Source organism: Streptomyces sp. AHU1, from assembly GCF_045343905.1.
In the GTDB taxonomy this organism is placed as follows: domain Bacteria; phylum Actinomycetota; class Actinomycetes; order Streptomycetales; family Streptomycetaceae; genus Streptomyces; species Streptomyces triticiradicis.
Genome location: NZ_CP174283.1, coordinates 8,567,849 through 8,681,002 on the forward strand (window position 1 = coordinate 8,567,849; position 113,154 = coordinate 8,681,002).

Genomic DNA, 113,154 nt, shown 5'->3' on the forward strand with positions numbered 1-113,154 from the left:
GCAACTGCGGCGCGCCGTCGTCTCGCACGCCGTCGTCGATCAAGCGATCGGTGTCGTCCTCGCCTACGGCGGCGTGCGGCCCGAGGTGGCCTGGGACGTCCTGCGGGAGATCTCCCAGCACACGAACACCAAACTGCGCATGGTGGCGGAGCACCTCGTGCGGTGGCCGAGCTGCCGGTGGCTGCCCGCGGAGATCCACCGTTGCCTGGACGCCGCCCTGGAGAGCCGCCGTCCCGCCCCGCAGCGGTCCGTGCTGCACACCTCGGCCGTCCGCCTCTCGCGGCCGGCGCCGAGCCGGTCGGAATGACCGGGGCGCGGGCGCGGGACTCCTCCGGGCCGGTCCGCGCTCTCAGCCGCGCAGGGTGTCGGAGGGATGGCGGCCGTAGGCCGCGCGGTACAGAGCGGCGAAACGGCCGGGATGGGCGAAGCCCCAGCGCGCGGCGATGTGCCCGACGGTGGTGTCGCCGGGGTGCGCGGCCCGCAGCTCGTGGTGTGCGTGGGCGAGCCGGGCCCGGCGCAGATGGGCGAGCGGGGTGGTGTCGAGCCGGCGGCGGAAGGCGTACTGGAGGGCCCGGACGGTGACATGGGCGGCGGCCGCGATGTCGGCGACCGTCAGCGGCTCGGCGGCGTGGTCGTCGATGTAGGCGACGGCCCGTCGCAGGGTGGCGGAGTGGGCGTCACCGCGGTCCTGCGCGGTCGGTTCGGTCCGCGCGGTGTTGGGGAAGGCCGTCAGCACGCTCGCGGCCAGCATCTGACTGCCCGTCGAGGCGATCAGCGGTTCTCGGGCCACGGCCGGATCGGCGAGCACGTGGTCGCGCAGATAGGTGATGGTCTGCGTCAGATGACGTGCCGCGGCGGGGGAGTGGGGCCGGTGCCCCGTCAGCCGCACGGGTTCGTGCCGCGGCCCCTCCCCGGCGGCGACCTGCTCCAGCAGCCCGGGATCCAGCATGGTGATGTTGTAGCGGGCGGAACAGATGCGGCCGGCGTACGGCAGGTCGTGGGGCGCGAAGAGCACCACGTCACCGGGTCCGAAGTCGTCCCGGACGCCGTGGAAGGCGTGGTCCTGGATCGTGCCCTCGTGCACCACGCACAGGCAGATCCTTCCGAGCGGTGTCACCGCGTAGCTCATGTCGAAGTCGAGGTCGAGTTCGTCGACGCTGACGGCGGGGAGGGCGTCACGGCGGATCCGGGCCCGGCCGGAACCCGGGGTGGAGCTGCTGATGCTCATCCGGGCGTAGGCGCGGCTGAGGAAGTCCTCGGTCACGCCCAGGTCGTCGCTGTCGAACTTGAGTGAGTCCATCTGATCACCGCCCTGGATCGCCGGTCGGCAGGCCCGGCCAGCGAGGACAGGTCCTCGCGCGCCGGGCTTCGTCCTCGACGCTGTCCCCGTGCCCCCGATGTGCGACAAGTACGCCACCTCCCGCCCGCGCGGTTCCCCGGCGCGGGCCCGCGGCCGCCGTTGCTCCGGCACACGGTCGTCGTCGGTGTTCCCCACGCCCGCGAACTGCTCCTGCTCTCCCCTCCGGCCGGTCCCCGGGTCTTCCCCACCCTCGCTCGCCACCGCCCTGGCCTCCTTGCCGGCCCTCGACCGGCCCGCCACCGCCTTGGCGGAGGACGACGCGGTACGGGAGCGGTACGGCCTGCTCAGGCGTGGGCGTGGACGTACTCCAGAGCGTCCAGGACCACTGTCCGCCGGTACCAGGAGCGCCAGCGCGCCAGTTCGTCCGCGAAGGTCCGCAGGGCGGCACGCTGGACGTCGGTCGGCCAGGGCCCGGGCCGAGCGCGGTGGACAGTGATGGTGCCCACGCATTCGCCGTCCTCGGAGAGGGCGGGGACCGCGTACAGGGCGCGGCTGCCCGAGGCCAGCGCGGCGCGGCCGACCTCGGAGGCGGCGAGTTCGGGGTCGGTCAGGACGTCCGCGACGAACACCGGCCGACCGAGCAGGCGGGCCCGTGCGCACACGGCCGGGGGACCGCTGACCTGTGCGACGTGATCCCGGTAGGCGGCGTCGAGGCCCGAGTGGGACTCCAGGACGAGGGAGTTCCGCAGAGCGGGATCGACCAGGTGCACCTCGGCGCTGTCCGCGTCGGTGACCGTGACGACCTCGTAGACGAGGGCACGCAGCAGCCGGCGCCGGTCGTACGCCCCTTGCTCCGGGGTGTCGAGCAGGTCCGAGGGAGGCGGGGGCGTGTGCCGGCGGCCGGGGAACCACTCGGCCGAGCGCGCGGCCGGGGGAGGGGCGGTCACGACGGCGGAGGCGAGGATCCGCAGCGGCACGTTGTGGTGCTGGGAGGCCTGGCGCAGCAGGTCGAAGGCGGCCTGGAAGTCGGCCAGCGCGTAGCGCTCGAGCACGATCCCCTGGGCCATCCCGATGACGGCGCTGGTGCGGGCCTTGGCGCGCAGTCCGAGGACTTCGTCCGACTGGTCCTCGGGCGTGCCCGCCGCTTCCCCGGGAGCGGGGAGCGCGGTGTCGGGCAGCGTGGCCAGTGCGGCGTCGAGGGTGGGACAGACGCGCAGCCCGGGGGCGGGCGCGATGGTGAAGATCTCCCGCGCGTGCGGAGCGGCGACGATCACCAGCACCGGGTCGTCGGACAGGTGACGTGTGTGGGTGTCCAGGACCTGGATGCCCGCCGCGCTCAACAGCCGCAGTCCCGTCAGATCGAGGATCAGACGCCGGTGCGAGTGCGTCGTCCGGAGGCGGGCGGCCAGTTCCTGGCCGAGCGCGGTGGCGCCCTCGGTGTCGAGGATGCCGGACAGGCACAGCACGTCCACGCCGTCCGCCACCCACTGCATCATGAGCGTCGTGTTCAGCTCTCGGCGGCCGGTACGCGGGGCGACTGCTTCTTCCTGAGGCATGCGGCCAGTCCTCTCCGAGGCTTTCGGCCGCTCCTGACCGTTCTTTCACCTTCCCCCGCGCGGGGAGGAAGAGCAAGGAGCGACGCCGCCACGGCCGGAAACGTTCCCCGCCGGGCCCGCCCTCGGATTTGACCGCCGTCCTGCGGGAGCGGGCGGAGCCCCGGTCGCGGGGAGGCGTGACCAGGACTCCGCCCCCGTCGGGCGGTCAGTCGGTGGAGAGCGCCTCCAGGAGGTCGCCGGCCTTGGGGTCGGGGAGCGCGCGGGCGGCGTCGGCGAGGGCGACCATGCCCACCAGGTCGTGACCGTCGATGACGGGCAGACGGCGCACCTTGTGCGTGGTCATGGTGCGGATGATCTCTTCGGCGTCGTCGTCGGCGCCGATGGTGACGGCTTCACCCTGCGCGAGTTCTCCGGCCTTGCACGTGGCGGGGTCCTTGCCGGCGCCGAGGACCTTCACCACGATGTCCCGGTCGGTGATGACGCCCTTGAGTTTGTTGTCGGTGCCGCAGATCGGCATGGCGCCGACGCCGAGGTCCTTCAGCTTCTTGGCCGCGTCCAGGACGCTGTCCTCGGCACCGATGCACTCGGCGCCGCTCGTCATGATCTCTCGTGCCGTCGTCATGATCGCTGTCCCTCCTCGGGCCGGGCCCGTTCACGGCTGCACCGGCGTTGTGTGTGAGGGCTGCTGGGTCCCCGGTTTTCCCCGTGTCTAACGGAGACGCTCCTCGGTTGTCCGAGAACGAGCGGTGAAGATCTTCCGGGGCCGCCCTCGCGGCGGTCCGGGAGCGACCGCGGGGCCGTCGCCTTTCCGTCGTCTTCCGGCGAATAAAGGGACCGGAAACGGAGCACTCGGGAGGCAGGCCGGCCGGTTCCCTCGGGAGGCCGGCACGGCTCGGGTTCCCTCGGTTCGGACCCATGTGCCGGGGGAACCGCCGAACGGGAGCGCCGCGACCGGACGGACGGGTACGGGTGTGATCCGGGTTTGCGGTCGTGACCACGGGGGGACCCGGGATCCGTGCTTCGGACCGGAGGTACAGCGCCGAGCGGGGGTCCTCTCGTACGGCCCCACCTTCGGTGGGCCCGCGCATTTCCGCCCGGCGGAACCGACAGACCTTGTTCGGGCCGTCTCCGGAACCACGGCGGGGATGGCCCGAGCCCACGTCCAGGAGCCGCCCCGTGCGCACCGCCCTCAACTCCGACCGCCGTTCCGACCGTGAAGCGCGCGGCTCTCCCGCCACCGCCCCCCGCTCCGCGCGGGTGGCCGAGTATCCCTTCCCCGAGGCATTCGAACTCTTCGTGCTGCTGAGGGAACTGCCCGAGGGGCCGGAACGGGACGCCGTGCGGGACGAGCTGGTCCGCGTCTGGCTGCCCATGGCGCACCGGATCGCCAGCCGCTTCCGCGACCGCGGCGAAACCATGGAGGACCTGCGCCAGGTCGCGGCCCTCGGCCTGGTCAAGGCCGTGGACCGCTTCGACCCCGGGCGTGGAGCCTTCGAGAGCTACGCGGTACCGACGATCACCGGCGAGGTGAAACGGCATTTCCGGGACCGGATGTGGGCCGTGCGGGTGCCCCGCCGGGTGCAGGAGCTGCGCAACCGGGTACGTCTCGCGCGCCGCGAGCTCACCCAGCGTCCCGGCAGTCCCGAGCCCGGCCCGGCCGACCTCGCCGCCCACACCGGCCTCACCGAGGAAGAGGTCGCCACGGGCCTGGAGGCACTGGAGAGTTACAGCACCGTCTCCCTGGACTTCGGTGAGGACGGCGCCACCCTGGCCGACACCCTGGGCGTCGACGATCCCTCCTACGAGGTCGTCGTCGACCGCGAGGCGGTCAAGGAGGGGCTGCGCCGCCTGCCCGAGCGCGAGCGGACGATCCTTTACCTGCGCTTCTTCGAGGACATGACGCAGGCTCGTATAGCCGACCGGATGGGGCTCTCCCAGATGCACGTCTCCCGGCTCATCACGAGCAGCTGCGCCCACGTACGGGACGAGGTGCTGGGGCAGTGCTCCAGCGATTCCTCCGAGTGAGACGTGCCCTGTTCCACGTCCTCGCGTGGGGTCCACGCAGGGGCGGGGCCACTCGGCGCGTGGTCAGTGCGTGGTGAGCATGCCCGCGCGGAGCTTGGCGAGGATGCGGTTGAGGAGGCGGGACACGTGCATCTGGGAGACACCCAGGTGTTCGCCGATCTGTGCCTGGGTGAGCTCGTCGACGAACCGCATGTGGATGATGCGGCGTTCGCGCTCGTCGAGCGAGGCGATCAGGGGGGCCAGGGCGTGGAAGTCCTCGACGAGTTCGAGCGAGCTGTCGTCGCTGCCGATGAAGTCGGCCAGCGCCGCCTCGCCCTCGTCACCGGAGCTGATGGCGGCGTCGAGGGAGGCCGAGTTGTAGCCGTTGGAGGCCAGCCGTGCCTCGTTGACCTCCTCCTCGCTCAGGGACATCAGCTCGGAGAGTTCCTTGACGGTGGGCATGCGGCCGAGCCGGCCGCGGAGCTCCTCGGTGGCCTTGGCGAGCTGGACGCGGGCCTCCTGGAGGCGGCGCGGGACGTGGACCGCCCAGGAGGTGTCGCGGAAGAAGCGCTTGATCTCGCCGGTGATGTAGGGCACGGCGAAGGAGGTGAACTCGACCTCGCGGGACAGCTCGAACCGGTCGATGGCCTTGATGAGCCCGATCGTGCCGACCTGGACGATGTCCTCCATCTCGTCCGCGCTGCGGCTGCGGAAACGCGCGGCGGCGTAGCGCACGAGGGTGATGTTCATCTCGACGAGGGTGTTGCGCGCGTACTGGTACTCGGGCGTGCCCTCCTCCAGGACGGCGAGCCGGTCGAAGAACAGCCGGGACAACTGCCGGGCGTCCCTGGGGGCGATCTGGGAGGGGTCGGCGATCTCCGGGAGCGGGGCGGTCCGTGCCTCGGTGGTCATCTCGGTCGCCGTCATCACAAGCCCCTCCCTGGGTGGTCCTTTTCCGCGCCGCCGGCTTCCGGGAGCCGGCCAACCCGCGTCTACCCCGGGTCGCGGAGTGCATGCCAGTTTATTTCGACACTTCTGCGCGGGTGCCGGTCCGTGCCGTGGAGCGCGGATCCGGAGGGCCGGGCCGGAGCGGCCGGTGACATCGCCGGCGGCCGGGGGACGGGCGGGTGCGGCAGGCCCCGTGGCCCCTGGCGGGTGGGGTCACGGGGCCTGCCGGTCGGCGCCGCGAGACCTGCCGGACGGTGCGACGGGGCCTGCCCGGCCGTCAGAGAACGGGGTCGAAGCGGTCCCAGGCACGATGGCGGCCCAGCAGTTCGGTGATGCCCCGCAGCCCGCTCTCGGCGCTGTCGGCGGTGACGACGCCGGGTGTGCCGGGGGCGATGCCGGCGGCTTCCAGGGCCCGGGCTCCCCCGTTCCAGGCCCCGATGGCCTTTCCGTGCCGGTAGGCCTCGGCGAGCAGGAGCACGACGCGCGGGTCGATGCCCGTGGCCGCCCCGACGCCGTCGTCCGCCTTGGCGTCGCGCGCCGCGAAGGCGTCGTCACCCGGCGCGGGCGCGGACGTCACGAGGAGGGCGTCGAACTCGGTGGACCGGGCGGTGGCGAAGGTGCGCTGCACGGTCACGGGATCGCCGTCCTGGTCGAGTACGCCTCCGGCCGGGGCGATCACCAGGGGCACCATGTCGGCGTCCAGGGCGGCCCGTGCCACGGACCGGACGCCGGACAGGTCCTGCCCGTCCGCGGTGATGACACCGACGGTCCGTCCGTCCAGCGGCCAGGTGCTGCCGAGCTGGGAGAGTGCGGGGCTCGGGGCGGGGTCGGCGAGCGTCACGGTCGGTGCGGGGGCCGGCAGGCCGAGCCCGGTGGCGACCTGCGCGCACAGCTCGCCGTCGATGTTGGCCAGCACCTTCAGCGCCCGCTCCTTGATCGCCTTCTCCCAGCACTTGTTCAGCTCGAAGGTGTAGGCGGCGACGATGTGTTCACGCTCGGTGGGCGTCATGCTCAGCCAGAACAGCCGGGGCTGGCTGTAGTGGTCGTCGAAGGAGACCGCCGCGTCGCGGACCTTGGGGGCCGCGGGCACGTGCTCGGGGACCTCGACGTAGGCGCCGTTGTCCTCACCGGCGAGGAAGGGGCAGCCGCCGTCCAGCGAGTTGGGCCGGTAGGGGGCCACGCCGCGGTGGACGGCGGTCTGGTGCATGCCGTCGCGCAGCATGTCGTTGACGGCGGCGTGCGGCCGGTTGATGGGCAGCTGGTTGAAGTTGGGGCCGCCGAGCCGGCTGATCTGGGTGTCGAGGTAGGAGAACAGACGGCCCTGGAGCAGGGGGTCGTCGGTGACGTCGATGCCGGGCACCAGGTGGCCGAGGTGGAAGGCGACCTGCTCGGTCTCGGCGAAGTAGTTCGAGGGGTTCGCGTTCAAGGTGAGCAGGCCGACCGGCTGGACCGGGGCCAGCTCCTCCGGCACGATCTTGGTCGGGTCCAGCAGGTCGATGCCCTCGAAGAGCTGGTCCTCGGTGTCGGGGAAGGTCTGGACCCCGAGTTCCCACAGCGGGAAAGCACCCGCCTCGATGGCGTCGGCCAGGTCACGGCGGTGGAAGTCGGGGTCGACGCCCGCGGTGATCTGGGCCTCCTCCCACGCCATGGAGTGCACGCCCAGCCTCGGCTTCCAGTGCCACTTCACCAGTGTCGTCGCACCCTCGGCGTTCACCAGCCGGAACGTGTGGACGCCGAAGCCCTCCATCATCCGGTACGAGCGCGGGATCCCGCGGTCGGACATGTTCCACAGCGTGTGGTGCGTGGCCTCGGTGTGCAGGGTGACGAAGTCCCAGAAGGTGTCGTGGGCGCTCTGGGCCTGCGGGATCTCCCGGTCGGGATGCGGTTTGCCCGCGTGGATGATGTCCGGGAACTTGATCGCGTCCTGGATGAAGAAGACCGGGATGTTGTTGCCGACCAGGTCGAAGACACCCTCACTGGTGTAGAACTTCGTCGCGAAGCCGCGCGTGTCGCGGACCGTGTCGGCCGATCCGCGCGAGCCCAGCACGGTGGAGAAGCGCACGAAGACCGGCGTCTCCACGTCCTTGCCCAGGAAGGCGGCCTTGCTGATCCGGGCGGCGGTTCCGTACCCCTGGAAGACGCCGTGGGCGGCGGCGCCCCGGGCGTGCACCACCCGCTCCGGGATGCGCTCGTGGTCGAAGTGGGTGATCTTCTCGCGCAGATGGTGGTCCTGCAGCAGCACCGGCCCGCGCCGACCCGCCTTCAGCGAGTGGTCGGTGTCGTACAGCCGCGCCCCCTGCGCGGTCGTCAGGAACTCGCCGCCCTGGGCGACCTCGTCCGGCGGGGTCGACGTGGCCTGCCCGGTGGGGCTGTAGGCGTCGGGGCCGCGCTGGTCCGGCTTGGGCGGCAGCGGGCCGGCGGGCCGGGTCGGCTCGTCCACCGACGGCGGCACGGGCGCCGGGGCGCCGGGGATGTCGTTGCCGGAACTGACGGCTTCCTGGACCTTCTCGACGATCTTGTCGGCGGTTGCCGCCACAGGGTTCTTCTTCTTGGCGCTCACGACGTTTCCGATCAATGGGGGAAGGGCGGGCGGACATGGCTTCGGTCCCCACGGGGACGGGCCACTCGACGTGCGAGGAGGGTGGGTACCCGTTTCGGCGACCGCGACGCAGAGGCGTCCACCGCGCATGCGGAGGGCGGGCGCGGGTACTCACCCGCGGCACGCCGGTCCGGGGCGGCCCTCGCGGCCGCCGGTACCGCGTTTCCGGCTTCCTTCCCGCACCTGACCGCCCCGGCGGACCCCGGCCCCAGAAAGGTGATCCATGTCCGACAACCCGGTCGACAAGCATCCCCGCCCCGACCTTCCGCAGCAGGACCAGGAACATCCCGGCTGGACGGGCCCCATGGACCCTCCGCCCGACCACGGTGAGGACTCCTACGAAGGGTGCGGCCTGCTCCGGGACCGCAAGGCGCTGGTGACCGGCGGCGACTCCGGCATCGGGCGCGCGGTGGCGCTCTCCTACGCGCGTGAGGGAGCGGACGTCCTGTTCACCCACCTTCCCGAGGAGACGGACGACGCGACCGAGACCGCACGGCTGGTCGAGGAGGCGGGACGCAAGGCCGTCGCCGTCGCGTGCGACATACGGGAGGAGGACCAGTGCCGCCGGCTGGTGGAACGCGCGGTCGAGGAGTTCGGCCGCATCGACATCCTCGTCAACAACGCCGCGTACCAGATGTCCCAGCCCGACGGCATCGGTGAGATCTCCACCGAGCAGTTCGACCGCGTCATGCGCACCAACCTGTACGGCATGTTCTGGCTGTGCAAGATGGCCCTGCCGCACATACCGGCGGGGGGCTCGATCATCAACACCACGTCCGTGCAGGCCTACAAGCCCAGTCCGCACCTGCTGGACTACGCGACGTCCAAGGGCGCGATCGTGACCTTCACCCAGGGGCTGGCGCAGATGGTGGCGGGCGATGGCATCCGCGTCAACGCCGTGGCGCCCGGGCCGGTGTGGACCCCGCTGATCCCGGCCACGATGCCGGACACCACCGAGTTCGGGAAGCAGGCTCCCCTCGGCCGGCCCGCCCAGCCCGCGGAGATGGCGCCCGCCTATGTGTTCCTGGCCTCCTCCCGGGCGAGCTTCATCACCGCGGAGATCCTCAACGCCACCGGGGGGACGCCTCTGCCTTGACGGCCGCGCGCTCCACGGGTTCCGGCAGCCCCGGGCGGGACGAGCGCCCCCGCCCGGCACACCCCTGACCCGCGCCTCCGGTCCTCCGGCGGATCTTTACCATGGGGAAAGGAAGCTGATCTGGAGGCTGTGAAGAGTGTTCTCGGTGGAGGTCGAACCGATCACGCAGGCGGTGGTGCTCTCGTTGCGGGGGGAGCTGGATTTCGACAGCACCGTCCAGCTGGACGAAGCGGCCGACCGCCTCCTCTCGGGGGAGGGCGGGCAGCCGGCGCTTGTCATCGTGAACTGCACGGACCTGTACTTCTGTGACTCCTCCGGGATCGGCTGTTTCGTCCGGATGTACCAGCGGCTGACCGCCCGGAGCGGCGAACTGCGCATAGCGGCGGCCCCCGCCCCCGTGACACGCGCGTTCAGCCTGACCGGACTCGACCAGGTCATCGGCGTGTATGCGACGATGGACGCCGCTCTCGCCTCCGGCAGTGGTGGGTACGGAGCCGGCACCGGGGCGGGCCTTCCCTCGGTGTCCTTGTCGGCCGAGGGATGACAGGAGCGATGACACGCGTGCCGGAGCAGTCACCCGCGCCCGATTCCCCGATGACCCGCCCCGCCGCCCGGGGTGACGCCGAGCCGGACCTGTGGAGCGTGTTCGGGCAGTCCAAGGCGGTGTTCGCCGCCCTCGCCGGCCCCGCCCACCTGCTGGAGGGCGCGAACCCCGCCTTCTCCGCCGCGATCGGCGGTGAGGGGCGCCTCCGTATCGGCGCGCCGCTGGGACAGCTGATACCGGAACTGGCGGACCAGGGATTCCTCGAGCTGCTGGACCATGTCTACCGCAGCGGCAGGCGCCATGTCGGGCGCGACGGCCGTGTCCTGCTGGGCAGCGGTCCCCAGGCGCGCGAGGCGTTCTTCGACTTCACCTACGAGCCCCGTCTGGACGCTGGCGGCAACGTCACCGGCGTGTGGGTGTCCGGCGTGGAGACCACACAGCTCAAGCAGGCGCAGCGGCTGACGGCCGAGCACCGTGCCCTGCTGGAGCAGATCGCCCGTCAGGCCCCGCTGCACCAGGTGCTGGACGGCATGGCCCGCGTCATCGAGGAACTCTCTCCCGACGAGGTGCTGGTCTCGGTGCTCCTCGCCGACGCCGACGGCCGGCATCTGCGCCACGGCGCGGCACCGAGCCTTCCCGACTTCTACAACCGGGCCATCGACGGCATCGCCACCGGGGAGGGTGTCGGCTCCTGCGGCACGGCCGCCCACCGCCGTCAGGCGGTCATCGTGACCGACATCGCCACCGACCCCTTCTGGGACGAGTTCCGGGACCTGGCGGAGCGGGCCCGGGTGGCGGCCTGCTGGTCCACCCCCATCCTCGCGCGGGACGGCTCTCTGCTGGGCACCTTCGCGATGTACCACCGCAGCCCGCGCACCCCGCAGGAGGCCGACCACGCGCTCGCCCGGGTCTTCGCCGACACGGCCGCCCTGGCCATCGAGCGGCACCAGGCCGAGCAGGGCCGTCTCGCCGCGGAGGCGAAGGCTCGTGCCGCCCGCGACGACCTGGCCTTCCTCCTGGAGACCAGCACCGCCCTGACCCGGAGCCTGGACCACCACCAGGTCCTGCGGCGGCTGGCGGACTCCTGCGTGCCGGCGCTGGCGCCGCTCTGCGCGATCGACATCGTCGAGGCGGGCCGCGTACGCCGCGTCACGACAGCCGGACCCACCCCGCGCGACCGGGAGTTGCTCGCCTCCCACACCCCGTTCCACGACGCCGCCGACGACGCGGTGGCGCGGGTCCTGGAGAGCGGCCTGAGCGAGGTCGCCCGGCGCGCCCCCACCGGCCCCGGCCCCTGGCCCGACCTCGGCGTCACCGGTTACCTGTGTGTCCCGATGGCCGACCGCGGCCGTGTCTTCGGCACCCTCACGCTGCTCACCACCGGCGAGGACGCCTTCGACGGCCGTACCGTCGCCCTGGCCGAGGAGCTCGCCCGGCGCGCCGCCACGGCAGCCGTCAACGCCCGCCAGTACACCCAGCGCGTCGCGCTCGCCCGCGATCTGCAGGCCGGCCTGCTGCTGCCCGAGGTCCCCGCCGTCCCCGGCGCGGACATCGCCATCCACTACCACCCCGCCGGCGAAGGCCTCGACATCGGCGGCGACTTCTACGACCTCTTCCCCCTCGCCGACGGCCGCTGGGCGTTCATGGTCGGCGACGTGTGCGGCCGCGGCGCCATCGCCGCCACCACCACCGCCCTCGTCCGCCACACCGCCCGCGCCGTCGCCCCGCTGGTGCCCGGCCCCGAGGCCGTCGTCGACGCCGTCAACAAGGCCCTCCTCAACCGTCCCGACAGCCACGGCACCGGCTTCGTCACCCTCGTCTACGGTCACCTCGCCCCCGTCGAGAACGGGCTCGACGTCACTTTCGTGCGCGCCGGCCACACCCTCCCGCTCCACATCACGGACGACGGCGCCCACCCCGTGGACGCCGCGGGTTCCCTGCTCGGTATCACGCCCAGCCTCCACCTGGAGCCCCACCGCCTGACGCTGCGGCCGCACGAGAGCCTGCTGCTGTACACCGACGGCATCACCGAGGCCCGTGACGGCGACGGCGACCTCCTGGGCGAGGAGCGTCTCGCCGAGGCCGTGGGGCTGGAGCGGCCCACGGCGCACGACGTGATCAAGGCGGTGATCGGCGCCGTGCACGCCTTCAGCGGCGGCCAGCACGGCGACGACGACCAGGCCGCCCTCGTGCTGACGGCGACCCCGCGCTGACCCGTCCTCCGGCCCGTCGGGGAGTCCGGCACACGCGAAGAGCGGGGCCGGCCGGAGTCGCTCCGGCCGGCCCCGCTCCCGGGTCCCGCTGAGGTCAGATGCCGCGGTGGCCCTGGTAGTAGGTGCCGATCTGCTCGTGGTAGCCCGCGTCTCCGACGTGCTTGTCCTTGTCGAACTCGGGGGAGTCCTTGATCTGGTCCTTCGTCAGGGCGACGTAGACCTTCTTCTCCTCCTGGTCGACCCGCTGCACGGTTCCTGCGGGCAGCAGAACGTGCTTGCCGAAGATCCACACGCCGGTGTCGACGACGAGGTAGGCGGAGTCGACGTCGTCCGAGTGCTTGTCGACCTTGCCGATGCTGCCGTCGGTCGCCTCGACCTTGTACCCGGTCAGATCGGTGCCCGCGATGTGGCCGGTGGTCGGCTGGTAGCCCCAGATGCTGTCACTCATAAGGAACTGCTCCCTTGTCGCGATCGATTTCCTCTCCACGGTCGGACCGTGGAGTTCTCCGGAACGTCATCGAATAACGGTGACTTTTCCTCGGAAAGCCGGGTGCCCGGCTTTCCTCGATTCCATGCCTTCATTTCGCGAAGACGATCGGGCGGCCGGGGACACCGTGCTGGAGGCGGCGGTTCCCGATGTCACGGCCGTCCCCGGCCCCGACCTCCGAGTACCCCGGAACGGGAGAATCACCGCTTTCTCCGCGCATCGCCGCGTGAGCCGGAAAACGGGTGGGCCCCGGCGCCGCGGCGCCGGGGCCCACCCGTCGGAACTGCTGTTCGGGGACGCTCACCAGCGGTACCAGCGGCCACGTCGGCCGCCGTTCGCCGCCGGACGGATCACGAAGCCGAGAGCCCACACGATCAGCACGACGACCGCGACCCACCACAGGGCCTTGAGTGCGAAACCGGCGCCGAAGAGGATCAGGGCGAGCAGAAGAACAAGAAGAACGGGAACCATGATTATCAACCTCCGGAACGCCGTGTGCCCTGCGGGTCGGACCGCACACCCGGAGATTCGAGCTTCCCGAAGAATCCGGGCCCGTGACAATTCACTGCGGAACTCCTCGATTGGAGGACGGGATCCGGGGAATGCGCGTGCCGCTCCGGTGTCTCGGCGAGGCGGGTGGAGCGGCCCGCCCGGGCGACGTTTGTCCGGGCGTCCCCGGGTAACTCGGCACACCAGCGAAACGAGAGAAGATGAGACGCCGTGACCAGGCGAACCGCAGAGAAACCCGTCCTCCGAGTGGCAGAGACCGGCTGGGCGAAAGCACGTCACCTCCCCCGCAGAAGCGCACGTACCTGTGTTGCCGCCGTCGCGGACGAGACCACCTCGCCCGTCGCGTACACGAGTGCCGAGGGGAACATCGTCAGGGGCGACGACTGAATCCACCCCTCGGCTTCCGGCCCCCGGCACACCGTGCCGGGGGCCGGAAGCCGAGGCCGTGAACTCCGGAGCGCCCGCGCCCGCCCTACCGGTGGCGCGCGGGATTCCGTCGCGTGATGGAGCCGTTCAGCGCCGTGGCGAAGACGCACCAGCCCGCGTACGGCACGAGCGCGCGGGCCGCCGTGGGGTCGACCCGGCGGACGCGGTGGATGAGTTCGGCGTTGCTCAGGTTCAGCAGGAGCGTGCCGTAGAGTCCCGCCTTCGGCTCGCGCAGGCCGAAGAACAGCCAGTTCCATCCCGCGTTGAGGGCGAGGTTGACGGCCAGGCCGGCGGCCAGGCGGGTGCGAGGGGGACCGTCGGGGGAAGCGTTCAGGGCGTGTCCGGCGGCGTAGGCGATCGTGGCGTAGAGCGGGGTCCACACGACGCCGAAGACCCAGGGCGGCGGTTGCCACGGCGGTTTGCGCAGGGACCGGTACCAGGCGCTGTCGACGTCGACCGCCCGTGCCCCCAGCAGGGCGGTGGCCGCCACCGCGGCCGCGCCGACGCCGTAGCGGAGCAGGGCCTTCGGCGTTCGTTCGCTGCCCGAGTGTTCGCTGATCAGCCTCATGTCCCTGGAATTCCCCCGTACGGCCCTTTCACCGGTGGACGCGGAAGGCGGCCGCCGGTCGTCATCGCCGGCCCTTGCGGTCGCGGTGGGCCAGCCGGCTCTGGAGGCGGGAGAGGGAGATGAGGCGGGGCCGGCGCAGGGCGGCCCGTGCGGCGTTGGCCCCGGGGGCCCCGTGGACCCCGCCGCCCGGGTGCGCCGAGGCGGAAGCGAGGTAGAGGCCGGGGACGGGTGTCTCCGGGCGGCCGGAGCCGGGACCGGGCCGGAAGACCAGCTGCTGGTGCAGGGCGGTGGTGCCGCCGTTGATGGCGCCGCCGTGGAGGTTGGCGTCCAGGCTCTCCAGCGTGGGCGGGGCGAGGACGCGCCGGGCGCGGACGAGGCCGCGGAACCCGGGGGCGTAGCGCTCGACCTGGGCTTCCACGCGGTCGGCGAAGGCTTCCTGCTCCCGAGCGTCCCACGAACCCGTCAGCTTGTCGTCTCCCGCGTCCCCCCGCACCTTCTGCGGTACGTGCGTGTAGGCCCAGGCGGCCTCGGTGCCGGGGGCCGAGCGGCTGGGATCGGCGGTGGTCATCTGGCCGAAGAGGGAGAAGGGTTCGTCGGGGACACGGCCCATGGCGATCTGTGAGGCGAAACGGGTGAGACCGTCGACGCCGTCGGCGAGGTGGACCGTTCCCGCCCGCGCGGCCCCGGAACAGGTCCACGGAACCCGGCCGTCCAGCGCCCAGTCGACCTTGAACGTGGCGAAGTCCCACTGGAAGCGCCTCAGATCGGCGAGCAGCCGTGGGGGGAGGTGGTCCTCAGCCACGAGGGAGCCGTACAGGGCGGGGGCGGAGACATCGGCCAGGACCGCCCTGCGGGCCGGGACCGCGTCGCCGGCGGCCGTGCGGACGCCGACCGCGCGGCCGCCGCGGACGACGACCTCGGTGACCCGCTGCCCGCAGCGGAGGGTGCCGCCCTTCCGTGCCAGGCGGCGGGTGAGAGCGGAGGCGAGCGCTCCGGAGCCGCCGGCCGGGACGGGGAAGCCGTAGGTCTGGCCGAGCATGGACATGAGCCATCCGAAGCCACCGCTGCCCGCGGCCTCCGGCGCGAGGTCGGCGTGCAGGGCGTTGCCCGCGAGCAGGAGCCGGCCGCCCTCGCCGCGGAACTCCTCCTCGCCCAGCCGCCGCACCGGCAGCACCATCGTCCTGGCCAGCCGCAGCCCGCCCGAGCCCCGCAGCCGCAGTGCCAGCCCCGCTCCGGCGCGGATCGGGGGGAAGGGAGTGAACAAGGCACCGAGCAGGCCCTCCCGCACCGTCTCCCAGACGCGCCACAACTCCTTCCACGCCGCCCCGTCGCCCGGGGCGAACGCCTCCAGGCTCGCGGCGGTCTCCTCCAGTTCACGGCTGAGGACCGCGCAACGGCCGTCGAGCAGGGGGTGGGCGAGGACCTTCGGGGCGTGGCTCCACGCCAGCCCCTCCTCCTCCAGACGCAGACCGGCCAGGACCGGGGAAGCCGCGGCCAGGGGGTAGAAGGCGCTGAAGACGTCGCTGACGAAACCGGGGTCGACCCCCCGGTCGTGCCGGACCGCCCCGCCGGGCACGTCCTGGGCCTCCAGCACCTCCACGCTCCAGCCGGCATCGGCCAGGAGGTTGGCCGCGACCAGCCCGTTGGGGCCCGCCCCGATCACTACGGCGTCCGGCATGACATGCTCCCGGTTCGATGGGTGGCGCCGCGCCCGATGGCGCGGCCGTCCGCGGCTCCCGGCGCGGGCTCAGGCGCTGCGCGGCTGTCCGACCCGGGTACGGGACGGCTCGTCGGCCTCCTCGCAGAGCCGGGCGAGACGGCGGAGCATCGTGCGGTGCCGTATCTGCTGTGCCGCGTCCACGAGGCCGTTGTGCAGGGCGCCTCCCGGGCCGCGCAAGGGGTGTTCGTCGAGGATGAGCAACGTGTGCTCGCCCCAGGGCCGCAGTTCGATCGCGATCCTCGCGGTCCCCAGCGCTCCGCTGTCCGCCTCCAGTTCGAGCACGGTGTTCGGTTCGCTGCGGCGCACGATGGTGCGGTTGCGCAGAGTGACCGGTCCGATCGCGATCTCGTAGCGGAGGGTCGCCCCCAGATCCGGCCACGTCCCCTCGTCGGCTTCGGCGTGGGAGGTGCCGACGACCCACTCCTCGAAGCGTCCGGCGTCGGACAGGACGTCCCAGACGGCCTCGGGGGGCTTCTGGATCAGGCGATGCCGTACAGCCATGTGTGCCTCCGCCGTTCGAAGTGCCCCGTCCCTTGCGCGTTCCCAAACCGGGACGGAGCACACACCCGTCCCACAAGTGGTGGCCGCCGCCGGCACCCGGAGCGCCGTCGGCGGGGGAGCGGGGCATCCTGGATTCCGGACCCCGCACCGTTCCGCCGCGTGGAGGTGGCATGTCCCTCGAAGGCCCTCTGTCCGGCCGCACGGCGGTGGTGACCGGCGCCGCCCGGGGACTGGGCTCCGAGACGGCCCGGGCGCTGGTGCGGCGCGGTGCGCGGGTGGCCCTGCTGGGGCTGGAGGAGGGGGAACTGGCGAGGACGGCCGTCGCGTTGCCCGGCGACGCCGTCCGGTGGTGGAGGGTCGACGTGACCGACACCGACGCGATGGAGGAGACGGCCGCACGTGTGCGGTCCCGTCTCGGACCGCCCTCGGTGGTGATCGCCAACGCGGGTGTCGCCGGGGTCGGCCCGTTCCTGGACTCCGATCCGGGCGTGTGGCGGCGGATCGTCGAGGTCAACGTGGTGGGCAGCGCCGTGACGGCCCGCGCCTACCTGCCCGACCTGCTGCGGACTCGGGGCTACTACCTCCAGGTGTCCTCCCTCGCGGCGCTCGGACCCGCGCCGTTCATGAGCGCCTACTGCGCCTCGAAGGCGGGTGCCGAGTCCTTCGCCCAGGTGCTGCGGGCCGAAGTCGCCCACCGGGGGGTGGGTGTGGGAGTCGCCTACCCGAGCTGGGTGGACACGGAGATGATCCGGGAGGGTGACGGGTTCGCCGCCCTGCGGGCGCTGCGGTCGGCCCTGCCGTGGCCGGCCTCGCGCACCCATCCGGCGGCGCAGGTCGCGGAGCGCATGGTACGCGGGGTCGAACGCCGTTCCGCCGCCGTCTACCCCCAGCAATGGGTGAGAGGAGTGCGGTTCGTACGTCCCTGGCTTCCGCCGCTGGTCGTGCTGCGCGCGCGCCGCTTGGCGCGGCGCCTCGACGAGGGTGGAGGCGTGGAGGGCAGCGGGCTCCTCGGGGCGGGCGGGGAGGCCGCGGAGGAGGGGCTCTCGTGACAGGACTCGCCTCCGTTCCCCCTCGCTCCGGGCACCGTTCCGCGCGTGAGTCACGTCGGTGCCGCGTGCGACATCGCTGGTGAGGGCCCCGAGCCCGATCGGGGAGGCAGCGCCCGACGCCGCCGATCACGCCGCGACGAGGCTGGCGGGATCTCGCGTTTGCAGGTGTGGCGGTGGGGAAGTCGGGGGTTGGTGCTTTGGACCGAAGGCGCACGCCCCGCGAGAGACCTCGATCTTTCCGGCTGCGGTTTCCCTCGGCAGCCCAGGCGGCTCTCCGCGCGGTGATCCCTGGCAGAAACCGTTCAGGCCGTGCCCGGTGCTGCTCCCGGGCCGTCCTGGACCCGGCCTCAGGAGCGATTCCCCCGATGCTCACCGAGACGACCACCGCGGGCCCCATGGACGACGACAGCGCCTCCGCCGCCCGGCCCGCCCCCGCCCCATCGCGCCGCGCCCATGACGACGCCCCCGACGAGGCCGCCGCGCTGTTCACGCGTATGGCGTCCCTGGAGGAGGGCCCGGAACGCGACGCCGTGCGCGATCAGTTGGTGGCCCTGTGGCTGCCCATGGCGCACCGGATCGCGAGCCGCTTCCGCGACCGCGGTGAGGACATCGAGGACCTGCGCCAGGTCGCGGCCCTCGGCCTGGTCAAGGCCGTGGACCGCTTCGATCCCGGCCGGGGAGCCTTCGAGAGCTACGCGGTACCGACCATCACCGGCGAGGTGAAACGGCACTTCCGGGACCGGATGTGGGCCGTGCGGGTGCCCCGCCGGGTGCAGGAGCTGCGCAACCGGGTACGTCTCGCCCGTCGCGAGCTGACCCAGCGCCCCGGCAGTCCCGAACCCGGCCCGGCCGACCTCGCCGCTCATACCGGCCTCACTGAGGAAGAGGTCGCCGCGGGCCTGGAGGCACTGGAGAGTTACAGCGCGCTCTCCCTGGACGCCGCCCTGGCCGACGACGACCACACACTCGCCGACACCCTCGGCGCCGACGAGCACTCCTACGACGTCATCGTCGACCGCGAAGCCGCCAAGGAGGCGCTGGGCCGCCTCCCGGAACGGGAGCGGGCCGTCCTGTACATGCGCTTCTTCCAGGACATGACCCAAAGGCGCATCGCCGACCACTTCGGCTACTCCCAGATGCACGTCTCCCGGATCATCACCCGCTGCTGTGCCCACGTCCGCCGTCAGGTGCTGCAGGACCGCGAGTGCCCGGCGGATCCCTCCAAGAACTGACGGACCCCGCTCGAAGGGAGTGGCCGATGGCCGGCGCCTCGGACCTCCACACGTTGTCAAGACAGTCCGCACAAGGCCGAACGGCCCTGAGACCAAGGAGTTCGCACCGATGCTGATGCCCCTCCCCGCCACGTTGCGCCGACTGGTGAAGGAGTACGAGACGCTCCTCGCCGAGCAGGAGGATCCTTCCGGCCGGCGCCTGCGGGACCTCGCCTACACCCTGTGCGTGTCCACCGGCACCCGCGAGATCGCCGACGCCCTCGTCGTCGCACGCTCGTATCTGGCCGACCCGGCCACCACGACCACCTTCACCTCCGCGACGGCCACCAGGTCCGGATCCGGCCGGGTGGCCGTCGCGCCCGGCGGCTCCCGCGACGCCGCCCCGCGCCCCGGGCGGCCCATGACGCCACCCCTCGCGAGCACGGGCCGGGGCAGCGGAAGGTGACAGCCCGGGCGACGAGCCGGTGACGGCGGTTCGTGCGGGGTGGAGACGGTCGGCGGGTACGCCTCCGGTTCGGTGAAACGGCCGGAGGCGTACCCGCCGCTCCGTCTGTCGTCGGAGCCGACGGGCCGCCTCACCGGAACCCCGGTGAGGCGGCGCGACTCAGCTCGGTCCGGTCCGCTGCCGGGCTTCGTCCGCGAGGGCCCGGTCGGAGTCCCGCGTCTGCTCGGTGACCTGCCCGGCCTGCTCACGCGCTTCGTCCCGCGTGGCGCCGACGGCCTGCGCGGCGGTGTCCTTCACCTCCGCGGCCGCGTCCTGCGCCACTTCCCCGGCGCTCTCCTTCATGTGCTGCGCGGACTCCACGGCGGCCTGCTTCACCGGCTCCACCGCGTCGCTGTGCATCAGGTCGGCGGCCTTCTCCTCCTCCACCCGGGTGGAGGGGATCAGCGAGGACGCCAGCAGACCGACCCCGAAGGCGACCAGACCCGCCGCCAGCGGATTGCCCTGGGTCTGACGCCGGGCCATCTCGGGCGCCTCCTGCACGGCCTGCCCCGCCTGGCCCATCGCATCGCGTGCCGATCCGGCGACCTTGCCGGTGCCTTCCTGGAGCGAACCGGCGGCCGACTGCGCGGCACCCGCCACCCCGTGCGAGGTGTGGGACGCGGTGCCCATGACCCGCTCGCGGATGCCCGACACCGTGCCGCGCATCCGCTCCTTGCGGCGTTCCACCATCCGCCGGGGACTCGTGTGGTCGGCGAGCTGGTCCACGTCGGCGGACAGCCGGCCCCGGGTGGCCTCGATCTCGGCCTTCACTTGGTCGGGTGACGTGCCCATTCCTTGTTCTCCTTCATGGTCTCGACGGTTCGCTCCGGCTTGGGGGAGACGGTGCGCATCTGCGTGCGGCCCCGCTGGTAGAGCACGGCCGCCACGACGGCCCACACCGCGGTGACGATCAGAGCGGCCCAGCCGCCGTCCATCACGTTGGACAGGCCGAGCACTGCGGCCAGGGACAGGAACAGCAGGACCATGTATCCCGCGAAGCCCGCGCCGCCGTACATGCCGGCGGCCTTGCCCGCCTTGGCCGCTTCCTCCCGGACCTCGGCCTTGGCGAGTTCCACCTCCTGCCGGAAGAGGGTCTGCAGGTCCGAGGTGACCTGGGCCAGGAGCTGCCCCACGGACGCGTCCTGCTCCTGCGCGCCCAGGGAGCCGGACGCGGGCGGGATCGAGGACATCTCACACCTCCGGGCGGGAAGTGCCCGGCACGCCGTCCGGCGATGTGCCGACGACCGGCGGGGCGGCCGGGGGCAGCGGTGTCTCCGGGAAGCGATCCGTGGTGGAACCGGCCGGCAGGGCGGTGGGGGCGGGGGTGCGCATCTCGCCCAGGTCCCGCTCGCCGGTGGTCCGCCCCTGGTCCTGCCCGTCGGGCCGGGAGGCGTTCGTCGCCGCCTTCGCCAGTCGTCCGACGGCCAGCCCCGCCAGCACCGCGCCGCCGAGGAAGGCCCCGGGGCGGCGGCGGGCGAAGTTCTGGAGGTCGGAGACGAGGCCCTCGACCCCCTGCTTGTCCAGGTAGTCGGCCGTCCGGTGCCCCCGGTCGGCCGCCTGGGCCGCCAGGTGGCGGGCCGGCGAGTCGCCCTGGGCGTGCTCGGCGAGCCCGGAGAGGTCCTGCGCCCACTGCCGCAGCACGCCGGCCGCGCGCCTGGCCTGCCCGTCGGCCTCCTCCATCGCACGGCCGCGCAGATCACCGAGGGCGTTGCCGGCCTGCTGGCGTGCCTCACCCACCACGGTCTTGGCCTGCTCCGCCGCCGTTCCCGCGACCTGCGACGCGGCCTGCTTGGCCTGTCCGGCCGTGGCGGAGGTCTCCTTCATGACCCGTTCCCCCGTGCTCTCCGTTCCGATGTGCGTGGACTCAGTCATCGGCGACTCCTCCTCGCCGGACGCTCGCTGTGGTCCCGTCGATTTCGGTACCGGCCGCACGCCGAAGGCGGTACGCCCGAAAAATCTTCCGTGACCGTTCGTCCCCCACCGAGTGGCCAATAGGTCGCATCCGACACACATTCACCACGATTCATCTGATGCGGCCGTGGACCTCCTCCGGCGGATCCGTCCCCGCCGAGCGACCGTTCGCCCTCTCAGGTCCGTGGTGGAGGCCGCGTGACGGTGGGGGCAGGGGTACGCCCGCCCGTGGCGCGACGGCCGCGGCCGTCTGGGCCTGCGGGCCGAGCCATTCGCACACCAGGATGGTGGCGTCGTCCTGCAGTTGCTGGTCGTGGTGCTGGAGCAGGGCGCGGATGAGGCGGCGGAGGGTCTCGGGAACGGGCAGGCCGTCGCTGTGGTGGCGGACGAGGAAGTCGATGAAGTGGGTGAGACCGAACTCCTGGCCTCCGACGCGGGCTTCGGTGATGCCGTCGGTGTAGAGGACGAGGCGGTCGCCGGGTTCGAGCTGTTCACGGCAGAGGGTGGTGGGCAGATGCAGATCGGTGCCCATGGGGTGGGCCGGCGGGCACTTCAGGAGGGTGGACCAGCGGCCGCCGCGGATCACGATGGGCGGATGGTGGCCGCGGTTGACCCAGGTCAGGACGCCGGTGGTGGTGTCCAGATCGGCGAGGACGCCGGTCACGTAACGGCTGATGCCGAACTGTTCCAGCAGAACCCGCTCGATCCGGTCGCCGAGTTGATCCAGAGGAGTGCCCTGTCGGCGGTGGTTGCGGCAGGCTGCCACGGCGAGGTTGGCGGTGAGCCCGGCGGAGGTGTCGTGTCCCATGGCGTCGAAGACCGAGAAGTGGACGGTGTCGCCGGCGACGGCGTAGTCGTAGGCGTCGCCGCCGACCTCGTAAGCCGGTTCCAGGACCGCGCTGATGATGACCCGGTCGTCGGCGTAGGTGCGTGGCGGCATCAGCGTCCACTGCATCTCGGCCGCGACGTTCATCGTCTTGACACGGGTCAGGCGGGCGTAGGAGTCGCTGGTGCCCCGGCCGCCGACGACCAGCATGGCCACCAGCGACGCCAGCGTCAGCATGTCCTGGTGGACGCCGTCGTCGTCCCGGGCGCTGGTCATGCGCAGGACGCCGAGGCGCTCCGTGCCGTTCAGGAGCGGCACCCACCACGTGTGCGGACCGTCCCGGTTGCCGACGGCGGCCACGACGTGCCCGTACTGGTAGGCGCGGCCGGCGACGGTGCCCTCGACCGGGATCTCCGCCGGGACCTCGACGGTGTTCCGCGCGCTGTCCGGTCCCCTGCCGGTGAGCAGGCGCAGGACGTCGCGCTGCAGGTCGCCGAGGTAGATCCGTACGTCGTCGAATCCGGCTGTCGCGGAGTGTTCGGACACCCGTGACGGCAGTTCCTCGAAGGCCAACACATGGCTGGTGACCAGCAGTCCCGTCAACGTTCGCAGCATCCCACCATCGCGCTGGGTCATCGGAGGCCTCCCTTCCGTCGCTCCCGCACCTGTCGGGCGGGGCCGTGGCGAGTCGTCCGTCCCGTCCGAGTACCCGCTCCGCCCGCGGCTCTCCCGTCGCACTGCGGCGAGGCTCCGGTGGCGGACGGTCTCCGCCCGGAGCGGCCGGCACCGCGGGGTGGCCTTCCCCGCACCCGCCCGGCCCGAATCGATGACATCGAGTCCGCCATCCCGGGAACTGCCATCCCATGGATCTGAACCACGACGAGGCGCCCGTCCTCGAGGCGCTCGCCCGCTACCACGACGCCGACGAACTGGGATTCACGCCTCCGGGGCACAAACAGGCGCGGGGCGCGGATCCACGGGCCCGAGCGGTGCTGGGGGACGCCGCCTTCTTCGGCGACGTCCTCGCCAACGGCGGTCTGGACGACCGGCTGGCGCGCGGCGGCGTACTGGAGCGGGCCGAACGCCTCATGGCCGACGCGGTCCACGCCGACCACACCTTCTTCTCCACCTGCGGCAGCTCCCTGTCGGTGAAGGCCGCCATGCTGGTGGTGACCGGTCCCGGCAGCCGGTTCCTGGTGGGCCGCGACGCGCACAAGTCGGTGATCGCCGGACTCATTCTCTCCGGCGTGGAGCCGGTGTGGGTGGAACCCCGGTGGGACGCCTCGCTGCACATCGCCCATCCGCCGTCGGCGGCCGCCTACGACAAGGCGTTCACGGAACACCCCGACGCCGACGGCGCCCTGGTCACCAGCCCGACGCCGTACGGGGCGGCGGCCGATCTCACCGGCATCGCCGACGTCTGCCACCGCCACGGCAAACCGCTCGTCGTGGACGAGGCGTGGGGCGCGCACCTGCCCTTCCAGGACGATCTGCCCTCGTGGGCGATGGACGCGGGCGCGGACATCTGCGTGACCAGCATCCACAAGATGGGCAGCGGTCTTGAGCAGGGCTCCGTGTTCCACCTGCGGGGCGAGCTCGTCGACCCGGCGGAACTCGCGTCCAGGGCGGACCTCCTCGGCACGACCAGCCCCAACGTCCTGCTCTACGCCGGCATCGACGCCTGGCGTCGGCAGATGGTCCAGGACGGCCGCGGACTCCTCGACCGGGCAATGGAGTTGGCTCATCGCACCCGGACGGCCATCGAGACGATCGACGGCTTCCACGTCAACGACGCGGCCGACTTCTGCGGCCCCCGCCTCGCCGCTGGCTTCGATCCCCTGCCGGTCGTGATGGACATAGGTGAACTGGGCACCACCGGCTACCGCGCGGCGGACTGGTTGTGTGAGCACCACCACCTCGACACGCACCTCTTCGATCACCGGCGTATCAGCGCCCAGTTGACGCACGCCGACGACGAGGAGACCGCGGGCCGTCTCCTGGCCGCCCTGCGCGATCTGGCCGACCACGCGGGAACCCTGCGCGACGCACCGCGGGTCGTCGTTCCGGAGCCGGCCGAACTGCGCCTGGAACAGGCACGGTTGCCCCGCGACGCCTACTTCGCCCGGCACGAGGAGGTGCCGGTCGCCGAGGCCTCGGGCCGGGTCGCCGCGGAAATGATCACTCCGTACCCGCCCGGCATTCCCGCGGTCCTGCCCGGCGAACGGCTGACCGAGCCCGTACTGCGGTACCTGACCTCGGGCGTCGCGGCCGGGATGTTCCTGCCGGACGCCGCCGACCGGCGGCTGGAGACCGTGCGGGTGGTCGCCGAGGACTGACCCGGCCCGCACGGCCTCCGTCCGTGCCGTGCGCATGTCCGGGCCGCGCCCCGTGCGCCGCCCGAAGCCACTGCCCCGTCAGGGCCGACGCCGGGGCCGGCCGACTCGGCCGGCCCCGGCGTCGCGGTCGGTTGCCCTCCGGGGCGGGCCGGGCGTCCGTCCGCGGGCAGGTGCCTTCGACGTCCTGCCCGTCGGGGCGTCCTCGCCCGCCGTCCGTGCCCCGCTCACGAGGGCGCCCTCAAGCCCCCGGCCGGCCACCGCGGTTCTCGAAATCCCGCCGGACCCCGGCCCCCTCGTCCTCCACCAGGCCCGCCCTGTCCGGCAGTTCGAGCAGAGCGGCGCAGCGCTCGCACAGCATCGTCCCGTCCTCGGACGAGATCGCAGGCCTGCTCCCGCACGCCTTGCACACGCCCATGCGCCGCACCTGGCCGCGGGGCTGTCGTTCGTCCATCATCCGACTCCCTTCCGGTGGACGACGCGGAACCGCCGGTCGTCCACCGGACGGGTTCCCCGGAAGCGTCGTGGGATGTGCCGCATCACCGCGGTACCGCCGCACGGGCCCGGCCGACGGCACGGCGAAGCGGTTCCCCGGAACACCGGTCGGAGGCAAGGCAGGACGGTCGCCGACGGTCGGGGCCGCGCGCAAGGCAGCCATCCTCAGCCCGTCAGTTCGGTGTACAGGTGACGGTGCGATGCGGCGACGTGGTCGCGTTCGGTGGCGCGGTCGGCCGCCGTGGCCTGCCAGACCAGCCGGGTCCGGTGCGCCCTGAGGACGGCCTCCCGCAACGACTCCTCGTCCAGGCCGTCCTCCTGCGTATGGCGGTACGACAGGCAGGGGCGCTGCTGGGCGTAGAAGCCGCAGCTGGGAGTGATCACAGTGGTGCCGAGGTCGTAGCAGGCTTCGAGCCAGCCGGAGTGCGTGCCGAAGGAGTACGGCAGCACGGACACGTCGAGCCCGCTCAAGTAGTCCCACAACTGCTCGTCGTCGAAGTGGTCGTGGACGCGCAGGGTCAGCAGACCGCGACGGAAGAGTGCTTCCAGCTCCCTCAGGACGCCGGGGCGTAGGCGTGGGACGACGGGTCGCCCACCTCGCGGTGGACGTTCACCAGCAGCTCGGTTTCCGCGGGCAGTTCGGCCAGTGTCTCGGCCAGGACGCGTACCACGGGCAGGAGCGCCATGTTGGGGCGCGGGCTCTTGGCGTGCACGCCCACCCGGAATCCGTCCCGGGGGGCCTTGGGCCGGCCCAGCCGCGGCGGTTCGACCACGTGGGGGTGCGGCAGCACCGTCGCCGTCCGGTTCCAGCGGGCCGCGATCTCGGCCGCGGCTCCGGACGTGAGGGTGATCAGACGGTCTGCCGCCGGGATCAGCACGTCCAGTGCGGCCAGGTGCGACGCCGGATCGGTCTGACGGGGGTTGCGCAGGTGTCGTGCACGGTGTAGATCAGAGGCTTGCCGTACCGGCGGAGTGCGGCGACGAGGCCGCTCAGTGCCGCGGGGCCCTGCGCGTCGAATCCGAAGTGCAGGTGGAAGAGGTTGAACTGGTCGTGATGTTCCCCGACCCAGTCGGGGTCGAGCATCACGGGCGGCCACCAGCGTTGGGAGGTGCTGGGGGCTCCGTCGGGCCGGGGATCCCTCAGCCTGACGATCCCGTTCGCCCGGCCCACGGGACTGCAGTGCCGGACGTAGACGTGCCCGGCCGGCACCGAGGCGACCCGCGGCCGACGGGCTCCCACGCCCTGCGGAAGGAGCGGGAGGGAGGGAAGAGCAACATGGTCTGCCGTGTGCATGGTTGCTCCTTGGGGGCACGCGAGTGTTCGGGAACGGTGGGTGCCCTTTCGCGGCTCGTCCATGCGGACACGCGCACATGAATAAGGCGCCCCTCGAGGAGGGGCGCCGTCATGCGCGTCGGCGCACTCGCCCCCGACCGGGGGACCGTCCTGCGGCCGGGGATTCAGGTCCTGCCGGAACCGCCGCTGCCGAACGAACCACCGCCACCGGATTCCCAGCGCGGACGCTCCTGCCGGTCGCTGCGCCTGCTGCCGGGGCCGCCGAGCTGGTGCGGGGTGAGGCGCTCGCTCTCGTCCGCGGCCCGGGGCACCTCGTTCGGTTCCCTGATCTCCGAGGACTCGTGCACCGGACCTGATTCCGGAAGGGTGGGGTGCTCGTGGGCCTTGGGCGGGCCCGGCTCGCGACGGCGCGTGCGGATCCCCAGCGGTACCGCCCACACGAGGGCTCCCGCGAGGATCAGCCCGCCCAGCAGGGCGCCGATCGTGCCGAGGGCGGCGTTCGAGAGGGCGATGTTCCAGTATGTACCGTCCATGGCGGCCGAGTACCCGCGCTCGCGCGGCGCAGACTCGGATCTTCCTGCCGTCCCGCGTGCTCCTCGACACCCTGCCGCCGATACCCGGGGCGGAGACGGCCGCCTACTGCCACACCGCCCACCTTGACCCCGAGACCGGGTAGGTCGTCCCGCTCTGGGTACTTGGCGCCCATGGTCACCGAAATGCACACCGTATTGGCGTCCTCGTCCACCGGGATCCTGTGGCCGGTGGTGGGTGTCTTCGTCGTCGCCGTCCTGCTCGCGGCATTCCTCATGGGCCACCGGAACTCCGCCAAGCGCCGGAAATCAGCCCCCGATCCCGAATCGCCGCAGATACAGCAGGCGCGCCGGGAGATGGAGGACCCCCCGCGCCGGGGAGAGGGCTGGAGCACTCCTGACGAGGACCCCGAGCAGGGTCATCCCCATCGATGACCAGGTCGTCGCGGTGGCCCGGTGGCCGTGCCCCGCACGGCCCGCGCCCCTGACGGCCGTTCGGCTCCGATCTTCCCGGGTACCCGCCTCCACGCCCCCTTGTTCCGACCGGGAAGGAATCCATGATCACGCACCGTGCTTCGACGCCCACCCGCTGGCGGCGCTGGCGTTCCCGGCCCGTGCTGCGCGTTCCCCTCGGGGCCGACGACGTGGAGAACGCCAGCCGCAGGTTCCTGCTGTACGGGGTCCTGCCCCTGTGGTTCGTTCCCGCCGTGGCGGACTGGGTGATGCACCGCCGCTCGGACATCGAGCACACCAGCGGGGTGCGGGAGTCCGCGGTGCACGCCCTGATGATGACCGAGGCCGGCATCCCGGTCGTCGCGGGACTCACCGCCAAGATCAATCCGCTGGTCCTGTCGCTGATGGGAGGCGCGGCCGTGGCGCACGGGGCCACCGCGCTGTGGGACGTGTCGCTGGCCACCGACAAGCGCGAGGTGCGGCCCGTCGAGCAGCACATCCACAGCTTCCTGGAGGTGCTGCCGATCACCGCCGCCGCCTTCACCACGTGCCTGCATTGGGACCAGGTCAGGAAGGTCTTCGGGAGCGGTGGACGGGCGGACGACTGGAAGCTCGTGCCCAAGGAACGCCCGCTGTCGGCCGGTTACCTCACCGCGATCGCCGCCGGCGTCGGTCTGTGCGTCGCCCTGCCCTACGCGGAGGAGATGGTGCGGTGTCTGCGCGCCCGCCGGGACGACGGCGAAGCCGCGGAGCGAGCGGCCGGGCCGGCAGGAGAAGCGGGAGTGTGACGCGGCTCTCCCGGAAAGGGTGACAGGAGGTTGTCGCCGACGGCTGAGAGCGTTGCCGGCATGACGATCACAGACGAGGACTGCCTCGCCGAGACCCTGGAGTTCAACAGGTGCTTCGAGGCCGCCGCCGCGGGCCGGCCGGCGCGCGAAGGGAAACCGGACGCGGCCCTGCTGGCCGCCCTGCGGCGCAACCGGCTCGGCGGCGACACGCCACCGGTACGACTGCCGCACGGCCAGGACCACGTCGTCGGAGGCGGAGTGAGGGTACGGGTCTTCGTGCCGGACCGCGTCGACGGCGTGTACCTGCACCTCCACGGGGGCGGCTGGGCCTTCGGGTCCGCGGACGGGCAGGACGAGAGGCTGTGGTCGCTCGCCGAGCGGACACGGCTGGCCGTGGTGAGCGTGGACTACCGGCTCGCGCCGGAGCACCCGTTCCCCGCCGGGCCCGACGACTGCGAGACGGCCGCCCGGTGGCTGGTGAGGCACGCCGCGGCCGAGTTCGGCACCGAACGGCTGCTGATCGGCGGCGAGTCGGCCGGTGCCCATCTCGGCCTGGTGACCCTGCTGCGCCTTCGCGACCGGCACGGCGTCGTCGGCGCGTTCCGGGCCGCCCAGCTGCTCTTCGGGCCCTACGACCTGTCGATGACGCCGAGCCAGCGGTCCTTCGGTACCAGGCGGCTGCTGAGCAACACCGAGACGCTGCGGCAGACCTACGAGCTGTTCACCCCGGGCATGGAGGCGGAACAGCGCCGAGACCCCGAGGTCTCACCCCTGTTCGCCGACCTGACCGGCCTGCCGCAGGCCCGGATCGTCGTGGGCGGTGAGGACCCCCTGCTGGACGACTCGCTGTTCCTGGCCCGGAGATGGCGGACGGCGGGCGCGCCCGTACGACTCGGCGTGGTCGCCGGAGCCATGCACGGCTTCACGCTGTTCCCGCTGACCGTCACCGAGCGGGAACAGCGGCGAGGGTGGGACTTCCTGTCGACCGCAGGACGGTAGTGTCGCCGGAATGAATCGCACCGCCCGGCTCTACGCGCTGGTGGAGGAGTTGCGCGCCGCTGCGCCGCGGCAGCGGACGGTCGCCTCGCTCGCCGCGCGGTTCGAGGTGAGCGCGCGTACGGTGCAGCGCGACCTCCAGGCGCTGATGGAGACCGGCGTCCCGGTGCGCACCACGCCCGGCCGGGGCGGAGGCTGGACGATCGACTCCCGGGCGACCCTGCCTCCCCTGCGCTTCACCGTCGAGGAGGCCTCGGCGCTGGCGGCCGCGCTCGCCGCGGCGGACGCCTCCACCCCGTACGCCGGTGCGGCCCGCACGGCGGCCCAGAAGATCGCGGCCACGATGACCGGCCCCGCGTCGGAGGCGGCACGGAAGCTCGCCGCGCGGATCGTCTCCCTGCCCCCGAGGGCCGTCTCCGGCGTCCGTGCCGCGGTGGACCACGCCCTCGCCACCGACACGGTCCTCCGGCTGTCCTACGTCGACGCGGCAGGATGTGAGAGCGACCGGCTGGTGGAACCGGCGGGACTGCTCACCGCCGACGGCCGCTGGTACCTCATCGCCTGGTGCCGCACGCGCCGGGCGGGCCGGGGGTTCCGGCTGGACCGCATCACGGCGGCGGCTCCCACCACCGAGCGGGCCCGGGCCCACGACCTGGCCGAACTGCTGCGCGGCTCGTCCGCCGCCGACGCCGCGCGGCCCGCGACGCTGACTCCACTGGCACCCCCTCCGTGAAAGACCGGTACCACCGGCCCCGTGCCCAGGCGGTGTGGCCGGCTCCTGCGTTTCGGGGCGAAGCGGTGGACGGGGTCGTATGCCTCATGGACCGACCGCTCACCGTCGACCGGGCGGTGAGCGGCCGGCAGCCCGGAGACATCCGTCGGGCACGGGGCCACGGTGCCGGCCGAGCGAGCCCTGATCCGATGGTTCCGTGTCGCCGTGTGCCACGGCGTGGCTGCTCCGCACGGAGCCGTCGACCCGTCAGCATGACCGACAGCCCTGGTGTCGCACGTGGAGGCTTCCTTGTCACGCTGGTGGAGCACGGGTCTGACGGTGGCCGTCTGCGCCGTCTGTCTGTGTGCCTGCAGCACGCTCGGCGAGCGGGAAGCGGCCGCGTCCCGCGCGGCCGTGCGGTTCGAGGAGAGCGTTCGACACGCCGACGGCGCACGCGCCTGCGCGGCGCTGGCCCCCGAGACACGCCAGGAGCTGCAGCAGTCCGCGAAGGCACCCTGTGCCGAGGCCCTCCTGGACGAGCAGCTGTCCCCTGTGGGGGCGGTGCGGGATGTCCAGGTCTACGGGCGGCAGGCGCGAGTGGTCCTCACCGCCGACATCCTGTTCCTCTCGGCCTTCTCGTCCGGCTGGAAGATCACCGCGGCGGGCTGTGAGCCACGCCCGCGCCAGCCCTACCAGTGCCGGATCAAAGGGGGTTGACCGGAAAGGTGCGCACCCTGTTCACGCTGCTGCTGCTCACGGTCGGCGCCGGACTGGCCTACTTCACCGCCGTCGGGCTGATGCACCGATGAGCCGCCTGGCGCGGTTCGTGAAGCACAACGGCCTCACCCTGGCCTTCGGCACGGGTTTTCTCCTCACCCTCGCCGGCCAGGCCGTGTCCGGGCACGCCGACTTCAACGACCAGCTGGTCACCGACGGGCTGCAGCCGATCGGCCTTCTCCCGTACCTGACGACCTCCGACTTCGCCGTGGACGTCACCGAGAACTGGCAGTCGGAGTACCTGCAGTTCTTCCTCTACATCTTCGGCACCGTCTGGCTGCTCCAGCGCGGCTCGCCCGAGTCCAAGGAACTGGACAAGGCCGGTGTGGAGAGCGACCGGGACCAGAAGGTGGGCGAGCACGCCGGTCCCTCCTCACCCCGCTGGGCGGCCGAGACGGGATGGCGCCAGAGGGTGTACTCGCGGTCCCTGGGCATCGTCATGGGCGTGATCTTCCTGTGGTCGTGGCTGGCCCAGTCCATCGCCGGCGTGGCCGCCTACAACGAGCAGCATCTGCGCCGGCTCCAGGCCCCCGTCTCCTGGGCGCAGTACCTGGGCTCGGCCGACTTCTGGAACCGGACCCTGCAGAACTGGCAGTCCGAACTCCTGGCCGTCGCCTCGATGGTCATCCTCTCGGTCTACCTGCGCCAACGCGGGTCCCCCGAGTCCAAGCCCGTGGGCGCGGCGCACACCTCCACCGGGGTCGAGGGCGGATGATCCGACGGCCGGGGGCACCCGCGGGCGCGGGGACGGCCGGGGCCGAGTGGGCGGAGGCGGACCGAGGACGGATGTCCTGCCCCGACACGCACCTCGAAGCCCTGTCGGCGAGCTGATGGCCCGTCCCGCCGGACAGGGTGGCAGGGCGGCTACCTCGGCAGGCGCAGCACCCGCCCGAGCCTCGCGACGCCGGTGACGTCGACCGGCGTACCCGCCGAACCCCGATGCGCACCGGCCGTGAGGGTGGAGGGGCAGCCCAGGGTGTCGCCCATGTCGACGTCGATCCGGGGCGTGCCGTGGCGGGCGAGCAGGTGGGCGGCCAGGCAGGCGGAGCTGTTCACGTTGACGATGTCCTCGGGCACGCCGATCGAGGGGGCGAACATGCGGGCCGCGACCCGAGCCGTGGCCGGTCCGGGGGAGTGGGCGAAACAGCCCAGCAGGCCCAGACGGTCGCAGGCGGCGGCGAGCGGACCGGGAGCAGGGGACAGGGAGGCGAGAGCGGACCGGGTGCCGACGGGGACGAGCAGCCGTGGACGTCCCAGCGTGGCGACGCAGGCTCCCGGGCCCGCCGTCGCGGGGAGCCCCAGAAGGGGGAGGAGCAGCGCGAGCTCTTCCCGCGTGGGCTCACGCAGGCGCACCGGGCCCGCTCCGAAGGTGACGTCGAAGGAGGCCGGGGCCCCGGGAGCCGCACGTCCCTCGACGACGCGCCCGGACACCCGCAGGCCGGCCCGGTACTCCCCGTGCTCCGCACGCGTGGCGAGGAAGGCCAGGGCCGCCACGGTGCCGTGGCCGCACGCGGGCAGTTCCCCCTCCGTGGTGAAGAAGCGTGCCGGGACCGCGGGCCGTTCGTCCCCGCTCCCGCCGGGGCCGCGATCGTCCGGGAGGAAGACCGCGTGGGAGGTGCCGGCCAGGGCGGGTACGCGGCGACGCTCGTCGTCGGTCAGCGGGCGGCCGGCCGCTGACGCCTCGTCCACGACCGCCGTCGGACTGCCGCCACGGCCCTCGCGCAGGCACGCGTGCACGATCGTGACGGGCAGGTCGTCCCGGCCCACCGGCGACCGGGAGGAGCGGCGGGGCATCGGACGGGGTGAGGGAAGGCCGGCGGAGCGGGGTGCCTCGTGCTCACGGGCGGACGGTGTGTCGGCGCGATCGGAGCGCGGTGGTTCCGGCGGGACTGTCCGCGGCATCGGCTCTCCCCGTCCGGCTTGCTCCGGCGTCCGGCTTGTTCGGAAATGAGAAGTGCGAGACCGGATGCTAGTGTTTCGAATAGCGAAACGCAAGGAGGGTCATGTCGACACCTCGCCCGGGAACACCGGTCCGCGGCTCGACGACCGGCCGTCCGCTCATGGCCGCCATGGACCTGTTCGGCCGTCGCTGGGCCCTGCGCATCCTCTGGGAGCTGCGTGTCGGCCCGCTCGGCGCCCGCGCGCTGCTCGCGCGGTGCGAAGGCCTGTCGTCCAGCGTCCTCTACCAGCGCCTGCGCGAACTCACATCGAGCGGGATCGTCGCCCGGTCGTCCGACGGCTACGGGCTCACCCGGACGGGAACGGCCCTCGGCCACGCGCTCCGCCCGCTCGACGAATGGGCGACCGTCTGGGCACGGGAGCAGGAACGGGCCGCCGGTCCCGCTCCGCGTCCCACCGGCCGGGACACCCCACGACCCTCCCCGTAGTCACGGGAAGCCACTCCCTTTCCGGCGGCCCCGTGCGCATCAGGGCCGCCGATGGGTACTCGGCCACGGTCCCATCGGAAAACCGATCCCGTGGGAGGGACGATGACCGACCTCGGATATTTCCTGTCGTGCGAGGAGCACACTCCGGCGGAACTGATCGAACAGGCGCGCATGGCCGAGCAGGCCGGATTCCAGTCCCTGTGGATATCGGATCACTACCATCCGTGGAACGACGAGCAGGGCCAGAGCCCGTTCGTGTGGTCCGTCATCGGCGCCCTGTCCCAAGCGGTCTCGCTGCCCGTCGAGACGGCGGTGACGTGCCCGCTCGTGCGTACGCACCCGGCCGTGATCGCCCAGGCGGCCGCGACCGCCGCGGTGCAGCTCGGCGGACGCTTCCGGCTGGGGGTGGGCACGGGAGAGGCCCTCAACGAGCACATCCTCGGCACGGTGTGGCCCGAGGCGCCGGTCCGGCTGGAGATGCTGGAGGAGGCGCTCCAGATCATCCGGCAGCTGTTCACCGGCGAGCAGACCAGCCACCACGGCAGGCACTACACCGTGGAGAACGCCCGCCTGTACACGCTGCCCGACGAACCGGTGCCGATCGACGTCTCGGCGTTCGGGCCGCAGGCCGCCGAGGTCGCCGCGCGCATCGGCGACGGGCTGATCACGATGATGCCGGACGAGTCCCTGGTGGAGCGGTTCCGGCGCGGCGGTGGCGGTACCGCTCCGGTGCTCGGCGGGCTCAAGGTCTGCTGGGGGGCCGACGAGCGGGAGGCGGTCCGCACCGCGCACCGGCTGTGGGCCAACCAGCAGCTGCCGGGCGAACTCGCGCAGGTGCTGCCCGCGCCACGCCACTTCGAGCAGGCGTCACAACTGGTCACGGAGGAACAGACGGCCCGGTCGGTGCCGTGCGGCGACGACCCGGACGCCCACGTCGAGGCGCTGGCCGCGTTCGTCGACGCCGGGTTCGACGGTGTGTACGTCAGCCAGATCGGCAAGGAGCAGCAGGGCTTCTTCGACTTCTACCGCACCAAGGTCCTGCCGCGGCTGCGGAGCTGATCGCACGAGGTGGTGAACATCGTGTCCGGATCCGGACAGACGGGCGGCAGTGCGCTGATCGTCATCGACATGGTCAACACGTACGAGTACGAGGACGCCGAGCTGCTGACGCCCGCCGCCGAGCGGGTCGTACCGGTGCTGGCGCGGCTGATCGGCCGGGCCCGGGACGCCGAGGTGCCGGTGATCTACGCGAACGACAACTTCGGGCTCTGGCGCTCCCACCACGGGGAACTCGTGGAAACCGCCCTCTCCCGGCCGCACGCCGATCTGGTGGAACCGATCCGGCCGGCCGACGACTCCCTCTTCGTGGTGAAGACCAGGCACTCGATCTTCTACGACACGCCCCTGTCGTACCTGCTGCGGCAGCTCGGCGCCGAAACGCTCGTGCTGACCGGCCAGGTCACCGAGCAGTGCGTCCTGTACTCCGCCCTGGACGCGCACATCCGTCACTTCGAGATCACGGTGCCCAGGGACGCGGTCGCGTCCATCCACCCGCATCTGGAGGCCGCCGCGCTGGAGATGATGGAGTGCAACATGGGTGCCAGGATCGTCGGGGCGGAGGACGTCACCTTCCGAGGTGTCCCCGGGGCGGGCGGGTGACGTGGTTCGCGCGCAGGGCGGAGCGGCCGTCGCGCCAGGCCGTCAGCAGACGCGTGGCCAGCCGGTCCTCCAGGTGGCCGGTGGCGCGGACGCCGAACACCACGTCCGTCTCCAGCCACGGCTCGTCCGCCAGCAGTCCGGCGACGACCTCGTGCCGCACGACCTGTTCGTGCACCGCGTCCGCCTCGACGTGCTCGGTGTAGAACCGGACGGCCGCCGGACCGGCGTCCAGCCGGTCCAGTGCCCGGGCCAGGCGGCGGGAGGCGGGGGAGGAGGTCACCTCGACGGTCGCGAAGTGGCCCACGAGCGCCCCGCGCAGGGAGCGGTGCAGTCCGAAGAGGGACATGAGGTTGACGGTGGCCAGCGCTTCGGCCGGGGCGGCGTCCAGGTAGTGGCCGTAGGAGACGTCCAGGTCCAGGTCGTCCATCAGGTCGGCGAAGAGCCGCGCGTGGATCTCGTCCGCGCGGCCCGCGCCGAACTCGTCGAACTCCACCGCGACCATGGCCGCCTTGGCCCGCCCGCGCAGCCGGGGGATCACCCAGGCGTGCGGATCGGCCTCCTTGAGGTGGTAGAGCGAGCGCAACGCCGCGTACTCCCGGACGTGTTCGAGGGTGCCGTGGTCGTGGAGGAAGTGGGACAGGCTGCCGTCGGCCTCCCCGACGGGTTCGAGCTGGAGCTCGTCGAGCGCCCGTTCCGCGGTGTCGGACGGCCCGGCCGGCGCGTCCGCGCGCAGGGAGTGGAGGAAGCGGTCCTCCAGCGAGGCTCGTAGGGCGAGGAGGCGGGGATCCCATTCGCGGTCGTCCGCCACGCCGTCGAAGCCGCGGTAATGGAGTTCGTAGAGGACGTACAGGGCGAGTTGGGGATCGTCGCCGTAGGCGTCGGCGGGAACGGGCGGGAAGGTCGTGTCCGCTCCGCGGAGCGCGACGAGGAGCGCGGCCGAGAGCGGGCCGCGCGGTTCCGGCAGGCGTACGCCGGTCATGACGCCGCGTCCGGTTTCGTACGGCGGCGGTGGCTGGTGTCGCACCAGGGCGGGGTGCGGGTACGGCGGCAGGTGCAGACGGCCACCACGAACCGCCGCGAGACGGTCGACTCGCCGTCCTCGCCGACGATTTCGACCGGTCCTTCCACGAGGATCGGGCCCTCGCGCTGGACGCGGACGCGACGGGGGCGTTCAGGCGTGTTCGGCACGGATCACCACCAGTTCCTCGTTCGTGCGGCCTTCCAGCAGTCCGCGCTCGCGCAGCCAGCCGAGCCGGGAGCGCAGTACGGGGCCGAAGGGCAGCCGGGTCCGTTCGACGACCTCCGCGCGCAGACCGCCCACGTGCAGCCGGGCCAGCGTCTCCTCGACGCCGCTCAGGTGCGAATGCACCATCAGCAGCCGCCCCGCCGGGCGCAGCACCGACGGGGCGGCCGCGCAGATCCGGTCGATCAGGAGGCGGCCGTCCGTACCGGCGTCCCACGCGCGAACGCGGCCCCGGGGCGGACCGTCGCCGGGGGCGGGCACGTACGGAGGGTTGGTGACCACGAGGTCGAACCGACGGCCCGGTACGGCCGCCGTCAGATCGCCGTGGCGCACCTTCACCCGTTGCCCGTTCAGCAGCCCGTTGCACCACGTGGCGGCCAGCGCGAGCCAGGAGATGTCCACCGCCGTCACCCGTGCGCCCAGGCGGCCCGCCTCCACCGCGAGCGCACCGCTGCCGGTGCCGAGGTCCAGGACCTCGGTGCCGTCGGTGATCGGCTCCCGGCGCAACGCCCGCCCGAGCAGTCCCGTGTCCGTCTGCGGGCGGTAGACCCCCGGCGGGATCCAGCAGCGGAACCGGGCGGCGGCGACGGGGACGAACCCGGTGGTCATGGCGGGCTCCTTTCCGGACGTGCTCCAGGGGTGGCGGCGGGCCGGCCGAGGGTCGGCGGCGGCACACGGGTACCCCTGTGCGGCAGACGTAACGGAGGCACCAGGGCGACGGGGAGAGCCCGCGCGGGAAATGGAGGATGATATTCATCAATGCGGCCGAAATACGCCTAAATCGTTCATATCGCGGAACTTGGGAGTGGTGCAGAGGTGAGGAGGCAGAGAGATGCGTCGTGAGACGGTGCAGAAGAAGCCCGACAGGAAGCCCGATTCCAGTCGTCGCGCATCCGAGGAGATGGACCGGCGTCTGCGCCCCGAGGTCCGAAAGGACATTGCGCGCACATGGTGGCCGGACGGGTAGTTCCCCGGAGGCGGTACCGCTCCGTGAGCAGGCCGGGCACATGGACCGGACCGTCGCGTGTGGCTGCGGGAGGAGGCTCGCCGCTGTGTCGAGCGACCCGAGGAGGTTGACGCCCGTCCGCGCGGGGGAGCCGAGCCACGCCGACGAGCCGGCCGGTGCCGGGGGACCGGGCCGCGCCGACGAGCCGGGCGGTGCCGAGAAGGCGGGCGGCGCCGACGGGCCGAGCGGTATCGAGCTCCTGGAGGAGGCGCTCACGGTCGCCGTGCGTCGCACCGGCGCGTCGGGCGGCGGCATCTACCTGGTGGACGAGGCCGGGCGACTGCTGGGACTGAAGGTGGCGTACGGGCTGCCCGGCGATGCCGCCGTGTCCTGGCGGCAGATGCCCGTGGCGGCGTCCGTCCCGGTCGGCGACGCGTTCCGCGAGAACCGTGTGGTCTGGGTCGGCTCGCAGGAGGAGATGGCCCTCTCCTATCCGCAGACCGCGGCGGCGCTGCCCTACCGGTTCGCCTCCGCAGCGGCACCGATCACCGGCCGGAGCCGCTGGGGGGCGCTGTTCCTGGTCTGGCCCGCCAGCCATTCCGGCCGGGCCTCGCCCAGGGAGAGGGGGAACTTCGCCGCCCTCGGCCGACGCGTCGCCCGGGTGCTGGAAGAGGCCGGCAGGAAACTCGTCCTGCCGGACGAGCCGCACATGATTCCCGTGGACGGTGCTTCCGAGACCTTCTCCCTCTCCGCCCACGCGCCCGCCGATCTCATGGAACGGCTGCCGGAAGGCTTCGTGGCCCTCGACCTGGAGGGCAGGATCACCTTCCTCACCAGGCGGGCCGCCTCCCTCCTCGGCCGCCATGTCAGTCAGCTCCTGGGGACACGGCCCTGGCAGTCCCTGCCCTGGATGGACCAGGTCCTCGTCGAGGACCACTACCGCACCGCGGTCATCAGCCGTGAGCCCGTCCGCTTTACCGTTCTGCGGCCACCGGACACCTGGCTCGACCTCGAGCTCCATCCCGATTCCAGCGGCATCAGCGTCCGGGTGAAGCCCCGCCGCTCACAGCCCGGTGACCCGTCCGGCACGGCCGTCCCCGCCGCGACCTCGCCGCCCGGGGCGTCCGTCGGCCGGCTGTACCAGCTGGTGCACCTGGCGGCGGCCCTGACGGACGTGATCGGCGTGCAGGACGTGGTCGACCTGATCGCCGTCCAGATCCTCCCCGCCTTCGGGGCCGACGGCATGGTCCTGTCCGCGGCCGACGCCGGGCGCCTGAAGATCGTGGGCCACCACGGCTACGACCCGCGGACGATCGAACGCCTCGACGGCCTTCCCGTCGGCACCAGCCTGACGCCCGCGGGCCAGGCGCTGATCAGCGGGAACCCCTTGTTCTTCGCCGACCCCGGCGAACTCGTCCGCGAGTACCCGGCCGCACCACGGATCAGCGGCAAGCAGGCCTGGGCCTTCCTCCCGCTCATCAGCGACGCGCGCCCCGTCGGCTGCTGCATCCTCACCTACGCCCGCCCCCACACCTTCACGGCGGAGGACCGTGCCGTCCTCACGTCACTGGGCGGCCTCCTCGCCCAGGCCCTCGACCGGGCGCGCCTCTACGACGCGAAGCAGGCCCTGGCCCACACGCTCCAGCAGGCACTCCTCCCACGGAGCCTGCCCGCCCTCGAGGGGCTGGAGGTGGCGGCGCGGTACCTCCCGGCCGGCCACGGCATGGACGTGGGCGGTGACTTCTACGACCTCATCCGACTCGATCACACCACCGCGGCGGCCGTCATCGGCGACGTCCAGGGCCACAACATGGCGGCCGCGGCGCTCATGGGACAGGTCCGTACGGCCGTCCACGCCACCGCGGGCGCCCGGCCCGACGAAGTGCTCGCCCGCACCAACCGGGTCCTCGCGGACCTGGAGCCCGACCTCCTCGTCTCCTGCCTGTACGCGCACATCGACCTCGACCACCGGCGGATGAGCCTGGCCAGCGCGGGCCACCCGCCGCCCCTCCTGCACCGGCCCGGCCGACGGCCCGGCGTGCTGGAGATCGATCCGGGTCCGTTGCTCGGCATCGGCGTCGACCTCCCGTACCCGATCACCACGGTCCCGATGCCCCCGGGGACGACCCTCGCCCTGTACACCGACGGACTGGTCGAGGTACCCGGCACCGATCTCGACCGGATGACGACCGGTCTCGCCCGGCTTCTCGCGGGCGGCTCCCGCCCGGACCGGCTCGTCGACAAGCTCATCCACCATTCCTGGCCCCACGGCCTGCCGACCGACGACATCGCGGTTCTGCTGCTGAAGACCGGCGAAGCCTGAAGACCGGCGAAGCCTGAAGCCCGTACCCGAAGGCACCGGCCGCACGTGTTTGCGGTCGTGGGCCATGGGCACCCGGATGTCCGTGCTTCGGACCGGAGGCGCACGCCCAGCGGGAGACACCGGCTGCCACGGCCGCCCGACGGTCCCGGCGGCACTCTCGCAGCGGCGAACCTGACTCCACGTTCAGGCAGGGTCCACAGGACGAGTCCGGGACCGGGCGTGAACCCACCGATCAGGAGCGAACCGCATGCTCACGGACACGACCACCGGTGGTGCCGGCCCTCCGGGCGGCGCCGCGGACCGACGCCCGCGGCGCGGGTACGACGACCGCATCGGCACTCCCGCGCTCTTCGGGCGTCTGGCACATCTCGAAGCAGGCCCCGAACGGGACGCCGTGCGAGACGAACTGGTGACGGCGTGGCTGCCCATGGCCCACCGGATCGCCGGCCGTTTCCGCAACCGCGGCGAGACGGTGGAGGACCTGAACCAGGTGGCCGCGGTAGGCCTGATCAAGGCCGTCGACCGGTTCGACCCGACCCGGGGCGCCTTCGAGAGCTACGCCGTGCCGACCATCACCGGCGAGGTGAAGCGGCACTTCAGGGACCGCATGTGGGCTCTGCGCGTGCCCCGCCGGGTGCAGGAACTGCGCAACCAGGTCCGTGCGGCCCGCCGTGAACTGAGCCAGCGGCCGGGCAGTCCGGAACCGTCCACGTCCGAGATCGCCGCCCACACGGGCCTGACCGACGAGGAGGTGACCGCCGGCCTGGGAGCCCTGGAGAGCTTCAGCACCCTCTCCCTGGACGCCACACCCGGTGACGGCGACACGGGCAGCCTCGGGGACACCCTGGGCGCGGCGGACTCCTCGTACGACGTCGTCGTCGACCGCGAGGCGGCCAAGCTGGAGCTGCGCCGGCTGCCCGAACGGGAACGCGCCGTGCTGTACATGCGCTTCTTCGAGGACATGACGCAGAGCCGCATAGCGGACAAGCTCGGCATCTCCCAGATGCACGTCTCCCGGATCATCAGCCGCAGCTGCGCCCGCGTCCGGCACGAGGCGCTCAAGTAGCGCTTCCCGGGAACCCGCGATCCGGGAACCCGGACCCCACCGACCGTCCACGAGCCCACGGGTCCGTGGCCCGTCACGACCGAGGAGCCCTGTCATGCGCGCACTCTCCCTCGTCTGCTCGCTGAACGCCTCACCCACGTCCTCAAGCAGCCAGCTGCTCGCCGAGCAGATCATGACGGAACTGGGTGACCTCGGAGTCCAGGGCGAGGTGGTGCGGGTGGCGGACTTCGACGTCCGGCCGGGCGTGGAGACGGACATGGGCGACGGCGACCAGTGGCCCCGGCTGCGCGAGCGGGTGCTGGAGGCCGACATCCTCGTCCTCGCCACACCGATCTGGCTCGGGCACCCGTCGAGCGTCTGCCAGCGGGTACTGGAGCGCCTGGACGCCGAGCTCTCGGAGACCGACGACGAGGGGCGCATGCTCACCTACGACAAGGTCGCCGCCGTCGCCGTCGTCGGCAACGAGGACGGCGCCCACAAGGTGAGCGCCGACCTCTTCCAGGGCCTCAACGACATCGGCTTCTCCCTGGCGCCCGGAGCGGTCACCTACTGGGTCGGCGAGGCCCAGCAGGGGACCGACTACCAGGACCTCGAGAAGACCCCCGACGCGGTGAGGAAGACGACGCGCACGCTCGCCGTCAACGCGGTCCACCTCGCGCGTCGGCTCAAGGACCACCCGTACCCGGCCGGCTGAGCCCACCACGACCACGGCCCGCCGCAGCGGCGGTTCGGCGGCCGGACGGCCGCCTGCCGGAAGGAGACGAGACGCCATGAGCCACCGGCGCGACGAGGAGCGAGAAGACCGAGGGGGCCGCGGGGCCGGGACGGCCGCGGAGGAGGTGCTGCGAGAGCTGAAGGATGCGGAGCCGCGACAGGGCGACGGACCCCCGGACGAGCACGATGCCGAAGCGGCCGACGCGCTGTCGGTCAGTGAGCACGCGCAGGAAACCGTCCGGAACAGCAGCGGGACTCCGGACGACCACTGAGCCCGCCCCGGGACGGCATGCCGTCCCGGGGCCCTCACTGTGTCCGACGACACCCCGGCATCGAGGGCTGGACCACATCCCGCCGCCCCTGACCAGGGCTACCGTTCCTGGCAGGAAGTCCATCCTCTCGGCAGCTCCCGGAGGGCCGGCAGTGCTCGCAGATCTCTCCCCGCTCATCGCGGCGGCCACGCAATGGCTGACGCGCGCCTATCCGGCCTGCGGCGGGCCGCTCGCCTCCGCGCTCTGCGAGGCCCAGGCGCGCCAGGCCGTCACCGTGGCGGCATGGCTGCGCTATCCGACGCCGATGGACGCCGCCCTGGTCGCGATGGCGGGACCGGGGGGTTCCGCGAAGCTCGACTGGACCGTCGGCGCGGACACCGCGGACACCGCCGACGGCGCGGAGGACGACGCTTGGCGCACCTGGGTGGACGAGGCCGTGGTGAGCTGGGCCGCGTCGCTCCTGACCGACACCCGGCTGGCCGGGCTGGCGGTCTCCGCGCTCACCGCCGGCGACCACGTCACGATCGCCCCCGTGGAATTCGGGCGCCTGCGGTCACCGGACGACCACGACCGGCGGGCGGCGGCGCTGCTGCGCCATCCCGACCTGCTCGCCCCGGTGGCGGCCCTGCACCGCGAGGAACTCATCGGCCTCCTGGGACGAGGGCGCGCGCTCGTGGCATGACGGGGCAGGTCCCCGCTCCGGACGTCCGTCCGCCCGCGCGGCCGTGAGACGTCGTGCGGGCGGACAGGACACCGGCGGTTCGCGGCGCCGGCTCTGCGAAGGTCCTCTCAGTCCATCTTCCCCCGGCCGCTCAGGGCGTCGCGCAGCCGGTCGACCATGCCGACGCCCGGTGCCAGGAGCTTGTTGGCGGGCGGGGTGTCGGGGGCCGACGGGTGCGGACGGGTCGGCGCCACCTTCTTGGCCTGGCGCACCTTGTCCCCGAGATCGTCCAGGGCCTCCGGAGGGCACGCGGCGCGCAGCATGGGGAAGAGGTTCTGCTCCTCGTCGGCCACGTGGGCCCGGATCTCGAGCATGAGGGTTCCGACGAGCCGGTCGAACTCGGGATCGTCGGCCTCGTAGCTCTCCAGGCCCTTCATGATCTGCTCGGCCTTGGAGTGGTCCTCGATCTCCCTGTCGGCCAGCGCGTCACCGTTCGGCACGTGCCGGCGTACGGCCGGGTAGAGGTAGGCCTCCTCGGCCACCGAGTGACGCACCAGTTCCATCGTCACCTGGTCCGCGTAGACCTTCCGGTCCTTGTCGCCGGGCGCGCACCGGTCCATGCGCCCGAAGATCTCCTCGACCTCCCGATGATCGGTCATCAGCTCGTCGATGACGTTTCCACCGTGCCCCATGTCCTCAGCCTTTCCAGCGGTGACGGATCCCGGATGGTCCGCCCGGTGCTTCCGGGTGCCCATCGGTCGCCGGTTGACACGGATTCCCGGCCGCCGGGTCCTCGTGCCGTCGAGAGGACGCCGGGACGTTTGAGCCCGTGGCTGAAGGACACTCGCAGGGCCCCCGCCCCACCCCGGCGTCGGCTCGTACGCCAGGGGCGAGGGGGAGCCCCGGGCCACGGGCACGCCCCTGTCCGGCGCGGAGAAGCGCGGTGAGACCCAGGAGGTCGGACATGAGCGAGCGGTCCGTGATGGTTTACCCGCCCACGAAACGCGACGGCCGTCAGGTGTGGGTGGACGGAAAGCCCGTGGGCGCGGCCCAGAACCTGAGAGTCCTGACCGAACTGCTGAACGCGGCGGGCTGGGACGGCATGGACGAGGTCGACGTGGCCGAGTGGGAGGTCATCGAGTGGTACGGCGGAGGACCGGAGGTCTGGTCGCTGTGGTCCGACCCGTGGCCCGTGAGCGCCCGGCAGCCGGGATCCGGGTGAATCCGCTCCGGTAGCGGTCGGGTACGGCCCGCCGGGGCCCGCGCCTCCGAGAGCGTCCCGGTGGCGTCGGACCGCGTCCGGGGAACCTCAGTCGGCGTTCATACGCAGGTACTTCACGCCGCATTCGGGGCAGAAGGGGTCCGACGCGTCGGTGCCCCAGACCGTGGACGGCTGCGTCCAGGCGGTCGGATCGAGCCGCCGCTCGCAGAGCGAGACGGCCGAGCCCGCCTCCGTCATGTGCCAGAGGGCGACCCGGGCGTCGGCCGACCCGGGCGGGATCCCTTCCGCGTACTCCGCTCGCAACTCGTACCGCACGAGCCGCCCTCCTTTCCCGCCCCCGTGCGGGGAACCCGCACCGGGTTCCCCCGCCGACGCGGGCGAATCACCGGGCGGATCGCCGTGAGAGGACGGGCGTCGTGGGCACTGGAAGGGAAACACCCGTACCGGGCCGCGCCACCGCACCGTCGTCAAGGGTGAGGTGCTCGACCGGCCGCAAGGGTGGTCACTGCACGGGGCGGACGCCGTTCCGGTGAGCGGAGCGCGTCCTGGGCCACGGACGGAGTGATCCGCGTAGTGAACACGGAAGACGAGACGACCGCCGCGACCGGTGACGCGGACGTCGTCCGCGCGGTGTTCGAGCAGATGCCGCTGATGATGGCCGGACTGGAAGGGCCCGAGCACCGCGTCGTGGCGGCGAACGGCGCCTTCCGGGCCGGCGCCGACCGTGCCGCTCCCGTCGGCGCGGCCATGCACGCCGTCTTTTCGGAGGCGGTGGGACAGCGGGTGCACGAGGTCTACGACCGGGTGCTGGCCACCGGACGGACGGAGTCCTCGCACGAGTGGTGCGTCCGGACGAAGGCCGGAGGCCGGGTGGTGGAGGGCTTCTACGACTGCACCGCCGCCCCTCGGGTGGGCGCGGACGGCGCGGTGAAGGGCGTCTGCGTGTTCGTCACCGACGTGACCGACCGGGTTCACGAACGGCAGGCCGCACGCGAGCGGACCGAGGAGGCGGAACACCGCTGCGCACAGGCGCGCGAGACGATCGCCGAACTGCGGCGTGCGTCGCTGCCCGAGTACGTTCCGGTGCTGCCGTCGGTACGGGTGGCCGCCCGTCACGCGCCGGCCGAGGCCGGCGGGAGGGCGGGCGGCGGCTGGTTCGACGTGGCGGATCTGCCGGGCGGCCTGGTCGCCCTGGTGATGGGGGACGCCGTCGGTCCCGGCGCGGCCTCCTCCGCCGTCGTGGGCCAGCTGCGGACCGTCGTGCTCGAGCGGCTCCACAGCGGTGAGAGCCCGGCCGCCGCGCTGTCCGCCGCGGACCGCTTCACGGCGTGGGTGCCGGGAGGACGCGCGACCACCTGCTGCGTCGCCGTGCTGGTGCCCGCCGACGGCCGGCTCGTGTACGCCTCGGCGGGCCGCCCCGCGCCGCTGCTCGTCGCCCCCGACGGAGCCACGCGGTATCTCGCCCACGGAGCCGGTCCGTTGGGAACCGGTGCCTCCTACCGGGACCAGGACGACCGGGTGCCCGACGGCGGCGTGGTCCTCCTGTACACCGACGGCCTCGTCGAGCGTCCCGGCGTCACTCCGGCCGAAGGCCGCGCGGTACTGGCCGCGACGGCCGCCGCCGCTGTCCTGGACCGCGCCCCGCGGCACGGAGGTCCGCCGGACGCCGTGGAGCGGATGCTGGCCCGGACCCTCGAGTTCCTGTTGCGTGACGGCGGGCACGGCAACGACGTGACCTTGCTCGCCGCCCACCGCACCCCGCCCGTGCCCGCCTTCGAAACGGTCCTGCCCGCGGTCGTGGACAGTGTCCGCGCCATTCAGTTCGAACTGGGCCTGTGGCTGCTGCACGTGGGCTGCTGCGACGAGGACGAGACCGCCGTCCAGCACGCCGTCGTGGAACTCGTCACCAACGTGGTCGACCACGCCTACCCGGACGCGGAGGCACCGGACGCCGACAGGAGCGTGCGGGTGAGTGCCCGCCTGACGGAGAACGGTACGGCCCTCATCGAGGTCGCCGACCACGGCCACTGGTCGGACCAGGACCAGCCGGACCCTGTGCGGGGGCGGGGGCTGGCCATGGTGGAGCTGTTCACCGGGGCCTTCACCGTCGACCGCGGGGCCGTCTCCACGGGCAGGGGAACGACGGTGCGGATCAGCCACCGACTGCGCCGCCCCGTCGTCGTCACCACGGGCACCGCCTCCGCGGCCACCCGGTCCGGGGACCTGCGGATCGAGGAAGTGCTGGACGCCGTCGGACACCTCACCGTCAGCGGCATCGTCGACACCACGACCGCACCACGGCTGAAGGCCGGTCTGATGTCGGCCTCCCACGGCGGCACCACCGACCTCACCGTCGACCTGTCCGCCGTCACCCGCCTGGCCGGCGCCGGTGTGCGGGTACTCCATGACACCGTCGCGCTCTGCGCCGGCAACGGCCGCACCGGACTGACCCTGGTCGCCCGCGCCGACTCCGTCGCGGCGAGCGTCCTGGACCTGGCCGACCTGCCGTACACCCAGGGCACGGCGCCCTGACCCGACGCCGTCTCCGGACCGTACGGCGACGACGGAAAAACCCACCTTTGCATCCTGGACGGACGGGTACTCGGCGCCCAGCCGACCCCCCGGGCCGGCCGTCCGAAGCCCCGATCCATCCAGGAGGCGGTCCGCCCGTGACGAGTTCCACGCGTCCCCTCGACACCCCGGCACTCGACGCGGCCGGGCTGCGGGCCGCGCTGCGCGAAGGCGTGGACGGCGAGGTCAGGTTCGACGCCGGGAGCAGAGGCGCGTACGTCACGGACGGCTCCAACTACCGCCAGGTGCCCATCGGCGTCGTCGTACCGCGCACCGTCGAGGCGGGGGCGCGGGCGGTCGAGGTGTGCGCCCGTTTCGACGCGCCGGTCCTGTCCCGCGGCGGCGGCACCAGCCTGGCCGGCCAGACCACCAACACCGCCGTCGTCATCGACTGGACGAAGTACTGCGACGCCCTGGTCTCGGTGGACCCCGACGCCCGCACCTGTGTGGTCGAGCCGGGCATCGTCCTGGACGAGCTCGACCGGCGACTCGCCGGCCACCGGCTGCAGTTCGGCCCGAAACCCTCCACGCACAGCCACTGCGCGCTGGGAGGGATGATCGGCAACAACTCCTGCGGATCCTCGGCCCAGGCGTACGGCAAGACGGTCGACAACGTCCGCCGGCTGGAGATCCTCACCTACGACGGACTGCGCACCTGGGTGGGACCGACCCCGAAGGCCGAGCGGGCCCGGATCGCCGCCGAGGGCGGGCGGAAGGCCGAGCTGTACGAGGGCCTGGACCGCATCGTCGCCGAGTACCTGGCCGACATCCGGCGCGGCTACCCGAAGATCCCGCGCCGCGTCTCCGGCTACAACCTGGACTCGCTGCTGCCGGAGAACGGCTTCGACGTCGCCCGCGCCCTGGTCGGCAGCGAGGGCACCCTGGTCACCGTCCTGCGCGCGGAACTCGACCTGGTGCCGGTGCCGCGCCGTCAGTCGCTGCTCGTCCTCGGCTACGAGGACATCTGCCGCGCCGGCGACGACGTCGCCCGGCTGCTCGAACACTGCGAGCCCAGCCGGCTCGAAGGACTGGACGGCCGGATGGCCCGGCTGATGCGCGAGGAGGGCGCCCACCTCGAATCGCTCGACGTCCTCCCCGAGGGCGACAGCTGGCTGCTGGTGCAGTACAGCGGCGACAGCCAGGAGGACGTCGACGAGCAGGCGCACGCGCTGCTGCGGGCCCTCGGCCGCAGCGAGAAGGACGCGGACGTGGCCTTCTCCGACGACCCCGAGCGCGAGCAGAGGATGCTCAGGGCCCGCGAGGCCGGGCTCGGCGTCACGGCGCGCCCGCCGGACGACCGGGAGACCTGGGAGGGCTGGGAGGACTCCGCCGTCCCGCCCGAACGGCTCGGCGACTACCTGCGCGACCTGAAGGACCTCTTCGAGGAGTTCGGCTACGACCACCCGTCCCTGTACGGGCACTTCGGCCAGGGCTGCGTGCACACCCGTATCCCGTTCGGGCTGAGGACCGCCGAGGGCGTCGCCGACTTCCGGCGCTTCGTGGAACGCGCGGCCGACCTCGTGACCTCGTACGGCGGGTCCCTGTCCGGTGAGCACGGCGACGGCCAGTCCCGGGGCGAGCTGCTGACCCGGATGTTCGGCGCCCGGCTGGTGACCGCCTTCGGGGAGCTGAAGACGCTGTTCGATCCCGGGAACCGGATGAACCCGGGCAAGGTCGTCGACCCGAACCCGGTCGACGGGCAGCTGCGGCTCGGACCCGCCTGGCGCCCGGACACCCCCGACACGCACTTCGACTACCCGGAGGACGACCACTCCTTCACCCGCGCCGTGACGCGCTGCGTCGGGATCGGCAACTGCCGCACCCAGGAGGGCGGCGTGATGTGCCCGTCCTACCGCGCCACGAGGGAGGAGGAGCACTCCACCCGGGGCCGGGCCCGGCTGCTGTTCGAGATGCTCGGCGGGCACGAGGACTCGGTGATCACCGACGGGTGGCGTTCCACCGAGGTGAAGGACGCCCTCGACCTGTGTCTGGCCTGCAAGGGCTGCAAGTCGGACTGCCCGGTGGGCGTCGACATGGCCACCTACAAGGCCGAGTTCCTCTCCCACCACTACGAGGGGCGGCCGCGCCCCGCCGCCCACTACGCGATGGGCTGGCTGCCGCTGTGGGCGCGGCTCTCCCGGATCGCCCCGGCCCTGGTCAACACGGTCCTGCACGCACCCGTACTGGCGCGTGCGGGCAAACGGCTGGCGGGAGTCGCGGGGGAGCGGCAGGCACCCGTGTTCGCGCGGCGGTCCTTCGTGCAGTGGTGGAAGGCGCGTGGCGGGGCCGGGCCCGACCCGGCGGACCCGAGGACGGTCGTGCTGTGGCCCGACACCTTCGGCAACCACTTCCACCCCTCCGTCGCGATCTCGGCCGTACGGGTCCTGGAGGACGCGGGGTTCGAGGTCGCCGTCCCCACCGAGCCGGTGTGTTGCGGGCTGACCTGGATCTCCACCGGTCAGCTGTCAACCGCCGAGAAGGTGCTGCGACGCACCCTCGACGTGCTGCGGCCCTACCTGGACGCGGGAACGCCGATCATCGGCCTGGAGCCCTCCTGCACCGCCGTGTTCCGGTCCGACGCCGTGCAACTGATGCCCGCCGACCAGGACGTCAGGCGGCTGGCGGGCCAGGTCCGCACCCTCGCCGAGCAGCTCGTCCACCACGCCCCCGAGGGCTGGCACCCGCCGGAACTCGCCCGGCGGGCGACCGTGCAGACCCACTGCCACCAGCACGCGGTCATGAAGTTCGACGCCGACCGGGAACTGATGCGCCGGGCGCACGTCGACGCCGACGTCCTGGACGAGGGCTGCTGCGGACTGGCCGGCGACTTCGGCTTCGAACGCGGCCACTACGACGTGTCCATGGCCGTCGCCGAACAAGGCGTCCTGCCCGCCGTCCGCGAGGCGGCCCCCGGCGACATGGTCCTCGCCGACGGTTTCAGCTGCCGCACCCAGATCGAACAGGGCGGCACCGGCCGCCGGGCCCTGCACCTGGCCGAGGCGCTCGCCCTCGGCCTCGACGGGAACCTGCCCGGGCGGCACCCCGAAAGCCTCGGCCGGCGACCCGGCCGACCCTCCGGAGCGGCCCGGTGGGCGGCCACCGCGGGCGCCACGGCGCTCACGGCCGGCCTCGTGATCGCAGCCGGACGGGCCGGCCGCGGGCGTCGCCGCCGCCCCTGACCGGGCCCGGCCCGGGTACCGGCCGAGACCGGTACGCACCGGGACCGGGCACGTGGCCGGGCTGAGAACCCGTCAGGACCCGGTACCCGTCGGGACCGCCCGCGACCCCGAACCCCTCGACCCCGGAAAACCGAAAGGCCCCCATCATGTCGAAGAAGGTCTCCGACCACGTTCTCGAGCGGCTGCGCGACTGGGGAGTGGAGCACGTCTTCGCCTACCCCGGCGACGGCATCAACGGACTGCTCGCCGCCTGGGGCCGCGCCGACGACAACCCGCGGTTCGTCCAGGCCCGTCACGAGGAGATGGCCGCGTTCCAGGCCGTCGGCTACGCCAAGTTCTCCGGCCGGGTCGGCGTGTGCGCCGCGACCTCCGGGCCCGGCGCCATCCACCTCCTCAACGGCCTGTACGACGCCAAGCTCGACCACGTGCCGGTCGTCGCGATCGTCGGACAGACCAACCGCAGCGCCATGGGCGGTTCCTACCAGCAGGAGGTCGACCTGCTGAGCCTCTACAAGGACGTCGCCTCCGACTTCTGCGAGATGGTCACCGTCCCCGAACAGCTGCCCAACGTGCTCGACCGCGCCCTGCGCACCGCCATGGCCCGCCGCTCCGTGGCCGCGGTCATCATCCCGGCCGACGTGCAGGAGCTCGACTACACGCCGCCCGAGCACGCCTTCAAGATGGTCCCCTCCAGCCTCGGCATGCCCCACTACGCGCCGGTGCCGGGCGACGACGACCTCGCCCGTGCCGCCGAGGTCCTGAACGCGGGCGACAAGGTCGCGATCCTGGTCGGCCAGGGCGCCCGCGGCGCCCGCACCGAGGTCATGGCCGTCGCCGACCGGCTGCGTGCCGGAGTCGCCAAGGCCCTGCTCGGCAAGGACGCCCTCGACGACGAACTGCCCTACGTCACCGGTTCCATCGGCCTGCTCGGCACCCGGCCGTCGTACGAGATGATGACCGGCTGCGACACCCTTCTCGTCATCGGTTCCTCCTTCCCCTACACCCAGTTCCTGCCGGAGTTCGGACAGGCGCGCGCCGTGCAGATCGACATCGACCCGCACATGGTCGGCCTGCGCTACCCCTTCGAGGTGAACCTCGTCGGCGACGCCCGCGAGACCCTGACCCGGCTGCTGCCGCTGCTGAGGAGCGGCGGGGACAAGGGCTGGCGCAAGAAGATCGAGAAGGACACGGCCCGCTGGTGGGAGGTCATGCAACGGCGCGCCGCCGTCGACGCCGACCCCGTCAACCCGGAGTACGTCGTGCACACGCTCAACGACCTGCTGCCGGACGACGTCGTCCTCGCCGCCGACTCCGGCTCCGCCGCCAACTGGTACGCCCGGCACCTGAGGCTGCGCGGCGCCATGCGCGGCTCGCTGTCCGGCACCCTGGCCACCATGGGGCCCGGAGTGCCGTACGTCATCGGCGCGAAGTTCGCCCACGGCGACCGCCCGGCCATCGCGCTCGTCGGCGACGGGGCCATGCAGATGAACGGCATGGCCGAGCTGATCACGATCGCCAAGTACTGGCGCGAGTGGGCCGACCCGCGCCTGATCGTGGCGGTGCTGAACAACCGCGACCTCAACCAGGTCACCTGGGAGATGCGCGCGATGTCCGGAGCCCCGCAGTTCCTGCCCTCCCAGTCGATCCCCGACGTCCCCTACGCCGACGCCGCCCGGCTGTTCGGCCTGGAGGGCATACGGATCGAGCGGCCGGAGGACGTCCAGGGCGCCTGGAAGACCGCGCTCGCCGCCGACCGGCCCTGCGTGCTGGACTTCGTCACCGACCCCGCCGTGCCGCCGATCCCGCCGCACGCCGGTCTGGACCAGATCGAGGCGGCGGCCCTCTCCGTCGTCAAGGGCGACAGCGACCGCACCGACATGGTCCGCCAGGGCTTCAAGGCCAAGGTGCAGGAGTTCCTGCCCGGCCGCCGGCACCGCGAGGACCGGCCCGGAGCCGAGGACGACACGTGAGCGACACCCCGGTCGTGGAGCGGGTGGACACCGCGGTGTCCACCGTTCCCACCGACGCGCCCGCCGCCACCGCCCGCCACGACAACCGTCACCGGACAAGGAGTTGACACATGACCCAGACCGTCGTCATCACCGGCGCCAGCGCCGGCATCGGCCGCGCCACGGCACGCCTGTACGCCGGGCGCGGCGCCGACGTCGTCCTGATCGCCCGTGGCCGGGCCGGGCTGGAGTCGGCCGCCGAGGAGGTCGCCGCCCTGGGCGGACGTCCCCTGGTCCAGGTCGCCGACATGGCCGACCCGGAACAGGTGGACGCGGCGGCCACGGCGGCCACGGAGCTGTTCGGCCCCCTCGACGTCTGGATCAACTGCGCGTTCAGCACCGTGTTCGCGCCGTTCGAGGAGATCACCCCCGAGGAGTACCGGCGGGCCACCGAGGTGACGTACCTGGGCTTCGTCAACGGCACCCGGGCCGCGCTGAAGCGGATGCTGCCCCTCGACCGCGGCACGATCGTGCAGGTGGGTTCCGCACTGGGCGAGCGGTCGGTACCCCTGCAGTCCGTCTACTGCGGGGCCAAGCACGCCATCAACGGGTTCACCTCCTCGCTGCGCACCGAGCTGCGGCACCGAGGCAGCAACGTGCACGTCACGATCGCGCAGCTGCCCGCCGTCAACACCCCGCAGTTCTCCTGGGTCTCCTCCCGCCTGCCCAGGCACCCCCAGCCGGTCCCGCCGATCTACCAGCCGGAGGTGGCCGCCCGCGGCATCGCGCACGCCGCCGACCACCCGCACCGCAAGCAGTACTACGTCGGCGCCACCACCCTCGCGACCGTATGGGCCAACCGCATGGCCCCGGCCCTGCTCGACCGCTACCTGGCCCGCACGGGCTTCAGGTCCCAGCAGACCGACCGGCTCCCCCCGAGCGGCGAGAGCAACCTCTTCGAGCCCGCCGACGGAACCCGGGGCACGGACCACGGCGCCCACGGCGTCTTCGACGACATCTCCCACCGCCGGTCCCTGGAGGCGGCGCTGGCCCGGCACCCGGCCGCGGTCGCCTCCGTGCTCGCCGTCGGCGTCGCCGCCGCGGCGACGGCCGGACTGGCCAAACGGCACGCTACCGCTGCACGGCGTGGCCCCCTGGCCCTCGTACGGCGGTGAGGGTCGCGTACACCACCACGTTGCCGCGGTATCCGTCGCCCCCGGCCCGGCCGCCGCAGGTGATCACGCGCAGTTCGGGCCGCCCGGAGGCGCCGTAGACCTTCTCGCTGGGGAAGCCGGCCTTGTCGTAGACCTCCACGGCGTCGACGGTGAAGACGGCGGTACGACCGTCCACCCGGCCGACCTCGATCCTCTCGCCCTTGGTGACGGCGCCGAGCCGGTAGAAGACACCGCGACGTCCGTCGCGCGTGTCCACGTGCCCCGTGGTCACGGCCGTGCCCCGCGAACCGGGTGTCGTGCCCCCGCCGTACCAGCCGGCGAGACCGGGGTCGCCCTCGGGCGGGGGCCGCAGGGCCCCCGCCCTGTCGAGGCCCAGCCGTACCAGGGCCGCGTCCACACCGATCGCGGGGATACGGAGCCGGACGGGCTCGGCGGGGGGCAGCGGCGGATGGGCGGGATGGGCCGGCGGGGCGGCGCGGCCCGCCGGCGGAGTGGAGAAGGCCTGGTCGGCCGAGGGCTGCGGGGGCCGTCTGTCGACCAGGGTGCCCAGCACCAGCAAGACGCCCGCCGCCAGTGCCAGGACCAGGTACGCGACCGGCGGGACGAACGTGCGCGGAGGCGTACCGGCCTTGTGCCTTGATTCCTTCAACGTCGAGCCTCTTGCCTGGAGGGAGCCGGACGGCATCCGATCCCGTGGTCCTGGGAGCGGACGCCGTGCCGAGGTGGCCGGAGCGGAGGGTCAGGAGCGGGCGCCGTACGAGCGGCGGCGCATCCTGAGCAGGGCCCCGGCCGCGGCCGCGGTGATCAGCGCACCGCCCACGGCGACCTGGGTGTCGGTGTTCCCGGCGTCCCCGAAGCCGGCGTGGATGGCGCCGTTCGGCTGCCGCTCCGCGATCTCGTAGGTGTCCGTGAGCTTGATCCGCGGCGGGCACTTCACGGTGATGGTGTCGGTGCCGGACGCGCCTTCCGTCGGGATCTGGAACTCACCCGTGAGGACGCCCTTGCGGTCACCCCCGAACATGTGGAACTGGCCCCCCACCGTCGACTCGCCCTTGCCGTACGTCACGTCCGGACCGCAGGCCGTGGTGGTGACCGTGACGACGGAGCCAGGCTGGGCGTTGCCCGGGTTGATGCGCAGCTGTGTGTCGTCGGCGGCCACGGCGGCCGGGCTCTGCAGAGCCATGACTCCGAGGAGCAGTCCGACACCGACGCCAACGTGTGTGTTTCGCAAGGGAATCCTCCGACAAAGCAGTGGCCGGCTTGTCCGCTCGGCGCTCCTGTGGTCTCCACCGACGAGAAAACCGACGCTCCGTCAGCTCCGCAACAGGAGGCGGGGGTACGGGCGTCACCCGGGCGGACGCGACGACCGTCCGGGTACGGGGCGTTTGCGCAGGTCGCGGAAGCGGCGGCCGGACCGCCACGGGAGGCGGACGGGCTAACGGCCTTCATCCCCGAACGGGGCAAGGGGCGTACGGCCGTATGCGCGGGGCCCGGCCGCCGCCCGGTCGTCGCTCACCCGTTTCACGGAACGCCGGCCTCGGTGGCGGTGCGGACGCCGTCACCACCGCCAGCCGTGTCCGGAGCGTGTGCGGGAAGGCGCCGTACGGCCGGGACGCAGAGAAGCGCGAGCGCGGCGGGGACCGCGACGAGCGTCATCCCGTACAACGTGGGCCGCACGCCGAGGGAGTCGGACACCGGACCGGCGAGCGCGAGGCCCAGCGGCATGAGTCCCGTCGACAGCAGGTAGTCGTAGGAACTCACGCGGGACAGGGCGGCTTCGGGGATGTGCGTCTGCAGCGCGGTCTCCCAGATGACGAAGAAGAGCGAGACGGCGACGCCGGTGACCGCTTCGAGGGCGGTGATCACGGCGAGTGTCGCGCCGGAGCCGATGACGACCGCCTGGCAGGAGCCCACGGCGAGCGCCGCGGCGGCCAGGGCCATCGGGTGCCTGACCTCGATCCGGTAGGCGCAGACGTCTCCCACGATCGAGCCGATGCCGAAGCCCGCGGTCACGACGGCCCAGCCGGCCGCGCCGCCCCACTCGTCCTCGGCCAGGACGGGCCCCAGCACGAACACCGACGGCAGCACGACGACGTGGTAGACGGAGATGGCCGCCATGCCGGACCACACCCACGTCCGGCTGCGCACCTGCGTCCAGCCGGCGCGCAGTTCCCCGAGGAACCCTCCTCCCGGGGCGGACGGAGGCGTCCCGGGTGCCGTGTCGCGAGGTGTCAGCCGGGCCAGGAACGCGGCGCTGACCGCGAAGGTCAGCGCGTCCACCGCCAGTGCGCCGCCGGGCCCGGCCAGCGCCACCAGCCCCCCGGCCAGGGCCGGGCCGACCACCAGACCGGCCGACTGGACGAACCCGCGCAGGGCGTTCGCCTCCCGCAGTCGGTCGGCCCCGACGAGCAGGGGCATCAGCCCCGTGGCCGCGGGCATGAAGAACGCGTCGGCCGTGCCGAACACGATCATCAGCAGCACGAGATGGCGGACCTCGGCGACGCCGGTCAGCAGCAGCGCCGCGGCGAGCCCTTGCACGGCGAACCGCACCAGGTCCGACACCAGCATGATCCGGTGCCGTGGGAAACGGTCCGCCCACACCCCGCCCACCAGGGCGAACAGCAGCATGGGCACGAGTCCCGCGGCCGCGAGCAGCCCCACGTCGGAGGCGGACCCGCCCACCGAGAGCACGGCGAAGGGCACGGCGACGAACGACACGCGGTCGCCCACCACCGACAGGGACTGCCCGATGAACAGACGGGCGAACTGCGGCTCGTCCCGCAGCACAGGGGGGACCAAGGACTTCACGAAAATGACCGATCAGGGAAGGCGGAGCAGGACTGCGGCGCCCGATGGTAATCAGCGCCGGCCTCGCCGGTCATCTGTATTTCGCAGGTCAGGCCGTCCCCGCGGCTCGGCGCGCCTGCTAGTATCGATCTTGAGCCGGTCGGAGGAAGTCGCTCCGGTCGACCATGCGTTGGTGGTCCAAGGAAAGACGCCCCGCTTCCTGCGGGGAAATGCAGGTGCAAGGCCTGCCCGGCGCTCCGTTCGGAACCCTGTCCCGCACTGTGCGGGACAGGGTTCTTCGCTGTCCGGGGCGGACCCGGAGCCCGGCGTACGGGCTAACGGCGGGCCCGGCGGTAGGCGATCAGCAGTCCCAGCAGGACGCCGACGAGGAGGGTGACGGTCAGGACGATCCACAGGGGGAGGGTGACCTGGGGGATCCAGAGCCGGATGGTCACGGAACTGGTGTTGGCGGCGATGAACCAGATCGCCAGGGCCGCCAGCACGAAGAAGCCGATGCTGCGCAGCCGGTAGTCCCGCCCCTTGACCGTCACGGTGGACGGCCCGTGATCCTTTGCGGTCTTCTGGGCCATGAAGCCAGTATCCGGCTGTTCACCTGCGCGGGCGACTCGATCGGCCGCGCCGGGCCGCCACGCTCCTGAAGACCGCTGCCCTCCGGTCGGGATCGGCCCGGTCCCGCCTGCGTCGCTCGCTCCGTCGCCGGGCCGGCCGCTTCCGGCCCGGTCGCTGAGCGGCGCCACCCGGAGACGCGGACCGGGTCGGCCGCGCGGCCGCGGGGACGGAGCCGGACCGGGTGCGGGCTCAGGCGGCCTCGTCCAGGGGGACACCGAGCCTGGTGGCCACGGTGGTGAGGGCCGTGCCCAGGGGGAGCGAGACCCGGGTGAGCGCGTGCCGGTCGCCCCGGGTCGCGTCCCGGTTGACGATCAGCACCGGCTTCCCGGCATCGGCCGCCTGACGGACGAAGCGCAGTCCGGACATCACCGTCAGGGAGGATCCCAGGACCAGCAGCGAGGTCGCCCCACGCACCAGCCGGCGGCAGTGCTCGACCCGCGACGGCGGAACGGACTCGCCGAAGAAGACCACGTCCGGCTTGAGGACGCCGCCGCAGACCGTGCACGGGACCACGTGGAAGTCCCCGACCTGCTCATCGGTGAGGTCGGCGTCACCGTCCGGGTTGACGGCGGCGGCCACCGGCGCGAAGCCCGGATTGGCCTCCTCCAGCTGCCGGGCGATCTCGCGGCGCGGGGTGAGGGCGCCGCAGGAGAGACAGACGACCCGCTCCAGGCTTCCGTGGAGTTCCACCACGTCCTGACTGCCGACGGCCTGGTGCAGGCCGTCGACGTTCTGCGTGATCACCCCCGAGAGCAGGCCGTGCCGCCCGAACGCGGCCACGGCCCGGTGCCCGTCGTTGGGGCGGGCACGGCCGAAGGTTCGCCAGCCCAGGTGGCTGCGCGCCCAGTACCGCCGCCGGGCCTGAGCGGTCGCGGTGAAGTCCTGGTAGGTCATCGGGGTGTGCCGGCGCAGGCTCCCGCCCTCGCCCCGGTAGTCGGGGATGCCCGACTCCGTGGAGATGCCCGCTCCGCTGAGCACCAGCACACCGCCGGTGCTCAGCGCGGCGGCGACCGGTTCGAGATCCGTGGTGCCCGGCGGCAGGTCCCCGGAGGGGATCCAGCTCAGGGTGGGGCGCATGCGCATGCATCCAGGGTACGGAAGCGACCGCACGGCGTACGGGCCGCTGCCGCGTCGGTCTCCGGCCGCGGGCCTCAGCCTTCGTCGGCGCGTCGAAGCCGCGCGGAGAGGTGGTGCTGCAGGGGGTGTCCGACCGCCGCCAGGTCATGGAGGAAGTCGAGCGTGCCGGCGTCCGTCAGGGCGTACCGGCGGCGGGTGGCGGTGACCTCCTTGGCCGTGGGGGCGAGCGCCACCTGCCCGGTGGCCAGATCCACCGCGCCGTCGGCCGCCCGGCCGACCAGGATCTCCGCGATGCCGGTCGGCTGGGTGATCAGCGCCTCCACGCGCCCGTCGGCCTGCATCCGCCACCAGCCGCTCTCACGGGCCGACGGGCGCAGCGGAGCGCCGTCCGCGTCCAGCAGCCAGGCACGGGCCTCGTAGTGGAGGAAGGGACGGCCGTCGTGGCTGAACGTGACCTCCTGCGCGTAGACGAACTCCTCGTCGAGCGTCGGATAGCCTCCGCGGCCCCGTCCGACCCAGGTGCCGAGCAGTCCGGTCACCGGCGCGAGCAGCGCGTGCGGCGCGGGAGTCCGGTCCGGACGGAACGCATCGGGGTACGGGTGCTTCCCGACGGGGGCGACCATGACATCCACTCCTGGGTTGAGGCCGGTACCGTCCGGCAGCCTAGTGGTACTCCACCCGCGGAGCGTGGTCCTTCCCCCGGAGCGGCCTGTCGCCGTCGGCACCGCCCGCGTCGGGGCCCCTGTCGTCACCCGATCCAGCGGGCGGCGGCCTCGTAGGTCGTGGCCGGGGTGCTGTTGAACGCGATGGCCGCGTCGGGTGCGTTCCGCCGGACGAGATCGACCACTTGCTCGAGGAGCCCGATCTGATCGTCCGAGTGCCGCAGACCACCGCCGATGGTGACGCACTCCCACGGATGGGCTCGCAGCGCGTTCCCGACGACCGTCTCCACGTCGTCGCTTCCGTCGAGGCCGATGAGGCAGGTCTCCACGCCCACGCCGTGTGCGGCGAACTCGGCCAGTCCCGCCTCGATCGCCTCGGCCACCGGCCCGGGATCCCACGGCCCGGGCACCCGGTACGGATCGAGCCCGATGACGAGGACGCGGGGCGAGGCGGTGTCCATGCGCCGACGATACGCGTCGGACGTCGCGCGCTCGGGCCTGATCCCGCCGCCTCGCCCGCCAACCGGGCGAGGCGGCGTCCGGAACGGCATGGTGCGAGGGCCCGGACGGACCGGCGGCCGGAGACTGGTGGGCCCGGCCCGACGTCGGGCAGGAACAGGAGAGAGCATGGACGACCACAGCCGCCCAGGCTCCCCGGGATCGGCGACCGTCGGTGCGGAACTGAGAGCCGAAAGCCGGACCGAGATGCTGAGCACCGCCCTCGTCGGCGTCCTCGCCTTCGCGCTCGCCTCCGGTTCGTGGCAGTGGTTCTCCACCTACCTCGGCCTCACCCTGCTCGCGCTGATCCTCGCCTTCGTCCGGCCACCGGTTCCCCGCGCGGGTGAGAGATCCGTGTACGTGCGCGCTCTGACGGCCTACTCATTGGTCATCGGTCTGTGCGTGGCCATGGCGGTGGCGCCCGCCATGCAGCGCTGGGAGTGGTTCTTCCCGATGCCGGGCACCCGCACCAAGTGCGCCCACCTGGGCAGCTACGCGGCGCTCCACGCACAGGCCGTTCTGGGCGGCCTGGCCGGTCAGGACGGTGCCGCGCTGGCGTACGCCCGAAGCGACCGGAGCGAGCTCGCCGTGAACGACTGCCTGGCGTCCACGACGACGCTCTGGCTGCCGGTGTACGCACTGGCCGCCGCGCTGCTGGCGGCACTCGGGGCGTGGCTGATGAGCAGGAGGGGCGCGAGCCGGGAGACCGTCGGGGAGCTGTGAAGCGACACCCGTACGCGGCCTCGATCCGGCGCGCGTGGACCACGCTCCCGTTCAGCCGCCGCGCCGGACCGCCTCCTCCGCGTCGCCGTCCTCGAAGCCCCGTCGGACCGGCGCCGAGGCCCGTTCCGGCTCGGGGTGGGCCTGGCGTACGCGCAGGTCGGCGACGGCCAGCAGCAGCGCGATCACGCTCATCCCGACGGCGGTGAGCAGCCCGAGCTGGATCGCCGTGACGGAGCGGCCGTGGTCGGCCTGGTGGGCGAAGTACACCGCGCCCACCACGGCGATCCCGGCCGCCGAACCGATGCGCTGCCCCGTCTGCAGCACTCCGCCGGCCGCACCGGCACGGTTCACGGGGACGCGGGTGAGGGTGAGCGTCGTGTTGGGGGAGACCGTGAGGCCCGAGCCGAGCCCGCCGACGACCATGGGCAGGGCCGTGGCCCAACCGACGCTCTCCAGGGGCACCAGCTGCACCGCCACGACCACCCCGAGCAGCCCCGCCACCACCAGGAGGAGGCCGAAGACGACCAGCCTGCGTCCGTGGCGCATCACCAGCTTGCCCCCGACGGCGGCGCCGACCGCGGACGCGGCGGCGAAGGGCAGCACCGAGACGCCGGCCGCCAGCGCGCTGTATCCCGCCGTGTTCTGCAGGAACAGGGAGTAGACGAAGAAGACCGTCGTGAAGCCCGCGAAGTAGGTCAGGCTGATCAGGGAGCCGAGCGTGAAGGAGCGCAGGGAGAACAGGTCCAGATCGACCAGCGGGGCCCGCCCGCGCAGTTTCTGGCGCCGCTCCCACACCCAGAACGCGATCAGCAGCAGTGCGCCCACCGGCAGCAGGGCCCACTTCAGCCGCCCGCTCCACTGCTGTTCCTGAACCAGTGGCAGCATGAGCGCGAGCACGGCGGCGCCGAGGAGCAGCACGCCGAACGGGTCGAACTCCTCCCGCCTGCCCGTCGACGGGAAGCGCGGTAGCAGCCGCAGTCCCGCGGCGAACGCGGCCACCCCGATGGGCAGGTTGACGAAGAACACCCAGCGCCAGCCGTCGTCGGTGCCCACGGCGTCGATCAGCACACCACCCACCAGGGGGCCGGCCGCCGTCGAGATCCCGATGACACTGCCCAGCAGACCGAACGCCTTGGCCCGTTCGGCTCCCTGGAACATCTGCTGGATCAGCCCCGAGGTCTGCGGGGCGACCATGCCCGCCGCCGCGCCCTGGATCAGCCGGAACAGCACCAGCCAGGAGGCGCTGGGCGCGAGACCGCACGCCCCCGAGGACAGGGTGAACAGCGCCAGCCCCATCAGGAAGGACTGGCGCCGCCCGCGCATGTCGCCCAGCCGGCCCGCCGGGACGAGCACCAGCCCGAAGGTCAGGGCGTACCCGGAGACCACCCAGGACTGGGCGGCCTCGGAGGCCGCCAGCCCGTGTTCCATCGAGGGCAGTGCCACGTTCACGATCGAGGTGTCGAGCAGAGAGATGAAGCCCGCCGTCAGACAGACGGCGAGCGCCTTCCACCGCCGTTGGTCGGGGGCGGGCGGGGCTTGGACAGTGGTCATGAGGTCACGCTAAGCAACCATCCCGCCCGGCGCATGCCAAGGAGCCGTCCGCGCGCATCGCGGCCTCCAGGACCGGTACGGGGGCATCGGCCCGGGAACGGCCCACGGCGATGAGGCAACTCGCCTTGTACACGGTTGACTTGGCACGCCGTACCGGTACTCTTCCAGGCTTGCCGGACCCTCGGCCCCCGGCCGCCGCCGCGGTGGACCGCCGAACGCACCGGCCCCACCCGGCCGAGGAGGTTCCGGCCGCCAGGAGGGAGGCACCGATGGCCGACACCGACGTCGAACTGCACGGCCCCGCGGCCTGGGAGGGGCCGCCCCGCCGGTACGGTCCCGTCGCCCGGGTCGCCGTACTCTCCGACGTGCACGCCAACCTCCCCGCCCTCGACGCGGTGCTCGCCGAACCGGACGTCGCCGCGGCCGACCTCGTCGTCCTGTGCGGCGATCTGACCTGGGGGCCACAGCCCCAGGAGACGTACGAACGGATCGTCGCGCTGGGTGAGCGCGCCCTGTGCGTACGCGGCAACGCGGACCGCTACGCGGCACGGATCGGCACGGCGGCGCGGACCGCCGACACCCCGCGGCAGGCGTGGATCGCCGCACGGCACTCGCCCGAGGCGATCGCCTTCCTCGGCCGTCTCCCCTTCGGGGTCGTCGTCGAGGTCGACGGACTCGGACCGGCGCACTTCTGCCACGGCTCCCCGCGCAGCGACCACGAACTGGTCACGCCGGGGACACCGCCCGAGCGGTTCGCGCAACTGTCCGCGGCCGTCGACGCGGCGGTCCTGGTCACCGGACACGCGCACCTCCAGTTCGACCGCGCCGTGGCGGGCCTGCGCAGCGTGAACCCGGGCAGCGTCGGGCTGCCGTACCACACCGGCGAACCGGGCACCGCGTACTGGGCGCTGCTGGGCCCCGACGTCCGGCTCAGGACCACCCGCTACGACGTCGAGGACGCCGTCGCGCGCGCCCACCGGGCCGCCGACCCGGAGGCGGACCGTTACACGGACACCCTCATGAACGCACCCGATCCGGAAAAGATCGTCGTGGAGGCGGAGAGGCTGGTCTTCGTGAACTGACCCACGCGGCCGCGGGCACGGTACGGAACGGACATCGCCGGAGGACGACGCTCACGCCCCGTTCCCCGAGGATCTCCGGAAGCAGGTCGAACAGCACGACCTCGCGGTCGTCGCCGGGCAGGCGCTCCGCCAGTCGTGGTCCGGGGGCAGCGCGTACTTCCGTCCTTCGCCTGTCGAGGTATCGGTCATCCGGCGAGCTCCTCGCACACCTCGGTGACCAGTCCTTCGGCGGCGTCGAGCGCGGCGGCGAGCGTCTTCGGGGTGGTGCCGAGCGCGGAGAGCAGCGCGTGGGCCCGTCCGGCGAAGTCCGCGGGAGCGCCGGGGAGTTCGCCCGCGGCCCGCACCGCGTCCTTCTCGTTGAGCACCCAGTGCCCGGCACGGGCGTGGAGCGCGTGCACGAGCAGCCCGACCGCGCGGAAGAGGCAGCCGGAGACGTAGAAGGTGTCGCCGCGGGCCGCTCCCTTGCGGGCGCAGGCCAGGACGAACGGTGCTTCCCACCGCGCGTTCTCGACGAGCGCTTCGCGCAGGGGCTCGGGATAGAGGCGTGTCCGTTCCCGCAGGGTTCGCAGCTCGCCACCGGGGTCGGCGAGGACGCGCCCCAGGGCCACCTCACCGGCATAGGAGTGGGAGTACACACCCAGGGGGTGGCCGGGCTGGGCGCCGATCTCGAACCGTCCGGCCCGGCACTGCCGCCAGACGTGGTGCACCCGGTCCATGTCGCGGTAGATCCAGTCGACCCGGTGGCCGTCGACGGTCAGCCAGCCGCCGCCGTCCACCCATGGCCCCCAGCCGCCCGGTTCGGTGACGTCCACCGGCCCGCCGGTCAGCTCGGCCGCCAGCAGGCGCAGAGCGGCGGTGTCCAGCGGTGGCCGGTAGTACAGGCCCAGGTCGTAGTCGGAATCGGGGCTGTGCGTGCCCCTGGCGCGGCTGCCTCCCAGACACACGCCGACGACACCGTCGACCTCGACCAGCCGGTCCGCGATCTCCACCAAGCGCTCCACGGACCACAGTCTGCGGGGGCGGATCATCGGCCGCGACCGATTTACCCGGCACCCGCGCCCGGACCGCTCGTCCTCACAGCAGGCCGAGTCGGGCCAGGTCGAAGTGCTCGTCGGTCAGGCTCTCGTACCCGTGCTCGGCCGCGAAGGCGAGGATGCGCGCGAGGGGAGTGCCCGGAGCTGGTGGCTCGGTGGCCAGCTCGAAGCCGGTGACCTGGAGGGCGAACGCGAGATCCGGATCGGGGTGTTCTTCGGACATGATCGTCAGAGTAGACGAGCGATGCCCCGTCCCGGCAGGCCAGGTTCCCGGCAGGCCGGGTCCCCGACGGGCCAGGTCCTCGGCGGTGTGACGCGTGGTCCGGGGCGTGATCGGCCTTCGCGGTGATGGATCGCAACGCAAAATATTGCGCTTCTTGCGCTCGCTTGCGTAGTGCGCTGCATAAGACCTCGAACGGTGCGCGCGGGTGTCGGGGCGGGGCGGTACCTGCGCGGGGGAAACCCCTCTCCCGATGGGCGGCGAGAGTCTTTCGTCAAATGGTGCAAGGGGATTGGCCCCGGAGGGGTGGTGGTTCAAGAGCGCCCCTCTGTTTTCCCCTGCCTCCGTGGGCCTCGCGCGTTGGCCCCGCCGTCGGTCCGCTGACCGTGCGTTTCATGCCGTCGGCGTTGAGGCGCGGGTGTTGATGGTGAAACTTGTGGCGTCCTGACCGTAGACGTGCTCGCATCCCTCTGCAATATTGCGATGAAACAACGCAAGAAGCTGCGTATAACTCCCCGTCGGGAATCTTACGTCCCCGCGCGGACAGCTCTTGCCGTTCTGTCGTACCGCGCCACCGCTCTGCCCAGGAACGAGCCGACCCCGCCGCCCCTCCGGCGCGCGAACCTCCGCAGGGAGTGAACCCCGCATGACTCCACACAAGCCGAGATCCTGGAGAAGCCGCGCGGCGACCGCCGCGCTCGCCTCCATCGTCATGGTTCTGGGCCTGCCCGCCGTCGGTGCCCACGCGGCCGGCGGCCCCGACGCCGCCGCGGACGCCGCCACCAAGGCAGGCAGCGCCCACGGCGCACACACGGCCGCCAATGTCACCGACGGCGACGCCGACACCTACTGGCAGGCCGGAAAGAAGTCGGCCCAGTGGGTGCAGACCGACCTCGGGCGGACCCGGCGTGTCCGTGAGGTCGTCCTGCGGCTGCCCGAACACTGGCGGACCCGCAAGCAGACGCTGGCCCTCCAGGGCAGCGCCGACGGAAAGAGCTTCGCCACGCTCAAGTCGTCGGCGCAGTACGTCTTCGGCCCCGGCAACGGCAACACGGTGAAGGTCTCCTTCCCCGCCACCCTCGCCCGGTACGTACGAGCGGACTTCAGTGGCAACTCGGCCGCCCCCACCGCCCAGTTGGCCGAGATGCAGGTCCTCACGTCCGCCGCCCAGACCCCCAACCTCGCCCAGGGCAAGCCCTTCACCGAGAGCGGGCACGCCGACGTGTACGGCGCGGCCAACGCCGGTGACGGCAACCGGGCCACCTACTGGGAGAGCAAGAACAACGCGTTCCCGCAGTGGCTCCAGGTCGACCTCGGATCCTCGGTCAAGGTGAACCAGGTGACGCTGCGGCTGCCCGCCGGATGGCCGGGCCGGAGCCAGACGCTGAAGATCCAGGGCTCGACCGACAACCAGAACTTCACGGACCTGACGGCCTCGAAGGCGTACACCTTCGACAGCGGCAACGACCAGTCGGCGACCATCGCCCTCGACACCACCACGACCCGGTACGTGCGGGCGCTGTTCACCGCCAACACCGGCTGGCCCGCCGGGCAGGCGTCCGAGCTGGAGGTCTACGGGCCGGCCACCGGCGACACCCAGGCGCCGACCGCGCCGTCGAACCTGGCGTTCACCGAACCGGCCACCGGGCAGATCAAGCTGACCTGGAACGCGGCGAGCGACGACACGGCCGTCACCGGGTACGACGTCTACGCGAACGGCCAACTGCGGGCGAGCGTCGCCGGGAACGTCCTGACGTACACCGACACCCAGCCGGCCGGCACCGACGTCACGTACTTCGTCCGGGCCAGGGACGCCGCGGGCAACGTCTCCTCCGACAGCAACAGCGTCACCCGCCAGGGAACGGGCGGCGACACCCAGGCCCCGACGGCTCCCGGCAACCTCGCCTACACGCAGTCCGGCGGTGACGTGAAGCTCACCTGGCAGGCGTCCAGCGACAACGTCAAGGTGACCGGCTACGACGTCTACGCCGACGGCCGGCTCGTCAAGTCCGTCGCGGGCGACGTCACGACGTACACCGACACCCCGGCGGCGACGGCCACCGTCACCTACTACGTGAAGGCGAAGGACGCCGCGGGGAACGTGTCGGCGGCGAGCAACAGCGTCACCAGGACCGGCTCCACCGGTTCCGGATCCAACCTCGCCGAGGGCAAACCCATCGAGGCGTCCTCCTCCACCTTCACCTACGTCGCCGCCAACGCCAACGACGGCCAGATCGGCACCTACTGGGAGAGCGGGGGCGGCGCCTACCCGGCCACCCTCACCACCAGGCTGGGCGCCAACGCCGATCTCAGCCAGGTCGTCGTCAAGCTCAACCCGGACGCGGCCTGGTCGACCCGCACCCAGAACATCCAGGTGCTCGGCCGCGACCAGGACGCGACGGCCTTCACCAGCCTCGTCGCGGCGAAGGACTACGCGTTCAATCCCTCCACCGGCAACACCGTGACCATCCCGGTCTCCGGATCCGCCGCCGACATCCAGCTCAAGTTCACGTCCAACTCCGGTGCCCCGGGCGGGCAGGCCGCCGAGTTCCAGGTGATCGGCACCCCGGCGGCCAACCCCGACCTCAAGGTCACCGGCATCACCAACACCCCCGCGGCCCCGGTCGAGTCGGACGCCGTCAGCCTGACGGCGACCGTCACCAACAGCGGGACCAAGGCGTCCAAGGCCACGGACCTCGACTTCACCCTCGGCGGCACGAAGGCCGCCACGGCCGACGTCCCCGCACTCGCGGCCGGTGAGACGAAGACCGTCACCGCGAGCATCGGGGCCCGGGACGCGGGCAGTTACCCGGTCGGCGCCCAGGTCGACCCGTCGAACAAGGTCATCGAGCAGAACGAGGGGAACAACACCTTCGCCCGCTCCGACGCCCTCGTCGTCAAGCCCGTCTCCAGCTCCGACCTCCTGGCCGCACCCGTCTCCTGGAGCCCCTCCAGCGCCTCGGCGGGCGACGAGGTCAAGTTCACCGTCGCGATCAAGAACCAGGGCACGGTGGCCTCCGCCTCCGGCGGCCACGGCGTCACCCTCACGATCCAGGACTCCAAGGGCGCCACCGTCAAGACGCTCACCGGCACCTACAACGGCGCCATCGCCGCCGGCCAGACCACGGCCCCGGTCTCCCTGGGCTCGTGGACGGCCGTCAACGGCAAGTACACCGTCAAGACGGTCATCGCCGACGACACCAACGAACTGCCGGTCAAGCGGGCCAACAACACCACCACGCAAGCCCTGTTCGTCGGCCGCGGCGCCGACATGCCGTACGACATGTACGAGGCCGAGGACGGCACCCTCGGCGGCGGCGCCAAGGTCGTCGGCCCCAACCGGACCATCGGCGACGTCGCCGGCGAGGCGAGCGGCCGCAAGGCCGTGACCCTCAACGGGACCGGCCAGTACGTCGAATGGACCACCCGCGCGGCCACCAACACCCTGGTGACCCGCTTCTCGATCCCCGACGGCACCGACACGACACTGAACGTCTACGTGGACGGCCAGTTCCTCAAGACGATCGACCTCACCTCCAAGTACGCCTGGCTCTACGGCAACGAGACCGCGCCCGGCAACTCGCCCGGCTCCGGAGCGCCCCGGCACATCTACGACGAGGCCAACCTGCAGCTCGGCAGGACCGTCCAGGCGGGATCGAGGATCCGGCTCCAGAAGGACGCGGCCAACTCCTCCACCTACGCCATCGACTTCGTCAACACCGAGCAGGCGACGGCGAACCCGAACCCGGACCCGGCCGCCTACGCCGTTCCGGCCGGATTCACCCACCAGGACGTGCAGAACGCCCTCGACAAGGTCCGCATGGACACCACCGGCAAGCTCGTCGGCGTCTACCTGCCCGCGGGCGACTACGAGACGTCCAGCAAGTTCCAGGTCTACGGGAAGGCGGTCAAGGTCGTCGGAGCCGGGCCGTGGTTCACCCGCTTCCACGCCCCGTCCTCGCAGGAGAACACCGACGTGGGCTTCCGGGCCGACGCCACGGCCAACGGCTCGACGTTCGCCGGGTTCGCCTACTTCGGCAACTACACGTCCCGGATCGACGGTCCGGGCAAGGTGTTCGACTTCTCCAACGTCTCCGGCATCACCATCGACGACGTCTGGGCCGAACACATGGTGTGCCTCTACTGGGGCGCCAACACCGACGGCATGACCATCAAGAACACCCGCATCCGTGACACCTTCGCCGACGGCGTCAACATGACGAACGGCTCCACGGACAACCACGTCACCAACAACGACGCCCGTGCCACGGGCGACGACAGCTTCGCGCTCTTCTCGGCGATCGACGCCGGCGGCGCCGACGAGAAGAACAACCTCTACGAGAACCTGACATCGACCCTGACCTGGCGCGCGGCCGGCATCGCCGTCTACGGCGGCTACGACAACACCTTCCGCAACATCCGCGTCGCCGACACCCTGGTCTACTCCGGCATCACCATCTCCTCGCTGGACTTCGGCTATCCGATGAACGGCTTCGGCACCGGGCCCACGACGATCGAGAACGTGTCCCTGGACAGGACGGGCGGCCACTTCTGGGGCTCACAGGTCTTCCCCGCCATCTGGGCCTTCTCCGCCTCCAAGGTGTTCCAGGGCATCCGCGTGAACGACGTCGACATCGACGACTCCACCTACGGGGGCGTCATGTTCCAGACCAACTACGTCGGCGGACAACCCCAGTTCCCGGTGAAGGACACGATCTTCACCGACATCTCCATCACCAATTCCAAGAAGAGCGGGGACGCTTTCGACGCCAAGTCCGGATTCGGCATCTGGGCCAACGAGCTGCCGGAACCCGGTCAGGGACCCGCCGTCGGTGAAGCCACCTTCCGCAACCTGCGGATGAGCGGCAACGCCCAGGACATCCGCAACACGACCAGCACCTTCAGGATCAACGTCGAGTAGGTGCCGGACAGCACCGATCGGTACGGGGCCGCCCTCACCGGGGGCGGCCCCGTACTCGTATCCCGTGCTTCGAGCGAGTGCCGTATACGCGGCCGTTCCGGAGCCGGGCGCGCTCTTTGCCGTGGCTCTGGCGGGTCAACGCCAGCTGGGCGAGGCCGAGTAGGGCTCCCCGTAGGGTACGGGCCTGCCGGTGAACGCGTCGAGGAGGATGCGCTCACCGACCGGGCGGCGCAGCTTCACCGTCACCTTCTCGACGCGCGATTCGGATGTGCACGGCCCGTCGGAGGTGCCACGGATCGACGCCGAGAACACCACGCTGCCCTCGGTCTCGAGCACGTCGACGGCCGGGCCGTCGTCGCACGCTCCGTGCTTGGCGCGCACAGTGAGCGTCCTGCCGTCCCGCGCGATGGTGCCCAGTCCGTCGAGCGGCATCAGTTCGTCCGTCTCCTGCTGTACGGCCCCGATCGGGGAGGGGGGGCAGTTCCGAGGGGGTGACCGCGACGCGTTTGAGCGGGGTGTCGTAGCCCTTGACCGCGAAGAGCCAGGCGGGCACGGTCGCTTTTCCCTTGCTGGTCAGTAGCGTCATGTCGCCGAGCCGGACACCGGTCACGGTGAGTGCCGGGCCGGGGTTCTCGCCGCGGTCCAGCTTGTCGTAGGCCGCTCGTGCCGAGACGAGGGGGAAGGAGAGGGCGTCGCCGTCGCTCCACCGGATCTTCCCCGGCTTCTTCGGAGTGTCGGGGAGGGAGGTACGCAGGTCGAAGTTCTGGGTGGCGTACGCGCGTTTGTCGGCGTCGTCGTGAAAGGCGCCGTCGGGCAGCTGAACGGCGTCGTCGAGCGAGTAGTAGGCCTGCCGCCACACGCGCGCCGCCTCGGAAGGCTCCCAGGCGGCGGCGACGCGGCGGGCGCGCTCGGCGGTGTCGTCGTCGCGGACGTGCTCATCGCCGGGTGCGCTCTGGTCGCCGCATCCGACGGCTGCGGCGGCGAAAAGGCCGAGGACGACGAGTAATTTGCAGGATCGCACGATGCCCCCGTGGAAAGACGGTCGAACGGTGCCGGATCCGGCGCCACACCTGTGACGCCCAGGGCGTGCCGGACGTTCGGCTCCCGCCGGAAGGGGCGCACGCCGCCTGATGGACCTGCTCCTCGACCCCGCCTGCACCGTCGGAAAGATCGCGGCCCTGCCGCGCACCTGGCCCACCACCTGAAGTCCGGAAGAGGGCGCCGCGAGCCGCCACGGGGGCGCGTCAGCGGGCGTGGTGAGCTTCCCCGTGCGGTACCGGGGCACGCGTCGCCACCGTGATCCCGGGCGCCGACCGTTCCTGAAAGGGGTGTGCAACAGACGCCTGCATGCCGTCTGTTGCACACCCCCTTCGTGTCCCCGGTGCCGCTACAGCGACATCTCGTACGCCCCGGACAGCGACTCGACGAGCTCCCAGACCCGCGCCGAACGCGCCTCGTCCACGGCGGGGCGCCGGATCGCGCCGAGCGCCCAGCCCTGCTGCTCCGCGGTGGCGGAGTCCTTGCCGTGCAACTCGACGCAGTGTCCGGAGAAGTCACGGACCAGCACGGAGAAGAGCTCGTCCAGCACCGGCTCGTCCAGGTCCGTCAGGCGCGCCTGCTCCAGGATCAGCTGTCCGTGCACCACCAGCGCGAACAACTGCCCCACGGACAGCAGGAAGTCGAGGTCGCGGCTCTGCGTCTCGTCGGGGGCCATGGTGGTGACGAACGCGCACAGCGCGTCGGCCTGCTCCCGGAACCGGGCGACGTTCGGCACCTCGGCGTACGCGTCGTAGGCGGCGCGCCAGTCGTGGAAGCGCACGGAGCCCAGGCCCCGGGCCGGTCCCTGCCGGAAGAGGAAGTCGTCGTCGGCCGCGTCGAGACGGGTCGGCACGGCGGGCGCGTCGATCGGGTCCAGCAGGTGGTTGCGCATGAACTTGAGGATCAGCGCGAGGTTGACGTGGACCGTGCCCTCGAGCTTGGGCAGGCCCCGGATCTCGATCGCGGCCTGGGAGAAGTAGTTGTCCTTCTCGAAGCCCTTGGCGGCGATGACGTCCCACATCAGGTCGATGACCTTCTCGCCCTCCGTGGTCACCTTCATCTTCGTCATCGGGTTGAAGAGGAGGTAGCGGCGGTCCTCGGGACCGGCCGAACGGAAGTAGTCGACGGCGCGGTCGCTGAACAGCTTCATGCCGACGAGGCGGACGTACGCCTCGGCCAGCTCCCGGCGCACGTGCGGGAAGGCAGTGACGGGACGGCCGTAGAGGATGCGGTTGCTCGCGTGCGTGACGGCCTCGTACATCGCGTGCTCGCAGATGCCGATCGAGGCCGTGCAGAGGTTGAACTTGCCGACGTTGACCGTGTTGAGGGCGGCGTCGAAGGCGGCGCGGCCGGTGTGCAGGACGTCCTCGGGGGCTACGGGATAGTCCTCCAGCCGGAACTCGCTGACGAACTTGGAGGAGTCGACGACGTTCTTCACCAGGTGGTACGCCGGGTGGCGGCTGTCGGCGGCGAAGAAGACGTACCCGTCCGGGCCGTCGACGTCGGTGCGGCGGCCGAACACGGAGACGAGGCCGGCGGCGTTGCCGTTGCCGATGTAGTACTTGGAGCCGGTGGCCCGGAAGCCGCCGTCCTCGGTGGGCTCCAGCAGCATGTCGGTGGAGTAGATGTCGGCGCCGTGGGCCTTCTCGGACAGGCCGAAGGCGAAGACCTCGCCCTGGTCCAGGAGGTCCGCGGCACGCGTGCGGGCGGCGGCGTTCTCGCTCTGCCAGACCGGGCCGAGACCGAGGATGGTCACCTGCCAGGCGTACCAGTAGTCGAGACCGTAGAACCCGAGGATCTCGTTCAGGGCGGCGATCCGGGCGGTGTCCCAGCGCTGGTCCTCGCCCGTGGCGGCGGAGGCCGGGGTGAGGAAGGTGGCGAACAGGCGCTCCTTGGCGGCGAACGCGAGGAAGTCGCCGAGCCAGGCGCGGGTGCGGTAGTCCTCGATGATCCGGCGCTTGCCGCGCTCCTCGAACCAGTCGACGGTGGCGCGCAGCAGCCTGCGGGTCTCGGGGTCGAAGTGCGCCGGGTCGTAGGTGTGCGGATTGAACAGCGAGGGAGTGGTCACGAAGGTCCGCCTTCCGGGGGGTGAGGGTTTCGGGTACTGCCGTACTGGCACGGAGGGAAAGAGAGGTGGGGCTCAGGCCGACGGTCCCGGGCGGCCGCCCTGCGGGCCGCCCCTGGTGCCGGTGGTCGCGCCCAGGGCGCGGAGGGTGGTGAGGACGTCGTCGAGCCAGGCGATCGTCATCCGCTCGTACGCGATGCCGCCGCGCAGCACGACGTGCTGCAGTTCCTGGCCGGGGTCGAGCGGCGCGGGGGCGTCGGGGCCGGTGAAGTCGCGCAGCTCTCCCGCGAGATAGCGCGCGAGCCGGTCGCTGTGGACCTGGTGGTGTCGTTCGACCTCGTCGACGAGTGCCGCCGGGTCGTCGAAGGCGGCGCCGCGGATCTTCACCGCGAGATCGTGACGGAGGCTCTCCGGTTCGATCGGCTCGTGCAGCCACCGGGAGAGGGCGGCGCGGCCGGGGTCGGCGACGGAGTACTCCTTCTTGTCCGGCCGGCCCTGCTGCGGCACCTCGCGGACGGCGAGGACGCCCTCGCTCTCCATGCGCTTGAGGACGCGGTAGATCTGCTGGTGCGTGGCGGTCCAGAAGTAGCCGATGGACCGCTCGAACCGCCGGGCCAGCTCATAGCCGGACCCCGGCTTTTCCAGCAGGGAGACGAGGATCGCGTGTTCGAGCGCCATACCGCACAGCTTTCTATGCAACTCGTTGCATAGACAAGCTCCGCCGTCCGGGTGAGACACGGCTCACCCGGACGGCGGGGCGCGGCACTCCGGAATAGCATCGGGTGCTTCCATGTTTCGCGATCATGACAACGAATGAGCTGGGGCCCGAGGTGCTGCGATACACCGCCTTCTCCGGTGACCCCGAGGGCGGGAACCCCGCCGGTGTCGTTCTGGACGCCACCGGTCTGGACGACGACGACATGCTGGCCATCGCCGCCGACCTCGGATACTCGGAGTCCGCGTTCCTGACCACGCTCCCGAGCGATCCTGGTGACTCCGGCGAACGGGCTTACGGCATCCGCTACTTCAGCCCGAAGGCCGAAGTGCCGTTCTGCGGGCACGCCACCGTCGCGACCGCCGTCGCGCTCGCCGAGCGGACGGGCCCCGGGAAGCTGGTGTTCACGACGCGCGCCGGCGTCGTACCGGTGGAGGTGGTCCAGGAGGACGGGACGGTCCGGGCCACGCTGACCAGTGTCGAGCCGCGCATCGAGGAGATCGCCGACGCCGACCTCGGCGAAGCCCTCGCGGCGCTCGACTGGCCGGCCGCCGATCTCGATCCGGCCTTCCCGCCCCGCATCGCGTTCGCCGGTGCCCGCCATCTCGTCCTCGCGGCGGCGACGCGCGCTCGACTCGCTGATCTGGCGTACGACTTCGCACGCCTCGAAGCCCTGATGCACCGCTTGGACCTGACCACGGTTCAGCTGGTCTGGCGGGAGGCGGCCACCGTCTTCCACGTCCGTGATCCGTTCCCCGTGGGCGGTGTCGTCGAGGACCCGGCGACCGGTGCCGCGGCCGCGGCGTTCGGCGCGTACGCCCGCGAGCTCGGTCTCGTCCCCGGGGACGCCGTCCTCACGCTGCACCAGGGCGAGGACATGGGCCGCCCCGGCGAGCTGACGGTGACACTGCGCGCGGGTGACCCCCGTGTCCGTGTGAGCGGCACGGGGGTTCGCATCGGCTAGCCGGTCGTTCCGCCGCGGCACCGCGGGGCGCGGGTCACGAGGGCGGCATCCCGTCCTCGTGACTTCGCGATCCCGTGGCCGAAGCCCTCCCGGCTCACCGGGCCCTTCGGGGGTTTCCGCTATTCGTCGATCGCCGCGCCGAACCGCGCGTCGGCCACCGGTGCCCCGAGGCGCGCCCCGTCGTAGGTCCACGAACCCCTGGCGACGAGTCCCGACGACGACGCGGGAATGACCCATACGATGCCGTCGCCGGTGTTCTCACCCGGTGCCGCCGCCAGCAGACCGAAACGGCCGTCGTTGTCGGCGTCGATCAGCCGCAGTTGGCCGCCCCAGTGGTCCGAGGCCTCCGCCGCACCGGGAACACCGGGGGAGTTCTGGTCGAAACTGCGCGCCCCGGTCGCCGTCAGCCCGCCCCGTGTGCCGCGCAGCGTCCAGACCGCGCCCGCGTCGCGCACGGAACCCACGTCCTCCCCGGGCGCCCCGACGGCGAGGTCCGGCCGGCCGTCGCCGTCGGTGTCACCGGCGGACAGTTCGGCACCCCATCGGTCGCCGGCCTCGGCCGTGCCGGGGACACCGGGGGAGTCCTGCGTCCACGTCTGCGCCGGGGTCGGGTCGAGGCCGGAGAGATCGCCCCGGCCCAGGTAGACGGAGACGGATCCGCCGAGGGGCGAGCCGACGCCCGTGTCACCGATGGCCAGGTCGTCCTGGCCGTCGTGGCTGAAGTCGCCGGAGACGACCGAGGGACCGCCCTTGAACGTGCCGCCGTCGCCCAGGGCCTCGACGTCGGGCGCGCCGTGCAGCACCCGGGTGGCACCGACGCCGGGCTGGTCGCCGGTGGTCACACCGGAGACCGCCAGGTCGGCCCAGCTGTCCTCGTTGTAGTTGCCGTGGCTGAGGCTCCGGAAGGCGAAGCCGGTCTCCAGCGGGCTCACGTCCCGGGCCCGGACTCCCGTGTCCACCGCCTTCATCCGCCGGGCCGCCGCCGTCGTCGTCGGCGCGGAGGTGAAGAACAGCAGCGTGTCGTTCTCCAGGACGGCGATGCTGTCGCGCGGGTCGGCGTCCGGGCGCGCCGGGTCCGGGGCGAAGTACCGGGCCGCCTCGAGGGCCAGACCGAAGTTCGCCCCGGCCCGCAGCCGGCCCGCGTCCTCCAGCCAGGTGCTGTCGGACCCGTGCAGCCCGCTCGGCGAACCCCAGAAGACGACGGCACCGCCCGTGTCGGACAGTCCGGCCAGGTCTTCGCCGGGGATGCCGACGATCGCGTCGTCGTAACCGTCGTTGTCCAGGTCGCCGGAGGCCACGGCGCCGCCGAAGCCGTCACCGGCCTCGGCGGCGCCCGGAACGCCCGAGGTGTTCTGGTCGAGGACGCTCTTCCTGGTGGTGCTGAGACCGCCCGACGAGCTGTACTGCACGGAGACGTAGCCGGCGGCCTTGGCGCCGCCCACCGTGGCGCCCGGGGCACCGGTCAGCACGTCGTCGAACCCGTTGCCGTCGAAGTCGCAGTTGTGCTGCTGCCAGCCGATGGACGGGAAGGGCACCACGGCATGTGCCGCGGGGGCCGCGATCATCGTGCCGCCACCGAGGGCGAGCAGTGCTGCGGCCGTCAGGGCCGCGCTGTTGATGGGACGCACGGGGGGCGAACCTCCTTGGTTTCCGGGATCGCCTGCGGCGTCCTGTCCGGCCGAGGCGCATGAGGGCGGCGCGGTGAGGGCGGTGCGGTGAGGGCGACGCCCCTTTCCCCTCACCCAGAAGACACCCGAAGTTCGCCCATGGTTGTAGTCGGTGCGCGGGGCGGTCGGCGGACGCGGGGCCGCCGGGCCGCTGTCGTAGCCGGTTCCACAGGTGGTCAGGATCCGCTGCCGACCTGCGGGAAGTCCGGACGGGCGGCTTCCAGGGAGTGCGAAGTGTCCGAAGCGGTCAGGTCGCCGCGTGGGCGGGCCCGGTTCGCGGGCGCCGTGCTCGCCGCGTTCGCGCTGGTGAGCGCCGCGGTCGGGCTGGTGGCCTGGCACAAGTACCGGCTGCTGGCGGGACCGGTGCCCCCGGGGCCGTACGTGGACAACCCGCTGGTCGGGGCCGACACGTACTTCAGGAACCTGCAGGGCTGGCGGACGGGGCTGCTGGTCGCGGACCTGCTCCAGTTCAGCGTCTGGCTCTCCGGCATGCGTGATGTCGCGGACGCGCTCTGGCGCCAGGGACAGCGCAGGCGCAGGGCGTGGCTGGTCTTCGGCTGGGTGGTCCCGGTGGCGCAGCTCTTCGTGCCCAAGATGTTCGTCAACGACCTGTGGGCCGCCGGCGGGCCGGAACCGCGGCGCCGTCGCGGACACCCCCTGCTGACCGCGTGGTGGCTGTCCGTCCTGTTCGCGGCCAACGGGTACGGCGATGCCGTCGACGATCTGAGGGAAGCGGCCACCGCGAGCCAGGCCCGCCATGCCCTGCGGCAGATGATGGTCGGGGAGGGCCTGCACGTCTGCGCCGCCGCGCTGTCGATCGCCGTCGTCCTGCGACTCGTCCGCAGGCTGGAGCGTGCCACCGCGACGGCGTCCACCGAGATCCGGCCGACGGGCGGGACGGGATCCTGAGGACGCGTGGCCGGGCGGAAGGGGGCGAGTCGCGGACGGGGACCGGGGGGAGGAACATCGGAGGCACGGAGACAGAGTGGTGGTTATGGGGACACCTTCGATGCATTTCAGCGAGAGTCCGGAGGACCCGTTCGCCCTCGGGCACGCCGCTTCGGCCGTGCTCGACGATCACGGCACCGTGGTCGGCTGGAGCGCACGTGCGCAGGAACTGCTGGGCTACCCGGCCAAGGAAGTGATCGGACGGGCGTGGCAGGACCTCCTGGTCGACGCCCGTGACCTGCCCGTCGCGCGGTCCGTCGTCGTGGACGCCCTGAGGGCGGGGGGCTGGTTCGGCGTCCTGCCCATCCGGCACCGCGACGGACGGCGTGTGGAGATGGGTTTCCGGGGCCGTGCGATCGTCCGTGACGGAGAGCGTCAGGAGTGGTTCCTGGTCGGTGCCCCCGCCGCGGAGGTCGTCGCCTGGCAGCGGGACCGCGCGCTGCTGGACGGCCTGTACCGCCGGTCCCCGATCGGTCTGGCCATCCACGACGCGGACAGGAGGGTGATCCGGGTCAACCGTGCGATCGAGAAGGCGAGCGGCATCGCGGCCGAGGCGACGGTGGGCCGTCGTGCCGGTGAGTTCCTGGTCGACGAGGACGCGGGGCCGGCCGAGGAGCGGGTACGCCACGTCCTGGAGACCGGTGAACCGCTGATCTTCACGGAGCAGTCGGCCCGGACACGCCACGCTCCGGGGCGGGAACGGATGGTGTCCGTCTCCGCGTTCCGGATGCAGGACTCATCGGGCCGGGTCCTCGGCGTGGCGGAGACGATCGAGGACATCACCCAGCGTCACCGGGCTCGGCGCAGGCTCACTCTGCTGAACGAGGCGAGCGCCCGGATCGGAACCTCACTGGACGTGGCGCAGACGGCCCGGGAACTGGCCGAGGTGGCCGCCCCCGGTCTGGCCGACTACTGCTCGGTGGACCTCCTGAAGCCGGTGGTGCTCGGTGACGAACTGCCCGCGGACACGGCGGGTGCGCTCCTGCGGGTCGCTTTCTCGCCCGCGGAACCACGGGTCCCGTTCCAGGAGGGTGACGTGGTCCCGCTCCTTCCGGAGTCCCCGCAGGCACGGTGCCTGGCCGAGCGCCGCCCGGTTCTCGAACGGCTGCTGTCCCTCCGCCCCGAGTGGTACGCCATGGACCGGCGGCGGATCGAGGTCGCCTCGGGTCTCGGCGTCCATTCCCTGATCGCGGTGCCCCTGATGGCACGCGGCCAGGTGCTGGGCGTGGTGAGCCTGTGGCGGGTACGCCATTCGGAGCCCTTCGAGGACGACGACGCCGCGGTGGCCCACGAGTTCTCCTCGCGCGCGGCCGTCTGCATCGACAACGCGCGCCGCTTCACCCAGCAGCAGAGCGCCGCGCTGACCCTGCAGCGCAGTCTGCTGCCGGGCGAGGTGTCCGACCTGCCGGCCGTCGAGGTGGCCTGCCGGTACCTCCCGGCGAGCGGTGAACCGGGCATCGGCGGTGACTGGTTCGACGTGATCCCGTTGTCAGGGGCCCGGGTCGCCCTCGTCGTGGGAGACGTGGTCGGCCACGGGATCCACGCCGCGGCCTCGATGGGGCGTCTGCGCGCCGCCGTGCGCACCCTGGCCAGCCTCGACCTGGAACCGGACGAGGTGGTGGCCCGGCTGGACGATCTGGTCGGTCTGCTGGCCGCCGAGCTGGAGACGAACGCCGAGAGCAACCAGTCGGCGGCGATCGAGCAGGTGCTCGGGGCCACCTGCGTCTACGCGGTCTACGATCCGGTCTCCCGGCGGTGCTCCCTGGCACGCGCCGGCCACCCGGCGCCCCTGGTGTCCACGCCGGACGGCCAGGTGACCGTGCTCGACCTGCCCGCGGGCCCACCGCTCGGCCTGGGCGGACTGCCGTTCGAGATGTACGACCTCGACCTCCCGGAGGGCAGCCTGCTCACGCTCTACACCGACGGCCTCCTGGAGGCGCGCGACGGCGACGTCGACGCCGCGCTGGAGAATCTGCGCGAGTGTCTCGCCCACAGTGCCGATCCTCTGGAACTCACCTGCCACGGCGTGGTCGAAGCGCTGCTGCCCACGGACCGCCGCCCCACCGACGACATCGCGCTGCTCATGGCCCGCACCCGGGTGCTGCCGCCGGAGAACGTCGCCACGTGGCAGCTTCCCCTGGAAGCGACCGCCGCCGCCCGCGCCAGGGAGCTGGTCACGGCGAAACTGGACGAGTGGGGGCTGTCGGACATGGCCTTCACCACCGAGCTGGTCGCCAGCGAGCTCGTCACCAACGCCTACCGGTACGCGGACGGCCCCGTCACCCTGCGCCTCATCCGCGCGCAGTACCTGATCTGCGAGGTGTCCGACACCAGCCACACCTCCCCCCACCTCCGGAGGGCCCTCAGCACGGACGAGGGCGGGCGCGGGCTCTTCCTGGTCGCGCAGCTCACGGAGCGGTGGGGCACCCGCTACGCCCACGACGGCAAGACCGTCTGGACGGAGCAGCCCCTGCCGCCCTCCTGACCACCCGCGGCCACGGCCCACGCTACGGGAGGAGCGCCAGGGCCTCCTTCAGGTTGTGCTCCGCGATCCCGTGCATGAGGGCCCGGTCGGGGAAGTCGCCGTCCAGCAGGCGCAACGGGCCGGCGACCAGGGACAGGCGCATCGCGAGCCGGTAGAGGTCCAGCCGCCGCGGGTCGAGGCCGGGCCGGGCCAGGACGGGGTAGAACTCCCCGAAGCGGATCTGCAGAAAAGCGTGCTCCCATTCGATGTCGAAGTGCATGAGCCCCTCGATGTCGATCAGCACCGCATGCCCGTCGGCATCGACCAGGACGTGGTCGGGGCCCAGTTCTCCGTGGATCAACCCGTACGCGGCACGGGGGGCCACCAGCGCGCTCAAGCCGTGGAGACGGTCGCGCAGGCGGCCGTCCGCCGCGGCGATCCTGCGGTCCCTGCCCGAGGCCTCCTCGAGATCGCGCAAGGCCCGGTCGAGGACCGACCGCTCGCAGGAGACCCCCTTCGCGGTGCCGCCCCGCTCCAGCAGATCCACCCGGCCGTACCTCGGGGCGAGGTGCCGGTGCATCGCGTCCACCGTCGCGGCCAGTTCGTCCAGGGCCGCGGCCGCACGGGCGGGGTCGCTCGTGAAGAGTGCTTCGAGAGTGCCGGCGGAGATGTCCTCGACCACGGCCAGGTCCGCCGGGTAGCGGCACCGGCTGCCGTCCGCCAGGAGGACCCGCGGGGTCCTCGCACCCAGGCTTTCCAGACTTCGCCGGGCGGCGAGGAAGGGGGCCAGGCCCGACGCGGGTGCGAACGGGTCGTCGGCGTCCATGTCGTTCCGGCCCGGCCAGAAGTTCTCCTCCTCGGCCCAGCTGTAGACGATCACGCTCGCCATCGGGGTTCCGTCGACCCGGACCCGGTACACCCCCTTCTTGCTGCCCCCGCGCAACCGGTCGATCCCGACCACACGGCAGGCCGGTCCCAGTACGTCACGCACCAGTCCCGACAGGTCCTCGATCCCCGCGAGCTTCCGCATCGGCAGAACGTATCGAACAGCGTTGTCGCCCGGACAGTGAAATACGCCTTCGGCAGCTGCGGGCGCGAAGTCCGCCTAGTCCACCTCGATGCCGAAATCCCGCACGAGTTCCTCCAGGCCACCGGTGTAGCCCTTGCCGCCCAGGACGAAGTCCCAGTCGCCGTTCGGCCTTCGGCGGAAGGACCCGAGCACCAAGGCGGTCTCACGGGGCCGGCCGTCGGAGACCTCGAGCTGTCCCAGCTCGGTCATCCCCGGGTCGAGCAGACGGATGCGGGCGTCCGTGAATCCGGAGAGGTCGGCGTCCGGGTTGACCTCCGGGTCGATCGCGGCCGCGAGGACGAACCGGTCGGCCTCGTCCGGCAAGTCGTCGAAGGAGACGCGGATCGCGGCCTTGTCGGGTGCGGTGGCCGCCAGGGTCCGCACGGAACCGTCGGCCGTCCGTGGGTTGTTGAAGAAGACGAAGTGATCGTCGCTGAGGACCCGGTTGCCCCGGCAGACGAGAGCGCACACGTCCAACGCCACGCCTCCGGTCCACGACATGCCCAGGACGTTGTGATCGTCGGGCAGCCGAGTGTCGGGACCTGACGACGCCGGCTGTGCCGGAGCCCGGCGGGCAGCCTCGCCCAGACGTCCGCGCAGCCCGTGACGGTGCAGCAGATCGACGAGTTCGGGGCCCGAGATCAGCTCGAGCGGCTTGCCGTTGGCGAAGGTGTGCGAGCCGGGGCCGAACCCCGACGTCGTCACGAGGACACCTTTGTTGGCGCCGGCGTCCTGCACCGTTCCGTAGAGGTCACGCACGGCGGTGGGCGGCACCGTGTTGCGATAGCGCTTCACCTGAACGACGATCTTCCCGCCCCGGATCGGTGCCGGATCCAGCGCGTCGACGTCCACGCCGCCGTCGTTGGAGCGCTGGGTCGTGACCGCCTGCATCCCCATGGCCCGGAAGAGATCGGCGACGAGGTTCTCGAAGGCGATCGGATCCATGCCGTACAGGTCGGGTTCCTCGTCACCGCCGTGCGCGACGACGCGGTTCCCGACGTCCTGCGGCCGACGGCTCGGCCGTACCGGCGTGAGCTGGTCGGGGCGGGCCGAGAGCTGTCCGCGCAGTCCGTCGACCAGACAGCTGCCCGCGTCCACCTGGGCCAGGTGCAGGCCGCGGAACGTCGAGGCCGAAGCCATCACGGTCGCCAGGTGGATCCGGCCCGGTCGGCCCGTCGCCGGGTCGTGCCCGTCCACGAACCCGTTCAAGGTCACCGACTCGAGCGCGCCCGGCTCGTCCGCGGCGAAGAGCTCGTGCAGGACGAGGAGCACGCACTGTGCGAGCACCTCCCGGTAAAGGGCGCGACGCTGGCTCACCGGGCGGGCGGTTTCCTTGTCCTGGCCGGTCCCGGACACGTACCGGACGGACTTGACGTCGGGGACGACGTCGTAGGCGGGCAACTCCCAGTCCAGCACCAGCTGTCGAGCCGCCGGGTCGTAGGCCGCCGTCACCTGACGCGGAAAGCCCTCCGGCCATGCCTGCGAGGCGTAGAGGGCGGCGGAGAAGTACTCCACGACCGAGTCGGGATCACGGCGTCCCACGCCATCGGCCACCTGGGCGATACCGGCGTTGTGCCGCCTCACCTCGGCGAGCTGGGCGTCGGCCCACTGCTGGTGCTCCCGCCGGTACGACGCCAGTTGTTCTTGTCGCCGGGCCTCCGCCGCCTGGGCCGCGTGCCGGTCCCGCTCGAAACGGGCCCGCGCCTCGGCCTGTGCCTGGGCCCGGCGGCCGGCCGTCCACCCGTTCTGCGTCTGGTAATGGCTGAAGTCGGGCATGGCCACGGGCTGCGCCAACGGTCCCGGAGCGAAGGGCTGCACCTCCTCGCGCCGCATGAGGGAGGAGGCCCTGAAGGCCGGAGCCCGGCAACCCGAGGAGAGGAGGCTCTGCAGCGACGCGACCCGTGCGTCCAATTCCTCCGTGCGGCGCAGCGCTTCCGCCTGCCGGTACTCGCGGTGGCTCTGGGCGGCCCGCCGTTGACGGGCACGTGCCTGCTGGGCTTCTTGTCTCCGCCGTCTGGCCTCGGCTTCCTGCTGGCGTTGCTGCTGCCGTTGCATCTCTGCCCAGACGCCGACGAATCCGGTCGAGCGACGACTCATGTGGTGCAGGCCCTCCCCGATGTGCTCTGGCTGTCCCCACAACCAGGTGTGACGAGATGACTTTATCCAGCAACGGCCGGCCCGCGCGGCCACCCGGCGACCACCGTCGGCCCCATGCGGTCGATCGGTAGGATCGGCGGATGAGCAGTCGCAGCCGTGACCGCGTCGCGGACGTCCGCAGCGTCGTGGCCGCGCACCTGCCCGACCGCCGGATCGAGTCCGTCGTACCGCTCGGCGAGGGCCTGGACAACCTGGCGTACGAGGTCGACGGTGAGCTGATCGTGCGCGTCAGCAAGGAGCCCGACCCGGCACGGCGGGCCGCTCTGGTGGGCCACGAGGCGCGCGTGCTCGCCGCCGTCGCCGGCATCTCGCCGCTGCCGGTCCCCGAACCGGCGTTCACGGACGTGGAGCGGGGATGCCTGGCCTACCGCAAGCTCCCCGGCGTGCCCCTGCTGGACATGGCGCCGCACCGGCGAGCGGCCCACGGCACGTCGGTCGCCGCCACGCTCGGCGGGCTGCTCACCGCGCTGCACGCCGTTCCGGTCGACCGGCTGGCCGGTCTGGTGGACGTGGACCACCGGCCGCCGGCCGAGTGGCGGCACGAGGCCGCGGAGAACCACGCGACGGTGGCCGGGCGGGTGCCGGCGGCGCACCGCCGGGCCGTCGAGGCGTTCCTGGACGCCGAGCCACCGCACGATGGATGCACCCCGGTGTTCTCCCACAACGATCTGGGGATCGAACACGTTCTCGTCGACCCCGTCACATGGACGGTGACCGGCGTCATCGACTGGAGCGACGCGGCCGTCGTCGACCCGGCCCACGACTTCGGACTGCTCCACCGAGATCTCGGCCCTGCCGCCACCCGCGCCGCCATCGGCGGGTACCGGTCCGACGCCGACGACCTCGGGGCGCTCGGCGAGCGCGCCGTGTTCTACGCCAGGTGCAGCGTCTTCGAGGACCTCGCGCACGGCATCCGGACGGAACAGCGCAAGTACGTCGACAAGAGCCTCGCCGCGATGGAGTGGCTGTTCCCGGCATAGCGGCCTCGTCCCGGCCGAGGCCGCCTCCGCGCATGCGTCGACGGGCCGGCCGTCGAGCGGGGAAGGGGATGTCGGACCCCTGTGACAGGGTGAGTCCCCGACGGAAGACCCGTCCGGGACGGATCCCGGAGACCTCAGGGAGCAGCACGTGAACAGCCCCGACACCACTCCGCCCGGGCGCCGTACGGCCCGGCGGAGCTCGGACTTCGCCACGATCTCGGCCTGGTGGCGTGGGCTCGGCGGCGACGGGTTCCTCGTGCTGCCACCGCCGAGGCGGGCCCGCTACACCCAGTCCGAAGGCCACGGTGACGCCGCCGCCCTCGTCGAGGCGCGGGGCCTCACCGGCCCCGTCTCCTTCGCCTACTGGCACTGGCAGTCCCATGAGCGCGCCTTCGACCGCTCCGGCGCGCTGACGGGCGAACTGCTGCTGCACTGGGGCGGCGATCACGCCGCCGTCGCCGCCGGGCTCGGTGAGGGACCGCCCGGTTTCCGGGTCGTCGACGGCGGGCCACGGAGCGCCTTCCAGCTGGACCGGGTCACCCGACGGGACGAGGCGGGTCTGCCCGACCCCGTGGACCCCGACGGAGTCCGCCAGTTCCTCAAGGCGCTCGACGAGCCGGTGGACAGCAGTGCTTCCTCCCTCCGGTACCGGCTGCTGTCACCGGCCGAGGCCGCATGGCTCCACGACCGGCTGCGCGACCCCCTGGACCTCTCCGCCGCGGCCCGGTTCGTGGTCCCGCTGGAGCGGCGGAACGGGCTCACGCCCGACGAGACGGAACGGCTGCTGCGTACCTGGCGGTTGGAGTACGGGGGGCGGTTCGCGGAGTGGGGCGCCTGGCGGGAACTGCTCCACGCGCTGCTGCGTCACGGCCACGAGGCGGCGTGGGAGATCGTCGCGGCCATGGGCTCGGGGACGTCCGGCGTGCTGCGCCAGGTGCCGTCCGAGCGGGGCCTCGCCGTGGTGCGGGAGTTCGCGCTCGCCGGCGACCGCGGTTCGGTCCACGCCTGGCTGGAGCTGCGCCGGTCGCTCCACGAGCCCGACGCGGTACGGGCCGCGGCCGGCCTCGCGGCGGAACTCACCGCGTCCGACGCCCCGGAGACCTCCCTGCGCGGACTGTACGACGCGCTGATCTGGGGCGTCACGGCCGACTGGCGCCGGGAGACGGGGGCGGACCACCACGCCGGCCGCTCCTACGCCGCCCTCGCGGCGGTCCGCCTCTGCACCGACGAACGGCTGCCGCACGTGCTGCGCGTCCTCGCGGCGGAAGCGGCCCGCGACCAGGCGGATCTCGTACGGGAGGAGGCGCTCCGGCCCGGCGGTTCCGTGCTCGTCGGCATCGACACCACCGGGGTACTGGCCGCCGTGGACCGTTACGAAGCCGCCCGGGACGGGCTCCTGTCCGGTACCGGACCCGATCTCAACGCCTACGAGGGGGCGCTGCGCGGGGCGTGGCACCGGTACCGGACACTCGCCGACACCGACGTGCGCTGGCTGCGGGAGCGCGTGGCCGACCCGGAGACCGGTCTGCAGGGGCTCGGTTTCTGCCTCGAACTCCTCCTCGCCCACGGCCTGGCCACGGGGGCCGAGGTCGAGGCGCTGCTGCCGCGCCGGCTGAAGGACCTCACCAAGACGTACCGGACCACGTACACCGAATGGCGCCACCCCTTGGTCACCCTGACCTGTCTGGCCCTCGATCTGGGTCATCCCGCCGCGGGAAAGCTCGTCGCCTGGTGGAACGGAGCCCGGCCGGTCTGGAAGAACGAGCTGCGTCTCCTCACCCACCTCGGCGCCCCCGACGAGGCCAAGGCCGCCGAGCTGTGGGACTTCGTCACCTCGCGCGCCCACGACGTGGGCCAGCTCATGACCTGGGTGCTGGTCCGGGCCCGTCTCGACGGGGAGCACCCGCTGTTCGTGGCCGACCGGCTGCTCGGCACCCCCGGTATCAACGATCACGTCCTGCGCCGGGTCCTGATCGGTGTGGCCGACCCCGGACAGCCGCTGTGGCACTACGCCGTCGACCCCCGCGGCAGGAGTTGGTGGCAGCGAGCCCTGGAGGTCGCCGAGCACCCCGGCCTCTCCGCAAAAGCCCGGGCGATCGGCCTGCGGACCGCCCGCGAGCACTACCTGATCCGTCATCCGGACCAGCTGAACCCCGTACCGACCGAGACCGAACGCGCGGCGGCCCTGGCCTGGATCGACCGGCACGCAGAGGGCCGCCCGGCCGTTTCGGACTGACCTCCTCACACGGTCCGGATGTTCTTGGCACTATCCCGTCGAAACCTGTCACTAGTGCCACTGGGCGATCGGACCGGCAGCCGGTTGACTTCGGAGCGGCCGATGGAAACCACTCCCGAAGGAACATCCATGCACATTCAGGTCGTCCTGTTCGACGGCTTCGACCCGCTCGATGTCATCGCCCCCTACGAGGTGCTGTACGCCGGCGGCTCGGCGTCGGACGGTGCGGTGACCGTCGAACTGGTCTCCGCGGAGGGGCCCCGTGAGGTGATCAGCGGCACCGGAGGTCTGACACTGCGCGCCACCGGTGCCCTCGACCCGGAGCGCGCGGACATGCTTCTGGTGCCCGGCGCCTCCGGCCGCGTGGGCGAGCCCGGCGAGGTCCCGGAAACGGAGGCGGGCGCCGGTGAACGGAAGCAGGACGAGTTCATCCCGGTGCTGCTGGGCCGCACGCTGACCACCGGACTCCCCGCCCTCCTCGAGCAGGCGATGAACGATCCGGACACCACGGTCGCCACCGTCTGCGGCGGCTCGCTCGTCCTGGCCATGGCGGGCCTGCTGGAGGGACGCCACGCCACCACCCACCACCTGGGCCTGGACATGCTGGACGCCACCGGCGCACACGCCGTCCGCGCCCGCATCGTGGACGACGGCGACCTGATCACCGGAGCCGGCGTCACCTCCGGGCTCGACCTGGGCCTGTACCTGCTGGAACGGGAGGTGGGTCCCCGCGTCGCGCACGCCGTCGAAGAACTCTTCTCCCACGAACGGCGCGGCACCGTCTGGCGCGCCCAGGGCCTGACGCCCGCCGCCCTCTGAACGCCCGGTCCTACGCGGCGCGGCCGCTCGCCGTTCCTCCCACGCAGTCAGGAGAAGTATCAGCATGTCCGTCGAAGGCACCTGGAACCTGTCCGTCTCCACTCCCATCGGCAGGATCGAGGCCGTGATCGAACTCCGTGAGCAGGACGGCCTCCTGGCCGGTGTCGCCCGCGGCGCCGGAGAGGAGGTGCCCCTCGTCGAGGTGGCCCTCGACGGTGACCGGCTCACCTGGAAGCAGGCCGTCACCAAGCCCGTGCGGCTGAACCTGGCGTTCGACGTGACGGTCGACGGCGACACCCTCCGGGGCACCTCCAGGGCCGGCCGGCTTCCGTCCTCGAAGGTCGTCGGCGAACGTCGGACCGAACCGGAGCACCGGGCACGAGCTCGTCCCGGCAGGACTCGGTGAGCCTGCCGGGACGAGTCGGGACGGAGCGGTGGGTCAGCGGGTGTAGGTGACGCGCTGTTCCTTGAGGGAGGCGCAGTTGGAAGCGGAGACCTGGGTGTAGACGTTGTCGATGTGGCCACCCCAGTCGACGCAGTGGCCCTTGCCGTACACGTAGGACGGTCCCGCGTACGACGTGTACCGCCCGTAGTCGTCGGAGCCCACGCCGGTGTCGGGGACGTAGATCCACGTGGACATGTCCAAGGCGGTGCCCGGGTTCTTGCGGATGGTCGTGACGCAGTTCTGGCCGTTCGAGGAGTTGTACGTCAGGTAGACGGTGCCCAGGGAGCCGATGGCGGCCGAGTTGACGGTCTTGTAGGCGCTGCCGCAGACCTTCTGCGGCGTGGTGTTGGGAGCGGCCGAGGCGGGCGCCGCCAGAGCGGTGCCCGCCCCCAGGGCCAGCGCGGCGAAGGCGCCGACCGCCACGGCGGAACGATTGAAGCGCATATTTCCCCCTTGTGATCTTTGTGGAAGTTTCCTCCTGCTTGGTATGACACAAGGGATCTCGAAACGGTTGTACTGGGCCGAAAAGGCGTGCGGCCAAAGGCGCGCGGCCCGCGCTATCGTCCGTCGAGCGCCTTGTCGAGGGTGAGGGTCGCGTCGATGAGGGCGAGGTGGGTGAACGCCTGCGGAAAGTTACCGAGTTGACGCCCCGTCAGGTCGACTTCCTCCGAGTACAGACCCAGGTGATTGGCGTACCCCATCATCTTCTCGTACACCAGCCGTGCCTGGTCCGTCCGCCCCGCCCGGACGAGGGCGTCGACGTACATGAACGTGCACAGCGAGAAGGTGCCCTCCGAGCCGCGCAGGCCGTCGGGCGACGCCTCCGGGTTGTAGCGGTAGACGAGACTGTCGCTGACCAGCGCCCGCTCGATGGCGTCCAGGGTCGAGGCCCATATCGGATCCTCGGGGCTGAGGAACCCGACCGTCGCCATGCGCAGCAGCGAGGAGTCCAGTACGTCACTGCCGTAGTGCTGGACGAAGGCCTGCTGTTCCTCGTTCCACCCCTTGGCCATGACCTGTTCGTAGACGGCGTCCCGTTCGGTCTGCCACCGTCCGTACGCCGACGGCCAGCCCTTCGACTCGGCGAGGCGCAGGGCGCGGTCGAACGCCACCCACGACATGACCCGGCCGTAGGTGAAGTCCTGGCGCCCTCCGCGGGTCTCCCAGATCCCCTCCTCCGCCTGGTCCCAGTGGTCGGCCAGCCAGTCCAGGTTCTCCCGCATGGAGGTCCATCCCATGTGCCCGACCTGGAACCCGTGCTGGTGCGCGAAGTAGATGCTGTCCAACGCCTCGCCGTAGATGTCCAGTTGGAGCTGCGTAGCGGCGCCGTTGCCGATCCGTACCGGCGCGGAGCCCGCGTAGCCCTCCCAGTGGCCGAGGATCTGCTCGTCCAGGTCGGTCGAGCCGTCGACCTTGTACATGATGTTGAGCGGGCCCGTGCTGCTGCTGTCGCCGGCCCGCTCCTTGACGCGGTCGCTCAGCCAGACGATGAACGCCCGGGCCTCCTCGGTGAAGCCCAGCCCCAGCAGGGCGTACACGGAGAAGGAGGCATCACGGATCCAGGTGAAGCGGTAGTCCCAGTTGCGTTCGCCGCCCAGTTGCTCCGGGAGGGCCGTCGTCGGGGCGGCCACCAGGGCGCCGCTGGGCGCGAAGGTCATGAGCTTCAGCGTGATCGCGGAACGCTCCACCATCTCGCGCCAGCGCCCGGTGTAGCGCGACTGCGTCAGCCAGGAGCGCCAGAACCCCACGGTCCGGTCGAAGAGTTCCTGGTACGCGTCCAGGCGGACCTCGGCGGGCGGCCCCTCGGCGCCCATCTCCAGAACCACCCCGCGGTGCTGACCGGCCTGCAGCGTCACCGACACGCTCAGGTCGCCGTCCTGGTTCGTGAGGACGTCGAGGAGCCGCTCGTCCTCCGGTTCACGGATGGGGTGCATGGTGAGCTCGGTGCCGTCCTCAGCGGCGAAGACCGCTCCGTGCCCGGTGACGTGCAACTCGTGCTTCACGCGTCCGTAGTCGAACCGGGGGGCGATCTCCACCTGGAACGTCATGGTGCCGCGCACACAGCGGACCAGACGGACCAGCCGGTGGCGGGAGGTGACCGTCGTACCGGTCACGGGCATGAAGTCGACCACTTCACCGGCGCCCGCCTCGGTCATGAACCGGGTCACCAGGATCGCCGTGCCGGGCAGGTACAACTGCTTGGTCGCATGCGTCAGATGCGCCGGACGGACCGTGCAGTGACCGCCCTTCTCCTTGTCCAGCAGCGCCCCGAAGACACTCGGCGAGTCGAACCGTGGGGAGCAGAACCAGTCGACCATGCCCTCGGTGGTCACCAGCGCCGCGGTCTGCAGATCGCCGATGAGACCGTGGTTCTCGATCAGTGGGTAGCCGTCCATCGGAGCGCTCCTCTCGGTCGTCAAAGAAGGTGTTCGTCCTCATCGGTGCTCTTGCGGTTCCTGTTGGCCATCTCCTCCCAGAAGGCGTGCAACTCCCTGACGGGGACGCTGACCCATGGCGCGGTGTGCCGGCTGACGGCCGGCGGATGCCAGCGGAAGCGGCTGTGCAGGAGCGCCTGTTGCTGCCGGCAGAACAGTTCCGCCACCTCCGCCTGCGCGTTTCCGGCCTTGGGGGGATAGGGGCACAGACGGAACTCGCACGGGGACATGCAGGTGGTGCGGGATTCGCCCTTGTCCACCCGGCCGATACTGCGTTCGGGGTGGAGCAGGCCCCGGTCGTGGGTGAGACAGTGCGGGAGGGCGGCCCTGTTCGAGAGCTTCAGGCGTTCCTCGATCTCGTCCGGGCTCCCTTTGCCCTCGGTGAGGTTGAGCAGGACCATGACGTCGGCGAGAAGGCGTTGCGCTCGAGGATGCAGGCTGCTCCAGCCGACGGACGGGGAGATCCACAGGTTGTGCTTGCGGTAGCGGTCCGGATCGGCCGGGGCCGAACCGACGCTGTTGCTGACCTCGCTCTCGTCGATCCAGATGAACCGCTCGGGGTGTCCTGTCTCCAGGGCCAGGGTCACCAGATCGCCGGCTTCGGCGATGAACGGGTGGAGGACCTTGTCGCCGTGGCGCCGGTATGCGGCGCCGATGTGGGCCGGGGTCTTCTCGTGTGCGCTGCCGGCCATCGCCAGCCATCGGGTGACCGACTTTATGGGCTCCACGGGGCCGCCGGACGCCACGTCGTCGTCCTTCGTGAGGCCGGTGACCGGTGGCGTGGAACGGCTCCGCCGGTTCGTCGCGCCGGACCCGGGAGCGCGTCCGACGGTGTCGGGGAGCTCCCACAGGCACAGGGCCTGAAGCAGACTCAGCTGCGCGTACCAGTAGCGGCTGCAGGTGAGCATCTTCTCCGCCTGGGCCACCAGGTGGGCCCGGGTCTCCTCGTAGGCCTCCGGGTGCCGTCTCCGGCGGTTCGCCGCGTTCTTGAAGCCCTGGGCCAGGGCGTTCTCCAAAGAGAGCGGCATGAGCGGGCTCTGCTGTCCGGGCTGGGGGGTCAGGGTGCGCAGCCAGATGCTCAGCCGTTCCTTGGCCTCGTCGCGGTACTTCTCGGAGACGGACCCGACGACCATGGGGACGAGCCAGGCCCGGAGGGTGAAGTGGCGCCACCATGTGGTCCGGCTCTGCTCGTACTCCCTCACGATCCAGTCGTGCTCCCGCTGCCTCTTCTCCGCCGCCTCCGGGCCGGCGGCGGGGTCCGGATCCCCCTCATTGAGCCAGGCGGTGTAGTCGCGGTCGAGTTTCTGCTTGGCGTCACGGATCTTTCCCAGGTACTGGGATATGGGATCGGATCCGAGGGGGAATTCCGTGCGCAGTTCCTGGAAGGCCGCGTCGCCGCCGGCGGCGATCTGATGCGCTATCGCGATCCGGACACTGTGGGAGGGTTCATGCGTGCCGATCTGGAAGAGGTGTCTGTAGGGAAGGGTCGGGCGCGCGGGATCCTGTTCCGGACATCCTGAAGGGGGACGGCTCGCCCTGCCGCGACGGTCCCGTTCGCGCAGGGCGGCTCCGAAGTTCCGCACCAGCCTCAGCTTCGCGCTCTCGATGGTCCGCTGGTCGCCCCTGATGTCGAGGCCCGCCCATTGCTCGTCGAGCTCATGGGCCAGCTTGTCCTGGATCGGCACCGGATCGACACAGTCTATTTCCAGGGCCGCGGCGTACAGGTCGAAGTACTTCGCGTCGTGCCGGGACGCAGCGGCGTTGCTGAGCAGCTCGGCCAGTTTCGGCGACGTTCCATGACGGTTCCGGGCCCGAGGAGCGGTGCGCGACGCGGCATCCGGCCGGGGAGTGAGAGGAGCCGCCCGATGACGTGAGAGCAGCACCAGCGCGATGAGCAGCTCCCGCGACGGGCCCGGGCTGTGCAGCGCCGGCTCGACGACCGCGGCGATCTTGTCGTCCGGCAGTTCCCTCAGCAGGCGGTAACCCATGTACGCCTGGAAGATGCTGTGCGGGAACCTGACTTTGTTCTTGCGGCCGTACACCAGTCCGAGGAGTTGGCCGTTGGCGGTGTGTCTCGCCAATTCCGTCCGGCACTCGTTGGGGTAGTCCAAGGTGTTGAGCCAGGGCGCCCTCCCGCCGATCTTTCGGCACATCACGCCCCATATCGCGTCGCGTTGCGCCGGGGAGATGGAAAGGCGGGTTCCGTACTGCTGGACGGTGTCCGGTGATTCCTGCTCCTTTCCCTGGGACTGTGCGCGGAGGCGGAGGTCGTTCGCGTGTGCGCTGACGAAATCGTCGAACGTGACCTCGATGCTGTCCTGCAGAAGTCCCAGGCAGGCCATGGCCGACACGACCCACATGGTCTCCCGGCGCTCCTCGCGGCCCATCACCAGATCATCGAATATGCGCCCGTCCTCGATGGCCTGGCGATAGGTGTTGAGGAATCCGAGCCGGAGAGTGGAGCAGTCGTTGCTCCGCGTGTCCAGGCGGTCCTTCTCGCCGCGGAGGGTGAGGTGATCCAGCAGCCCGCACTGCTGCAGCAGCCGGGCGATCCGCAGGTAGATCGGCGATTCCACGACCTTGGCGGTCTCCACCACCCAGTCGAGGCGGCGCTCGTCCAGCTCGCCCGGTTCCCGCACCAGGTACTCCAGGGCGGCCTCCTCGCTCAGGGGTTCCATGTCGGCGATCGCCGCCCGGGTGCCCTCCAGCGGTGTGTGCGGACGCGAGGCGATGACCAGGGGCAGCTTCTGGCGGTCCGCCCGCTCTATCGCCCGCCGGATGATGTTGTCGCGGTCCTCCTGGTACTTCTCGTCGAGAAGGGCCTCCTCCAGGCCGTCGGCGATGACGACGACCTTGCCGTCGAGCCTGAGCTGCCGCCACGTCTTGTCGATGTTGCTGCCGGTCAGCACTCCCTGGTCCGCCTCTTCCGCGAAGCGGCGCCGCGCCATTTCCTCGAAGTCGAGCTCACCGTCGCCCTTCATGTCACGCAGGCTTATGGGCACGGGAACGGCGGACTGCTGTGCCAGCATCCGGGTGAGTTCCACCAGTACGGCTGTTTTCCCGACGCCCACACCACCGACGAGCAGATAGGGCTTCCGGGTTTTCCGATTGCGGAGTGTCTGGGCGATCGCCTGGGTCAGCTCACGGCGCCCGACGATCCGGTTGCCGAAGGTCCCGGCCGTGGAGACCAGCTCGTGCGGACGCGTACGCGCCTTGTCCACGAGCGGCTTCTTGGTCTTGTGATACCAGTAGAGAAGGAAGAACGTCAGGATCAGGGAACCGGTCAGAACGGGGCCGACGATATGGGAGACGGCGTCGAGCCACAGAGAATCCAGTACTTTGTGGAGCTGTGAATGCTTGAGCTGCTCTTCCGTTTCATTATTGGTCTTCTGGAAATCGTAGACGAGCAGTCCCACCCAAACGAGAAGAACAATCGTCCCGAGAAAAGCGTATACGCGCAGCAGCGGTCCGAGGGAGAACCAGCCGGGGCGCCAGCTGCGTGCCGCGGCGATGCTCTTGTGCGCTTCCCTCTTCGTCCTGAAAGCGCGCCATTCCTTGCGCGTCGCCCCGGAGAAACGGGACCACCACCGCCGCGGGTACAGCGTGTACCACGGCGCGTCGTGCGGCCGTTCCTTGCCTTCCGGGCGGCGGATCACCTTGGTGGGCATGAGGACGTTTCCTCCGTGCTGCACATCGCTGAGGGACACGTCGTACGGGCGCCGGACGGGGAGACATACGGAAACCCGTGACCTGTGCGGGCGGCACCACGCATCACCTGCGCGTGCTCCGCCCCGCACCGCCGCAGAGCCGCCCCGCACGGGGCTGCTGCCTCGCGAATATTCCTGTGGCACGCATGCCTTCATTTCCATCAAAGCACTGGTGGGGAAGATCGCAACACGGCCCGGTGGCCGGTCGCCGGAGGCCTCCCGCGCGGCCGGGGACACGGGCGAGGACCGTCTCCGGACAGGGGTGCGATCCACCGGTGGGCCGACGACGGCCGACCCGTCCAGGACGCGGCACGAAAAGCTCATTCCCCGCGGCCGGCCGCGCAGTTGACCGGCGAGGACCGGCTGAACACCTTTGAGCTCCTGCAGGCCGACGGCCGTGGCGGGCTTCCAACGGATCGGCGGCGCGGGCGTATTGCGCGTACGGGAAGCGCGGGACGCCCGTGCCGACCGGTCACGGCCTCCAGGAAACTGTGTGCGTAAAAGGTTTCCTGAGGCTCCTTCAGATGATTCCGCCCCGCCCGCCGACAGAGCGCGGCGGGAGGAACGCGCCCCGGCAAATTCAGCGATCTTGGGGGTACCCGCGTATCGTTGCTGACGCGGCGACGGATTGTGCGCCGTACACCAGCAGCGACACCAAAGCGCAGCTCGACCGTCGAAGCTGCCATGAACAAGTTGCCATGAACAATCTGCGCTCTCTGGCGCCGTTCATCGGCTCGGTCGCGCAGAAACCCCACACCTATCCGTGGCGGCAGCCCATGGACGCATGCGGTGTCCGCAGCGATCCTCGGTCGCCGGGCGACGACGCCCCCCGTGCGTCCGCACGGCCGGGCCGAGGCCGTGTGACCCCTGCCGACCGACTCGGACCCGGGCCGCCACGCCGGTCCCGGCTGCGCCTGGCAGTGGAGGAGTGACTGTCCCATGTACGCGAAGTTTCCCAAGGGGGCGGCGCACCGCACCGACCCCGGGGCGGCGGCCGAGGTCCTCTACGACGCCGTCGTCGTCGGCGGCGGCATCTCCGGCGCTCTGGTCGCCCTGCGGCTGAGCGAAGCCGGCAGGAAGGTGCTGCTGCTCGAAGCGGGCCCGGCCGAAGACCTCACGCTCAGGGGCTACGAACGCTATCTCGACCGGTTCTACTCGGCCATCAGCAAGGACAACCAGGCCCCCTACCCGGCCGTCGCCAACGCCCCGATGCCCCGCGGCACCGACGCACGGCGCATCACCCCGGGCGCGCCGGACGCCTCGGCCTACATCGTCCAGAGCGGGCCCTTCGCCACCGACACCACCTACACGCGGGTCCTCGGCGGCACCACCATGCACTGGGAGGGCAAGGCGCTGCGGATGCTGCCCGAGGACTTCCGGATGCGGACGCTCTACGGCGAGGGGGCGGACTGGCCGCTCACCTACGAGGACCTCGCCCCGTACTACAGCGAGGCCGAACGCGAGATCGGCGTCTCCGCCGACGTGGAGGACCAGGCCTACCTCGGGATCGCCTTCGACGAGGACTACGTCTTCCCCATGAAGGGACTGCCCCTGTCCTATCTGGACCGGACGGTCGCCAAGGACGTCGACGGGATGCCGGTCGACCTCGACGGGGAGCACCGGGAGCTGCGGGTCCGGCCGTTCCCGCAGGGCCGGAACGGCATACCGAACCCGGCCTACGACGGCGGACGGGGTTACGTGCCGCGCGGGGCGGTGAGCGCGTACCAGGTCGAGGTCGGCGAGCGGTGCCAGGGCAACAACAACTGCGTGCCCATCTGCCCGGTGCAGGCCAAGTACAACGCCGGCAAGACCCTGGCCCTGGCCCTCCAGAGCGGCCGGGTCGACCTGGTGGCACAGGCGGTGGCCCACAAGGTGCACGTCGACGAGGACACGGGCCGGGTGACCGAGATCGAGTACCGCCGCTACGACCGGCCCGACAGCCCCGGCCACACCACGATGAGAGCCCGCGGCCGGCTGTTCGTCCTGGCCGCCAACGCGGTGGAGAACCCCCGGCTGATGCTGGCCTCCGGGCTGCGCGGTTCGAGCGGCCTGATGGGGCGGAACTTCATGGACCACGCCTACCTGCTCGCGTGGGCCCTGCTGCCGGAGGTGGCCGGCACCTTCCGTGGCACGATCTGCACGGGCGGCATCACCGACCTGCGCGGGGGCCGCTTCCGCAGCCGCCAGGCGGCGTTCACCGTCGACATCCACAACGACGGCTGGGGCTGGGCCCGGGGCGCGCCGATGACCGACCTGATCGGCCTGGTGGACTCCGCCGGCCGCTACGGCGAGTCCCTCCGCCAGGGCCTGGTGGACCGGGTGTCCCGCCAGCTGCAGCTGGCGTTCATGGTCGAGGTCCCCGCCGACCCGAGCAACCGGGTCACCGTGAGCCCGGACTTCACCGACGAGCTGGGCAACATGAGGCCCGTCCTCAGCTACAACGTCCCCGAGTACACCCTGCGGGGCGTGGCGTACGCCCGGCAGCTGTCGAGAAGGATCTTCGCCCGGCTGGGGGCCGAGGACCACACCGCGTACGACCCGGACTTCTGGGGCTACGCCGTCCACGACGGCGAGGGGTACGAGATCCGCGGGGGCAACCACCTCGCCGGCACCCACGTGATGGGCCGCGAGCCGGCGACCTCGGTGGTCGACGCGGACCAGCGGTGCTGGGACCACGAGAACCTCTACATGGTCGGCGGCGGAAGCATGCCCACCGTGGGCACCTCGAACGTGACGCTCACCCTCGCCGCCCTGTGCCTGCGCAGCGTCCGGGCCATGCTGGCCCAGCTCGACTCCGAGACCGCACCGATCGAGGTCACCACCGGCCGGGACCGGGCGGCGGCCACCTCTGGGGAGACGGCACCATGATCGCGTCGACCATCGAGAACCGTGACGACCTGGTCAGCTACCTGAACGCGGCGATGTCGCTCGAGCACGCGACCATCCCGCCGTACCTGACCGCGTACTACTCCATACACTCCGGCACCAACTCCGACGCCGCCCACATCATCCGGGTGACCGCGGTGGAGGAGATGCTGCACCTGACCCTCGCCGCCAACGTCCTGAACGCCATCGGCGGGACTCCCGACCTGACCCGCCCCGGCTTCGTGCCGTCCTATCCGGCCTACCTGCCGGACGGGGAGGACGACTTCACCGTCGACCTGCGGCCGTTCTCCCCCGAAGCGGTGGAGACGTTCTGCAAGATCGAGCGGCCGGGCAAGGCCCCCAGCGCCGACTCGCGGCTGGTGGAGACACCGGAGGACAGCAGGGCCCGGTTCCTGGTCTCCAGCCCCACCGACGAGGAGCTGCGCTTCTACAGCATCGGCGAGTTCTACGAGGAGATCATCGAAGGGCTCGAGAAGGTGGCGGCCAACGACCCCGCGCTCTTCAGCGGGGACCCGTCCCGTCAGGTGGGGCCCGAGTACTTCTACTCCGGTGGCGGGGCGATCACCGTCGTCTCCGACCTGCGATCGGCCCAGCAGGCACTCCGGTTCATCGCCGGCCAGGGCGAGGGCCTCGACTCCGGCATCTACGACGCCGACGGGGAGCTGGCCCACTACTACCGGTTCCGGCAGCTGCAGCTCGGGCGTTACTACCAGGTGGGCGACCACCCCGACGCGCCTTCGGGGCCTTCGCTGAGCATCTCCTGGGACGAGGTGTACAAGGTGAAGGTGAGCGCCCGGCTGGCCGACTATCCGACGGGATCGGAACTCGCCCGTGTCGCACGGGACTTCAACGCCGACTACGGGGCGTTCCTCGCCCTGCTCACGAAGGCGTTCGACGGGCAGCCGGACCTCCTGCAGGAGGGTGTCTGCGAGATGTTCCGCCTGCGCGACGGGTTCAACCGGCTGGTGTGCAACCCCCTGCCGGGGAGCGGGGGCCTGCACGCCGGTCCCACCTTCGAGATCCCGGCCGGGGACGGGCCCGATCCGGGGGCCTCGACCGACGCCGGGGCGACCGACGAGACGGCCCGGGCGGTGACACGATGACCGCCCCGTCGTTCGAGAAGTTCGTCTCCCTGTCGGTCGACCTCACCGCCTTCGAGGAGACCGACCTGCTCGGCACCGGCATGGCCCACGAATATCTGGCGAAAGTGCGGGCCGCCTGCGGAGACGAGGTCGTCACCGACCTCCTGGACGCCCACCGGGCGGCCCGGGCCGACGCGGCCGGTGGTGCCGGAAGCCACGCCCGGACCCCGCTCGACCGGGATCTGTTCGACCGGGCCCTGCGCCATCGGATCCTCAGCGACGAACGGCTCGGCCCGGTGGCCCGCAACGTGATCAAGCTCTGGTACGCCGGGATGTGGTACGCGCTGCCGCCCGAGTGGACCGACCGCTACGGAGTCCGGACGGCGGCCGGAACCTCCACGGTCACCGCCGCGGCCTACCAGGAGGGGCTGCTGTGGCGGGCCATCGGGGCCAATCCTCCGGGTGCCAAGGCGCCCGGATACGGCTCCTGGGCCCAGCCGCCCCGCATCGCGGACCGTTACCTGAAGGGAGCGACGAGATGACGGCCACACTCCACCGTCTCAGTCCGGACAAGGTGAAGCTCGGCGTCTGCTGCACCCTGTGGTGGAACGACGACTTCCCCTCCATCGACGCCGGCATCTCCTTCGGCCAGGCCGTGAGCGACATGGCGCTGGCCGGCTTCCAGGGCTGCAGCATCGGGCACAAGTACCCCTCGGACGCCGCCGAGCTCAAGGCCGCACTCGATCTGCGCGGTCTGAGCGTGTCCGAGCCCTGGACGAGCACGTACTTCACGGTCGGCAGGATGCGGGAGAAGACGATCGCCGCGTTCGAGGAGACGCTGTCCCACATCAAGGCCCTGAGCGGGACCGAGCTGGTCGTGGCCGAGTTCGGGGCCTCGTCGCACCTGCTTCCCGTGGACGTGTTCGCCAACCGCCCCGTCTTCACCGATTCCCAGTGGGACGCCCTGACTTCGGGCCTGCACGAGCTCGGCGGGATCGCCCGCTCGGCCGGGATGAAGCTCAGCTACCACCACCACATGGGCACCGGCGTGATGACCCGCGCCGACATCGACCGGCTGATGGCCTCGACCGATCCGGAGCTGGTCCACCTGCTGCTCGACACCGGCCACATCGCCTTCGCCGGCGACGATCCGCTGGAGGTGGTCCGGGCCCACGCCGACCGCATCGGCCACGTCCACCTGAAGAGCGTGCGGCCCGAGGTCGTGAGCCGGGTGCGCGAACAGGGCCTGTCGTTCCAGGAGGGCATCCAGCTCGGTGTCTTCACCGTGCCCGGAGACGGCGGGATCGACTTCCGGCCCATCCTCGAGGCGCTGGCCGCCGCGCATTACGAGGGGTGGCTGGTCGTGGAGGCCGAGCAGGACCCGAACAAGGCCGTCCCGCTCGAATACGCCAAGAAGGCCCGCGCCTACCTCGCCGACATCCTGGGCTGGTGACCATGAACGCGAAACTCGGACGAGACGTCTTCTTCAGCTTCTTCATGTTCACGGCCGATCTGCGGCCACAGGACGCACGGTACAGCCGGGTACTGATCGATCACCTCAAGGCCCTGACCGACATGGGGTACGACGGTTTCGACGTGCACATCGCCGCTCAGCCCACGACCGTCGACCACAAACTCGAGGTCGACCACTACGTCGGCCTGAAGAAGGTGTTCGAGCAGGCGGGGCTCGGGGAGGTGAAGTTCACCACCAACGTCGGGACCACGCGCACCTTCGACCCGACCTCGCCGTACGAGGAACAGCGCAGGCAGGCGCTGTCCTACCTCAAGTCCCGCGTCGACATCACCCACGTCCTGGGCGGTGACTCGATCATGTCCGGGCCGTTCATCTACCCCTACGGGGTCTTCCCGGTCACGGACACCGACGAGCCGATCTGGAGCGACGCCCTGCAGGACTGGATGAAGCCGCGCTACGACGCGGCGCGTTCCGTCTTCGAGGAGCTGCTGGAGTACGCCGCGGCGCGCGAGGTGAAACTCGCCGTCGAGCCCGTCAAGAGCTGGGAGACCCCGCCGCCCAACATGGTCTCGGAGGTGCTGGACTTCCTCGAGGGCCTCGAACACCCGCAGGGCGGCGTGACGGTCGACACGGCGCAGGTCGTGATGGAGAGCCAGGGGCCGTCGGTCCTCAAGGACAACATCGCGCGAGCGGTCCGGCAGGACCGGCTCTACTACGTCCACATCTCCGCACCCGACCGGGGGGCGGTGAAGGACAGCTGGATCCCGTGGGACGTCGTCTCGAGCGAGATCGAGCCGGTGTACGGCGGGCCGTACCTGATCGAAGTGTTCAACGCGATCCCGCCGTTCGACAGGTCCATGCGCATGGCGCGCCGGCGTTTCTGGCGCCCCGGCGAGGACGACCCGGTGCCCGGCAGGGACAGCGCCTACGACGTCGCGAGGGCCGCGTTGGAGGAGCTGGGAGAGCGGACCACGTAATCTCGGAGAGGGGACTCCCATGCTGGCCCAGGTGTCAGATCCCATCGTCATGGTCGTGAAGCAGACGGGCGACGTCCGTATTCACACCTTCGTCGCGTCCTTCGCGGCCGGCAACATCGCGAACGCCACCCACATCATCGAGACCAAGAACCAACTGGTCCTCGTGGACGGACAGTTCCTCGCCCCCTACGCCAGGGCCTTCAGGGACTACGCGGACAGCCTGGGCAAGCCGATCGAGAGGCTGTACGTCTCCCACCGGCACCCCGACCACTGGTTCGGCCTGGGGACCGCCTTCACCGACGTCACTGTCCACGCGCTGTCCGAAACCATGACCTTCGTCCACGACCACGGTGAGGACTCCAGGAGCGACCACTGGAAACTCGGTGACCTCCTCCCGGAGCGCGTGGTCGTCCCCGAACAGGCCGTCGACCCCGGTGAGGAGAAGATCGACGGGGTCAGGTACGTCTTCGACCGGGTGACGGACACCGAGATCGACTACCACCTCACCATCAGGCTTCCCGAGCTGGGCGTGTACTTCACCCAGGACCTGATCTACAGCGGCACCCATCTGTACCTGACGAAACACCTGGACCACTGGACCCGGGTGCTGCGGGAGATGCTGCTGTCGGACTACGAGTTGTTCATGCCGGGCCACGGTCTGCCGGCCGACAAGAACGAGGTCGCGCGCAACGTCGAGTACCTGTCCGCCGCGCGGGAGGCGATCGGTGACGGGCTGACGGGCGACGCCTTCAAGGGCTTCATGCTGCAGCGGTACCCGGAACGCAGGTGCCCGGGGATCTTCGACATCTACATGCCCCGGCTGTTCGGCGGCGCGAGCGACTACTGACCACGGAGAGGCGCTTCAATCATGAGCAAGAGCTGCACAGTAGGGCGGTACCTGGTGGACCGGCTCCGTCAACTGGGCCTGGAGCACCTGTTCGCCATCGCGGGCGACTATTCCATCGAATGGCTGAACCGGTACGTCGCGCCGAGCGGCACGAAGATCGTCGAGGAAGTCAACGAGGTGAACGCCGGTTACGCGGCGGACGGATACGCGAGGATGAAGGGGATCGGCGCCCTCTGCGTCACCTACTCCGCAGGGGCGCTGTGCGCCGTGAACGCCGTCGCCGGCGCCTACGTCGAGAAGGTGCCGCTCGTGCTGATCAACGGCACACCGAGCGTGAAGAAGACCATCACCTTCGAGCAGACCGGCTTCAGCGCGCACCACTTCATCAGCGGACGCGAGACGGACCTCCAGTCGTTCGAGCACCTGACGGTGGCGGCCATACGGATCGACAATCCGGACCTCGCCCCGGCGCTGATAGACCACGCGCTGACCCGGTGCATCAGCGAGCGGCGTCCGATCTACATCGAACTGCTCCAGGACATGGTCGACCTGGAGTGCGAGCCGCCGCAGGGCGTTCTGAAGCCGGCCAGGATCCTGTCGGACGAGACCAGTCTGGAACAGTCGGTCGCGCGGATCCGCGCGAAGCTCGAAGCCGCCGAGAACCCCCTGGTCTGGATCGGCGTGGAGATCGACCGTCTCGGCCTCCAGGACAAGGCCCTGAGTCTGATCCGGCAACTGAACGTCCCGTTCGTCACGGAACTCCTCAGCAAGGCCGTCCTCTCCGAGGACGACGAGCTGTTCGTCGGCGTGCTCGACGGCCAGGCGTCGTCGTCGGCCGTGACCGATCTGGCCGACGCGTCCGACTTCGTCCTCGCCCTCGGCGTGTGGCTGACGGACATCAACTCGCTGGGCTGGGACCCGGACTACGACAAGACCGCGTTCGCGTCGTTCGACGCGGTCAAGTTCGGGACCTTCTTCGGCGGACAGGTCGCCCTGGAGCACCTGATCGACGGCATCCTGGCGGAAGAGATCGCACCCAAGGAGCGGAAGCTCCCGGAGAGCCCGGCCCGCGGCGTGCCGGCCGTGAACGAGGCCGATGTCATCACGTACCAGGGGTTCTACGACTACATCCAGCAGTACGTCGACAGGAACACCATCGTCGGCGCCGACGCGAGCATGAACTACTTCGGGAGCCTGCTGCTCGACGTGCCCAGGCAGGGAGGGTGCGTCGTCCAGTCGTCCTATTCGGCGATAGGTTACAGCGCGCCGGCCGCGACGGGCATCTGCCTGGCGGAGGGGCCGGACCAGAGGGTGTTGGTCTTCTCGGGTGACGGCGGCTTCCAGATGACCGCCCAGTGCCTCTCGACGCAGACCCGGCTGGGGCTCGATCCGATCATCTTCGTCATCGACAACGGCGTCTACGCCGTGGAGCAGTGGCTCGCCGACGCGGGGGTGTTCCACTCCGACGAGCCGTTCTACAAGCCCTGCGAGCTGCACCGGTGGAACTACAGCACGCTGGCGGACGTCTTCGGCTGCCGCGGGTGGGAGGTCGGCACGTACGGCGAACTGGGGGATGCCGTGACGGGTGCGCTGGAGTACTCGAGCGGTCCGTCCCTCATCCAGGTACGGGTGCCGCAGAAGACGATCCCCGACAACGCGAACTGGAAGGCCCATTAACGGGACGGGAACGCGGACCGGTCAGCTGTTGTCGGACCGTACGGGCGCGGGCAAGTCTGCGGAACCGTCCTCCTTCTGACGCTCTGTCACCGCGCTGGGGCGCGGCAGGGTGGGTTCGGGCAGGGTGCGAAAGAGCCACCAGCTCAGGGCGGGCATCAGGATGAGCGGTGCCAGAGCGGTGCGCAGGGAGGTGGCGTCGGCGAGGCCGCCGATGAGCGGGCTCACCAGGCCGCCGATGCTGACGGTGAGGCCGAGGGTGATGCCGGCGGCGGTGCCCATCCGGGTGGGCAGGTAGTCCTGGCCGAGCGTGACCTGGAGCGAGAACGGGACGTAGAGACCGGCCGAGGTCAGCGCGACGAACAGGTACAGCGCCGGGCCGGGCACGAACACGACCCCCGCGACGGAGCCGATGGTGACCAGGTACGACCAGCGGGAGACGGTGACCCGGTCCCAGCGGTCGGCCAGCCGGCCGCCGAGGACGGAGCCCACCGCGCCGCCGGCGTAGAGGACGAACAGCGCCGCGGTTCCCGCCGCCGTGCCGCCGCCGTCGCGCTCCGCGGCGTACAGCGAGATGAAGCTGCTCAAGCCGATGAAGACGATCGACCGGCAGACCACGGCGAGCGACAGCCTCACGAACGACGGCCGGTCGTCGCGGCCGACGGTCACGGCCGCGCCGGACCCGGTGGCCCGCCGTCGCTCCGGCGAGCGCAGGACCGGCAGGCACAGGAGGCCGCCGACGAGGGCCGGCACCACCAGCAGCGGTGTCAGCCGCAGGCCTCCGGTCGCCACGACGGCGGCGACCATGAGGGGGGCCGTGGCGAAACCCAGGTTGCCGCCCAGCGAGAACCAGCCCATCGCGCTGTGACTGCCCCCGCTCGCGAGCTGGGCGACCCGGGCGGACTCGGGGTGGTAGGCGGCGACACCGAGCCCGGACACCGCCACGAACAGCAGCGTCAGCCCGTACGAGCCGCTCACCCCGCTCAGGGCGATGCCCAGTCCGCCGAGGAGGGTGCTCAGCGGCAGCAGCCAGGGCATCGACCGGCGGTCGGTGAGCAGGCCGAACACCGGTTGGGCCACGGAGGACAGCAGCGAGGCGGCGAGTACGAGGCCGGAGGCGGCGGCGTACCCGTAGGACCGCTCGGCGACGAAGAACGGGACGAGGGACGCCACCGCGCCCTGGTAGACGTCGACGCAGGCATGGCCGACCGACAGCAGCATGATCGATCTGTTCTTGGACACCCCACCATGGTCGTCATCGGGCGATGCGTCGGGCTTCCGATAACCTGCCGACCAATGACGCAGATCCGCCACGAGCCGATCGCACCCACCCGCGCCCAACGGCTGGCGTCCGGTGCCGCGATAGACGCCCACCGGCACGACGACCACCAGATCGTCTACGCCGGTCGTGGAGTGCTGGCCGTCACCACCGGCGCGGGCTCCTGGATCGCGCCCGGTACGCGTGCCATCTGGGTCCCGGCGGGCACGGTCCACGCCCACCAGGCCCACGGCGAACTCGAACTGCATCTGATCGGGCTTCCCCGGGACGAGAACCCGCTCGGCCTGGAGGCGCCGACCGTGCTGGCCGTCGGCCCCCTGCTGCGCGAGCTGATCCTCGCCCACACCCGCGCCCCGGACGACGACAGTCCCGAACGCCTCCGCCTCCGGGCCGTACTGCTCGACCAGTTGCGGGCCTCGCCGCAGCAGCCCCTGCACCTGCCCGTGCCGACCGTTCCCCGGCTCCGGGCGCTGTGCGAGATCCTGCGCGCCGATCCGGCCGACGACCGTACGCTGGCCGCGCTGGGCAGAGAGGTCGGAGCGAGCGATCGCACCCTGTCCCGGATGTTCCGGGACGACCTCGGCATGACCTTCCCGCAGTGGCGCACCCAACTGCGCCTGCACCACGCCCTGGTCCTGCTGGCCGAGGACACGCCGGTGACCACCGTGGCGCACCTGTGCGGCTGGTCGTCGGCCAGCGCGTTCATCGACGTCTTCCGCCGCGTCTTCGGCCGCACCCCGGGTGCCGAGCAACGCGCCCGGCACCGGGGTGCGTTCACGAGGAGACCCGCCCGGAGCGGTTGACGGCGGCCAGGACCGCGTGGACGGAGGCGGTGAGCACCGAGGTGTCCCGGCCCGCGCCCCAGCGGGTGACGTCGCTGACGCGGCACTCGGCGTAGGCGACGGCGGAACTGCCCGGCCCCGTGACGCCGGGAGCGCCAGCGGCGCCGAGTTCGTCGGGGCCGACATCGCCCTGCACGAGGCGGTGGTCGCCGCGGCCCACAACCCGGTGCTCACCGGGCTGTTCGCCGAGTTCGTACCGGTCCTGGAGCAACGGCTGCTCGATCTGGTGGAGTTGCTCGGCCTGCGCTCCGACGATCCCCGCCACGGCGACGAGAGTCATGCCGCCCTGGTGGACGCCGTGGTGGAGAAGGACGCCGAGGCCGCCGGACGCGTACTGCACGACGAACTCGAGCGAACCCTCGCCCTCCTCCACTCCCGCCCGGGCCACTAGGGCCGCCCTTCGGCCGCCTGCCATAGTGGGTGCATGCGCTTGACCAAATACGGCCATGCCTGTGTGCGTCTGGAGGACGGCGACCGGGTGCTGGTGATCGACCCGGGGACGTTCTCCGAGGCCGAGGCCCTCGACGGGGTCGACGAGGTACTGGTGACGCACGAGCACCCCGACCACCTCGACGTCGGCAAGCTCGTCGCGGCGGCCCGGCGCAACTCCGCGTTCCGGGTGCACCTGCCGTCGGCGGCGATCGAGTCGGTCCCCGGGCTGGGAGGCGCGGCGGTCGCCGTCGAGGCGGGACAGCGGTTCACGGCGGCGGGGTTCACCGTCGACGCCGTGGGCGGGACGCACGCCGAGATCTACGACGGCCTGCCCGGCTGCGTCAACGTCGGCTTCCTCGTCGACGGGACGGTCTACCACCCGGGCGACTCGCTGTTCGTCCCGCCGTCGCCGGTGGAGACACTGCTCGTGCCGGCCGCCGCGCCCTGGCTCAAGCTCGCCGAGGCGCTGACCTTCGTGCGGGAGGTGCGGCCGAAACGGGCGTTCCCGATCCACGACGCCACGCTCAACGAACTGGGCCAGGAGTACTTCGACGGCTGGCTGGACTTCAAGGGCGGTACCGAGTACGCGCGTATCCCGGTCGGGGAGACCGTGACGCTCCCCCGGGAGCGCGTCCCGGCAGCCGGAACCCCGTCCGTGGTCCATGACCGTGCCTGAGCCGGTGCCGCACCGGGAGAGCGCCCTCGCGCCGGACGGGAACGAGATCGCTCTGAGCAAGCAGGACCTCCGTGAGGTCACGGGGTTCGCCGCGGCGTGCGCGGAAGGGGTGCTCGAGGTGTTCGAGGCGGACCGGCCCGGCGACTCGCGGCCCCGGGAGGCGGTCGGCGCCGCGTGGGAGTTCGCCCGGGGCGGTGAGCGGGGGAAGTCCCTCCGCGACACGGCGTGGGCGGCCCTCAGGGCGGCCAAGGCCGCGGACACCGAGGCCGCGCGCGAGGCGGCTCGGGCGGCGATGTCCGCGGCGGGCGCCGCCTATCTGCACCCGCTGGCCAAGGCGACCCAGGTCAAGCACATCCTGGGGGCGGGCGCCCACGCGGCCAGAGCGGCCGAACTCGTCGCCGGCCACGACCCGGGCACGGGTGCCGAGCACGTCGAGCGGGCGCTCCGCCGTGCGACACCGGTCGTCGTGGAGGTGCTCAAGCGCTTCCCGGCCGCACCGGAGGGCGGCGGACGGGTGGGGGAGTTGATCCGCATGCTGGACGAGGGCCTTCGTTCACTTCCCCCCACCGAGAGGCTTCCGGCGTCCGGACGGGCGGCCGACGCCACCGGGTCGTCGCCGGCCGGGCCGCCTCGGCTGCCGTTCCGGCGCGGGGAAGCCTAGGCCCTGTCGTCACATTCGCGTCGTTGCCCGAAGGGCGGCCCTGCGGCGTCGTGGGGGTCCCCCCTGCTCGAGCGAAGCCGCGAGCTCGGGGGAGCGTGCTCTGGGGGTCCCCCGGCCGAAGGCTGGGGGAGTGCCGGGCGTCGCGGGGCAGGCGGGAATTTGACGACAGGGCCTAGGATCGCGGGCATGGCCCTGATCATGAGTGACGTGGACCGGTTCGAGGCCGCCAGGCCCCGGCTGGAGGCTATCGCCTACCGGCTGCTCGGCTCGTCGGGCGAGGCGGAGGACGCCGTGCAGGAGACGTTCCTGCGCTGGCAGGCGGCCGACGTCGACCGGATCGAGGTGCCCGAGGCCTGGCTGACCAAGGTCCTCACCAACCTCTGTCTCAACCAGCTGACTTCGGCCCGTGCGCGGCGCGAGACGTACGTGGGGCGGTGGCTCCCCGAGCCGCTGCTCGCCGGGGACACGATGCTCGGCCCCGCCGACACCGCCGAGCAGCGCGAGTCCGTCTCGTACGCCGTCCTCGTCCTGCTGGAGCGCCTGTCGCCCAAGGAACGGGCGGTGTACGTCCTGCGGGAGGCCTTCGACTACCCGCACCGGGAGATCGCCGAGATCCTGGACATCACCGAGGCGGCCGGCCAGCAGATCTACCACCGGGCCAAGAAGCACGTCGCCGGGGGCAAGGCGCGCACCGAGGTCGACGAGGCCGCCGCCCGGCGGATCGTCGAGGAGTTCCTGGCGGCGGCGACCAGCGGCCGCACCGAACCCCTCGTCCGCCTGCTCACCCAGGACGCCGTCTCGGTCGGCGACGGCGGCGGCAAGATCCCGGCCCGCGCGAAGGCGTTCGAGGGTGCGAAGGCGGTCGCCACGTTCCTGCGCGGACTGTTCAAGCCCAGCGACGCCAAGCGGAAGTACATCGGTGGCGCGCCCGACATGTACGCCACGACCGCCAACGGCGGACCCGCGGTCGTCGCCGTCGTGGACGGCCGGGTCGTCGGGATCACCTGCCTGGAGGTCACCGCGGAGGGCATCGTGGCGGTCCGCAGCCAGGTCAACCCCGACAAACTCGTCCGCGCGACCCGGCAGTGGGCCGCCATGGACCACGGGGAGGGCCCGCTCCACACCCTCTGAGGCGATGTGGCGCAGGTCACATTCCGATCCTGTCAGGAAACGCCGGGCCGTCCGGTTCAAGGGGCGACACCACGCCGGACAACGGCGGACCCGTCCAGACAGGAGCACGGACATGCTGCACCGCATCGTCGTCCTCGGAGCCGGCTACGCCGGAGCCACCGCCGCCGGCCGCCTCGCCCGCCGGCTGCACCGCGAGGACGTCACCATCACCCTCGTCAACCCCGAGCCCGACTTCGTCGAGCGCGTCCGGATGCACCAGCTCGCCACGGGCCAGGACCTCGCGCCCCGGCCGTTCGGCGAGATGCTCGCCGGTACGGGCGTGGAGCTGAAGGTCGCGAGCGTCACCGCCGTGGACGTGGACCGCAGGACGGTCTCCCTCACCGGCGCCGACGGTCCGGCCGAGCTCTCGTACGACACCCTGGTCTACGCCCTCGGCAGCGGCTGGAACGACGGGGGCGTCCCCGGCGTGGCCGCGCACGCCGACCAGGTCGCGAGCCGCCCGGGCGCCCGCCGCCTCCACGACCGCCTCGACGCCCTCGGCGCGGGCGAGCCCGTGGTCGTCGTGGGCGGCGGCCTGACCGGCCTGGAGGCCGCCACCGAGATCGCCGAGGCCCGTCCGGACCTCCACGTCTCCCTGGCCGCCCACGGTGCCCTCGGCGACTGGCTCTCCGCGAAGGGCCGCGCCCATCTGCGGAAGGTGACCGACCGGCTCGGCATCGAGGTCCACGAGCACACGACGGTCACCGCCGTGGCGGCGGACGCCGTGACGACCGCCGACGGCCGGACGGTCCCCGCCGCGGTCACCGTCTGGACCACGGGCTTCGCCGTCCACCCGATCGCCGGCGCCACCGCCCTGGAGACCACCGAGCGCGGCCAGATCGTGGTCGACACCACGATGCGCTCGGTCTCGCACCCGGACGTGTACGCCGTGGGCGACGCCGCGATGGCCATCGGTCCCCAGGACAAGCCCCTGCGCATGTCCTGCGCCTCGGGCGTCCCCATGGCCTGGCAGGCCGCCGACGCCATCGCCGCCCGGCTCGCCGGCGCCGAGGTCCCCCGCGTGTCGATCCGCTACTTCCAGCAGTGCGTCTCCCTCGGCCGGAAGGACGGCCTGATCCAGTTCGTCACCGCCGACGACCGGGCGGTCGACCGCGCCCTGACGGGCCGCACGGCCGCCCTCTACAAGGAACTGATCTGCAAGGGCGCGGCCTGGGGCGTCGGCAACCCGACGCTGGGCCTGCCGTCCCGCCGCCGGCGGGTCGTGCGGCAGGAGACCCAGGACCCCGCCCGGGCGGAGGTGACCGCCTGACCCCGCCCCGGGGCTCCGGTATCACGCGGGCATGCCGGAAGGCGGCGAGCAGGTGTGCGCTCGCCGCCTTCCGAGGTTGTCTCAGGCCTGCACGAGCACCGTGCACCAGACCTCGTTGTTGTCGCCGATGCCGCAGTCGGCGATCTCTCCGCTGAGGATCTTCGTCCAGACACCCTTCGCCCGCCAGTGCCAGGTGCCGACCCGCGAGAAACGCTCGTGGTAGCCGTGGTTGACGAACGTGAAGGCGTCCACGTCCACACCGGTCCCGTTGCCGCCCCGCGTCCCGTTGCCGAACGACAGCTGCTTGCACTTGGCGTGCTTGAACTCGGCCTCGGTGGTGCCGGTCCAGTTCCACACGTCGCAGTAGTGGGGGCCCTCGCCGAGACTCGTCGTGTAGTGCATCGTCTCGCCGGTCCGGTTCTTCACCGCACCGCACAGCAGACTGCCCCCTCGGCAGCCGACCGCGGAGGCGTTCGTCGCCCCCGCGACGACCACTCCGGACGCCATGAAGGCGGCGGCGACGACAGCGGCAGCGGTCCGGTTGGCCCGGGAAAACATCTTGCGCATGAATGGTCCGTTCTCTTGGTGCGTCGGCTCGGCCGCGCCATGCCCGGTCCCCGGCAGGACGGACACGGGGTCGGTCGTCCCCGAGAGCCCTGCGTGGACCGGTGCCTGCGTTCCCCGCGGCCGCAGCGTTCGCCGCGATCCGCCCGAAGGCATGTAGGTTGAGGATCCACGGCGAACCTTGCGAAAACATTGCGACGGCTGTCCCGCGTGACATGAGGCACGATGAACCTGCTCCTGCTGGGCCCTCTGGAACTGCGCGTCGGCGAGCACGTTGTCGCCGTCGGACAGCCGCGCCGCCGGGCGGTCCTCGCGGCGCTCGCGGCCGATGCCGGCCGGCCGGTCCCCGTGAGCACGCTGGTGGAACGTGTCTGGGGCACCGCCGCGCCCGACGGAGCCCGGTCGGTCCTCTATCCGCACATCAGCCGTCTGCGAAGGCTTCTTGACGATGCGTCACCCCGGCCGGGCGGCGGCGGGAACGAGCAGGCGCCCCCGGCACCGCTCCGCATCCGGCGGTCCTCCGGGGGGTACGTCCTGGAGGCGGACGAGCACGCCGTCGACCTGTTCCGTTTCCGCTCGCTCGTCACACGGGGGCGCGAGCCACACCTGTCCGACGCGCACCGCGCACACGTCCTGGAGGAGGCGCTTCTCCTGTGGCGCGGTGTGCCGTTGGCGGGGCTCGCGGGGGAGTGGGCGGAGCGCACGCGGACCGCCTGGACGCAGGAACGCCTGGAGGCGGCGCTCGCCTGGGCCCACGCCCTGCTGCGGCAGAAGAGGCACGGCGAAGTGCCCGCCGTCCTGCGGCCCGTGCTCGCGGAACACCCGCTGTGCGAGCCGCTCGCCGCGGCGCTGGTCCAGAGCCTGGCCGCCGCCGGAAGAACCGCCGAGGCGGTGGACGTCTACACCGGGATCCGCCGGCGGCTCTCCCGCGAACTGGGCGTGGCTCCGGGACGTGAACTGCGGTCGGCCCACGAGGAGATGCTGCGCGGTACCGGACGGGAGCAGCCGCCGGGCGCGGGCTCCGGCCCGGCCGCCGCCGGAACACGCGCCCCGGCCCCTGTCCCGGTCCCCGCCCAACTCCCGCTGAACGTACGTCACTTCACCGGAAGAGAGGAGCAACTGGCCGAGCTCACGCGATGTCTGGTCGCGGCGGACGGCGCGGACGAGGGGGAGTGCGCGACGGCGGCGGTCGTCTCCGCCGTCTCCGGCGTCGCGGGCGTCGGCAAGACCGCGCTGGCCGTGCGCTGGGCGCACCACGTGCGTGAGGCGTTCCCCGACGGACAGCTCTACGTCGATCTCCGCGGCTACGACCCGGACGAGCCGGTCTCCGCCGCGCAGGCCCTCGCGGGGTTCCTCACCGCCCTGGGTGTGCCCGCCCAGGAGATACCACCGCGGCTCGACGACCGGGCCGCGCGCTACCGCACGGCGGTCGACGGACGCCGGCTGCTCGTCCTCCTCGACAACGCCGCCTCCGCCGCGCACGTGCGCCCGTTGCTGCCCGGAAGCCCGACGTGCAAAGTCGTGATCACCAGCCGGGACTCGCTGTCCTCCCTGGTGTCGCTGCACGGGGCGCACCGGGTCCTCCTCGACCTCCTCTCCCCGGGCGAGGCGCTCGCCCTGCTGCGCGACCTGATCGGGGCGCGCGTCGACACCGACCGCGCCGCCGCCACCGCCCTGGCCGAACAGTGCGGGCGCCTGCCCCTGGCCCTGCGGGTGGCGGCCGAACTCGCGCTGTCACGCCCCCGGGACCCCCTGGCCCGCCTGGCGGAGGAACTGCGCGACCACCGGCGGCGCCTGGACCTGCTCGACTCCGGGGACGGAGACCCCCGGGCCGCCGTCCGTGCCGTCTTCTCCTGGTCCTACGACCGCCTCCCCGAACGCGAGGCACGGCTGTTCAGGCTCCTGGGCCTGCACCCGGGACCCGATACGGACGTGCACGCGGCCGCCGCCCTGGCCGGCGACACCGTGGAGAGCACGCGACGGTCCCTGGACGTCCTGTCCCGCGCGCACCTGGTGAACCGGACCGGCCCCGGCCGCCACGGCATGCACGACCTGCTCCGCGCCTACGCCGCGGAACTCACGGGCCGGCACGACGGGGCGGCGGGGCGTGACGCCGCGCTGAACCGTCTGCTGGACCACCTCCTGGCGGCGTCGGCGGCGGCCATGAACGTGCTGTATCCCGCCGAGCGGCATCTGCGGCCCGCCGTCGAGCTGCCCGGCACCGGTCTGCCGCCCCTGCGTACGGCCGACGAGTGCCGCGCGTGGCTGCGCGCCGCGCAGGACACCCTGGTGCCGTTGTGCTCCCGGACCGAGGAACCCGGGCCGTCCCGGCACACCGTGCGGATCGCCACCACGCTCCACCGCCATTACGAGCGTTCGGGACACCTCGCCGACGCGCTGACCCTGCACACGCACGCCCTGCGAGCGGCCCGCGAGACGGGGGACACCCGCGGTGAGATCGACGTCCTCGCCTGCGTCGGCGCGGTCCACCGCAGGCTCGGGGACTACGAGAGCGCCCACCGGCACCACACGGACGCGCTGTCCCTGTGCCGCGGGGCCGGGTACCCGGCGGGAGAGGCGCGCCACCTCACCAACGTGGGCGTACTGCACGAGCTGCAGGGCCGGTACCGCGAGGCCGCCGAACACCACGAGAGAGCGGTCGGCCTCTTCCGCACGGTCGGCGACGCCCACGGCGAAGCCGACGTGCTGAACAACCTCGGCATCGTCCAGGAACTGCTGGAGGACTACCAGGCCGCGATCGAGCGCTACCGTCAGGCGCTGGCGCTGTACCGGCGGACGGACCACACGTTCGGAGAGGCCAGCACCCTCGGGAACATGGGCATCGTCCTGGCACGACTGGGCGACCACTCGGCCGCGGCCGAGCGCTTCGAGCGGGCCCGCGCACTCTTCCGACGGCTCGGACATACCGGCGGAGAAGCCCACGCGCTGTCCAACCTGGGGAACGCGCGCTGCCGGCAGGGCCGCTACGAGGAAGCCGCCGAGCACCAGCACCAGGCCCTGGACCACTTCCGCCGGACGAAGGAGCCTTACGGGGAAGCGGGCGCGCTCAACGGTCTGGGCGAGGCCCTGCACGGCACCGGACAGCACGCCGAAGCCCTGGAAGCGTACGCGTCGGCGCTGCGGGTGGCCCGCGGAATCGGTGAACAGGAGGAACAGGCGCGCGCCCACATCGGTACGGCCCTCGTCGGACGGGACGACGGAGACCGGACACGGGCCGTCGAGCACTTTCGCCAGGCACTGTCCCTGTACACCGCGCTGGGCTCCCCCCGAGCGGAGGAGACGCGCAAGATGCTCCTCTCCATGACGGCCACGTAGTCCGGCTCGCGGCACCGGGGACGAGGACGGGGGCGCCGGGGCGAAGCCGAGGCCGAGGACCCGCGTTCCCGGACACAACCCGATTTCCTGAGGAGCCGTCATACCGGTTTCCCGGCCGGCGGCTGGGCGCTGTGCGCCCCCGACAGCCCGCCGCGCCCGGCCAAGAGGCGACGGGCGCGGCGGGCTGTGGCGGAGAGAGCAGGATTCGAACCTGCGTGGGGCAGAACCCCTGATCGGAGGTGTCTCCGATCCCCATTGGGCCGCTATGGGAATCTCTCCAGTCGCCCTCGGTGGGTGACGTACGAAGCATGGCAGCTTCGCCTTGCACCGCGCTGAGACGGGGGTCTCAGCGGTGTCCGGCAGGTGCCCGCGGCATCGGGACGGCCGTCGGCCGCCCGGCGTCGCGAGCGGTCAGCGGCCGTTCCGCGGCCGGCGGATCACGTCCACCGTCCGGATCCGACCCCGGCGGCTCCGGTGAGGAGTTGCTCGCGCAGGAGCGTGCGCCGGATCTTCCAGGTCGCGGTGCGCGGGAACTCCTCCCAGCGGATCCGGAGCGGGGCGGCCATCGGGGGCAGGTCCGCCGTGGCCCGGCGCCACCGCTCGGGTTCGAGGGAGGTCCCCTCCCGCAGACTGAGCACCGGTTGGGGGAGGGCGCCCCGGACGGCGAGCACGACCACCTCGGTGATCTGCGGCAGCCGGTCGAGCAGCACGTCCTCGATCTCCAGCGCGCTGGCGCCGGGGATCCGGTCGATCTCGCGGTCGATCAGCCGGACCGCTCCCCACCGGCCGACGACCGCCATGTCGCCGAGGTTCCACCAGGGCCCCTCGCACTTGGCGGCGTGCCGTTCCTGCTCCCCGACGTAGCCGAGGCAACGGCCGGGTGCCGAGAACTGGATCAGACCCACCTGCCCGGCCGGTACCGGGTCACCGCTCTCCGGCGCGACCGCGCGCACCTTCCCGAACCCCGGTACCGGCCATCCCAGGTTCTGGGTCGGCGGTGGACGACGGCCCCGCCGCTTCACCGATCCGCGCAGATAGGGGCGGATGGCGACGGCACCGGCCTCGGTCTGGCTCCACGACTGGACCCAGACGGGCAGCCGGCGGTCGGTGGCCGCGAGGAAGGTCCGTACGGTGCGCGTGTGGATGGCGTCGAAGGAGTTGATGTACAGCCGGACGTCGCGGAACGGCCGGCGCGGGTCACGGGCCAGGTCCTCCCAGGCCAGGAACGCGTTCGGCAGGGTCTCGACGAGCGTGGGGGCGTGCTCGGCCAGCAGGGCGTGCGCGGCGGGTGACTCCGGGTCGGACAGCATCAGCAGTTTCGGCCCGACGGTGGTCAGGGGCAGCAGTCCGGTGATGACCCGCTGGTGCGAGTACGGGTGGCAGAAGGCCACGGTGTCGTTCCCGCGCAGCCGGACGACCGGCCACCGCTCGGTCTCGACCAGAGCCAGGGAGTAGAGGGACCGGGCCGAGTGCAGCACCAGCTTGGGTGTCCCCGTGGTGCCCGATGTATGGGTGATGACCATCGGCTCGTGCGGCTCGCGCATGGCGACCGGGGGCGCCGGTGCGCCGGCCAGGTCGGCGAAGGCCCGTACACCGGACCGGTCCGGGCCGGGAGTGTCCACGCAGGCCGTGCCTTCCGTCAGCCGGGCCAGGCCTTCCCCGTCGAGGGCCAGCCGTTCCAGGACCCGCCGGTCCGCCACCAGGAAGGGGCGCTCCAGCCGTCGGAGGAGGACGATGAGCGTCTCGGCGGGATGGTTGTCGGTGATCAGTGCGGGAATCGCGCCGATCCGGGCGGCGGCCGAGGCGAGCAGGGCCACGTCGAGATGGTTGCGCTTGATGACGGCGACCCGGTCCCACGGCCGTACACCCAGCGCGTACAGCCGTGCGGCCAGGTCGTCCACCAGGGACGCCCACTGCGCGTAGCTGCGTTCCAGCGGGCCCCGCGGGTCGACGTCCGGCGCGCGGTCGACGATCACCGGGCCGTGCCTGCCGTGCCGCGCGGCGAGGTGCCACGCCTCACCGATGCGTCCGGTGCGCGGCAGCCGCGAGAAGGGGCTGAGCCGGCGCCGGAACCGGGTCGGGGCGCAGTCGTCCAGGAAGGCCGGCCGTGGCCTTCCGCTCCGGCCGGCCGTGGAGGGCGTCGGGTTCATGGGCACCGCCTGGGTGGGACGTGGGTGGTGGAGATCGGGACCGGGGGAGGGGAGCGCCGGACGACGGACGCGGGGGGTTCCACGGACGGTGTCTCAGGAGTCCGCGGCACCGAGCGCGATGCTCTCCTCGACCTCGGCCGTCCGGGCGAGCGTCTCCCGCCGCTCCCTGTCGAGCTCGTCGGCCTGCATCTCGTCGGCCTCCATGAGCTTGACCAGGTCGCTGTTGGCCATGTCCAGGACGCCCATGTCGTCGTAGGCCTTCCGGACGGCGGGGCTCCACAGGCCGATGTCCCTGACGCAGGGCACGATCCGCGCGAAGAGGAGCGACCGGAAGGCGCGCATGCGCGGCCCCCGGTTCATGTACTCCATGCACTCCTTCATGTCGAAGCCGAGGTTCTCCCACACCTCCTGCATGCGGAACCGGTCCCGCATCAGATGGCAGCCCTCGATGACGAACTCCTCGCGCTCGGCTATCTCCGCGCTCGACAGTTCGGCGTAGTAGTCGCGCAGCGCCAGCCTGCCGAACGCCACGTGACGTGCTTCGTCCTGCATCACGTACGCCAGGATCTGCTTGGGCAGCGGTTTGTCGGTCCGGTCCCGCAGGATTCCGAAGGCCGCCAGGGCGAGTCCCTCGATGAGCACCTGCATGCCCAGGTAGGGCATGTCCCAGCGCGCGTCGTTGAGGGCGTCCTCCAAGAGGGACTTGAGGTGCGGGTTGATCGGATAGGACAGGCCGATCTTCTCGTCGAGGAAGCGGGTGAATATCTCGGCGTGCCTGGCCTCGTCCATCACCTGGGTGGCGGCGTAGAACTTGGAGTCGATGTCGGGGACCGACTGCACGATGCGGGCGGAGCAGATCATCGCACCCTGCTCCCCGTGCAGGAACTGGCTGAACTCCCAGGCCGCCATGTGCTGCCGCATCTCCTGGCGCTCCCGCTCGTTCAGTTTCGCGTACTGCCGCGATCCGTACAGCGCCAGCGTCTTCTCAGGGGTGCCCAGGGCGTCGTACGGGTCGACGGGGAGGGACCAGTCGATGCGCCGGGTGCTGTCCCACTGCTTGTCCTTGCCCTTCTGGTAGAGACTGAGCAGCCGTTCGCGTCCCGAGTCGTATTCCCAGGTGAAGAAGTTGTCGCCGGCTGCGGGAAACGTCCAGCTCGCGTTCCCCGGCGTCCCGTCGGTGACGTTCATGACCAGCCCTTCGTGTTCGGATCTCCCCCGGCC

102 protein-coding genes and 1 tRNA gene (1 of these 103 running past the window's edge) are annotated in these 113,154 nt (G+C 71.8%); 53 read left to right on the forward strand and 50 right to left on the reverse strand.

The genetic code is table 11. From position 1 onward, the window contains the following. A protein-coding gene (locus ACICHK_RS37825) for an ANTAR domain-containing protein (RefSeq protein ID WP_406840489.1) crosses the window boundary here: on the forward strand, positions 1-307 show its 3' portion. Its footprint begins 56 nt before the window's first position; the window shows 307 of its 363 coding nt (coding positions 57-363); its start codon lies beyond the left edge, outside the window; its stop codon occupies positions 305-307. 42 nt (positions 308-349) lie between these two features. Here ACICHK_RS37825 and ACICHK_RS37830 read toward each other — a convergent pair whose 3' ends face one another. The 3 genes from ACICHK_RS37830 to ACICHK_RS37840 all read right to left on the reverse strand — a co-directional run bounded on the left by ACICHK_RS37830 (position 350) and on the right by ACICHK_RS37840 (position 3,478). Further along, on the reverse strand, positions 350-1,300 hold the full coding sequence (locus ACICHK_RS37830) for a helix-turn-helix transcriptional regulator (RefSeq protein ID WP_406840490.1): 951 nt from the start codon (positions 1,298-1,300) through the stop codon (positions 350-352). A 344-nt stretch (positions 1,301-1,644) separates the two neighbouring features. Further along, positions 1,645-2,856, reverse strand: coding sequence for a GAF domain-containing protein (locus ACICHK_RS37835; RefSeq protein ID WP_406840491.1), 1,212 nt, complete (start codon positions 2,854-2,856; stop codon positions 1,645-1,647). A 205-nt stretch (positions 2,857-3,061) separates the two neighbouring features. Beyond that, positions 3,062-3,478 (reverse strand): CBS domain-containing protein, encoded by a 417-nt coding sequence (locus tag ACICHK_RS37840; RefSeq protein WP_406840492.1) that lies wholly within the window; start codon positions 3,476-3,478, stop codon positions 3,062-3,064. A gap of 635 nt (positions 3,479-4,113) precedes the next feature. Between ACICHK_RS37840 and ACICHK_RS37845 the strand changes: the two genes are divergently transcribed. Beyond that, the gene (locus ACICHK_RS37845) at positions 4,114-4,881 is read left to right on the forward strand and encodes a SigB/SigF/SigG family RNA polymerase sigma factor (protein ID WP_406841435.1); all 768 of its coding nucleotides are present in this window, start codon (positions 4,114-4,116) and stop codon (positions 4,879-4,881) included. Positions 4,882-4,944: 63 nt separating this feature from the next. Here the strand turns inward: ACICHK_RS37845 and ACICHK_RS37850 are convergent, their stop codons facing one another. Beyond that, a complete protein-coding gene (locus ACICHK_RS37850) occupies positions 4,945-5,787 on the reverse strand; it encodes an RNA polymerase sigma factor SigF (protein WP_151469598.1) in 843 nt (280 codons plus the stop codon). A 298-nt stretch (positions 5,788-6,085) separates the two neighbouring features. Beyond that, entirely contained in the window at positions 6,086-8,323 is a 2,238-nt protein-coding gene (locus tag ACICHK_RS37855) for a catalase (protein WP_406841436.1), read from the reverse strand. Between the two features lie 307 nt (positions 8,324-8,630). Between ACICHK_RS37855 and ACICHK_RS37860 the strand changes: the two genes are divergently transcribed. The 3 genes from ACICHK_RS37860 (at position 8,631) to ACICHK_RS37870 (ending at position 12,260) form a co-directional block, all read left to right on the forward strand. Then, positions 8,631-9,503, forward strand: a complete 873-nt coding sequence (locus tag ACICHK_RS37860; RefSeq protein WP_406840493.1) for an SDR family oxidoreductase — start codon at positions 8,631-8,633, stop codon at positions 9,501-9,503. A 145-nt stretch (positions 9,504-9,648) separates the two neighbouring features. Beyond that, the gene (locus ACICHK_RS37865) at positions 9,649-10,047 is read left to right on the forward strand and encodes an STAS domain-containing protein (protein ID WP_406840494.1); all 399 of its coding nucleotides are present in this window, start codon (positions 9,649-9,651) and stop codon (positions 10,045-10,047) included. 8 nt (positions 10,048-10,055) lie between these two features. After that, entirely contained in the window at positions 10,056-12,260 is a 2,205-nt protein-coding gene (locus ACICHK_RS37870; RefSeq protein WP_406840495.1) for a SpoIIE family protein phosphatase, read from the forward strand. A gap of 94 nt (positions 12,261-12,354) precedes the next feature. On the opposite strand, the gene ACICHK_RS37875 is transcribed toward ACICHK_RS37870, so the two are convergent. The 5 genes from ACICHK_RS37875 to ACICHK_RS37895 all read right to left on the reverse strand — a co-directional run bounded on the left by ACICHK_RS37875 (position 12,355) and on the right by ACICHK_RS37895 (position 16,472). Continuing rightward, the gene (locus ACICHK_RS37875) at positions 12,355-12,708 is read right to left on the reverse strand and encodes a PRC-barrel domain-containing protein (RefSeq protein WP_406840496.1); all 354 of its coding nucleotides are present in this window, start codon (positions 12,706-12,708) and stop codon (positions 12,355-12,357) included. 339 nt (positions 12,709-13,047) lie between these two features. Next, complete coding sequence (locus tag ACICHK_RS37880) at positions 13,048-13,218, reverse strand: hydrophobic protein (protein ID WP_151469592.1); 171 nt, start codon at positions 13,216-13,218, stop codon at positions 13,048-13,050. Positions 13,219-13,729: 511 nt separating this feature from the next. Further along, complete coding sequence (locus ACICHK_RS37885; RefSeq protein WP_406840497.1) at positions 13,730-14,251, reverse strand: TspO/MBR family protein; 522 nt, start codon at positions 14,249-14,251, stop codon at positions 13,730-13,732. Positions 14,252-14,312: 61 nt separating this feature from the next. Next, positions 14,313-15,929 (reverse strand): phytoene desaturase family protein, encoded by a 1,617-nt coding sequence (locus tag ACICHK_RS37890; protein WP_406840498.1) that lies wholly within the window; start codon positions 15,927-15,929, stop codon positions 14,313-14,315. A gap of 69 nt (positions 15,930-15,998) precedes the next feature. Beyond that, positions 15,999-16,472, reverse strand: coding sequence for an SRPBCC family protein (locus tag ACICHK_RS37895; RefSeq protein ID WP_406840499.1), 474 nt, complete (start codon positions 16,470-16,472; stop codon positions 15,999-16,001). Positions 16,473-16,642: 170 nt separating this feature from the next. Between ACICHK_RS37895 and ACICHK_RS37900 the strand changes: the two genes are divergently transcribed. The 3 genes from ACICHK_RS37900 to ACICHK_RS37910 all read left to right on the forward strand — a co-directional run bounded on the left by ACICHK_RS37900 (position 16,643) and on the right by ACICHK_RS37910 (position 19,198). After that, positions 16,643-17,521 carry an SDR family oxidoreductase gene (locus tag ACICHK_RS37900; RefSeq protein WP_406840500.1) on the forward strand — a complete coding sequence of 293 codons (879 nt, stop codon included), beginning with the start codon at positions 16,643-16,645 and terminating at the stop codon, positions 17,519-17,521. 365 nt (positions 17,522-17,886) lie between these two features. Continuing rightward, positions 17,887-18,753, forward strand: a complete 867-nt coding sequence (locus ACICHK_RS37905; RefSeq protein WP_406840501.1) for a SigB/SigF/SigG family RNA polymerase sigma factor — start codon at positions 17,887-17,889, stop codon at positions 18,751-18,753. 109 nt (positions 18,754-18,862) lie between these two features. Further along, positions 18,863-19,198 (forward strand): DUF5133 domain-containing protein, encoded by a 336-nt coding sequence (locus ACICHK_RS37910; RefSeq protein ID WP_406840502.1) that lies wholly within the window; start codon positions 18,863-18,865, stop codon positions 19,196-19,198. A 159-nt stretch (positions 19,199-19,357) separates the two neighbouring features. Here ACICHK_RS37910 and ACICHK_RS37915 read toward each other — a convergent pair whose 3' ends face one another. From ACICHK_RS37915 to ACICHK_RS37930, 4 genes are all read right to left on the reverse strand, one after another. After that, positions 19,358-20,029: a DUF3618 domain-containing protein gene (locus ACICHK_RS37915; RefSeq protein WP_406840503.1), complete on the reverse strand. Its 672-nt coding sequence runs from the start codon at positions 20,027-20,029 to the stop codon at positions 19,358-19,360. After that, positions 20,005-20,427: a phage holin family protein gene (locus tag ACICHK_RS37920; protein ID WP_406840504.1), complete on the reverse strand. Its 423-nt coding sequence runs from the start codon at positions 20,425-20,427 to the stop codon at positions 20,005-20,007. The genes ACICHK_RS37915 and ACICHK_RS37920 overlap by 25 nt, the downstream gene beginning before the upstream one ends. 1 nt (position 20,428) lies before the next feature. After that, the gene (locus ACICHK_RS37925) at positions 20,429-21,109 is read right to left on the reverse strand and encodes a hypothetical protein (protein ID WP_406840505.1); all 681 of its coding nucleotides are present in this window, start codon (positions 21,107-21,109) and stop codon (positions 20,429-20,431) included. A 151-nt stretch (positions 21,110-21,260) separates the two neighbouring features. After that, positions 21,261-22,610 carry a PP2C family protein-serine/threonine phosphatase gene (locus ACICHK_RS37930; protein ID WP_406840506.1) on the reverse strand — a complete coding sequence of 450 codons (1,350 nt, stop codon included), beginning with the start codon at positions 22,608-22,610 and terminating at the stop codon, positions 21,261-21,263. A 227-nt stretch (positions 22,611-22,837) separates the two neighbouring features. Here ACICHK_RS37930 and ACICHK_RS37935 point away from each other — a divergent pair, with 227 nt between their 5' ends. After that, positions 22,838-24,310, forward strand: a complete 1,473-nt coding sequence (locus tag ACICHK_RS37935) for an aminotransferase class I/II-fold pyridoxal phosphate-dependent enzyme (RefSeq protein ID WP_406840507.1) — start codon at positions 22,838-22,840, stop codon at positions 24,308-24,310. Between the two features lie 238 nt (positions 24,311-24,548). Here the strand turns inward: ACICHK_RS37935 and ACICHK_RS37940 are convergent, their stop codons facing one another. The 5 genes from ACICHK_RS37940 to ACICHK_RS37960 form a co-directional block, all read right to left on the reverse strand. Beyond that, positions 24,549-24,761, reverse strand: coding sequence for a hypothetical protein (locus ACICHK_RS37940; protein WP_406840508.1), 213 nt, complete (start codon positions 24,759-24,761; stop codon positions 24,549-24,551). A gap of 206 nt (positions 24,762-24,967) precedes the next feature. Further along, positions 24,968-25,285, reverse strand: a complete 318-nt coding sequence (locus ACICHK_RS37945) for a hypothetical protein (protein WP_406840509.1) — start codon at positions 25,283-25,285, stop codon at positions 24,968-24,970. A gap of 71 nt (positions 25,286-25,356) precedes the next feature. After that, positions 25,357-25,680 (reverse strand): hypothetical protein, encoded by a 324-nt coding sequence (locus ACICHK_RS37950; RefSeq protein ID WP_406840510.1) that lies wholly within the window; start codon positions 25,678-25,680, stop codon positions 25,357-25,359. Beyond that, positions 25,674-26,096: a hypothetical protein gene (locus tag ACICHK_RS37955; protein WP_406840511.1), complete on the reverse strand. Its 423-nt coding sequence runs from the start codon at positions 26,094-26,096 to the stop codon at positions 25,674-25,676. The genes ACICHK_RS37950 and ACICHK_RS37955 overlap by 7 nt, the downstream gene beginning before the upstream one ends. Before the next feature lie 164 nt (positions 26,097-26,260). Further along, positions 26,261-26,629, reverse strand: a complete 369-nt coding sequence (locus tag ACICHK_RS37960) for a DUF6479 family protein (protein ID WP_406840512.1) — start codon at positions 26,627-26,629, stop codon at positions 26,261-26,263. 183 nt (positions 26,630-26,812) lie between these two features. Here ACICHK_RS37960 and ACICHK_RS37965 point away from each other — a divergent pair, with 183 nt between their 5' ends. From ACICHK_RS37965 to ACICHK_RS37990, 6 genes are all read left to right on the forward strand, one after another. After that, the gene (locus tag ACICHK_RS37965) at positions 26,813-27,061 is read left to right on the forward strand and encodes a DUF6479 family protein (protein WP_406840513.1); all 249 of its coding nucleotides are present in this window, start codon (positions 26,813-26,815) and stop codon (positions 27,059-27,061) included. 122 nt (positions 27,062-27,183) lie between these two features. Further along, positions 27,184-27,867, forward strand: coding sequence for a diguanylate cyclase (locus tag ACICHK_RS37970; protein WP_406840514.1), 684 nt, complete (start codon positions 27,184-27,186; stop codon positions 27,865-27,867). A gap of 60 nt (positions 27,868-27,927) precedes the next feature. Next, a complete protein-coding gene (locus ACICHK_RS37975; protein WP_406840515.1) occupies positions 27,928-28,866 on the forward strand; it encodes an alpha/beta hydrolase in 939 nt (312 codons plus the stop codon). A gap of 10 nt (positions 28,867-28,876) precedes the next feature. Then, positions 28,877-29,596 carry a helix-turn-helix transcriptional regulator gene (locus tag ACICHK_RS37980; RefSeq protein ID WP_406840516.1) on the forward strand — a complete coding sequence of 240 codons (720 nt, stop codon included), beginning with the start codon at positions 28,877-28,879 and terminating at the stop codon, positions 29,594-29,596. Positions 29,597-29,884: 288 nt separating this feature from the next. Then, a complete protein-coding gene (locus tag ACICHK_RS37985; RefSeq protein WP_406840517.1) occupies positions 29,885-30,292 on the forward strand; it encodes a hypothetical protein in 408 nt (135 codons plus the stop codon). 88 nt (positions 30,293-30,380) lie between these two features. Continuing rightward, positions 30,381-31,067 carry a DUF6766 family protein gene (locus ACICHK_RS37990; RefSeq protein WP_406840518.1) on the forward strand — a complete coding sequence of 229 codons (687 nt, stop codon included), beginning with the start codon at positions 30,381-30,383 and terminating at the stop codon, positions 31,065-31,067. Positions 31,068-31,216: 149 nt separating this feature from the next. On the opposite strand, the gene ACICHK_RS37995 is transcribed toward ACICHK_RS37990, so the two are convergent. Beyond that, positions 31,217-32,146 carry a PhzF family phenazine biosynthesis protein gene (locus tag ACICHK_RS37995; protein WP_406840519.1) on the reverse strand — a complete coding sequence of 310 codons (930 nt, stop codon included), beginning with the start codon at positions 32,144-32,146 and terminating at the stop codon, positions 31,217-31,219. A gap of 266 nt (positions 32,147-32,412) precedes the next feature. Here ACICHK_RS37995 and ACICHK_RS38000 point away from each other — a divergent pair, with 266 nt between their 5' ends. The 3 genes from ACICHK_RS38000 (at position 32,413) to ACICHK_RS38010 (ending at position 34,398) form a co-directional block, all read left to right on the forward strand. Then, on the forward strand, positions 32,413-32,739 hold the full coding sequence (locus ACICHK_RS38000) for a winged helix-turn-helix transcriptional regulator (protein ID WP_406841437.1): 327 nt from the start codon (positions 32,413-32,415) through the stop codon (positions 32,737-32,739). 102 nt (positions 32,740-32,841) lie between these two features. Further along, positions 32,842-33,798, forward strand: coding sequence for a TIGR03557 family F420-dependent LLM class oxidoreductase (locus ACICHK_RS38005; RefSeq protein ID WP_406840520.1), 957 nt, complete (start codon positions 32,842-32,844; stop codon positions 33,796-33,798). A gap of 21 nt (positions 33,799-33,819) precedes the next feature. Beyond that, positions 33,820-34,398, forward strand: coding sequence for a cysteine hydrolase family protein (locus tag ACICHK_RS38010; protein ID WP_406840521.1), 579 nt, complete (start codon positions 33,820-33,822; stop codon positions 34,396-34,398). Here ACICHK_RS38010 and ACICHK_RS38015 read toward each other — a convergent pair. The 3 genes from ACICHK_RS38015 to ACICHK_RS38025 are packed head-to-tail and all read right to left on the reverse strand — an operon-like array spanning position 34,364 to position 36,250. Beyond that, the gene (locus ACICHK_RS38015; RefSeq protein WP_406840522.1) at positions 34,364-35,377 is read right to left on the reverse strand and encodes an iron-containing redox enzyme family protein; all 1,014 of its coding nucleotides are present in this window, start codon (positions 35,375-35,377) and stop codon (positions 34,364-34,366) included. The two genes, ACICHK_RS38010 and ACICHK_RS38015, sit on opposite strands and share 35 nt — an antisense overlap. After that, positions 35,374-35,586, reverse strand: coding sequence for a CDGSH iron-sulfur domain-containing protein (locus ACICHK_RS38020; protein WP_103548778.1), 213 nt, complete (start codon positions 35,584-35,586; stop codon positions 35,374-35,376). The genes ACICHK_RS38015 and ACICHK_RS38020 overlap by 4 nt, the downstream gene beginning before the upstream one ends. Beyond that, positions 35,570-36,250: a HemK2/MTQ2 family protein methyltransferase gene (locus ACICHK_RS38025; RefSeq protein WP_406840523.1), complete on the reverse strand. Its 681-nt coding sequence runs from the start codon at positions 36,248-36,250 to the stop codon at positions 35,570-35,572. Before ACICHK_RS38025 ends, ACICHK_RS38020 begins: the two co-directional genes overlap by 17 nt. 443 nt (positions 36,251-36,693) lie before the next feature. On the opposite strand from ACICHK_RS38025, the gene ACICHK_RS38030 reads away from it, so the two are divergent. The 5 genes from ACICHK_RS38030 (at position 36,694) to ACICHK_RS38050 (ending at position 41,644) form a co-directional block, all read left to right on the forward strand. After that, positions 36,694-38,910 carry a SpoIIE family protein phosphatase gene (locus ACICHK_RS38030; RefSeq protein WP_406840524.1) on the forward strand — a complete coding sequence of 739 codons (2,217 nt, stop codon included), beginning with the start codon at positions 36,694-36,696 and terminating at the stop codon, positions 38,908-38,910. Positions 38,911-39,157: 247 nt separating this feature from the next. Then, positions 39,158-39,976: a SigB/SigF/SigG family RNA polymerase sigma factor gene (locus ACICHK_RS38035; RefSeq protein ID WP_406840525.1), complete on the forward strand. Its 819-nt coding sequence runs from the start codon at positions 39,158-39,160 to the stop codon at positions 39,974-39,976. Between the two features lie 94 nt (positions 39,977-40,070). Further along, positions 40,071-40,670, forward strand: a complete 600-nt coding sequence (locus tag ACICHK_RS38040; protein WP_406840526.1) for a flavodoxin family protein — start codon at positions 40,071-40,073, stop codon at positions 40,668-40,670. A 76-nt stretch (positions 40,671-40,746) separates the two neighbouring features. Next, positions 40,747-40,962 (forward strand): hypothetical protein, encoded by a 216-nt coding sequence (locus ACICHK_RS38045; RefSeq protein WP_406840527.1) that lies wholly within the window; start codon positions 40,747-40,749, stop codon positions 40,960-40,962. A gap of 151 nt (positions 40,963-41,113) precedes the next feature. Continuing rightward, positions 41,114-41,644, forward strand: coding sequence for a hypothetical protein (locus ACICHK_RS38050; RefSeq protein WP_406840528.1), 531 nt, complete (start codon positions 41,114-41,116; stop codon positions 41,642-41,644). A gap of 107 nt (positions 41,645-41,751) precedes the next feature. On the opposite strand, the gene ACICHK_RS38055 is transcribed toward ACICHK_RS38050, so the two are convergent. Then, positions 41,752-42,315 carry a hemerythrin domain-containing protein gene (locus tag ACICHK_RS38055; protein WP_406840529.1) on the reverse strand — a complete coding sequence of 188 codons (564 nt, stop codon included), beginning with the start codon at positions 42,313-42,315 and terminating at the stop codon, positions 41,752-41,754. 272 nt (positions 42,316-42,587) lie between these two features. Here ACICHK_RS38055 and ACICHK_RS38060 point away from each other — a divergent pair, with 272 nt between their 5' ends. Then, positions 42,588-42,845 (forward strand): hypothetical protein, encoded by a 258-nt coding sequence (locus tag ACICHK_RS38060; RefSeq protein WP_406840530.1) that lies wholly within the window; start codon positions 42,588-42,590, stop codon positions 42,843-42,845. Between the two features lie 87 nt (positions 42,846-42,932). On the opposite strand, the gene ACICHK_RS38065 is transcribed toward ACICHK_RS38060, so the two are convergent. Beyond that, positions 42,933-43,160: a hypothetical protein gene (locus tag ACICHK_RS38065; RefSeq protein ID WP_406840531.1), complete on the reverse strand. Its 228-nt coding sequence runs from the start codon at positions 43,158-43,160 to the stop codon at positions 42,933-42,935. A 258-nt stretch (positions 43,161-43,418) separates the two neighbouring features. On the opposite strand from ACICHK_RS38065, the gene ACICHK_RS38070 reads away from it, so the two are divergent. The 4 genes from ACICHK_RS38070 to ACICHK_RS38085 all read left to right on the forward strand — a co-directional run bounded on the left by ACICHK_RS38070 (position 43,419) and on the right by ACICHK_RS38085 (position 51,719). Continuing rightward, positions 43,419-45,377, forward strand: a complete 1,959-nt coding sequence (locus ACICHK_RS38070; protein WP_406840532.1) for a SpoIIE family protein phosphatase — start codon at positions 43,419-43,421, stop codon at positions 45,375-45,377. 137 nt (positions 45,378-45,514) lie between these two features. Further along, positions 45,515-48,595, forward strand: a complete 3,081-nt coding sequence (locus ACICHK_RS38075) for an FAD-binding and (Fe-S)-binding domain-containing protein (RefSeq protein ID WP_406840533.1) — start codon at positions 45,515-45,517, stop codon at positions 48,593-48,595. Positions 48,596-48,741: 146 nt separating this feature from the next. Further along, the gene (locus tag ACICHK_RS38080) at positions 48,742-50,565 is read left to right on the forward strand and encodes a thiamine pyrophosphate-requiring protein (protein WP_406840534.1); all 1,824 of its coding nucleotides are present in this window, start codon (positions 48,742-48,744) and stop codon (positions 50,563-50,565) included. Positions 50,566-50,675: 110 nt separating this feature from the next. Continuing rightward, the gene (locus ACICHK_RS38085; protein WP_406840535.1) at positions 50,676-51,719 is read left to right on the forward strand and encodes an SDR family oxidoreductase; all 1,044 of its coding nucleotides are present in this window, start codon (positions 50,676-50,678) and stop codon (positions 51,717-51,719) included. Here ACICHK_RS38085 and ACICHK_RS38090 read toward each other — a convergent pair. The 7 genes from ACICHK_RS38090 to ACICHK_RS38120 all read right to left on the reverse strand — a co-directional run bounded on the left by ACICHK_RS38090 (position 51,676) and on the right by ACICHK_RS38120 (position 57,336). Beyond that, positions 51,676-52,305, reverse strand: coding sequence for a class F sortase (locus ACICHK_RS38090; RefSeq protein WP_406841438.1), 630 nt, complete (start codon positions 52,303-52,305; stop codon positions 51,676-51,678). The genes ACICHK_RS38085 and ACICHK_RS38090 overlap by 44 nt on opposite strands. A 153-nt stretch (positions 52,306-52,458) precedes the next feature. After that, the gene (locus ACICHK_RS38095; RefSeq protein ID WP_406840536.1) at positions 52,459-52,902 is read right to left on the reverse strand and encodes a sortase; all 444 of its coding nucleotides are present in this window, start codon (positions 52,900-52,902) and stop codon (positions 52,459-52,461) included. A 338-nt stretch (positions 52,903-53,240) separates the two neighbouring features. Then, a complete protein-coding gene (locus tag ACICHK_RS38100; RefSeq protein WP_406840537.1) occupies positions 53,241-54,527 on the reverse strand; it encodes an MFS transporter in 1,287 nt (428 codons plus the stop codon). Positions 54,528-54,841: 314 nt separating this feature from the next. Continuing rightward, positions 54,842-55,096: a lipopolysaccharide assembly protein LapA domain-containing protein gene (locus ACICHK_RS38105; RefSeq protein WP_225860519.1), complete on the reverse strand. Its 255-nt coding sequence runs from the start codon at positions 55,094-55,096 to the stop codon at positions 54,842-54,844. A gap of 229 nt (positions 55,097-55,325) precedes the next feature. Next, on the reverse strand, positions 55,326-56,219 hold the full coding sequence (locus ACICHK_RS38110; RefSeq protein ID WP_406840538.1) for an NAD-dependent protein deacetylase: 894 nt from the start codon (positions 56,217-56,219) through the stop codon (positions 55,326-55,328). A 68-nt stretch (positions 56,220-56,287) separates the two neighbouring features. Continuing rightward, positions 56,288-56,836: an FABP family protein gene (locus ACICHK_RS38115; RefSeq protein ID WP_406840539.1), complete on the reverse strand. Its 549-nt coding sequence runs from the start codon at positions 56,834-56,836 to the stop codon at positions 56,288-56,290. A 125-nt stretch (positions 56,837-56,961) separates the two neighbouring features. Further along, positions 56,962-57,336, reverse strand: a complete 375-nt coding sequence (locus tag ACICHK_RS38120) for a hypothetical protein (protein WP_406840540.1) — start codon at positions 57,334-57,336, stop codon at positions 56,962-56,964. Positions 57,337-57,502: 166 nt separating this feature from the next. On the opposite strand from ACICHK_RS38120, the gene ACICHK_RS38125 reads away from it, so the two are divergent. Beyond that, complete coding sequence (locus ACICHK_RS38125; protein WP_406840541.1) at positions 57,503-58,096, forward strand: hypothetical protein; 594 nt, start codon at positions 57,503-57,505, stop codon at positions 58,094-58,096. Positions 58,097-58,147: 51 nt separating this feature from the next. Here the strand turns inward: ACICHK_RS38125 and ACICHK_RS38130 are convergent, their stop codons facing one another. Continuing rightward, positions 58,148-59,647 (reverse strand): MFS transporter, encoded by a 1,500-nt coding sequence (locus ACICHK_RS38130; protein ID WP_406840542.1) that lies wholly within the window; start codon positions 59,645-59,647, stop codon positions 58,148-58,150. A gap of 269 nt (positions 59,648-59,916) precedes the next feature. On the opposite strand from ACICHK_RS38130, the gene ACICHK_RS38135 reads away from it, so the two are divergent. Further along, the gene (locus ACICHK_RS38135) at positions 59,917-60,729 is read left to right on the forward strand and encodes a metallophosphoesterase family protein (protein WP_406840543.1); all 813 of its coding nucleotides are present in this window, start codon (positions 59,917-59,919) and stop codon (positions 60,727-60,729) included. 185 nt (positions 60,730-60,914) lie between these two features. Here ACICHK_RS38135 and ACICHK_RS38140 read toward each other — a convergent pair whose 3' ends face one another. After that, the gene (locus tag ACICHK_RS38140) at positions 60,915-61,757 is read right to left on the reverse strand and encodes a nucleotidyltransferase domain-containing protein (protein WP_406840544.1); all 843 of its coding nucleotides are present in this window, start codon (positions 61,755-61,757) and stop codon (positions 60,915-60,917) included. A gap of 46 nt (positions 61,758-61,803) precedes the next feature. Further along, complete coding sequence (locus ACICHK_RS38145; protein ID WP_103548802.1) at positions 61,804-61,986, reverse strand: hypothetical protein; 183 nt, start codon at positions 61,984-61,986, stop codon at positions 61,804-61,806. A gap of 643 nt (positions 61,987-62,629) precedes the next feature. On the opposite strand from ACICHK_RS38145, the gene ACICHK_RS38150 reads away from it, so the two are divergent. Next, positions 62,630-66,904 (forward strand): discoidin domain-containing protein, encoded by a 4,275-nt coding sequence (locus ACICHK_RS38150; protein WP_406840545.1) that lies wholly within the window; start codon positions 62,630-62,632, stop codon positions 66,902-66,904. Positions 66,905-67,039: 135 nt separating this feature from the next. On the opposite strand, the gene ACICHK_RS38155 is transcribed toward ACICHK_RS38150, so the two are convergent. Then, on the reverse strand, positions 67,040-67,336 hold the full coding sequence (locus ACICHK_RS38155; RefSeq protein ID WP_406840546.1) for a hypothetical protein: 297 nt from the start codon (positions 67,334-67,336) through the stop codon (positions 67,040-67,042). A 364-nt stretch (positions 67,337-67,700) separates the two neighbouring features. Between ACICHK_RS38155 and ACICHK_RS38160 the strand changes: the two genes are divergently transcribed. Further along, positions 67,701-67,910 carry a hypothetical protein gene (locus ACICHK_RS38160; protein WP_406840547.1) on the forward strand — a complete coding sequence of 70 codons (210 nt, stop codon included), beginning with the start codon at positions 67,701-67,703 and terminating at the stop codon, positions 67,908-67,910. Positions 67,911-68,291: 381 nt separating this feature from the next. Here the strand turns inward: ACICHK_RS38160 and ACICHK_RS38165 are convergent, their stop codons facing one another. Both ACICHK_RS38165 and ACICHK_RS38170 read right to left on the reverse strand, forming a co-directional pair. Next, a complete protein-coding gene (locus tag ACICHK_RS38165; RefSeq protein WP_406840548.1) occupies positions 68,292-70,010 on the reverse strand; it encodes an acyl-CoA dehydrogenase family protein in 1,719 nt (572 codons plus the stop codon). 72 nt (positions 70,011-70,082) lie between these two features. After that, positions 70,083-70,685, reverse strand: coding sequence for a PadR family transcriptional regulator (locus ACICHK_RS38170; RefSeq protein WP_151469554.1), 603 nt, complete (start codon positions 70,683-70,685; stop codon positions 70,083-70,085). Between the two features lie 125 nt (positions 70,686-70,810). Between ACICHK_RS38170 and ACICHK_RS38175 the strand changes: the two genes are divergently transcribed. Further along, positions 70,811-71,686: a PhzF family phenazine biosynthesis protein gene (locus ACICHK_RS38175; RefSeq protein ID WP_406840549.1), complete on the forward strand. Its 876-nt coding sequence runs from the start codon at positions 70,811-70,813 to the stop codon at positions 71,684-71,686. A gap of 119 nt (positions 71,687-71,805) precedes the next feature. Here ACICHK_RS38175 and ACICHK_RS38180 read toward each other — a convergent pair whose 3' ends face one another. Then, a complete protein-coding gene (locus ACICHK_RS38180) occupies positions 71,806-73,314 on the reverse strand; it encodes an FG-GAP repeat protein (protein WP_406840550.1) in 1,509 nt (502 codons plus the stop codon). A gap of 273 nt (positions 73,315-73,587) precedes the next feature. On the opposite strand from ACICHK_RS38180, the gene ACICHK_RS38185 reads away from it, so the two are divergent. Further along, positions 73,588-74,262, forward strand: coding sequence for a DUF4328 domain-containing protein (locus ACICHK_RS38185; RefSeq protein WP_406840551.1), 675 nt, complete (start codon positions 73,588-73,590; stop codon positions 74,260-74,262). Positions 74,263-74,362: 100 nt separating this feature from the next. Then, positions 74,363-76,786 (forward strand): SpoIIE family protein phosphatase, encoded by a 2,424-nt coding sequence (locus tag ACICHK_RS38190; RefSeq protein ID WP_406840552.1) that lies wholly within the window; start codon positions 74,363-74,365, stop codon positions 76,784-76,786. 22 nt (positions 76,787-76,808) lie between these two features. On the opposite strand, the gene ACICHK_RS38195 is transcribed toward ACICHK_RS38190, so the two are convergent. Together ACICHK_RS38195 and ACICHK_RS38200 are read right to left on the reverse strand one after the other, a co-directional pair. After that, the gene (locus ACICHK_RS38195) at positions 76,809-77,795 is read right to left on the reverse strand and encodes a phosphotransferase (RefSeq protein ID WP_406840553.1); all 987 of its coding nucleotides are present in this window, start codon (positions 77,793-77,795) and stop codon (positions 76,809-76,811) included. Positions 77,796-77,870: 75 nt separating this feature from the next. Continuing rightward, positions 77,871-79,931: a restriction endonuclease gene (locus tag ACICHK_RS38200; protein ID WP_406840554.1), complete on the reverse strand. Its 2,061-nt coding sequence runs from the start codon at positions 79,929-79,931 to the stop codon at positions 77,871-77,873. Between the two features lie 140 nt (positions 79,932-80,071). Between ACICHK_RS38200 and ACICHK_RS38205 the strand changes: the two genes are divergently transcribed. The 4 genes from ACICHK_RS38205 to ACICHK_RS38220 all read left to right on the forward strand — a co-directional run bounded on the left by ACICHK_RS38205 (position 80,072) and on the right by ACICHK_RS38220 (position 84,432). After that, positions 80,072-80,971 carry a phosphotransferase family protein gene (locus tag ACICHK_RS38205; protein ID WP_406840555.1) on the forward strand — a complete coding sequence of 300 codons (900 nt, stop codon included), beginning with the start codon at positions 80,072-80,074 and terminating at the stop codon, positions 80,969-80,971. Between the two features lie 148 nt (positions 80,972-81,119). Next, positions 81,120-83,207: a hypothetical protein gene (locus tag ACICHK_RS38210; RefSeq protein WP_406840556.1), complete on the forward strand. Its 2,088-nt coding sequence runs from the start codon at positions 81,120-81,122 to the stop codon at positions 83,205-83,207. A gap of 129 nt (positions 83,208-83,336) precedes the next feature. Beyond that, on the forward strand, positions 83,337-84,026 hold the full coding sequence (locus ACICHK_RS38215; RefSeq protein WP_406840557.1) for a DJ-1/PfpI family protein: 690 nt from the start codon (positions 83,337-83,339) through the stop codon (positions 84,024-84,026). Between the two features lie 64 nt (positions 84,027-84,090). Next, positions 84,091-84,432 (forward strand): hypothetical protein, encoded by a 342-nt coding sequence (locus tag ACICHK_RS38220; RefSeq protein WP_406840558.1) that lies wholly within the window; start codon positions 84,091-84,093, stop codon positions 84,430-84,432. A gap of 33 nt (positions 84,433-84,465) precedes the next feature. On the opposite strand, the gene ACICHK_RS38225 is transcribed toward ACICHK_RS38220, so the two are convergent. The 3 genes from ACICHK_RS38225 to ACICHK_RS38235 form a co-directional block, all read right to left on the reverse strand. After that, positions 84,466-84,915, reverse strand: coding sequence for a spore-associated protein (locus ACICHK_RS38225; RefSeq protein WP_406840559.1), 450 nt, complete (start codon positions 84,913-84,915; stop codon positions 84,466-84,468). 113 nt (positions 84,916-85,028) lie between these two features. Beyond that, positions 85,029-86,867 (reverse strand): glycoside hydrolase family 15 protein, encoded by a 1,839-nt coding sequence (locus ACICHK_RS38230; RefSeq protein WP_406840560.1) that lies wholly within the window; start codon positions 86,865-86,867, stop codon positions 85,029-85,031. Positions 86,868-86,887: 20 nt separating this feature from the next. After that, the gene (locus tag ACICHK_RS38235; protein ID WP_406840561.1) at positions 86,888-90,574 is read right to left on the reverse strand and encodes an ATP-binding protein; all 3,687 of its coding nucleotides are present in this window, start codon (positions 90,572-90,574) and stop codon (positions 86,888-86,890) included. Between the two features lie 978 nt (positions 90,575-91,552). On the opposite strand from ACICHK_RS38235, the gene ACICHK_RS38240 reads away from it, so the two are divergent. Genes ACICHK_RS38240 through ACICHK_RS38270 form a run of 7 tightly spaced genes read left to right on the forward strand, consistent with a single transcriptional unit; the run spans position 91,553 to position 99,556 of the window. Continuing rightward, positions 91,553-93,481: a GMC family oxidoreductase gene (locus ACICHK_RS38240; RefSeq protein WP_406840562.1), complete on the forward strand. Its 1,929-nt coding sequence runs from the start codon at positions 91,553-91,555 to the stop codon at positions 93,479-93,481. Continuing rightward, on the forward strand, positions 93,478-94,602 hold the full coding sequence (locus tag ACICHK_RS38245) for a ferritin-like protein (protein ID WP_406840563.1): 1,125 nt from the start codon (positions 93,478-93,480) through the stop codon (positions 94,600-94,602). Before ACICHK_RS38240 ends, ACICHK_RS38245 begins: the two co-directional genes overlap by 4 nt. Further along, positions 94,599-95,123 (forward strand): hypothetical protein, encoded by a 525-nt coding sequence (locus ACICHK_RS38250; RefSeq protein ID WP_151469539.1) that lies wholly within the window; start codon positions 94,599-94,601, stop codon positions 95,121-95,123. Before ACICHK_RS38245 ends, ACICHK_RS38250 begins: the two co-directional genes overlap by 4 nt. Next, entirely contained in the window at positions 95,120-96,034 is a 915-nt protein-coding gene (gene iolE / locus ACICHK_RS38255; protein WP_406840564.1) for a myo-inosose-2 dehydratase, read from the forward strand. Before ACICHK_RS38250 ends, iolE begins: the two co-directional genes overlap by 4 nt. A 2-nt stretch (positions 96,035-96,036) precedes the next feature. After that, the gene (locus ACICHK_RS38260; protein WP_406841439.1) at positions 96,037-97,032 is read left to right on the forward strand and encodes a sugar phosphate isomerase/epimerase family protein; all 996 of its coding nucleotides are present in this window, start codon (positions 96,037-96,039) and stop codon (positions 97,030-97,032) included. Between the two features lie 31 nt (positions 97,033-97,063). Then, a complete protein-coding gene (locus tag ACICHK_RS38265; protein ID WP_225860514.1) occupies positions 97,064-97,879 on the forward strand; it encodes an MBL fold metallo-hydrolase in 816 nt (271 codons plus the stop codon). A 21-nt stretch (positions 97,880-97,900) separates the two neighbouring features. Next, positions 97,901-99,556, forward strand: a complete 1,656-nt coding sequence (locus ACICHK_RS38270) for an alpha-keto acid decarboxylase family protein (protein WP_406840565.1) — start codon at positions 97,901-97,903, stop codon at positions 99,554-99,556. A 21-nt stretch (positions 99,557-99,577) separates the two neighbouring features. Here ACICHK_RS38270 and ACICHK_RS38275 read toward each other — a convergent pair whose 3' ends face one another. Continuing rightward, the gene (locus tag ACICHK_RS38275; RefSeq protein ID WP_406840566.1) at positions 99,578-100,795 is read right to left on the reverse strand and encodes an MFS transporter; all 1,218 of its coding nucleotides are present in this window, start codon (positions 100,793-100,795) and stop codon (positions 99,578-99,580) included. A gap of 54 nt (positions 100,796-100,849) precedes the next feature. Here ACICHK_RS38275 and ACICHK_RS38280 point away from each other — a divergent pair, with 54 nt between their 5' ends. Then, positions 100,850-101,635 (forward strand): AraC family transcriptional regulator, encoded by a 786-nt coding sequence (locus ACICHK_RS38280; protein ID WP_406840567.1) that lies wholly within the window; start codon positions 100,850-100,852, stop codon positions 101,633-101,635. Here ACICHK_RS38280 and ACICHK_RS38285 read toward each other — a convergent pair. Next, a complete protein-coding gene (locus tag ACICHK_RS38285; RefSeq protein WP_406840568.1) occupies positions 101,607-101,810 on the reverse strand; it encodes a hypothetical protein in 204 nt (67 codons plus the stop codon). The genes ACICHK_RS38280 and ACICHK_RS38285 overlap by 29 nt on opposite strands. Positions 101,811-101,816: 6 nt before the next feature. Between ACICHK_RS38285 and ACICHK_RS38290 the strand changes: the two genes are divergently transcribed. The 5 genes from ACICHK_RS38290 (at position 101,817) to ACICHK_RS38310 (ending at position 105,883) form a co-directional block, all read left to right on the forward strand. After that, positions 101,817-102,065 carry an FCD domain-containing protein gene (locus tag ACICHK_RS38290; protein WP_406840569.1) on the forward strand — a complete coding sequence of 83 codons (249 nt, stop codon included), beginning with the start codon at positions 101,817-101,819 and terminating at the stop codon, positions 102,063-102,065. Positions 102,066-102,098: 33 nt separating this feature from the next. Then, positions 102,099-102,782 carry an MBL fold metallo-hydrolase gene (locus ACICHK_RS38295; protein WP_406840570.1) on the forward strand — a complete coding sequence of 228 codons (684 nt, stop codon included), beginning with the start codon at positions 102,099-102,101 and terminating at the stop codon, positions 102,780-102,782. Further along, positions 102,769-103,443: a putative immunity protein gene (locus ACICHK_RS38300; protein ID WP_406840571.1), complete on the forward strand. Its 675-nt coding sequence runs from the start codon at positions 102,769-102,771 to the stop codon at positions 103,441-103,443. Before ACICHK_RS38295 ends, ACICHK_RS38300 begins: the two co-directional genes overlap by 14 nt. Positions 103,444-103,629: 186 nt before the next feature. Continuing rightward, entirely contained in the window at positions 103,630-104,574 is a 945-nt protein-coding gene (gene sigJ / locus ACICHK_RS38305) for an RNA polymerase sigma factor SigJ (RefSeq protein ID WP_406840572.1), read from the forward strand. Positions 104,575-104,686: 112 nt separating this feature from the next. After that, positions 104,687-105,883, forward strand: a complete 1,197-nt coding sequence (locus ACICHK_RS38310; protein ID WP_406840573.1) for an NAD(P)/FAD-dependent oxidoreductase — start codon at positions 104,687-104,689, stop codon at positions 105,881-105,883. 81 nt (positions 105,884-105,964) lie between these two features. On the opposite strand, the gene ACICHK_RS38315 is transcribed toward ACICHK_RS38310, so the two are convergent. Beyond that, positions 105,965-106,450, reverse strand: coding sequence for a hypothetical protein (locus ACICHK_RS38315; protein WP_406840574.1), 486 nt, complete (start codon positions 106,448-106,450; stop codon positions 105,965-105,967). Between the two features lie 222 nt (positions 106,451-106,672). Between ACICHK_RS38315 and ACICHK_RS38320 the strand changes: the two genes are divergently transcribed. Continuing rightward, positions 106,673-109,783 carry an ATP-binding protein gene (locus ACICHK_RS38320; protein WP_406840575.1) on the forward strand — a complete coding sequence of 1,037 codons (3,111 nt, stop codon included), beginning with the start codon at positions 106,673-106,675 and terminating at the stop codon, positions 109,781-109,783. Positions 109,784-109,970: 187 nt separating this feature from the next. Here the strand turns inward: ACICHK_RS38320 and ACICHK_RS38325 are convergent. From ACICHK_RS38325 to ACICHK_RS38335, 3 genes are all read right to left on the reverse strand, one after another. Then, positions 109,971-110,062 (reverse strand) — tRNA-Cys (locus tag ACICHK_RS38325). A 158-nt stretch (positions 110,063-110,220) separates the two neighbouring features. Beyond that, positions 110,221-111,933, reverse strand: a complete 1,713-nt coding sequence (locus ACICHK_RS38330) for a class I adenylate-forming enzyme family protein (protein ID WP_406840576.1) — start codon at positions 111,931-111,933, stop codon at positions 110,221-110,223. Between the two features lie 93 nt (positions 111,934-112,026). Continuing rightward, positions 112,027-113,121 carry a ferritin-like domain-containing protein gene (locus ACICHK_RS38335; RefSeq protein WP_406840577.1) on the reverse strand — a complete coding sequence of 365 codons (1,095 nt, stop codon included), beginning with the start codon at positions 113,119-113,121 and terminating at the stop codon, positions 112,027-112,029. Positions 113,122-113,154: the final 33 nt, after the last annotated feature.

Bases quoted from the DNA above. Each gene is read 5' to 3' on its own strand.
- ACICHK_RS37830 (WP_406840490.1), bottom strand. From the start codon at position 1,300: ATGGACTCACTCAAGTTCGACAGCGACGACCTGGGCGTGACCGAGGAC.
- ACICHK_RS37835 (WP_406840491.1), bottom strand. From the start codon at position 2,856: ATGCCTCAGGAAGAAGCAGTCGCCCCGCGTACCGGCCGCCGAGAGCTG.
- ACICHK_RS37840 (WP_406840492.1), bottom strand. From the start codon at position 3,478: ATGACGACGGCACGAGAGATCATGACGAGCGGCGCCGAGTGCATCGGT.
- ACICHK_RS37850 (WP_151469598.1), bottom strand. From the start codon at position 5,787: ATGACGGCGACCGAGATGACCACCGAGGCACGGACCGCCCCGCTCCCG.
- ACICHK_RS37860 (WP_406840493.1), top strand. From the start codon at position 8,631: ATGTCCGACAACCCGGTCGACAAGCATCCCCGCCCCGACCTTCCGCAG.
- ACICHK_RS37870 (WP_406840495.1), top strand. From the start codon at position 10,056: ATGACACGCGTGCCGGAGCAGTCACCCGCGCCCGATTCCCCGATGACC.
- ACICHK_RS37875 (WP_406840496.1), bottom strand. From the start codon at position 12,708: ATGAGTGACAGCATCTGGGGCTACCAGCCGACCACCGGCCACATCGCG.
- ACICHK_RS37880 (WP_151469592.1), bottom strand. From the start codon at position 13,218: ATGGTTCCCGTTCTTCTTGTTCTTCTGCTCGCCCTGATCCTCTTCGGC.
- ACICHK_RS37885 (WP_406840497.1), bottom strand. From the start codon at position 14,251: ATGAGGCTGATCAGCGAACACTCGGGCAGCGAACGAACGCCGAAGGCC.
- ACICHK_RS37890 (WP_406840498.1), bottom strand. From the start codon at position 15,929: ATGCCGGACGCCGTAGTGATCGGGGCGGGCCCCAACGGGCTGGTCGCG.
- ACICHK_RS37895 (WP_406840499.1), bottom strand. From the start codon at position 16,472: ATGGCTGTACGGCATCGCCTGATCCAGAAGCCCCCCGAGGCCGTCTGG.
- ACICHK_RS37900 (WP_406840500.1), top strand. From the start codon at position 16,643: ATGTCCCTCGAAGGCCCTCTGTCCGGCCGCACGGCGGTGGTGACCGGC.
- ACICHK_RS37905 (WP_406840501.1), top strand. From the start codon at position 17,887: ATGCTCACCGAGACGACCACCGCGGGCCCCATGGACGACGACAGCGCC.
- ACICHK_RS37910 (WP_406840502.1), top strand. From the start codon at position 18,863: ATGCTGATGCCCCTCCCCGCCACGTTGCGCCGACTGGTGAAGGAGTAC.
- ACICHK_RS37915 (WP_406840503.1), bottom strand. From the start codon at position 20,029: ATGGGCACGTCACCCGACCAAGTGAAGGCCGAGATCGAGGCCACCCGG.
- ACICHK_RS37920 (WP_406840504.1), bottom strand. From the start codon at position 20,427: ATGTCCTCGATCCCGCCCGCGTCCGGCTCCCTGGGCGCGCAGGAGCAG.
- ACICHK_RS37925 (WP_406840505.1), bottom strand. From the start codon at position 21,109: ATGACTGAGTCCACGCACATCGGAACGGAGAGCACGGGGGAACGGGTC.
- ACICHK_RS37930 (WP_406840506.1), bottom strand. From the start codon at position 22,610: ATGACCCAGCGCGATGGTGGGATGCTGCGAACGTTGACGGGACTGCTG.
- ACICHK_RS37935 (WP_406840507.1), top strand. From the start codon at position 22,838: ATGGATCTGAACCACGACGAGGCGCCCGTCCTCGAGGCGCTCGCCCGC.
- ACICHK_RS37940 (WP_406840508.1), bottom strand. From the start codon at position 24,761: ATGGACGAACGACAGCCCCGCGGCCAGGTGCGGCGCATGGGCGTGTGC.
- ACICHK_RS37955 (WP_406840511.1), bottom strand. From the start codon at position 26,096: ATGCACACGGCAGACCATGTTGCTCTTCCCTCCCTCCCGCTCCTTCCG.
- ACICHK_RS37960 (WP_406840512.1), bottom strand. From the start codon at position 26,629: ATGGACGGTACATACTGGAACATCGCCCTCTCGAACGCCGCCCTCGGC.
- ACICHK_RS37965 (WP_406840513.1), top strand. From the start codon at position 26,813: ATGCACACCGTATTGGCGTCCTCGTCCACCGGGATCCTGTGGCCGGTG.
- ACICHK_RS37970 (WP_406840514.1), top strand. From the start codon at position 27,184: ATGATCACGCACCGTGCTTCGACGCCCACCCGCTGGCGGCGCTGGCGT.
- ACICHK_RS37975 (WP_406840515.1), top strand. From the start codon at position 27,928: ATGACGATCACAGACGAGGACTGCCTCGCCGAGACCCTGGAGTTCAAC.
- ACICHK_RS37980 (WP_406840516.1), top strand. From the start codon at position 28,877: ATGAATCGCACCGCCCGGCTCTACGCGCTGGTGGAGGAGTTGCGCGCC.
- ACICHK_RS37990 (WP_406840518.1), top strand. From the start codon at position 30,381: ATGAGCCGCCTGGCGCGGTTCGTGAAGCACAACGGCCTCACCCTGGCC.
- ACICHK_RS37995 (WP_406840519.1), bottom strand. From the start codon at position 32,146: ATGCCCCGCCGCTCCTCCCGGTCGCCGGTGGGCCGGGACGACCTGCCC.
- ACICHK_RS38000 (WP_406841437.1), top strand. From the start codon at position 32,413: ATGGCCGCCATGGACCTGTTCGGCCGTCGCTGGGCCCTGCGCATCCTC.
- ACICHK_RS38005 (WP_406840520.1), top strand. From the start codon at position 32,842: ATGACCGACCTCGGATATTTCCTGTCGTGCGAGGAGCACACTCCGGCG.
- ACICHK_RS38015 (WP_406840522.1), bottom strand. From the start codon at position 35,377: ATGACCGGCGTACGCCTGCCGGAACCGCGCGGCCCGCTCTCGGCCGCG.
- ACICHK_RS38025 (WP_406840523.1), bottom strand. From the start codon at position 36,250: ATGACCACCGGGTTCGTCCCCGTCGCCGCCGCCCGGTTCCGCTGCTGG.
- ACICHK_RS38035 (WP_406840525.1), top strand. From the start codon at position 39,158: ATGCTCACGGACACGACCACCGGTGGTGCCGGCCCTCCGGGCGGCGCC.
- ACICHK_RS38040 (WP_406840526.1), top strand. From the start codon at position 40,071: ATGCGCGCACTCTCCCTCGTCTGCTCGCTGAACGCCTCACCCACGTCC.
- ACICHK_RS38045 (WP_406840527.1), top strand. From the start codon at position 40,747: ATGAGCCACCGGCGCGACGAGGAGCGAGAAGACCGAGGGGGCCGCGGG.
- ACICHK_RS38055 (WP_406840529.1), bottom strand. From the start codon at position 42,315: ATGGGGCACGGTGGAAACGTCATCGACGAGCTGATGACCGATCATCGG.
- ACICHK_RS38060 (WP_406840530.1), top strand. From the start codon at position 42,588: ATGAGCGAGCGGTCCGTGATGGTTTACCCGCCCACGAAACGCGACGGC.
- ACICHK_RS38080 (WP_406840534.1), top strand. From the start codon at position 48,742: ATGTCGAAGAAGGTCTCCGACCACGTTCTCGAGCGGCTGCGCGACTGG.
- ACICHK_RS38085 (WP_406840535.1), top strand. From the start codon at position 50,676: ATGACCCAGACCGTCGTCATCACCGGCGCCAGCGCCGGCATCGGCCGC.
- ACICHK_RS38095 (WP_406840536.1), bottom strand. From the start codon at position 52,902: ATGGCTCTGCAGAGCCCGGCCGCCGTGGCCGCCGACGACACACAGCTG.
- ACICHK_RS38105 (WP_225860519.1), bottom strand. From the start codon at position 55,096: ATGGCCCAGAAGACCGCAAAGGATCACGGGCCGTCCACCGTGACGGTC.
- ACICHK_RS38110 (WP_406840538.1), bottom strand. From the start codon at position 56,219: ATGCGCATGCGCCCCACCCTGAGCTGGATCCCCTCCGGGGACCTGCCG.
- ACICHK_RS38115 (WP_406840539.1), bottom strand. From the start codon at position 56,836: ATGGTCGCCCCCGTCGGGAAGCACCCGTACCCCGATGCGTTCCGTCCG.
- ACICHK_RS38120 (WP_406840540.1), bottom strand. From the start codon at position 57,336: ATGGACACCGCCTCGCCCCGCGTCCTCGTCATCGGGCTCGATCCGTAC.
- ACICHK_RS38125 (WP_406840541.1), top strand. From the start codon at position 57,503: ATGGACGACCACAGCCGCCCAGGCTCCCCGGGATCGGCGACCGTCGGT.
- ACICHK_RS38130 (WP_406840542.1), bottom strand. From the start codon at position 59,647: ATGACCACTGTCCAAGCCCCGCCCGCCCCCGACCAACGGCGGTGGAAG.
- ACICHK_RS38135 (WP_406840543.1), top strand. From the start codon at position 59,917: ATGGCCGACACCGACGTCGAACTGCACGGCCCCGCGGCCTGGGAGGGG.
- ACICHK_RS38140 (WP_406840544.1), bottom strand. From the start codon at position 61,757: ATGATCCGCCCCCGCAGACTGTGGTCCGTGGAGCGCTTGGTGGAGATC.
- ACICHK_RS38145 (WP_103548802.1), bottom strand. From the start codon at position 61,986: ATGTCCGAAGAACACCCCGATCCGGATCTCGCGTTCGCCCTCCAGGTC.
- ACICHK_RS38150 (WP_406840545.1), top strand. From the start codon at position 62,630: ATGACTCCACACAAGCCGAGATCCTGGAGAAGCCGCGCGGCGACCGCC.
- ACICHK_RS38155 (WP_406840546.1), bottom strand. From the start codon at position 67,336: ATGCCGCTCGACGGACTGGGCACCATCGCGCGGGACGGCAGGACGCTC.
- ACICHK_RS38170 (WP_151469554.1), bottom strand. From the start codon at position 70,685: ATGGCGCTCGAACACGCGATCCTCGTCTCCCTGCTGGAAAAGCCGGGG.
- ACICHK_RS38175 (WP_406840549.1), top strand. From the start codon at position 70,811: ATGACAACGAATGAGCTGGGGCCCGAGGTGCTGCGATACACCGCCTTC.
- ACICHK_RS38190 (WP_406840552.1), top strand. From the start codon at position 74,363: ATGCATTTCAGCGAGAGTCCGGAGGACCCGTTCGCCCTCGGGCACGCC.
- ACICHK_RS38195 (WP_406840553.1), bottom strand. From the start codon at position 77,795: ATGCGGAAGCTCGCGGGGATCGAGGACCTGTCGGGACTGGTGCGTGAC.
- ACICHK_RS38200 (WP_406840554.1), bottom strand. From the start codon at position 79,931: ATGAGTCGTCGCTCGACCGGATTCGTCGGCGTCTGGGCAGAGATGCAA.
- ACICHK_RS38205 (WP_406840555.1), top strand. From the start codon at position 80,072: ATGAGCAGTCGCAGCCGTGACCGCGTCGCGGACGTCCGCAGCGTCGTG.
- ACICHK_RS38215 (WP_406840557.1), top strand. From the start codon at position 83,337: ATGCACATTCAGGTCGTCCTGTTCGACGGCTTCGACCCGCTCGATGTC.
- ACICHK_RS38220 (WP_406840558.1), top strand. From the start codon at position 84,091: ATGTCCGTCGAAGGCACCTGGAACCTGTCCGTCTCCACTCCCATCGGC.
- ACICHK_RS38225 (WP_406840559.1), bottom strand. From the start codon at position 84,915: ATGCGCTTCAATCGTTCCGCCGTGGCGGTCGGCGCCTTCGCCGCGCTG.
- ACICHK_RS38230 (WP_406840560.1), bottom strand. From the start codon at position 86,867: ATGGACGGCTACCCACTGATCGAGAACCACGGTCTCATCGGCGATCTG.
- ACICHK_RS38235 (WP_406840561.1), bottom strand. From the start codon at position 90,574: ATGCCCACCAAGGTGATCCGCCGCCCGGAAGGCAAGGAACGGCCGCAC.
- ACICHK_RS38240 (WP_406840562.1), top strand. From the start codon at position 91,553: ATGTACGCGAAGTTTCCCAAGGGGGCGGCGCACCGCACCGACCCCGGG.
- ACICHK_RS38245 (WP_406840563.1), top strand. From the start codon at position 93,478: ATGATCGCGTCGACCATCGAGAACCGTGACGACCTGGTCAGCTACCTG.
- ACICHK_RS38250 (WP_151469539.1), top strand. From the start codon at position 94,599: ATGACCGCCCCGTCGTTCGAGAAGTTCGTCTCCCTGTCGGTCGACCTC.
- iolE (WP_406840564.1), top strand. From the start codon at position 95,120: ATGACGGCCACACTCCACCGTCTCAGTCCGGACAAGGTGAAGCTCGGC.
- ACICHK_RS38260 (WP_406841439.1), top strand. From the start codon at position 96,037: ATGAACGCGAAACTCGGACGAGACGTCTTCTTCAGCTTCTTCATGTTC.
- ACICHK_RS38270 (WP_406840565.1), top strand. From the start codon at position 97,901: ATGAGCAAGAGCTGCACAGTAGGGCGGTACCTGGTGGACCGGCTCCGT.
- ACICHK_RS38280 (WP_406840567.1), top strand. From the start codon at position 100,850: ATGACGCAGATCCGCCACGAGCCGATCGCACCCACCCGCGCCCAACGG.
- ACICHK_RS38295 (WP_406840570.1), top strand. From the start codon at position 102,099: ATGCGCTTGACCAAATACGGCCATGCCTGTGTGCGTCTGGAGGACGGC.
- ACICHK_RS38300 (WP_406840571.1), top strand. From the start codon at position 102,769: ATGACCGTGCCTGAGCCGGTGCCGCACCGGGAGAGCGCCCTCGCGCCG.
- sigJ (WP_406840572.1), top strand. From the start codon at position 103,630: ATGGCCCTGATCATGAGTGACGTGGACCGGTTCGAGGCCGCCAGGCCC.
- ACICHK_RS38310 (WP_406840573.1), top strand. From the start codon at position 104,687: ATGCTGCACCGCATCGTCGTCCTCGGAGCCGGCTACGCCGGAGCCACC.
- ACICHK_RS38315 (WP_406840574.1), bottom strand. From the start codon at position 106,450: ATGCGCAAGATGTTTTCCCGGGCCAACCGGACCGCTGCCGCTGTCGTC.
- ACICHK_RS38320 (WP_406840575.1), top strand. From the start codon at position 106,673: ATGAACCTGCTCCTGCTGGGCCCTCTGGAACTGCGCGTCGGCGAGCAC.
- ACICHK_RS38330 (WP_406840576.1), bottom strand. From the start codon at position 111,933: ATGAACCCGACGCCCTCCACGGCCGGCCGGAGCGGAAGGCCACGGCCG.
- ACICHK_RS38335 (WP_406840577.1), bottom strand. From the start codon at position 113,121: ATGAACGTCACCGACGGGACGCCGGGGAACGCGAGCTGGACGTTTCCC.